Source organism: Burkholderia sp. L-4, from assembly GCF_056856535.1.
In genome coordinates this window covers 2719129-2830692 of record NZ_JBXEOX010000002.1, presented here as the reverse complement: position 1 = coordinate 2830692, position 111564 = coordinate 2719129, and the positions used below count along the sequence as shown (strand labels likewise).

The 111564-nt window shown below is 67.5% G+C and carries 103 protein-coding genes and 5 pseudogenes (1 of these 108 only partly in view); 69 read left to right on the top strand and 39 right to left on the bottom strand.

The genetic code is table 11. The features are described 5' to 3' along the window. The 4 genes and pseudogenes from AC1VVG_RS29635 to AC1VVG_RS29620 form a co-directional block, all read right to left on the bottom strand. On the bottom strand, positions 1-511 hold the beginning of the coding sequence (locus AC1VVG_RS29635) for an ATP-binding protein (protein WP_482837083.1). 836 nt of this gene lie to the left of the window's left edge; the window shows 511 of its 1347 coding nt (coding positions 1-511); it begins with the start codon at positions 509-511; the stop codon falls past the left edge of the window. Continuing rightward, a complete protein-coding gene (locus tag AC1VVG_RS29630; RefSeq protein ID WP_034189445.1) occupies positions 511-1224 on the bottom strand; it encodes a response regulator in 714 nt (237 codons plus the stop codon). Before AC1VVG_RS29630 ends, AC1VVG_RS29635 begins: the two co-directional genes overlap by 1 nt. Positions 1225-1269: 45 nt before the next feature. Continuing rightward, positions 1270-1575, bottom strand: a complete 306-nt coding sequence (locus AC1VVG_RS29625) for an EF-hand domain-containing protein (protein WP_226194096.1) — start codon at positions 1573-1575, stop codon at positions 1270-1272. A 91-nt stretch (positions 1576-1666) separates the two neighbouring features. Then, a pseudogene (locus tag AC1VVG_RS29620) lies at positions 1667-2687 on the bottom strand (hypothetical protein). A 640-nt stretch (positions 2688-3327) separates the two neighbouring features. On the opposite strand from AC1VVG_RS29620, the gene AC1VVG_RS29615 reads away from it, so the two are divergent. The 5 genes from AC1VVG_RS29615 to creD all read left to right on the top strand — a co-directional run bounded on the left by AC1VVG_RS29615 (position 3328) and on the right by creD (position 8752). Beyond that, complete coding sequence (locus AC1VVG_RS29615) at positions 3328-4236, top strand: sterol desaturase family protein (RefSeq protein WP_049032528.1); 909 nt, start codon at positions 3328-3330, stop codon at positions 4234-4236. Between the two features lie 56 nt (positions 4237-4292). After that, positions 4293-5006 (top strand): SDR family NAD(P)-dependent oxidoreductase, encoded by a 714-nt coding sequence (locus AC1VVG_RS29610; RefSeq protein WP_482837082.1) that lies wholly within the window; start codon positions 4293-4295, stop codon positions 5004-5006. Between the two features lie 79 nt (positions 5007-5085). Beyond that, positions 5086-5796 carry a two-component system response regulator CreB gene (creB, locus tag AC1VVG_RS29605; RefSeq protein WP_034189447.1) on the top strand — a complete coding sequence of 237 codons (711 nt, stop codon included), beginning with the start codon at positions 5086-5088 and terminating at the stop codon, positions 5794-5796. 15 nt (positions 5797-5811) lie between these two features. Further along, positions 5812-7263, top strand: a complete 1452-nt coding sequence (gene creC / locus AC1VVG_RS29600; protein WP_069706878.1) for a two-component system sensor histidine kinase CreC — start codon at positions 5812-5814, stop codon at positions 7261-7263. A 103-nt stretch (positions 7264-7366) separates the two neighbouring features. Next, complete coding sequence (creD, locus tag AC1VVG_RS29595; RefSeq protein ID WP_482837080.1) at positions 7367-8752, top strand: cell envelope integrity protein CreD; 1386 nt, start codon at positions 7367-7369, stop codon at positions 8750-8752. 76 nt (positions 8753-8828) lie between these two features. On the opposite strand, the gene AC1VVG_RS29590 is transcribed toward creD, so the two are convergent. Then, entirely contained in the window at positions 8829-9251 is a 423-nt protein-coding gene (locus tag AC1VVG_RS29590) for a RidA family protein (protein ID WP_034189450.1), read from the bottom strand. A 161-nt stretch (positions 9252-9412) separates the two neighbouring features. On the opposite strand from AC1VVG_RS29590, the gene AC1VVG_RS29585 reads away from it, so the two are divergent. Continuing rightward, entirely contained in the window at positions 9413-9610 is a 198-nt protein-coding gene (locus tag AC1VVG_RS29585) for an oxidoreductase-like domain-containing protein (protein ID WP_482837079.1), read from the top strand. 68 nt (positions 9611-9678) lie between these two features. On the opposite strand, the gene AC1VVG_RS29580 is transcribed toward AC1VVG_RS29585, so the two are convergent. Beyond that, positions 9679-11139 (bottom strand): MFS transporter, encoded by a 1461-nt coding sequence (locus AC1VVG_RS29580; protein ID WP_482837078.1) that lies wholly within the window; start codon positions 11137-11139, stop codon positions 9679-9681. Positions 11140-11283: 144 nt separating this feature from the next. Between AC1VVG_RS29580 and AC1VVG_RS29575 the strand changes: the two genes are divergently transcribed. Both AC1VVG_RS29575 and AC1VVG_RS29570 read left to right on the top strand, forming a co-directional pair. Continuing rightward, positions 11284-12156, top strand: a complete 873-nt coding sequence (locus AC1VVG_RS29575; protein WP_482837077.1) for a LysR family transcriptional regulator — start codon at positions 11284-11286, stop codon at positions 12154-12156. Positions 12157-12216: 60 nt separating this feature from the next. Then, complete coding sequence (locus AC1VVG_RS29570) at positions 12217-12537, top strand: DUF7660 family protein (RefSeq protein WP_482837075.1); 321 nt, start codon at positions 12217-12219, stop codon at positions 12535-12537. A 31-nt stretch (positions 12538-12568) separates the two neighbouring features. Here AC1VVG_RS29570 and AC1VVG_RS29565 read toward each other — a convergent pair whose 3' ends face one another. Beyond that, positions 12569-13471, bottom strand: coding sequence for a LysR family transcriptional regulator (locus AC1VVG_RS29565; protein WP_482837074.1), 903 nt, complete (start codon positions 13469-13471; stop codon positions 12569-12571). Positions 13472-13569: 98 nt separating this feature from the next. On the opposite strand from AC1VVG_RS29565, the gene AC1VVG_RS29560 reads away from it, so the two are divergent. Then, positions 13570-14550 carry an NAD-dependent epimerase/dehydratase family protein gene (locus AC1VVG_RS29560; RefSeq protein ID WP_482837072.1) on the top strand — a complete coding sequence of 327 codons (981 nt, stop codon included), beginning with the start codon at positions 13570-13572 and terminating at the stop codon, positions 14548-14550. 348 nt (positions 14551-14898) lie between these two features. Here AC1VVG_RS29560 and AC1VVG_RS29555 read toward each other — a convergent pair whose 3' ends face one another. From AC1VVG_RS29555 to AC1VVG_RS29535, 5 genes are all read right to left on the bottom strand, one after another. Further along, positions 14899-15600, bottom strand: coding sequence for a DUF2848 domain-containing protein (locus AC1VVG_RS29555; protein WP_034189531.1), 702 nt, complete (start codon positions 15598-15600; stop codon positions 14899-14901). 49 nt (positions 15601-15649) lie between these two features. After that, positions 15650-16957 carry an MFS transporter gene (locus tag AC1VVG_RS29550; protein WP_049033354.1) on the bottom strand — a complete coding sequence of 436 codons (1308 nt, stop codon included), beginning with the start codon at positions 16955-16957 and terminating at the stop codon, positions 15650-15652. Positions 16958-17040: 83 nt separating this feature from the next. Next, entirely contained in the window at positions 17041-17730 is a 690-nt protein-coding gene (locus tag AC1VVG_RS29545; RefSeq protein ID WP_482837070.1) for a hypothetical protein, read from the bottom strand. A 99-nt stretch (positions 17731-17829) separates the two neighbouring features. Further along, positions 17830-18873: a LysR family transcriptional regulator gene (locus tag AC1VVG_RS29540; protein ID WP_482837068.1), complete on the bottom strand. Its 1044-nt coding sequence runs from the start codon at positions 18871-18873 to the stop codon at positions 17830-17832. Between the two features lie 171 nt (positions 18874-19044). After that, on the bottom strand, positions 19045-19836 hold the full coding sequence (locus AC1VVG_RS29535; RefSeq protein ID WP_059556760.1) for an SDR family NAD(P)-dependent oxidoreductase: 792 nt from the start codon (positions 19834-19836) through the stop codon (positions 19045-19047). 401 nt (positions 19837-20237) lie between these two features. Here AC1VVG_RS29535 and ypfJ point away from each other — a divergent pair, with 401 nt between their 5' ends. From ypfJ to AC1VVG_RS29475, 12 genes are all read left to right on the top strand, one after another. Continuing rightward, the gene (gene ypfJ, locus AC1VVG_RS29530; protein ID WP_034189460.1) at positions 20238-21119 is read left to right on the top strand and encodes a KPN_02809 family neutral zinc metallopeptidase; all 882 of its coding nucleotides are present in this window, start codon (positions 20238-20240) and stop codon (positions 21117-21119) included. 161 nt (positions 21120-21280) lie between these two features. Continuing rightward, positions 21281-22009, top strand: coding sequence for a helix-turn-helix transcriptional regulator (locus tag AC1VVG_RS29525; RefSeq protein ID WP_482837067.1), 729 nt, complete (start codon positions 21281-21283; stop codon positions 22007-22009). Positions 22010-22088: 79 nt separating this feature from the next. After that, positions 22089-22286, top strand: coding sequence for a hypothetical protein (locus AC1VVG_RS29520; protein WP_034189462.1), 198 nt, complete (start codon positions 22089-22091; stop codon positions 22284-22286). 179 nt (positions 22287-22465) lie between these two features. Continuing rightward, positions 22466-23968 carry an aldehyde dehydrogenase family protein gene (locus AC1VVG_RS29515; protein WP_034189463.1) on the top strand — a complete coding sequence of 501 codons (1503 nt, stop codon included), beginning with the start codon at positions 22466-22468 and terminating at the stop codon, positions 23966-23968. Between the two features lie 63 nt (positions 23969-24031). Then, positions 24032-25372, top strand: coding sequence for an aminotransferase class III-fold pyridoxal phosphate-dependent enzyme (locus AC1VVG_RS29510; protein ID WP_482837065.1), 1341 nt, complete (start codon positions 24032-24034; stop codon positions 25370-25372). 239 nt (positions 25373-25611) lie between these two features. Further along, positions 25612-27114, top strand: a complete 1503-nt coding sequence (locus tag AC1VVG_RS29505; RefSeq protein ID WP_034189465.1) for an APC family permease — start codon at positions 25612-25614, stop codon at positions 27112-27114. Continuing rightward, complete coding sequence (locus AC1VVG_RS29500; RefSeq protein ID WP_034189466.1) at positions 27111-27698, top strand: DUF3156 family protein; 588 nt, start codon at positions 27111-27113, stop codon at positions 27696-27698. Before AC1VVG_RS29505 ends, AC1VVG_RS29500 begins: the two co-directional genes overlap by 4 nt. 69 nt (positions 27699-27767) lie before the next feature. Then, the gene (locus AC1VVG_RS29495; protein WP_034189533.1) at positions 27768-28706 is read left to right on the top strand and encodes a helix-turn-helix domain-containing protein; all 939 of its coding nucleotides are present in this window, start codon (positions 27768-27770) and stop codon (positions 28704-28706) included. A 166-nt stretch (positions 28707-28872) separates the two neighbouring features. Continuing rightward, on the top strand, positions 28873-30081 hold the full coding sequence (locus tag AC1VVG_RS29490) for a porin (RefSeq protein WP_034189467.1): 1209 nt from the start codon (positions 28873-28875) through the stop codon (positions 30079-30081). A 195-nt stretch (positions 30082-30276) separates the two neighbouring features. After that, positions 30277-31515 carry an ABC transporter substrate-binding protein gene (locus tag AC1VVG_RS29485; RefSeq protein WP_175028389.1) on the top strand — a complete coding sequence of 413 codons (1239 nt, stop codon included), beginning with the start codon at positions 30277-30279 and terminating at the stop codon, positions 31513-31515. Positions 31516-31549: 34 nt separating this feature from the next. Beyond that, on the top strand, positions 31550-32419 hold the full coding sequence (locus AC1VVG_RS29480) for a carbohydrate ABC transporter permease (protein WP_034189469.1): 870 nt from the start codon (positions 31550-31552) through the stop codon (positions 32417-32419). Further along, complete coding sequence (locus tag AC1VVG_RS29475; RefSeq protein ID WP_482837062.1) at positions 32389-33276, top strand: carbohydrate ABC transporter permease; 888 nt, start codon at positions 32389-32391, stop codon at positions 33274-33276. Before AC1VVG_RS29480 ends, AC1VVG_RS29475 begins: the two co-directional genes overlap by 31 nt. 32 nt (positions 33277-33308) lie before the next feature. Here AC1VVG_RS29475 and AC1VVG_RS29470 read toward each other — a convergent pair whose 3' ends face one another. Next, complete coding sequence (locus tag AC1VVG_RS29470) at positions 33309-34331, bottom strand: LacI family DNA-binding transcriptional regulator (protein ID WP_482837060.1); 1023 nt, start codon at positions 34329-34331, stop codon at positions 33309-33311. A 6-nt stretch (positions 34332-34337) separates the two neighbouring features. On the opposite strand from AC1VVG_RS29470, the gene AC1VVG_RS29465 reads away from it, so the two are divergent. Then, positions 34338-35258, top strand: coding sequence for a phosphatidylinositol-specific phospholipase C (locus AC1VVG_RS29465; RefSeq protein ID WP_482837058.1), 921 nt, complete (start codon positions 34338-34340; stop codon positions 35256-35258). On the opposite strand, the gene AC1VVG_RS29460 is transcribed toward AC1VVG_RS29465, so the two are convergent. Both AC1VVG_RS29460 and AC1VVG_RS29455 read right to left on the bottom strand, forming a co-directional pair. Next, a complete protein-coding gene (locus AC1VVG_RS29460; RefSeq protein ID WP_482837057.1) occupies positions 35259-36215 on the bottom strand; it encodes an alpha/beta hydrolase family protein in 957 nt (318 codons plus the stop codon). It abuts the gene before it with no gap. Between the two features lie 51 nt (positions 36216-36266). Further along, positions 36267-36878 carry a LysE family translocator gene (locus AC1VVG_RS29455; RefSeq protein WP_482837056.1) on the bottom strand — a complete coding sequence of 204 codons (612 nt, stop codon included), beginning with the start codon at positions 36876-36878 and terminating at the stop codon, positions 36267-36269. A gap of 87 nt (positions 36879-36965) precedes the next feature. Between AC1VVG_RS29455 and AC1VVG_RS29450 the strand changes: the two genes are divergently transcribed. Continuing rightward, on the top strand, positions 36966-37493 hold the full coding sequence (locus AC1VVG_RS29450; RefSeq protein ID WP_059556752.1) for a GNAT family N-acetyltransferase: 528 nt from the start codon (positions 36966-36968) through the stop codon (positions 37491-37493). 18 nt (positions 37494-37511) lie between these two features. Here AC1VVG_RS29450 and AC1VVG_RS29445 read toward each other — a convergent pair whose 3' ends face one another. The 3 genes from AC1VVG_RS29445 to AC1VVG_RS29435 all read right to left on the bottom strand — a co-directional run bounded on the left by AC1VVG_RS29445 (position 37512) and on the right by AC1VVG_RS29435 (position 40053). Then, positions 37512-38573, bottom strand: a complete 1062-nt coding sequence (locus AC1VVG_RS29445; protein ID WP_049031832.1) for an alkene reductase — start codon at positions 38571-38573, stop codon at positions 37512-37514. A gap of 81 nt (positions 38574-38654) precedes the next feature. Beyond that, the gene (locus tag AC1VVG_RS29440) at positions 38655-38963 is read right to left on the bottom strand and encodes an ArsR/SmtB family transcription factor (RefSeq protein ID WP_034189475.1); all 309 of its coding nucleotides are present in this window, start codon (positions 38961-38963) and stop codon (positions 38655-38657) included. Positions 38964-39141: 178 nt separating this feature from the next. Further along, complete coding sequence (locus tag AC1VVG_RS29435; RefSeq protein ID WP_034189481.1) at positions 39142-40053, bottom strand: LysR family transcriptional regulator; 912 nt, start codon at positions 40051-40053, stop codon at positions 39142-39144. A 309-nt stretch (positions 40054-40362) separates the two neighbouring features. Here AC1VVG_RS29435 and mdlC point away from each other — a divergent pair, with 309 nt between their 5' ends. The 12 genes from mdlC to AC1VVG_RS29375 all read left to right on the top strand — a co-directional run bounded on the left by mdlC (position 40363) and on the right by AC1VVG_RS29375 (position 56065). Further along, the gene (mdlC, locus tag AC1VVG_RS29430; protein WP_482837053.1) at positions 40363-41952 is read left to right on the top strand and encodes a benzoylformate decarboxylase; all 1590 of its coding nucleotides are present in this window, start codon (positions 40363-40365) and stop codon (positions 41950-41952) included. A 70-nt stretch (positions 41953-42022) separates the two neighbouring features. Next, a complete protein-coding gene (locus AC1VVG_RS29425; RefSeq protein WP_482837239.1) occupies positions 42023-43459 on the top strand; it encodes an aldehyde dehydrogenase in 1437 nt (478 codons plus the stop codon). A 263-nt stretch (positions 43460-43722) separates the two neighbouring features. Then, positions 43723-45069, top strand: a complete 1347-nt coding sequence (locus AC1VVG_RS29420) for an MFS transporter (RefSeq protein ID WP_034189484.1) — start codon at positions 43723-43725, stop codon at positions 45067-45069. A gap of 113 nt (positions 45070-45182) precedes the next feature. Then, on the top strand, positions 45183-46322 hold the full coding sequence (locus tag AC1VVG_RS29415; RefSeq protein ID WP_226104048.1) for an alpha-hydroxy-acid oxidizing protein: 1140 nt from the start codon (positions 45183-45185) through the stop codon (positions 46320-46322). A 68-nt stretch (positions 46323-46390) separates the two neighbouring features. After that, positions 46391-47350 (top strand): AraC-like ligand-binding domain-containing protein, encoded by a 960-nt coding sequence (locus tag AC1VVG_RS29410; protein ID WP_482837051.1) that lies wholly within the window; start codon positions 46391-46393, stop codon positions 47348-47350. A 152-nt stretch (positions 47351-47502) separates the two neighbouring features. Beyond that, positions 47503-48555, top strand: coding sequence for a carbon-nitrogen hydrolase family protein (locus AC1VVG_RS29405; RefSeq protein ID WP_049031827.1), 1053 nt, complete (start codon positions 47503-47505; stop codon positions 48553-48555). A gap of 133 nt (positions 48556-48688) precedes the next feature. Next, positions 48689-49921 carry an MFS transporter gene (locus AC1VVG_RS29400; RefSeq protein ID WP_209392551.1) on the top strand — a complete coding sequence of 411 codons (1233 nt, stop codon included), beginning with the start codon at positions 48689-48691 and terminating at the stop codon, positions 49919-49921. A 195-nt stretch (positions 49922-50116) separates the two neighbouring features. Continuing rightward, positions 50117-51577 carry an indoleacetamide hydrolase gene (gene iaaH, locus AC1VVG_RS29395; RefSeq protein ID WP_069706336.1) on the top strand — a complete coding sequence of 487 codons (1461 nt, stop codon included), beginning with the start codon at positions 50117-50119 and terminating at the stop codon, positions 51575-51577. Further along, positions 51574-52758 carry a substrate-binding domain-containing protein gene (locus AC1VVG_RS29390; RefSeq protein ID WP_034189487.1) on the top strand — a complete coding sequence of 395 codons (1185 nt, stop codon included), beginning with the start codon at positions 51574-51576 and terminating at the stop codon, positions 52756-52758. The genes iaaH and AC1VVG_RS29390 overlap by 4 nt, the downstream gene beginning before the upstream one ends. 4 nt (positions 52759-52762) lie before the next feature. Further along, a complete protein-coding gene (locus AC1VVG_RS29385; RefSeq protein ID WP_034189488.1) occupies positions 52763-53608 on the top strand; it encodes a branched-chain amino acid ABC transporter permease in 846 nt (281 codons plus the stop codon). Next, positions 53586-55361 carry a branched-chain amino acid ABC transporter ATP-binding protein/permease gene (locus tag AC1VVG_RS29380; RefSeq protein ID WP_482837048.1) on the top strand — a complete coding sequence of 592 codons (1776 nt, stop codon included), beginning with the start codon at positions 53586-53588 and terminating at the stop codon, positions 55359-55361. Before AC1VVG_RS29385 ends, AC1VVG_RS29380 begins: the two co-directional genes overlap by 23 nt. Further along, on the top strand, positions 55358-56065 hold the full coding sequence (locus AC1VVG_RS29375) for an ABC transporter ATP-binding protein (RefSeq protein WP_226104047.1): 708 nt from the start codon (positions 55358-55360) through the stop codon (positions 56063-56065). Before AC1VVG_RS29380 ends, AC1VVG_RS29375 begins: the two co-directional genes overlap by 4 nt. 74 nt (positions 56066-56139) lie before the next feature. Here AC1VVG_RS29375 and AC1VVG_RS29370 read toward each other — a convergent pair whose 3' ends face one another. Further along, on the bottom strand, positions 56140-56874 hold the full coding sequence (locus AC1VVG_RS29370) for a helix-turn-helix transcriptional regulator (protein WP_034189490.1): 735 nt from the start codon (positions 56872-56874) through the stop codon (positions 56140-56142). 449 nt (positions 56875-57323) lie between these two features. Between AC1VVG_RS29370 and AC1VVG_RS29365 the strand changes: the two genes are divergently transcribed. Next, positions 57324-58382, top strand: a complete 1059-nt coding sequence (locus AC1VVG_RS29365) for a porin (RefSeq protein WP_482837046.1) — start codon at positions 57324-57326, stop codon at positions 58380-58382. A 134-nt stretch (positions 58383-58516) separates the two neighbouring features. Here the strand turns inward: AC1VVG_RS29365 and AC1VVG_RS29360 are convergent, their stop codons facing one another. Continuing rightward, positions 58517-59908 carry an aminotransferase-like domain-containing protein gene (locus AC1VVG_RS29360; RefSeq protein ID WP_367189237.1) on the bottom strand — a complete coding sequence of 464 codons (1392 nt, stop codon included), beginning with the start codon at positions 59906-59908 and terminating at the stop codon, positions 58517-58519. A 382-nt stretch (positions 59909-60290) separates the two neighbouring features. Here AC1VVG_RS29360 and AC1VVG_RS29355 point away from each other — a divergent pair, with 382 nt between their 5' ends. The 13 genes and pseudogenes from AC1VVG_RS29355 to AC1VVG_RS29295 form a co-directional block, all read left to right on the top strand. Then, positions 60291-60773 carry an MSMEG_0572/Sll0783 family nitrogen starvation response protein gene (locus AC1VVG_RS29355; protein ID WP_034189492.1) on the top strand — a complete coding sequence of 161 codons (483 nt, stop codon included), beginning with the start codon at positions 60291-60293 and terminating at the stop codon, positions 60771-60773. A 19-nt stretch (positions 60774-60792) separates the two neighbouring features. Next, a complete protein-coding gene (locus AC1VVG_RS29350; RefSeq protein ID WP_124671340.1) occupies positions 60793-61815 on the top strand; it encodes a Nit6803 family nitrilase in 1023 nt (340 codons plus the stop codon). Beyond that, positions 61808-62878, top strand: coding sequence for an MSMEG_0568 family radical SAM protein (locus AC1VVG_RS29345; RefSeq protein WP_059556948.1), 1071 nt, complete (start codon positions 61808-61810; stop codon positions 62876-62878). Before AC1VVG_RS29350 ends, AC1VVG_RS29345 begins: the two co-directional genes overlap by 8 nt. Before the next feature lie 2 nt (positions 62879-62880). Further along, positions 62881-63441: an MSMEG_0567/Sll0786 family nitrogen starvation N-acetyltransferase gene (locus tag AC1VVG_RS29340; protein ID WP_226227951.1), complete on the top strand. Its 561-nt coding sequence runs from the start codon at positions 62881-62883 to the stop codon at positions 63439-63441. Further along, positions 63438-64424 (top strand): sll0787 family AIR synthase-like protein, encoded by a 987-nt coding sequence (locus AC1VVG_RS29335; RefSeq protein ID WP_482837043.1) that lies wholly within the window; start codon positions 63438-63440, stop codon positions 64422-64424. The genes AC1VVG_RS29340 and AC1VVG_RS29335 overlap by 4 nt, the downstream gene beginning before the upstream one ends. Beyond that, positions 64421-65605, top strand: a complete 1185-nt coding sequence (locus tag AC1VVG_RS29330) for an MSMEG_0565 family glycosyltransferase (protein ID WP_482837042.1) — start codon at positions 64421-64423, stop codon at positions 65603-65605. The genes AC1VVG_RS29335 and AC1VVG_RS29330 overlap by 4 nt, the downstream gene beginning before the upstream one ends. 9 nt (positions 65606-65614) lie before the next feature. After that, positions 65615-65899, top strand: a complete 285-nt coding sequence (locus tag AC1VVG_RS29325) for an MSMEG_0570 family nitrogen starvation response protein (protein WP_034189497.1) — start codon at positions 65615-65617, stop codon at positions 65897-65899. 56 nt (positions 65900-65955) lie between these two features. After that, positions 65956-67257, top strand: a complete 1302-nt coding sequence (locus AC1VVG_RS29320) for an MSMEG_0569 family flavin-dependent oxidoreductase (protein WP_482837041.1) — start codon at positions 65956-65958, stop codon at positions 67255-67257. 392 nt (positions 67258-67649) lie between these two features. Further along, positions 67650-67961 carry a winged helix-turn-helix transcriptional regulator gene (locus AC1VVG_RS29315; protein WP_226104046.1) on the top strand — a complete coding sequence of 104 codons (312 nt, stop codon included), beginning with the start codon at positions 67650-67652 and terminating at the stop codon, positions 67959-67961. 84 nt (positions 67962-68045) lie between these two features. After that, the gene (locus AC1VVG_RS29310) at positions 68046-68738 is read left to right on the top strand and encodes an HAD family hydrolase (RefSeq protein ID WP_069706345.1); all 693 of its coding nucleotides are present in this window, start codon (positions 68046-68048) and stop codon (positions 68736-68738) included. Between the two features lie 34 nt (positions 68739-68772). After that, entirely contained in the window at positions 68773-70125 is a 1353-nt protein-coding gene (locus AC1VVG_RS29305) for an MFS transporter (RefSeq protein WP_482837039.1), read from the top strand. Positions 70126-70210: 85 nt separating this feature from the next. After that, positions 70211-71386 carry an alpha/beta hydrolase gene (locus AC1VVG_RS29300; protein WP_482837037.1) on the top strand — a complete coding sequence of 392 codons (1176 nt, stop codon included), beginning with the start codon at positions 70211-70213 and terminating at the stop codon, positions 71384-71386. A 127-nt stretch (positions 71387-71513) separates the two neighbouring features. Continuing rightward, positions 71514-72482 (top strand): annotated as a pseudogene (locus AC1VVG_RS29295) (D-2-hydroxyacid dehydrogenase family protein); the annotation flags it as partial. A gap of 267 nt (positions 72483-72749) precedes the next feature. Here the strand turns inward: AC1VVG_RS29295 and AC1VVG_RS29290 are convergent. From AC1VVG_RS29290 to AC1VVG_RS29275, 4 genes are all read right to left on the bottom strand, one after another. Beyond that, positions 72750-73889 (bottom strand): patatin-like phospholipase family protein, encoded by a 1140-nt coding sequence (locus AC1VVG_RS29290; RefSeq protein ID WP_034189503.1) that lies wholly within the window; start codon positions 73887-73889, stop codon positions 72750-72752. Positions 73890-74033: 144 nt separating this feature from the next. Continuing rightward, positions 74034-74495 carry a cupin domain-containing protein gene (locus AC1VVG_RS29285; RefSeq protein ID WP_049031278.1) on the bottom strand — a complete coding sequence of 154 codons (462 nt, stop codon included), beginning with the start codon at positions 74493-74495 and terminating at the stop codon, positions 74034-74036. 92 nt (positions 74496-74587) lie between these two features. Further along, complete coding sequence (locus AC1VVG_RS29280) at positions 74588-74929, bottom strand: plastocyanin/azurin family copper-binding protein (RefSeq protein WP_034189505.1); 342 nt, start codon at positions 74927-74929, stop codon at positions 74588-74590. A gap of 19 nt (positions 74930-74948) precedes the next feature. After that, positions 74949-75893 (bottom strand): metallophosphoesterase family protein, encoded by a 945-nt coding sequence (locus AC1VVG_RS29275; RefSeq protein ID WP_034189506.1) that lies wholly within the window; start codon positions 75891-75893, stop codon positions 74949-74951. Positions 75894-76151: 258 nt separating this feature from the next. Here AC1VVG_RS29275 and AC1VVG_RS29270 point away from each other — a divergent pair, with 258 nt between their 5' ends. The 3 genes from AC1VVG_RS29270 to AC1VVG_RS29260 all read left to right on the top strand — a co-directional run bounded on the left by AC1VVG_RS29270 (position 76152) and on the right by AC1VVG_RS29260 (position 79596). Beyond that, on the top strand, positions 76152-76379 hold the full coding sequence (locus AC1VVG_RS29270; RefSeq protein WP_034189507.1) for a hypothetical protein: 228 nt from the start codon (positions 76152-76154) through the stop codon (positions 76377-76379). Between the two features lie 101 nt (positions 76380-76480). Next, a complete protein-coding gene (locus AC1VVG_RS29265) occupies positions 76481-78235 on the top strand; it encodes an ABC transporter permease (protein ID WP_206141232.1) in 1755 nt (584 codons plus the stop codon). 11 nt (positions 78236-78246) lie between these two features. Further along, on the top strand, positions 78247-79596 hold the full coding sequence (locus AC1VVG_RS29260) for an ABC transporter ATP-binding protein (RefSeq protein ID WP_206141233.1): 1350 nt from the start codon (positions 78247-78249) through the stop codon (positions 79594-79596). 27 nt (positions 79597-79623) lie between these two features. On the opposite strand, the gene AC1VVG_RS29255 is transcribed toward AC1VVG_RS29260, so the two are convergent. Next, positions 79624-80502, bottom strand: a complete 879-nt coding sequence (locus AC1VVG_RS29255) for a MurR/RpiR family transcriptional regulator (protein WP_034189944.1) — start codon at positions 80500-80502, stop codon at positions 79624-79626. A gap of 337 nt (positions 80503-80839) precedes the next feature. Between AC1VVG_RS29255 and ggt the strand changes: the two genes are divergently transcribed. Together ggt and AC1VVG_RS29245 are read left to right on the top strand one after the other, a co-directional pair. Next, positions 80840-82591 carry a gamma-glutamyltransferase gene (gene ggt, locus AC1VVG_RS29250; protein ID WP_034189943.1) on the top strand — a complete coding sequence of 584 codons (1752 nt, stop codon included), beginning with the start codon at positions 80840-80842 and terminating at the stop codon, positions 82589-82591. A 184-nt stretch (positions 82592-82775) separates the two neighbouring features. Then, positions 82776-84104: a dicarboxylate/amino acid:cation symporter gene (locus tag AC1VVG_RS29245; protein WP_482837034.1), complete on the top strand. Its 1329-nt coding sequence runs from the start codon at positions 82776-82778 to the stop codon at positions 84102-84104. Positions 84105-84163: 59 nt separating this feature from the next. Here the strand turns inward: AC1VVG_RS29245 and AC1VVG_RS29240 are convergent, their stop codons facing one another. The 3 genes from AC1VVG_RS29240 to AC1VVG_RS29230 all read right to left on the bottom strand — a co-directional run bounded on the left by AC1VVG_RS29240 (position 84164) and on the right by AC1VVG_RS29230 (position 87102). Beyond that, positions 84164-85198 carry a terpene synthase family protein gene (locus AC1VVG_RS29240; RefSeq protein WP_482837032.1) on the bottom strand — a complete coding sequence of 345 codons (1035 nt, stop codon included), beginning with the start codon at positions 85196-85198 and terminating at the stop codon, positions 84164-84166. A gap of 178 nt (positions 85199-85376) precedes the next feature. Further along, positions 85377-85766: a DUF3331 domain-containing protein gene (locus AC1VVG_RS29235; RefSeq protein WP_034189940.1), complete on the bottom strand. Its 390-nt coding sequence runs from the start codon at positions 85764-85766 to the stop codon at positions 85377-85379. A gap of 43 nt (positions 85767-85809) precedes the next feature. Continuing rightward, entirely contained in the window at positions 85810-87102 is a 1293-nt protein-coding gene (locus AC1VVG_RS29230) for an NAD(P)/FAD-dependent oxidoreductase (protein WP_034189939.1), read from the bottom strand. Positions 87103-87249: 147 nt separating this feature from the next. On the opposite strand from AC1VVG_RS29230, the gene AC1VVG_RS29225 reads away from it, so the two are divergent. Further along, complete coding sequence (locus AC1VVG_RS29225; RefSeq protein WP_069706357.1) at positions 87250-87903, top strand: TetR/AcrR family transcriptional regulator; 654 nt, start codon at positions 87250-87252, stop codon at positions 87901-87903. Positions 87904-87930: 27 nt separating this feature from the next. Here AC1VVG_RS29225 and AC1VVG_RS29220 read toward each other — a convergent pair whose 3' ends face one another. After that, the gene (locus tag AC1VVG_RS29220; protein ID WP_482837030.1) at positions 87931-88842 is read right to left on the bottom strand and encodes a LysR family transcriptional regulator; all 912 of its coding nucleotides are present in this window, start codon (positions 88840-88842) and stop codon (positions 87931-87933) included. Positions 88843-88950: 108 nt separating this feature from the next. On the opposite strand from AC1VVG_RS29220, the gene AC1VVG_RS29215 reads away from it, so the two are divergent. Then, the gene (locus AC1VVG_RS29215) at positions 88951-89712 is read left to right on the top strand and encodes an SDR family NAD(P)-dependent oxidoreductase (protein WP_049036573.1); all 762 of its coding nucleotides are present in this window, start codon (positions 88951-88953) and stop codon (positions 89710-89712) included. Positions 89713-89751: 39 nt separating this feature from the next. On the opposite strand, the gene soxR is transcribed toward AC1VVG_RS29215, so the two are convergent. Further along, entirely contained in the window at positions 89752-90231 is a 480-nt protein-coding gene (gene soxR, locus AC1VVG_RS29210; RefSeq protein WP_027805447.1) for a redox-sensitive transcriptional activator SoxR, read from the bottom strand. A gap of 79 nt (positions 90232-90310) precedes the next feature. Between soxR and AC1VVG_RS29205 the strand changes: the two genes are divergently transcribed. The 5 genes from AC1VVG_RS29205 to AC1VVG_RS29185 all read left to right on the top strand — a co-directional run bounded on the left by AC1VVG_RS29205 (position 90311) and on the right by AC1VVG_RS29185 (position 98088). Beyond that, positions 90311-91507 (top strand): efflux RND transporter periplasmic adaptor subunit, encoded by a 1197-nt coding sequence (locus AC1VVG_RS29205; RefSeq protein WP_059557555.1) that lies wholly within the window; start codon positions 90311-90313, stop codon positions 91505-91507. Positions 91508-91520: 13 nt separating this feature from the next. Then, positions 91521-94694 carry an efflux RND transporter permease subunit gene (locus AC1VVG_RS29200; protein WP_482837027.1) on the top strand — a complete coding sequence of 1058 codons (3174 nt, stop codon included), beginning with the start codon at positions 91521-91523 and terminating at the stop codon, positions 94692-94694. Further along, positions 94691-96202: an efflux transporter outer membrane subunit gene (locus AC1VVG_RS29195; RefSeq protein WP_034189932.1), complete on the top strand. Its 1512-nt coding sequence runs from the start codon at positions 94691-94693 to the stop codon at positions 96200-96202. Before AC1VVG_RS29200 ends, AC1VVG_RS29195 begins: the two co-directional genes overlap by 4 nt. Positions 96203-96232: 30 nt before the next feature. Next, a complete protein-coding gene (locus AC1VVG_RS29190) occupies positions 96233-96373 on the top strand; it encodes a hypothetical protein (protein ID WP_226194289.1) in 141 nt (46 codons plus the stop codon). A gap of 197 nt (positions 96374-96570) precedes the next feature. Continuing rightward, positions 96571-98088, top strand: coding sequence for a purine-cytosine permease family protein (locus AC1VVG_RS29185; RefSeq protein WP_343728030.1), 1518 nt, complete (start codon positions 96571-96573; stop codon positions 98086-98088). A 99-nt stretch (positions 98089-98187) separates the two neighbouring features. On the opposite strand, the pseudogene AC1VVG_RS29180 reads toward AC1VVG_RS29185, so the two are convergent. Both AC1VVG_RS29180 and AC1VVG_RS29175 read right to left on the bottom strand, forming a co-directional pair. Beyond that, positions 98188-98319 (bottom strand): annotated as a pseudogene (locus AC1VVG_RS29180) (SDR family oxidoreductase); the annotation flags it as partial. A gap of 24 nt (positions 98320-98343) precedes the next feature. Further along, positions 98344-98517, bottom strand: a pseudogene (locus AC1VVG_RS29175) (LysR family transcriptional regulator); the annotation flags it as partial. Between AC1VVG_RS29175 and AC1VVG_RS29170 the strand changes: the two are divergent. The 3 genes and pseudogenes from AC1VVG_RS29170 to AC1VVG_RS29160 all read left to right on the top strand — a co-directional run. Beyond that, positions 98503-98655 (top strand): annotated as a pseudogene (locus AC1VVG_RS29170) (MFS transporter); the annotation flags it as partial. The pseudogenes AC1VVG_RS29175 and AC1VVG_RS29170 sit on opposite strands and share 15 nt — an antisense overlap. Before the next feature lie 151 nt (positions 98656-98806). Further along, a complete protein-coding gene (locus AC1VVG_RS29165; protein WP_034189929.1) occupies positions 98807-100057 on the top strand; it encodes an MFS transporter in 1251 nt (416 codons plus the stop codon). A 175-nt stretch (positions 100058-100232) separates the two neighbouring features. Beyond that, positions 100233-100844: a cysteine hydrolase family protein gene (locus tag AC1VVG_RS29160; RefSeq protein ID WP_034189928.1), complete on the top strand. Its 612-nt coding sequence runs from the start codon at positions 100233-100235 to the stop codon at positions 100842-100844. A 19-nt stretch (positions 100845-100863) separates the two neighbouring features. Here AC1VVG_RS29160 and AC1VVG_RS29155 read toward each other — a convergent pair whose 3' ends face one another. The 3 genes from AC1VVG_RS29155 to AC1VVG_RS29145 form a co-directional block, all read right to left on the bottom strand. After that, complete coding sequence (locus AC1VVG_RS29155; RefSeq protein ID WP_124671082.1) at positions 100864-102489, bottom strand: amidohydrolase; 1626 nt, start codon at positions 102487-102489, stop codon at positions 100864-100866. A 379-nt stretch (positions 102490-102868) separates the two neighbouring features. Then, positions 102869-103684 (bottom strand): helix-turn-helix transcriptional regulator, encoded by an 816-nt coding sequence (locus AC1VVG_RS29150; RefSeq protein WP_482837025.1) that lies wholly within the window; start codon positions 103682-103684, stop codon positions 102869-102871. 128 nt (positions 103685-103812) lie between these two features. Then, entirely contained in the window at positions 103813-104289 is a 477-nt protein-coding gene (locus AC1VVG_RS29145) for a nuclear transport factor 2 family protein (RefSeq protein ID WP_226227654.1), read from the bottom strand. Positions 104290-104621: 332 nt separating this feature from the next. Between AC1VVG_RS29145 and AC1VVG_RS29140 the strand changes: the two genes are divergently transcribed. Next, positions 104622-105008: a winged helix-turn-helix transcriptional regulator gene (locus AC1VVG_RS29140; protein WP_034189924.1), complete on the top strand. Its 387-nt coding sequence runs from the start codon at positions 104622-104624 to the stop codon at positions 105006-105008. 293 nt (positions 105009-105301) lie between these two features. On the opposite strand, the gene AC1VVG_RS29135 is transcribed toward AC1VVG_RS29140, so the two are convergent. Then, entirely contained in the window at positions 105302-105673 is a 372-nt protein-coding gene (locus AC1VVG_RS29135) for a YXWGXW repeat-containing protein (RefSeq protein ID WP_034189923.1), read from the bottom strand. 587 nt (positions 105674-106260) lie between these two features. On the opposite strand from AC1VVG_RS29135, the gene AC1VVG_RS29130 reads away from it, so the two are divergent. Then, the gene (locus tag AC1VVG_RS29130; protein WP_034189922.1) at positions 106261-107376 is read left to right on the top strand and encodes a porin; all 1116 of its coding nucleotides are present in this window, start codon (positions 106261-106263) and stop codon (positions 107374-107376) included. Between the two features lie 178 nt (positions 107377-107554). Here AC1VVG_RS29130 and AC1VVG_RS29125 read toward each other — a convergent pair whose 3' ends face one another. Continuing rightward, a complete protein-coding gene (locus tag AC1VVG_RS29125; RefSeq protein ID WP_034189921.1) occupies positions 107555-107953 on the bottom strand; it encodes a GreA/GreB family elongation factor in 399 nt (132 codons plus the stop codon). A 514-nt stretch (positions 107954-108467) separates the two neighbouring features. Between AC1VVG_RS29125 and AC1VVG_RS29120 the strand changes: the two genes are divergently transcribed. Continuing rightward, positions 108468-108797, top strand: a complete 330-nt coding sequence (locus tag AC1VVG_RS29120) for a DUF4148 domain-containing protein (protein WP_034189920.1) — start codon at positions 108468-108470, stop codon at positions 108795-108797. Positions 108798-108953: 156 nt separating this feature from the next. Here the strand turns inward: AC1VVG_RS29120 and AC1VVG_RS29115 are convergent, their stop codons facing one another. Continuing rightward, complete coding sequence (locus AC1VVG_RS29115; RefSeq protein ID WP_034189919.1) at positions 108954-109412, bottom strand: CBS domain-containing protein; 459 nt, start codon at positions 109410-109412, stop codon at positions 108954-108956. A 178-nt stretch (positions 109413-109590) separates the two neighbouring features. Between AC1VVG_RS29115 and ribA the strand changes: the two genes are divergently transcribed. Further along, positions 109591-110241: a GTP cyclohydrolase II gene (ribA, locus tag AC1VVG_RS29110; RefSeq protein WP_482837023.1), complete on the top strand. Its 651-nt coding sequence runs from the start codon at positions 109591-109593 to the stop codon at positions 110239-110241. A gap of 156 nt (positions 110242-110397) precedes the next feature. Beyond that, a complete protein-coding gene (locus tag AC1VVG_RS29105) occupies positions 110398-110964 on the top strand; it encodes a GNAT family N-acetyltransferase (protein ID WP_124671084.1) in 567 nt (188 codons plus the stop codon). 21 nt (positions 110965-110985) lie between these two features. On the opposite strand, the gene AC1VVG_RS29100 is transcribed toward AC1VVG_RS29105, so the two are convergent. Further along, positions 110986-111372, bottom strand: coding sequence for a VOC family protein (locus tag AC1VVG_RS29100; protein WP_034189916.1), 387 nt, complete (start codon positions 111370-111372; stop codon positions 110986-110988). Positions 111373-111564 lie beyond the last annotated feature (192 nt).

The window sequence follows — 111564 nt, the reverse complement described above, 5'->3', positions numbered from 1 at the left end:
CGGTCAGCGCCGCGAGCAGCGCCAGCGCGACCGACAGCACGAGGGCCGTCGTGATGCCGCTCGCCTGTGCATCGGCGGCCATCGGCAGCGGCACCCACACCGGCGAGCCGGCGGCATGGAGCCGGATCCACAGGCGTTCGTCGTCGCCCGACTGCCAGCGCGCCGGCAGGTCGGACGGCAGGTGGCGTTCGAGCGCCTGCATGAACACGTCGCGCTGCCAGGTGCGGAAGAAGGCCGCGAGGTCCGGCGCATGCGGCGGTGCCGCAGGCGGCGGCGAGGCCCGCCCGCCGAGGTGCACGACGAGCGTGCGGCCCGCGTCGGGCGGCATGCCGGCGAGTGCCCGGTCGAGCAACTGCACGTAGTCGGAAAAGATGATCGACGCGCGCTCGATACGCGGACGCTGCACGTAGTGCAGCAGCACGCCGAGCGAACAGACGAGCGACAGCGCGACGAGCGCGACCAGCAGCGCGATGTTGCGCGCGAGCAGCGAGCGCGGCAGCGGGATGCGCATCACGATTCGACGCCGGCCACCAGCATGTAGCCGATGCCCCAGACCGTCTTGATGAAGCGCGGCTTGCCGGGATCGTCCTCGACGATCTGGCGCAGCCTCAGGATCTGCACGTCGACGCTGCGGTCGAGTGCGGCGTGGTCGCGGCCGCGCGCGCGGGCGAGCAGGTTTTCGCGGCTCACCGCTCGGTTCGGCGACGAACCGAGCGCATGCAACAGCAGCATCTGCGCCGAATGGATCTCGACGGGCACGCCGTCGCGCATCAGGGTTTGCTGGCCGACGTCGAACGTAAACGCGCCGAAACGCAAGCGCTGCGACGTGACCGTCGGTTCGCCGGCCGCCATTCTCTGCCGTCGCAACAGCGCACGGATGCGGGCCACGAGTTCGTCGGGGAGAAACGGTTTGGCCAGGTAATCGTCGGCACCCGTCTCCAGGCCGACGACCTTGTCCGCGGCGTCGCCTTTCGCGGTGAGCATCAGGATCGGCAGCGTCTGGCCTTCGGCGCGCAGGCGTCGGCACACGCTCAGGCCGTCCTCGGGTTCCATCATCAGGTCGAGCACGAGCAGGTCGTACGGTTCGCGCTGCAGCAGGCGGTCGAGCCGCTTGCCGTCGGCCACCGCGCGCACCTGGAAGCCGTGGCCGGTCAGGAAGCGTTGCAGCATGTTGCGCAACTCGGCTTCGTCGTCGAGCACGACGATCCTGCAAGGCTGTTCCATTGGCTGCCTCCCGGTGCGTACTGCGGGGCCGGACGCGCGCCGCGATCAGCGGGCCGCCATGCGCTGGCGCATGAAGCCGGCGAGCTGCGAGAGCGTGACGTAGCCGTTGTGCTGCACGTCGATCTCGTCGAAATGCTGCGCGACCATCGGCATGCCCGCGGCGGCCTGCTCGCGGGTGAGCTTGCCGTCGTGCGTCGTGTTCGCGCTGGCGAAACGGGTCTGCAACTGCATCAGCGCATGTTCGGCGCGCAGGCCGCCAGCCGCCGCACCCGGCGGCACCTGCTGGGCCGACGCTGCTGCAGAAACGATACACAAAACGACGGCGGCAATCATCTTCTTGATGGACTTCATGGGGTTTCTCCTTGCGTGGCCGACGGGTCTGCGCCGGCCGGGTGGTTGATGAAACGGAGTCGGGTGGAATGCGAAACGGGCTTCGGCGGAATTACGCCCAGTGCGCGGGGACCCAGACGCGGCCGGCCCAGTGCGCGGGCACCCAGATGACGGCGCGCGGCGGGTGAGCGACATAGACGGCGCGCGGGGCGGCGTACACGGCCCGGGGCAGCGGCGGCGCGAGGTACAGGACCTTCGGCGGCGGCGGTGCGACGTAGATGACGCGTGGCGCGGCGGCGACCACGACGGCCTTCGGTGGCGCGACATGCACGACTTTCGGTGGGGGCGGCGGCGTGACGATGACGGCAGCCGGTGCGGGCGACCGCACCGGCTGCCGGTGGCGCGGCCACGATCACGGCGGCCGGCGGGGGCGGCGCGACAGGCACCGGTACCGGCGCCGTCCCGCCTGCCACGACGACCGTACCGCCTGCCGCCGTGCCGCCGTGGATCACCGTCGTGCCGCCGGTCGACACCGTGCCGCCGTGGACGATCGTCGAGCCGCCCGACGTCGTTACGACACCCGGCGCCACGCGCGTCGCGCTGCCGGAATGGGTGACGCTCCCGCCGTCGGTGCCGGTCACGGTGCCCGAGCGCGAGCAGGTCGAACCCGCGCAGTTCGTCGATGCGGCGTGGCTGGCCGTGTTGCCGCCCGAACCCGTGATCGTGCCGCTCGACGTGTACTGCCCCGGGCCGTTGCGCGTCACGCTGCCGGACGTCGACGCGCTGCGGCCGTCCGAACCCGTCAGCGAACCGGTGTGCGAGCAGGTGCCGTCCGCGCAGCTCGTGTCGCCGCCGTGCTCGACCGAGCGCCCGTTCGGGCCGACGGCCGTGCCGCTGTTCGAGAACTGGCCGGGCGCGGTGCGCGTGACGGTGCCCGTATTGGTGGCGCCGCCGCCGGGGCCGATCACGCCGCCGGCATGCGAGCAGCTGCCGCCGCCGCACGAGCCGGCATGCGCGCCGCTGTAGGTGCCGCGCGGCGTGTAGGCGGTGCCGTGGCCGGACCAGCCGGCGAAGGCCGGCGCGCTGGCGAGTGTGACGAGGGCGGCGGCGGTGACGAGGAAGCGGTTTTTCATCGGGTGTCCTTGCGGTTCGTTGCGGTGCACGCGGTGGCGTGGCGACGGGACGAACTTTAGGACGGCGACGCGCATCCGTCGCGTCATGAAAGATGTCGCGGTGTTACACGCGGCGCGGTGTTTTTCGGTACGACGAATGCGTGCGTCGGCCGCGTCGATCGCGGGCGTGCCGCACCAGGCAACGGATCACGGCGATGCAGTCACGAGCGGGGAGGTTTGACGGCAGGGGGCGGCGCATCCAATTCACGGCGCGCAAACGTGTCGCGGTGACATGCGGCGACATATTTGCCGACCGGTTCATGCATGCACCGCGCCGATCCACATATGTCGTCCAGTCGCTGCCGATTCCATCGAACACCTGTTGCACACGCCGCCGGCCGGCTCAACCGCGACATACCACGACATACCACGACATATTTTTCGCCGGACACGCACGCGTTCGCCTTCCGCCGGCCCGATCTCCAGTCCACACGCGTCCGCGACCGCTGCCGGCCGCGCGAACCCACTTCATCGCGACATACGGCGACATATTTCCTGCGTGGCCTTTCCGTTCCTTGCCCCCTACAGTGCGTTCCATTCGACGCGACAGCGGCATGTGCTGCCCATGACGCGTCCGACTCAACCGAAGGAAAGGCCCATCATGCTCACCACCACCGGAAAGCTCGCGTACATCGTCACGCTCTTCATCGTTGCCGTCTCGCTCGTCGAGGCGGCCGTGCTCACCTGGCGCCGCAGCCGCCAGCCCGAACCGTTCGACTGGAACGAGGTGTGGCTGTCGCTTGCCGATCTCGCGGGCCGCAAGCTGCTCGCGCTCGTGCCGCTGTCGCTCGCCACGCCCGTGTTCGATCTGGCATGGGCGCACCGGCTCTTCACGATCCCGCTCCATAGCGTCGCGCTCGCGCTGCTCGTGTTCGTCGGCCAGGAATTCTGCTACTACTGGTATCACCGCGCGTCGCACCGCGTGCGCTTCTTCTGGTCGACGCATGCGGTGCATCATTCGCCGAACCAGTTGACGCTGTCGTCCGCGTTCCGCCTCGGCTGGACCGGCAAGATCGCCGGCGCCGCGATGTTCTTCACGCCGCTCGTGTGGCTCGGCGTGCGTCCCGAAGCGGTGCTCGCGATCCTGTCGTTCAACCTGATGTACCAGTTCTGGCTGCACAACACGTGGATGCCGAAGCTCGGCTGGCTTGAATACGTGTTCAACACGCCGTCCGCGCATCGCGTGCACCATGCGTCGAACCTCGATTACCTCGATGCGAACTACGGCGGCGTGCTGATCGTGTTCGACCGGCTGTTCGGCACCTATGTCGCCGAGCGCGACGACGAACCGTGCCGCTACGGCCTCGTCACGCCGACGCGTTCGCGCAATCCGTTCGTCGTCGAGCTCGAGCACTGGGCGAGCCTGGCACGCGACGTCGCGACGGCCCGCGACGTGTGGACCGCGTTCCGTTTCGTGGTGCTGCCGCCGGGCTGGCGGCCGGGCAACCAGGGCGAAACGACGGAGGAGCTGCGCCGCCGCAGCCTCGTCGCCGTGCGCACGGATGCGTGAACGGCGCTACGCTGTCGGATCTTCGTCAATCACCCTCGATCCAGGAGAACGCATCGATGGAACACGACCTGAAAGGCAAGGCAGTCGCGATCACCGGCGGATTCGGCCATCTGGGCGTCGCGACAGCCGCATGGCTCGGCGCGCGCGGCGCACGCGTCGCGCTGATCGGCCGCGGCGCGGCCCCCGGTGCACCGGCGCTGCCCGGCGTGCCGGCCGATGCATTGCGCATCGGCGGCATCGATCTCGTCGATCCACAGGCGGCCGCGCGGGCACTCGAGTCGGTCAACCGCGAATTCGGCCGGGTCGACGCGCTGCTGAACATCGCGGGCGCATTCGTGTGGCAGACGATCGCCGACGGCGATGCCGCCACGTGGGACCGCATGTACGAACTGAACGTGAAGACGGCGCTGAACGCATCGAAAGCCGCGCTGCCGTACCTGCTGGCGAGCCCGGCCGGCCGTGTCGTCAACATCGGCGCGGGCGCGGCCTTCAAGGCGGGCGCGGGCATGGGTCCGTATGCGGCCGCGAAGGCCGGCGTCGCGTGCCTCACCGAGGCGCTGGCGGCCGAGCTGCTCGACCGCGGCGTGACGGTGAACGCCCTCCTGCCGAGCATCATCGATACGCCGCCGAACCGCGCGGACATGCCCGACGCGGATTTCACGCGCTGGGTGCGGCCGGAACAGATCGCGGCGACGATCGGGTTCCTGCTGTCGGCCGACGCGCAGGCGATCACCGGCGCATCGATTCCGGTGAGCGGCCGCGTGGCGTAGCGCACCGGCCGGGAAGGGGCTCGCGCGGCCGGTCGTGCGTACAATGTCGCACCGGATTGCGCGACCCAGACCCGAGACCATGAATCAGCCCAATATCCTGATCGTCGAAGACGAAACGGCGATCGCGGACACGATCGTCTACGCCCTCGGCACCGACGGCATGCAGACCGTCCACTGCACGCTCGGACAGGCGGCGCTCGACCATCTGCGCGACACGCGCTTCGATCTCGTGGTGCTCGACGTCGGCCTGCCGGACCTCAGCGGCTTCGAAGTGTGCCGGCGGCTGCGCACGTTTACCGACATTCCGGTGATTTTCCTGACCGCGCGGCACGACGAGATCGATCGGATCGTCGGGCTCGAGATCGGCGCCGACGATTACGTGATCAAGCCGTTCTCGCCGCGCGAGCTGGCGGCGCGGGTACGTGTGATCCTGCGCCGCTTCCATCGGACGGCCGCGCCGGAACCGGCGCCCGGGCCCGCGGCGGCGCCGGCGGAACCGACCGCGCCGGGTTTCACGCTCGACACCGACGGCGCGCGCGTATCGTGGCTCGGCCACGCGCTGGACCTCACGCGTTATGAATTCGGCCTGCTGGCGCTGCTGGTCCGGCATCCAGGGCGCATCTACTCGCGGGAACAGCTGATGGACCTCGTGTGGCACGAGGCATTCGACTCCGCCGATCGCACGGTCGACACGCACATCAAGACACTGCGCGCCAAGCTGCGCGCGATCGATCCCGAGCGCGACCCGATCCGCACGCATCGCGGCATGGGTTATTCGCTGCAACCGTAACGACCGGCACCGCCCATGCATATCGGCCTGCGCATCTTCTTCGGTTTTTTCCTGATCGTCGGTCTCGCCGCGCTGATCACGCTGCGCGTGTTCGTGCAGGAGGTGAAGCCCGGCGTGCGCGAGGCGATGGAGGACACGCTCGTCGATACCGCGCAGGTACTCGCGGCGCTGGCCGCCGACGACCTGGCGAACGGGCACATCGCCGACGGCGCGTTCGCGCGTCAGCTCGGCAAGCTGCACGAGCGTCCGGTGAGCGCGAACGTGTGGGGCATCCAGAAGAACGCAATCGGCTACCGCCTCTACGTCACCGACGCGCACGGCATCGTGCGCTACGACTCGTCCGGCAGCGCGGTCGGCCAGGACTATTCGCGCTGGAACGACGTGTACCGGACGCTGCGCGGCGAATACGGCGCGCGCAGCACGCGCAGCGATCCGAACGACGACGGCAGCACCGTGATGCACGTCGCGGCGCCGATCCGGCGCGGGAACGAGATCATCGGCGTGCTGACGATCGCGAAGCCGAACCAGACGGTCGCGCCGTTCATCGCGCGCAGCCAGCGCAAGATCATGCTGTACGGCGCGTTGCTGATGGGCGGCGCGATCCTGATCGGCGTGGCGTGCACGTGGTGGCTGGTGCTCGGGCTGCGGCGCCTGCAGCGCTATGCGCGCGCGATCGCGGCCGGCGAGCGCGCGGCGATGCCGCTGCAGGGCGCGAACGAGCTGGCCGAGCTGGGGCGCGCGGTGGAAAGCATGCATCGGCGGCTGGAGGACCGGCAGTACGTCGAAACCTACATCCACACACTCACGCACGAGATGAAAAGCCCGCTGGCCGCGATCAGCGGCGCGGCCGAACTGCTGCAGGAAGACATGCCGGTCGCGAACCGCCGGCGCTTCACCGAGAACATCCGCCGCCAAGCCGGCCGCCTCGAACAGATGATCCGCAAGCTGCTCGCGCTGGCCGAGGTCGAGCAGCAGCAGCGCCTGTCGGTGCGCGAACCGGTTGCGCTGCGGTCGGTGCTCGACCAGCTCGTCGACGATATCGAGCCGCGCGCGCGGCAGCGCGGCGTGAGCTTGCGGATCGACGCGAACGAGGCGGCCGATCCGGCGGTCGTCGAAGGCGATCCGTTCCTGCTGCGGCAGGCGCTCGGCAACCTGCTCGACAATGCACTGGATTTCGCGCCACGGGGCAGCACGATCCGGATCGCGCTCGAACGGCGGGCGGCGGGCAGGGCGCACGTCTCGGTCGTGCGCGTCGACGACGACGGCCCCGGCGTGCCCGACTACGCGCTGTCGCGCGTGTTCGAGCGCTTCTATTCGCTGCCGCGCCCCGACGGGCAGGATCGCAGCACGGGCCTCGGGCTGTGTTTCGTCCGCGAGGTCGCGATGCTGCACCGCGGCCAGGTTGCGCTCGCGAACCGCGACGAAGGCGGCGCGTGCGCGACGCTCACGCTGCCGTCGGCCGGCTGAACGCACTTCACGTTCGCCACACATTCGCTTCACACCGGCTTCAATCGCCCTTCACCGGGGCCGCTCATGCTGACCGCATCTTCCACTACGGTGTCGGTCGGCAATGAATCGAGTCCTGTTGTTCAAATCCATGATCACCGCGTTGCTCGCGCTGGCGATCCTGATCCCGCTGCAGATGGTCCAGAGCATCGTGCGGGAACGCGCCGAGTATCGCGAGAGCGCCTTGCAGAGCATCTGGGCGAGCTATGCGGGCCCGCAGACGGTGACGGGGCCGGTGCTCGTCGTGCGTTACACGGAAGTCACGCGCGTGCGCGACAGCGCGCCGCCGCGCGGCGCGCCGAAGACGAGCCTCCGAAGCGAGACGAAACGCATGCTCGTGTTTCCGAAGACGCTGAACGTCGACGGTGCGCTCGACATCAAGGTCCGTTATCGCGGCATCCACAAGGCGCTCGTGTACGACCTGGCGAGCCGGATGACGGGCACGCTCGCGCTGCCGGACCTGAAGAAGCTGCCGCAGGCGGACGGCCACGTGAGCTTCGCGATCGACGACGCGTATGTCGCGCTCGGCATCGGGGACATTCGCGGGCTGAAGGCGCAGCCCGACCTGCGCATCGGCGGCGAGCGGCTCGAGATCGAGCAGGGCACGCGGCTGGAGAGCCTGCACCAGGGCGTGCATGCGAGCGTCGATCTCGCGGTGCTCGCGAAAGCGGGGGCGGTCGTGCCGTTCAGCATCGACCTGCCGCTGGTCGGCGCGGAATCGGTCGCGTTCGCGCCGGTGGCCGACCAGAACGATTTCTCGCTGAAGTCGAAGTGGCCGCATCCGAGCTTCGGCGGCGCGTTCCTGCCGGGCGAGCGCACGATCGATGCAAACGGCTTCACCAGCAACTGGCACGTGACGTCGTTCAACACGAAGGCGCGCGAGCAGGTCGCGTCGGGCAACGGCAACGGCGAGGGCGCGATCGAGATGGCGTCGGTGTCGGTGATCGAGCCCGTGAACGTCTATCTGCAGGCCGAGCGCGCGACGAAGTACGGTGCGTTGTTCGTGATGCTCACGTTCGCGAGCTTCTTCATGTACGAGCTCGTGAAGCGGCTGCGCATTCACCCGATCCAGTACACGCTGGTCGGCTTGTCGCTCGCGCTGTTCTTCCTGCTGCTGTTGAGCCTGTCCGAGCACATCGCGTTCGGCTATGCGTATCTCGCGGCGAGCAGCGCATGCATCGGGCTGCTCGGCTTCTACCTGTCGTTCGTGCTGCATAGCGTGAAACGCGGCGCGACGTTCGCGGTGCTGCTCGCGATGCTGTACGCGGCGCTCTACGGGCTGCTGTTGTCGGAAGACAATGCGCTGATGCTCGGTTCGCTGCTGCTGTTCGCGATCCTCGCCGGCATCATGACGCTCACGCGCCGCGTCGACTGGTATTCGCTCGGTGCCGCGTGGCAGCCGCTGGCCGACAAGCCGGGGGCCGCGAAGACCGGCGGGCCGGCGAAGTAAGCGGGCGGGTGGCGAGCAGGCGCGCGCCGGGCGGGAATGCCGCGCCGGCGCGCGATCCCACGCGGGCCGATGCCCGTCACACGGCCGTCTCCGGGCGACGAAACCGCGCCGCCGGAATCTCGGCGATGGCCGCGATCTCGATCAGCAGGTCGGGATGGTAGAGACGCTCGACCTGGACGGTCGTCGTCACCGGATAAGGTGCGGCGAAGTACGTGTTGCGGATGTCGCCGGCCTGCATGAATGCCTCGATGTCGGTGGCGTAATGGACGAGCGAGATCACGTCGCGCATTTGCCCGCCCAGCGCGGCCAGCACATCGCGGACGTTGTCGAGTGTCCGGCGAACCTGGGCGCGCATGTCGCCGGCACCGACTACCTGCCCGTCGCGGTCGAGCGCGACTTGCCCTTTCAGATGCACGATCCGGCCGTCGCCCTGGATCACGGCCATCGAGAACGCGCCGAACGGCGCCCAGACTTCCGGTGGATTCACGGCTTCGGCCATCGCGCGGCTCCTGTTGGGGGAAATGGGGCGAACGCAGCGGAGTGCCGCGGTCGGCAGTCGCGCCGTGACGGATGCGTTGATCGTCGATCCGCCAGGCTTGCCGAAAGCGGCGGCGGCCCGGATCGCCCTATACTGACCGTTCCACATCACCGGAACACGCCGTGCCGAATCAAGCTTCAGAGGATCCGTTCGTCGACGATCCCCGTCCGACCCCGCCCATCCAGCCCGAACTGGAAGACTGCTGCAACAGCGGCTGCTCGCCGTGCGTCTTCGACCTGTATGACGAGGCGCTTGCGCAGTATCGCATCGACCTGGCCGAATGGGAGGCGCGACAAGCGCAGCGCAAGCAACCGCATTGAACCGGGGGCGCCGGGGGGGGGCTGCTCCCGGCCCGGTCGGCCTGCGGGCGAGTCCGTCTCGCTCCCGTTCACGCGCCGGCGTGCAGCCGGCGATGCAGCGGCCCGAGCGCCGTCGACAAGGCGATGCACGCCAGCAACACGACCGTCAGCGTGAACATCGACGTCCTGAATCCCTGCACGTAATCGACCGCGGCCGGATGGCTGCCGAGCCGGGCGAAGAACATGCCGCCGATCGTCGCGGCACCGACGGCCGCGCCGATCTGCAGCATCGCGCTGACCATCCCGGACGCGACGCCCGCGCGGGCCGCGTCGACTTCCGCGAGCACGATCCGTACGACCGACGGCAACACGAGCCCTTGTCCGATCCCGATCGCCGCGATGCCGGCATAGAAGCCGGGCCCCGGCGCGCCTTCGCTCGCGAGCGCGGCAGCGGTCGTGACGCCGGCCGTGAGCATCACGAAGCCGAGCGTGAGTACGCGATGGCCGCCGAACCTGCCGACGAGGCGCGGCATCAGCAGCGGACTGGCGAGGAAGCCGAGCCCGAGCGGCAGGATCGCGAACCCGGACGCGAGCGGCGACCAGTTCAGGCAGCCCTGCAGATAGATCCCGTAACTCAGGAAAAACGCGCTCAGCATGTAGAACAGGAACGCGAGCAGGAGCCCGAGCGCGACGACCGGGTTGCGGAACAGGCGCACGTCGAGCAGCGGATCGCGGCCGCCGGCGAGCCGGCGCGATTCGACGGCCAGCAGCGCGCCGAGCATCGGCAGCGCGCCGACGAGGCACGCGATCATCCACAGCGGCCAGCCGGCCTCGCGGCCGTGCGTGAGCGGGTACACGAGCATCAGCAGGAACAGCGACATCAGCACCGTGCCGGGCACGTCGATGCGCTGGCCGCGCGGCGGCCGGTTCTCCGGAATGAAGCGCCAGCTGCCGATCAGCGCAAGGATGCCGATCGGTAGATTGACGAGGAAGATCGCGCGCCAGCCGAGCCCGAACGGATGCAGGCTGATCAACGCGCCGCCGCCGAGCTGGCCGATCACGGCCGCGAGGCCGAACGCGAACCCGTAGAAGCCCATCACGCGCACCTGTTCCTGCGGGCTGAACACGCTGCGGATCGTCGCGAGCACCTGCGGCGCGAGGATCGCGGCAAACAGGCCCTGCAGCACGCGGCCGCCGACGAGCACGGTGCCGTTGCCGGCGAGCCCGCACAGCGTCGACGCGAGCACGAAGCCGGCCATGCCGGTCATGAACATGCGCTTGCGGCCGTACAGGTCGCCGAGGCGGCCGCCCGTGATCTGGACGACCGCGCTCGCGCATGCATACGCGGACACGACGAGCTGCAGTTCGGCGGGGCGCGCGCCGATGCCGTCGCGGATGGCCGGTAACGCAAGATTCACGATGAAGTAGTCAAGCGGCGGCAGAATGGCGCCGACCAGCAGGACCACGAGCGCCCAGCCGTGATGGCTGCGCGGCGTCGCCGCGGCGGCCGCGCCGGCCGGCGCGCAAGGAGCAAGGGTGGGGTTCGTCATGGCAGCAGGGTCCAAAAAATGAGGGCCGTATGTGCAGGCGACGCACGCAGGCCGTTGACCCCGTATTCTGGCGATCGCCTATGGTTCGGAAAAGCGGGAAAGAGTGGTAGCATCCATCGGGTTATTCGATGGATGGAGAGGGCGATGCGCGGTTTCGACCTGGATCAGTTGCGCACTTTCGCGGCGGTCGCGGACGCCGGCAGCCTGTCGGCTGCCGCGCCGGTGCTGCACCTGTCGCAGTCGACGGTCAGCGAGCAGGTGCGCAAGCTCGAATCGCGCGCCGGCGTGCCGTTGTTCGTGCGCAGCAAGCGCGGCGTCGAGCCGACGCCGGCCGGCACGCGGCTGCTGCAGCACGCCCGGCGGATCGTCGCGTTGAACGAGGCCGCGTTCGACGAGCTGCGCGGGCAGGCGATCAAGGGCGAGCTGCGCGTCGCGATCACCGACTACTACCGTACGAATGAAGTGGCGGGGATGCTGGCACGGCTGCGCGAGTGCTATCCGCAGTTGAGCCTGCACGTGAGCGCGATGAAGAGCGTGGACATCGAGGCCGCGCACGCGCGCGGGCAGATCGATCTCGGCGTCGTGATGAACCTGTCGAGCGGGCCGTTCCGGCCGGCGTCGGCCGATGCGCGCTGGGTGTTGCGGCGCGAGCCGCTGTCGTGGGTCGCGTCGCCCGCGCTCGCCGAGCAGTTGCCCGAGCCGCTGCCCCTCGTGCTGCTGCCGGACGACTGCATGATGCATCAGGTCGCCGTGCGCTCGCTCGACGAGCAGCACACGCCGTACGTGCTGGTGCACAGCGCATCGGGGGTCGCGGGGCTGCAGTCGATGCTCGCGGCCGGGCTCGGGGTCGGCTGCCTGTGCGCTTCGGCGATCGGCGACGGCCTGATGCGGCTCGGCACGAAATTCCGCTTGCCGCCGCTGCCCGACGCGGTGTTTTCGCTGACGCCGCCGATGCCGGGCGAACGCGAGACCGTCACCCAGGCGCGCGAAGTGCTGTCGCGCCAGCTGCTGATGTAAAACCTTGCCGCGCGACACGCGGCGGCGCGTATCCGAGAGGCGCGCCAGGGGACCACAGGCATGAACGACGATCTGAAGAACCAGATGGCCGAAAGGCTGCAGGATGCGCTGGAGCGCGTGGTCGACGAGCGCTCGCTGATCCACTTCCTGCGCGTGCTCGGCCATGACTGGCACAAGGAGCGGCAGCTCGAGGCCGACATGCCGCCGTCACCGTACGCGCATGGCGCGCTCGGCTGGGAAAACCGCTCGATCGGCGAGTACCTGGAGGCGATGGTCGACTGGGCCGAGGCGTCGGAGGAAGGGCTGCGGTTCTACGACGTGCCCGAGAACCCGTGGCGTCGTCTCGCGGACATCCTGTTCGCCGGAAAAAGCTACGAATAGCGCGGCCCGCGCGATTCACGCCAGCCGCCGTCTACTCGGCGGTTTCGCCATCGACATAAGCACGCAACCCGTTGGCGAGCGCGTCGAACACGGCACGGCAGCGCGGGCTCGTCCGCAGGTCCTCGTGCATCACGACCCAGGTTTCCAGCCGCATCGCGAGTGCGTCCGGCAGCACGCGCACGATCCGGGCGTCGCGTTTCGCGAGCGCCGACTGGCAGAAGCCGATTCCGTAGCCGGCGCGGATCATCGCGAGTTGCGCGAGGTTGCTGTCGGTGCGCAGCGCGAACGCGTCGCGTTTCCATGACGGCATCCCGCGCCCCGCCGAACGGATGAACGGCGTGACCGTATCGAAGCCGATCAGCGCATGATGCGCGAGTGCATCGATCGTCGCGGGTGTCCCGTTGTGCGCGAGGTAGTCGTCGCGGGCATACAGCCCGACCTCGATTTCGCCGATGCGCCGCGCGACGAGCGCCTCCTGCGCGGGCGGCGCCATCCGCACCGCGATGTCGGCCTCGCGCTTCAGCACGTCCTGGATGCGGTCGGTCGGCACCAGTTCGATCACAAGCCCCGGATGCTCGCGCCGCAACCGCGCGAGCATCGGCGGCAGCACCTCGACGGCGATCACGTCGCTGGCCGAGATCCGCACGATGCCGCGCACGCCCGCGCCGTGGCTCGCGGCCGCGCGCTCGAACGCGGCCGCCGCGCTGCGCAGCGCTTCGGCGTGGCCGCGCAGCGCAAGCGCCGCCTCGGTCGGCAGCAGGCCCGACGGCGAGCGCGTGAACAGCGTCTGGCCGAACGCGGCTTCGAGCGCCGCGACGTGGCGGCCGGCGGTCGGCTGCGTGATGCCGAGCGCGCGCGCCGCGCCGGAAAGCGAGCCCTCCGTCAGCACGGCGAGAAAGGTCCGGTAGCGTTCCCAGTTCAGATCGACGGTCATACATAAATGTATAGCTGATCTTCGAGGTTAGGCAATTTATTGTTAGTCGCCGGCACGCCAGAATGCGTCTCACGATGGTTCATTCAAGGAGAGCGGCGATGACGACGGATACAGGCATGGCGCACCGGCAGGCACTCGTGCTCGGTGCGAGCGGCGGGATTGGCGGGGAAGTCGCGCGGCAGTTGCGCGATGCAGGCTGGCACGTGCGTGCGCTCAAGCGCGGGCTCGATGCCGAGGTCGTGGAGCGCGACGGCATCGTGTGGATGCGCGGCGATGCGCTGGATCGCGACGCGGTGGTCCGTGCCGCACGCGGCTGCAGCGTAATCGTGCATGCGGTGAATCCGCCCGGATACCGGAACTGGCCGACCCAGGTGCTGCCGATGATCGACAACACGATCGCGGCGGCGACGGGGGCGCGGGCGACCGTCGTGCTGCCCGGGACCGTCTACAACTATGGCGCGGATGCGTTCCCGCTGCTGCGGGAGGATGCGCCGCAGCATCCGGCGACCCGCAAGGGCGCGATCCGCGTCGAGATGGAGCGGCGGCTGCAGGACGCGACCGCGCGGGGCGTGCGCACGATCATCGTGCGGGCGGGCGATTTCTTCGGGGCAAGCGCCCGCAACAACTGGTTCTCGCAGGGGCTGATCAAGCCCGGACGGCCCGTCGCGACCGTCAATGTACCGGGGCGGCAGGGCGTCGGCCATCAGTGGTCGTACCTGCCGGACGCCGCCCGCGCGATGGTCGAACTGATCGAACGGCGCGATGCGCTGGAGCCGTTCGCGCGTTTTCATCTGGGCGGGCACTGGGATGCGGACGGCACGCAGATGGCGCAGGCCGTGCAGCGCGTCGCGCAACGGCACGGGGCGCGCCCGGTGGTGCGGCGCTTTCCGTGGTGGCTCGTGTGGGCGGCGGCGCCGTTCGTCACGACGCTGCGCGAGATGCTGGAGATGCGTTACCTGTGGCGCGAGCCGCTGCGGATGGACAACGCGCGCGTCACCGCGGTGCTCGGCCGCGAGCCGGTGACGCCGCTCGATACGGCGGTGGAGGCGACGCTGGCGGGGCTGGGGTGTCTCAAGTGAGCCTGGGCCCTTGCGACGGGCTTCGCCCGGGCACGGGAAAGCGCCGTCGCGCATTGAAGCACCCGCGGGACAACAATTCTCCACATACCCGCGCACGTCCGATGCGCATCATGTCGGTGATACCGATCATGCGAAAACGGGGGCGCGATGTGGCAATTCGGATGGAAAGCGTCGGTTGCGGGAGCAATCGTGTTCACATTGAGCGGGTGTACCAACCTGGCAGGTGTGCTGTACTGCGACAACTCGCAGTTCAACTTCCCGGACTACCGCTGCTTTGAATCGTACAGGTAGGAACGGGCGCGCCGGCCGAGCGCCGCCGCGCGCGTCCCGTGCGGTTTTCCGCTGCCGTTACGCCACGACCGGCAACACCTCGACCGCATACCGGTGCCGCAGGCTGCGCCCGAGCACCGGATCGTGCAGTTCCATCTCGAACGCATCGCCGTCGCCCATCGCCGCGATCGCGCCATGCACGGCGACCGTCCCGCCATACATCGCGCAGCGCGCGGGCATCGTGCGGCGGTCGTCGAAACGCCGCCACAGCACGTCCGGCGCGAGCAGGCCGCTCACCGCGCCGTGCTGGTACGCGACCCGTTCGCCATCGCGCGCAATCAGCCACGCACGCATCTCGATCGCGTCCCAGTGACCGGCGACGTCCGCATACCGCCATGCATCGCGGCCGAGCGGTTTCGCGCATACCTGCTTCGACACCGCGACGCCGTACGCCTCGACCTCGCGATCCGTGTGATCGGACCCGACCGTCACGAGCGTGCCGGCCGGGCTGTCGACGAGCACGCACTCGATCTCGCCGCCCGAGCGTGTACCGAGCACGCCGATCGACGGCGCCTGCGTGAGCAGCGCGGACGATACGCGATAGAAGCACGGCGTGGTCGACGGCGGCGCGACGCCGAGCGCCGCGAGTTCGTCGATATGCGCCTGGATCGCGGCCGGGTCGCGGCCGGCCCAGCCGGCAATCACGACGCGCTCGATGTCGACGTCGACGGCGGCCGGTGCATCTTGCAGGGAAATCACGTTGAACGACAGGGCTTGCATGCGGATATCCATTTGAAGTGCGAAGCAATGAATCGGCTGACGGCGGCGCTCAATCCTCGAGAGCCCGGTGCGCGGTCTCGCGCGCGGCGAGCAGCGCGATCGACGTGACGACGAGCGCGGCGGTGACGTACAGCGACACGGCCGTTGTCGTGCCCGTCTGCCGGAACAGCGTGGCGATCACGAGCGGCGCGAAGCCGCCGCCGACGATGCCCGCGAGCGTGTAGGCGAGCGACGAGCCGGCATAGCGCACGCGGGTGGGGAACTGTTCGGTCACGAACGCGCCCTGCGGGCCATACATCACCGCATGGATCACGAGACCGACCGCAACCGCCGCGACGATCGCGCCGGGGCGCGCCGAATCGAGCATCGCGAAGAACACGAACGCCCACACGATGCCGGCCAGCGCGCCGGCGAGATAAACGGGCCGGCGGCCGAAGCGGTCCGACAGCGCGCCGAAGAACGGCACCGCGAGTGCGTTGCACGCGGTGCCGATCATCACGGCCGTCAGCGCGACGGGGCGCGACAGGTGCAGCACGGTCGTCACGTAGGTCAGCGTGAACACGACGATCAGCGCATACAGCACGTCCGAGCCGATCCGCGAGCCGCCCGCGATCAGCAGACGCTTCCAGTGATACTTCAGCACGTCGGCGACGGGGACGTCGGCGGTCGCGTGCGATTCGGCGAGTTGCTCGAACTGCGGCGTTTCGTCGACGCCGCGCCGCAGCCAGAAACCGAACACGACGAGCAGCGCGCTGGCCGCGAACGGCACGCGCCAGCCCCACGACAGGAAGGCGTCGGACGTGGTCGACAGCGTCACGAGCGCGATGCAGCCGGTGCCGAGCAGCGTGCCGAACGACGGGCCGATCTGCGTCCACGACGCGGACAGCCCGCGCCGCTTCTGGTCGCCGTGCTCGACCGACAGCAGCACCGCGCCGGCCCATTCGCCGCCGAGCGCGACGCCTTGCACGAAGCGCAGCGCGACGAGCAGGACCGGGCTCAGGATACCGGCCTGCGCGTAGGTCGGCAGCGCACCCATCAGCGCGGTCGTCACGCCCATCAGCACGAGCGTGAGCATCAGCACCGCGCGGCGGCCGATGCGGTCGCCGAGGTTGCCGAACACGAAACCGCCGAGCGGGCGCGACACGTAGCCGACCGCATAGGTCGAGAACGCGAGGATCGTGCCGGCCAGCGGATCGACCGACGGGAAGAACAGGTGATTGAAAACGAGCGCGGCGAGCGTGTTGTAGATCGTGAAGTCGTACCACTCGAGCGACGTACCGATCATGCTCGCGGTCGCGAGTCGGCGGGTGCGGACGCGGCGGGGCGCGTGGGCGGCGGGCTGGGCGAGAGTGCTCATGGTATCGGGCGGGTCGTGACGGATGACGGGAGAGGGACCGGCGTGCGGACCGCGTGCGGTGCGGCGAGCGCCGGTGTCGGCGTTCAGGCAGGCAATGCGGCCGCGGCGGCCGGTTCGGCTTCGGCGTCACGGTGCGCAACCCGCGGCGGCGCGGCGGCGCGCCACAGCAGGTCGAACGTGCGGACGTCGTCGTGCCCGGCGAGCGCGGCGGCCACGCGGCGCGTGACGGCTGCGTCGCTGCCTTCGACCAGTACGAGTGCATCGGCGGCCGGGCGGGCGGCCGCATCCGCGCCGATCGGCGCGGACAGGTCGGGTGCGGTGCGGAAGAGTCGTGCGGCGTGGATGCCCGGTTCGTGCAGCGCGTCGTCGAAGCGCGCGCGCAGTGGCGGCACGTCGATGTGCTGCGGCGGCAGCACGAACAGCGCGAGATGCGCGCCTTCGCCGTCGCCGGCCTCGATCGTCAGCTCGCCGACGCGCCGTTGCGTGCCCGTCATGCGTTCGAAGTTCGCGAGCGACCAGGCGGTCTGCTGCGTGAACGCGCGGCGGTACGCGTCGCCGCGGAACACGTCGAGCGCCTCCGTCACGTACAGCGCGAGGTACTTGCGCGGGCCGCCGTCGGTCGCGCGAAAGCGCCGTGCATGCGTGAAGCCGGGAATCGCGACACGTTCCTGCATGTGCTCGCGGTCGTACCACGCGTTGAAGTCGGCTTCCTGCGCGGGGTCGACATCCGTCCAGACGCAAAGCTGGCCGTGCGGGAGGGAAAGGCGGGTCATCGCGGGGTTCCTTGTGACGGGGGTGTCAGGAACCGCAGTGTCCCGAAGACGGGCCGCGCCCGTCCAACAAGAAAACAAATTCGCGGTGAACAGGTTTTCTTATGAGCGGCGCGGGCGGCGTGTCGCGGCGGGGGACGCCGGTGCGGCTCGCGTCGTGCGTTTCGTTTTTGTCGGCGTTGCTGTTGTCGTCCGGCTTGTCTTGCGTGCCGCCGCCGTGTCGATGCGATCGGGCGCGGCCGGGGCGGCAGGCTTTGCGAAGCTCGTAGCCGGGGCCGTTGCACGCGCGACTTCGCTCGCGAGTTCGGCGATGCGCGCGGCCACCGGCAGCCCCTGGCTGCGGTACGTCGCGACGAGCGGCAGCGCGGGGAATTCCGGTTCGACGTCGAGCAGTTCGAGCGCGCCTTCCTGCAACTCGCGCCCGATGATCGCGGGCGGCAGCGCGGCGACGCCGAAGCCGTCGGCGACGAGGCGGATCATCGCGGCGACCGACGTGATGCAGTTGATGCTGGCCGGCCGCTCGACGGCCGCGAACAGGCGCTCGATCGTCGCATGCGGACCCGAGTGGCGCGAGAAGCTGATGATCGGAAACCCGGCCAGGCGCGCGACGTCGAGCGGCTGGCCGCCGAGCCCGAGGCGCGGGCTCGCGGCCCAGCGTACGGGGAACTCGCACAGCGGCAGGTTCGTGAAGTCGGGGCCCGGCACCGGGTCGGTCTGAAGGATCAGGTCGACGCCGTCGGTGCTGAGCAGACGGGTCAGGTGCAGCGTCGTGTCGCTCGTGATCTCGACGTCGAGGCGCGGATAGCGCTCGCGCAGTTGCGCCATCAACGCCGGGAACCAGCTGTGCACGATCGATTCGATCACGCCGATCCGGATCAGGCCCGCGTCGCTCGCCGCATCGATGTCGCGGCGCATTTCGCCGTCGAGCCGCACGATGCGCTCCGCATAGGCCAGCATGCGCCGCCCCGCGGGCGTGAGGGTGGCCGAGCGCGTGTTGCGGTCGAACAGGCGCACGTCGAACGCCTCCTCGAGCGACGCGATGCGGCTCGACACGGCGGCCTGCGTCGTGTGCAGCTTTTCGGCCGTGAGCCGGAAGTTTTCCAGCTTCGCGAGCCAGACGAAGGTTTCAAGAAACCGGATGTTCATCGATGTCCGAACGCAGAGGCCGGCCGGGAGCGGCGGCGGGATCGGTCGATGGTAGCGGATTTCCGGGGTGGGAAACGGACGGGCGCCGCGTGTGTCGTCGCGGGTACGGGCGGCCGGCGGCCGACTCGCCGGCCGCCACCCGGTGTCACGCGGGCGGTGTGCCGGCTTGCATCAAAGCCGGTCGAACGCGAGCGTCGGCACGTCGACGGCCATCGCGCCGCCGTCGGCGACGAGCGTCGCGCCGGTGACGAACGACGCATCCGGCGACGCGAGGAACGCGCAGATGGCCGCGATTTCGTCCGGATCGGCCGCCCGCCGCAGCGGCACGTCGGCGCTGACGCGGGCGTACGCGCCGTCGAGCGAATCGCCGTGCGCGGCCATCAGCGGCTCCATTTCCGCGTCGGCCATCGGCGTGCGGACCCAGCCCGGGCAGACGGCGTTCGCGCGCACGCCTTGCGGGCCATAGTCGCGCGCGAGCGAGCGCGCGAGCCCGAGCAGCGCATGCTTGCCGACCGTGTAGCCGCATACGCCGGGCCCGGCCGCGAGCGCCGCGATCGACGCGACCAGCACGATGCTGCCGCGCTGCGCGATCAGGTCGGGGAGGCACGCGCGTGCACTGACGAATGCGGTGTCCAGGTTCGCGTGCATCGCGTCGCGCCACCGCGCATCGTCGGTTTCGTCCGCGCGGCCGGTGCCGTGGCCGCCCGCGCATGCGACGAGCGCGTCGACGTGACCGAAGCGTTCGGCGATCCGCGGCAGGAAGCCGGCCCAGTCGGCCGTGCTCGCGGCGTCGCCCGCGAGCGCGAGACCGCCCGTTTCGGCGGCCAGCGCGTCGAGCGGCGCCCGACGGCGCCCGATCAGCACGACGCGGTCGCCGCGGCTGGCGAAGCGGCGCGCGCACGCGGCGCCGATGCCGGTGCCCGCGCCGGTGATCGCGATCGTGCGGGAGGGCGGGTGCGTCATGTCGTTCTCCGGAAAGGTGTCGTGAGCGGCCACTTTAGGCGGCGCCGGCACGTGGCGGTATCCGCCGAAAGGATGAATGAAGGCCGTCCGGCCGGCCGGTTCGGTCCTGCCCATTTTGCAAAGGCTGACGATGTCCGGCGCCGAATCGCTCTATCCTCCACATTTTTGGGATAAGTCGCGAAAGCCCGGCAAAATAGCGCGGGCGTACGCGCGCATCGACGCGCGGCGCGTCGGCCGGCCGATTCCGTCGTGCGAGCGGCGCGGCGGGCCGGCAGGAACGGCGCGAGCGTGCATCCGCTGCGCGGGGATCGCGTCCGCCGCTGGATCGAGTCGTCGCGACGTATCGCCCGGTTGCGCGCTGGCGCGGCCGGACCATCGACAAGGACAGGGAGGGGCCGGCAATGAGGCTGGACGACGAAAGAGAAAGCATGAACGTCGAGGATCGCCGCGGCGCCGGCGGTTTCGGCGGCGGGCGCGGTGCGACGATCGGCATCGGCACGATCGTGGTCGCGCTGGCCGCGTCGTATTTCTTCGGGATCGACCCGCGCGTGGTGCTCGAGGGCGCGTCGGCGCTGCAGGGCCGCCAGCAGCAGGCGCAACCCGCGCCGGAGCAACGCCAGGGCGCGCCGGCCGCCGATCCGGGCGCGGTGTTCACGCGCAAGGTGCTCGCCAACATCGAGGACACGTGGACGGGCGTCTTCTCGACCCAGCTGCACGCGCAGTATCAGGCGCCGAAGCTCGTGATGTTCACGAACTCGACGCCGACCGCCTGCGGCACGGGCCAGACGGCGATGGGGCCGTTCTATTGCCCGGCCGACCGCAAGGTGTATATCGACCTCGGCTTCTACGACGAACTGCGCAAGCGTTTCGGCGCGGGCGGCGATTTCGCGCAGGCCTACGTGATCGCGCACGAAGTCGGCCATCACGTGCAGAACCTGCTCGGCATTTCCGACAAGGTCGATGCGGCGCGCCGCCGGTCGAGCCAGGCGCGCTCGAACGCGCTGTCGGTGCGGATGGAGCTGCAGGCCGACTGCTTCGCCGGCGTGTGGGCGAACAATGCGCAGCGCGCCAACCAGCGGCTGATGGAGCCCGGCGATTTCGAGCAGGGGCTGAAGGCGGCCGCCGCGATCGGCGACGATCGCCTGCAGCAGCAGGGGCAAGGCTACGTCGTGCCGGAAAGCTTCACGCACGGCACCAGCGAACAGCGCGTGTACTGGCTGCGGCGCGGGATGGAATCGGGCGAGGTGAGCGCCTGCGACACGTTCTCCGCGAACGCGCGCTGAATGATGGCGCGCGCATCGTCGCGCGCGTATCGTCCCGGCCGGACCGGCCACCGTGGCCGGTCCGGGACGATTTGCCGATTTGTGCTCACCGGCGCTTTTCGGCGCCGGTAGGCTGGCCCGGACTTCGCTATTCGATCCGTTCGCCCGCCGCCGATTCCACCATGCCGACCCCATCCGTTCCCGTCGATCACGCCGCCGCCGACTGGCCGCGCGCGCTGCGCGTGTGCGTGGAGGTGTTCGACGCGTTCGCGAGCCCGTCCGCGATCGTGTTCTACCGGCTCGACCAGAGCGGCGAACCGGCCGATTTCGAGCTGTTCGGGATGCCGGAATCGATGCATCGCACCTATGTCGCCCGCTACCGGATGCTCGATCCGCTGCATCCGTCGCGCTGCGCGGCCGGTGAGCGCGCGGTCGTGACGCTCGCCTCCCAATTGCCTGACGAAAGACGCGAGGCGTCCGCGTACTGGACCCGTTTCCTGCGGCGCCACGACGTGGCCGACGTCGTCGAGATCTGGCTGCGCGACGCGGGCCGCACGATCGGCGCGTTTTCGCTGTTGCGTTTCGGGACCGGGGACGCGTCCGGCCACAGCACGGCAGGGCGGTTCGCGCCCGGCGAAATCGACGCGCTCGCGCGGCTGCAGCCGATGGCCGAAGCCGCGCTGGGCCCGCTGCTGCGCGCGCGGCGGGGGATCCACCGGATCGGCTGCGAGGAGCGGCTTACCTATCGCGAGGAACAGATCGCGCGCCTCGTGCGGGACGGGCGCTCGAACAAGGAGATCGCGCGCGATCTCGCGCTCGGGCAACCGACGATCAAGACCCACCTGATGCGCATGTATCGCAAGCTCGGCGTGTCGAACCGTACCGAACTGGTCGGGGCGCTGTTTCTGTAGTCGTCCTGCAAGCGGGGCCCCGACGTCGTGCAGTACCATGCACGATCGTCGTTTCGATAACAATCAAAGGGCCGGGAAAATGGATGTCGCACTCACTGCCGCTTCGCTGGTGGTCGTCGCGTTGAGCATTGCGCTGCCGATCTTCATCGTCAGAACCGTGCGAAGCGGGACGTACGATTCGCTGTATTTTCTGATCCCGCTGGCACTCGGGGTGTACTGGCTGGACTACCAGGCATACGACTTCCTCGCGTCGATGTCGCAGGGTTTCAAGAACTAGCCTGCCGGTCGGTTCCTCCGTCACGCCCCGCCATCCGACCCGCGGGGTTCGAACCCGCCGCCTTCCGTCACGCGCTGCCAATTTGCGCTCACCGGGCGCGATCCCTCGTCGATACAGTGGTCCGACGCCCGCGTGCCTCACCGGCACGCGGTCCAGCCACGACAATCATCGAGACGCCCATGAGCAACACGAACTTCGTCGCCGTCAGCGACACCGTGCGCACCTTCGTCGCGCGCGATTTCGGCCTCTTCATCGACGGCGACATGCAGCCCGCGCAATCGGCTGCGCGGCTCGACGTGTACGACCCCGCGACGGGCGAGCGGCTCGCGACGGTCGCGGACGCCGACGCTCGCGACGTCGACCGCGCGGTCGCCAGCGCGAAGCGCGCGTTCGACACGCGCGTATGGAGCGGGCTGCGCCCGGCCGACCGCGAACGCATCCTGCTGAAACTCGCCGACCTGATCGAAGGCGACGCCGAGACGCTCGCCCAGCTGGAAACGCTGAACCAGGGCAAGTCGATCCACGTGTCGCGCGCGATCGAGGTCGGCGCGAGCGTCGAATACGTGCGCTACATGGCAGGCTGGGCGACCAAGATCACCGGCCAGACGCTCGACGTGTCGATCCCGTTCCCGCCCGGCGCGCGCTATACGGCCTACACGCGCAAGGAGCCCGTCGGCGTGGTCGCCGCGATCGTGCCGTGGAATTTCCCGCTGATGATCGCCGTGTGGAAGCTGATTCCCGCGCTCGCGGCCGGCTGCACGATCGTGCTGAAACCGTCGCCGGAAACGCCGCTCACCGCGCTGCGCCTCGCCGAACTCGCCCGCGAGGCCGGCGTGCCGCCCGGCGTGTTCAACGTCGTCACGGGCGGCCGCGTCTGCGGCTCGGCGCTCGCGAGCCACCCGTCGATCGCGAAGATCTCGTTCACGGGCTCGACCGCGACCGGCAAGCTGGTCGGCGCGGCGGCCGTGCAGAACATGACGCGTTTCTCGCTCGAGCTCGGCGGCAAGAACCCGATCGTGATGCTCGATGACGTCGACGTCGCGCAGGCGCTCGACGGGGTCGCCGCCGGCGCGTTCTTCAACCAGGGGCAGGTGTGCGCGGCCGCGTCGCGCCTCTATGTGCACCGCAGCAAGTTCGCGCAGCTCGCCGACGGCCTCGCCGGCGTCGCGCAGTCGATGAAGCTCGGCGCGGGCCTCGACACGACCGCGCAGATCAATCCGCTCGTGTCCGCGCATCATCGCGACAAGGTCGTCCAGCACATCGAAGGCGCGCGCCGCGCGGGCCTCACGTTCCTCGCGGGCGGCACGCCGGCCGACGACCTGCCCGGCTACTACGTGAAGCCGGCCGTGATCGCCGATCCGCATCCGGACAGCGCGATCGTGCGCGACGAGGTGTTCGGCCCCGTGATCGTCGTGGTGCCGTTCGACGACGCGGCCGACGCCGTGCGTCTCGCGAACGCGTCGCCGTACGGCCTTGCCGCGAGCGTCTGGAGCAACGACCTGAAGCGCGTGATGAACCTCGTGCCGCAGATCGAGGCCGGCACCGTCTGGGTGAACTGCCATATCCCGCTCGATCCGTCGATGCCGTTCGGCGGCTACAAGCAATCGGGCATCGGCCGCGAATTCGGCCAGTACGCGATCGAAGGCTTCACCGAAACCAAATCCGTCTGCATCGCGCACTGACGCGCGGCGCGGCCCCCGAATCCGAACGACCCAGGTTCAAACGATCCGACAGTGGAGATTGCAATGAGCTACAACGAAGCGAAATTCTGGCACCCGATGGTGCACCCGAACGAGATGAAGCAGCGCAAGCCGATCCGCATCGTGCGCGGCGACGGCTGCTACGTGTTCGACGAACAGGGCCGCAAGCTCGTCGACGGCGTCGCGGGCCTGTGGAACGTGAACGTCGGCCACAACCGCCAGGAGGTGAAGGACGCGATCGTGCGCCAGCTCGACGAGCTCGAATACTTCCAGCTGTTCGACGGCATTTCGCATCCGCGCGCGGAAGAACTGTCGAAGAAGGTGATCGACATGCTCGAACCCGAAGGGATGCGCCGCGTGCTGTACAGCTCGGGCGGCTCCGATTCGATCGAGACCGCGCTGAAGATCGCGCGCCAGTACTGGAAGGTGCGCGGCCAGGCCGACCGCACGAAGTTCATTTCGCTGAAGCAGGGCTATCACGGCACGCACTTCGGCGGCGCGTCGGTCAACGGCAACACGGTGTTCCGCCGCAACTACGAACCGAACCTGCCCGGCTGCTTCCACGTCGAGACGCCGTGGCTGTACCGCAACCCGTTCACGCAGGATCCCGAGGAACTCGGCCGGATCTGCGCGGAACTGCTCGAGCGCGAGATCCAGTTCCAGAGCCCCGACACGGTCGCCGCGTTCATTGCGGAGCCGATCCAGGGCGCGGGCGGCGTGATCGTGCCGCCGGCCAACTACTGGCCGCTCGTGCGCGAGGTGTGCGACCGCTACGGCGTGCTGCTGATCGCCGACGAGGTCGTGACGGGCTTCGGCCGCAGCGGCAGCCTGTTCGGCAGCCGCGGCTGGGGCGTGCGTCCGGACATCATGTGTCTCGCGAAGGGGATCTCGTCGGGCTACGTGCCGCTCGGCGCGACGGTCGTGAACGCGCGGATCGAGGAGGCATTCGCGGCGAATGCCGATTTCGGCGGCGCGATCATGCACGGCTACACGTATGCGGGCCACCCGGTCGCATGCGCGGCCGCGATCGCGAGCCTCGACATCGTCGTGAAGGAGGACCTGCCGGCGAATGCGGCGAAGCAGGGGGCGTATCTGCTCGAGGCGCTGAAGCCGTTCGCGGAGCGTTTCGCGGCGGTCGGCGAGGTGCGCGGCAAGGGGCTGATGCTCGCGCTCGACCTCGTCGCGAACAAGGACACGCGCGAGCCGATCGACCCGCTGTCAGGCTATGCGAACGCGGTCGCGGAAGTCGTCCGCGAGAACGGCGTGCTGGTGCGCCCGGTCGGCACCAAGATCATCCTGTCGCCGCCGCTCGTGATCCAGCGCGAGCAGCTCGACCGGATCGTCGACGCCCTCGCGACGGGCTTCGAGGCCGTGCCGTTCGCGTGACGGCGTAGCCGCATGAAGGCAAACCGGCGGCGGGACGCGCGAACGCCGCCGCGGGTTTGCCGATTTGCGCTATGACCTGGTTTTTTTGCCTGCGTATTTTTTCGACATCGGATCACGCCGTGATCGACAGGGGTCCGGGAACGAAGCGCTGAAGCGCCGCCCCGGGCCGATCGCAAGGCAAATTTGGCACCAGCCGCCGACGAAGCGCGGGTTCGGGCCAGCACTGGAAGGAGACGAAGATGTCGGGATGGTCAGGCGTTTCCGGCGCCGCGGGCGACACGTCCGCCGGCTCGCCGGCGCAAGCGGGCGGCGGCACCGCGCTGAAGGCCGGTGCGGTCGGTTTTCCGACCGCGCTGGCGAGCGCCGTCGGCCTCATCATGGCGAGCCCGGTGATCCTCACCGCGACGTCGGGCTTCGGGATGGGCGGCTGGGCGTTCGCGGTCGCGATGATCATCGCGTTCGTGATGATGCAGGCGCAGGCCACCACGTTCTCCGAAGCCGCCGCGATGCTGCCGACGGCCGGCTCGGTCTACGATTATCTGTCGTGCGGGCTCGGCCGCTTCTGGGCGATCACCGGCACGATTTCCGCGTATTTCCTCGTGCACGTGTTCGCCGGCACGGCCGAGACGATCCTGAGCGGCATCATGGCGCTGGTCAACTTCGAATCGCTGAACGCGGCGTTCGAGAAGCACAACAGCTCGTGGCTCGTCGGCGTCGGCCTCGTGGTCACGTTCGCGGTCACCAACATCGTCGGCATCAAGGTGTTCAGCAAGCTGGAGATCGTGCTGACGGCCGGCATGTGGCTGTCGCTGATGATCTTCGGGATCCTCGGTCTCGCGGCCGCGCCCGCCGTGCATCTCGACGGCTGGTTCGGCGGCTCGGAAGTCGGCACGTCGGTGCCGGCCGTGCTGTCGCTCGTCGGGATGGCGATGTTCATGTTCGTCGGCTGCGAGTTCGTCACGCCGCTCGCGCCGGAAATGAAGGCGCCGGGCAGGACGATTCCGCGCGCGATGGCGCTCGGCCTCGTCGGCGTCGCGATCTGCATGTTCCTGTACGGCGCGGCGATCCGCCGCCAGGTCGCGAACGTGCCGGTGAGCCCCGACGGCCTCACGCACCTGCTCGACACGCCGGGCGCGATTCCCGCGTTCGCGCTGCAGGTGCTCGGCCCGTTCGGCCGCGTGTGGTTCGGCATCGCGTTCCTGTGCGCGGGCGCCGCGACGATCAACACGCTGATGGCCGGGCTGCCGCGCATCCTGTACGGGATGGCGATCGACGGCGCGCTGCCGCGCTGCTTCGCATACCTGCATCCGCGCTTCAAGACGCCCGTGGTCGGCATCGTGGCGGCGGCGATCGTGCCGATCTTCCACGCGTGGCTGATCAACGGCAATCTCGACAGCATCCTGCACCTCGTGCTCGCCGCGACCTGCGCGTGGGGCACCGCGTACCTGCTGGTCACGGCATCGGTCGTGATGCTGCGCATCCGCCGCCCGGACCTGCCGCGCCCGTACCGGTCGCCGCTGTTCCCGCTGCCGCAGATCGTGTCGAGCGTCGGCATCGTGCTCGCGATCTGGTACATCACGCCGCCGGGCATGAACGCGCGCGACATCTACGTGCCGTTCGGCGCGATGCTCGGGCTCACCGCGCTGTACGCGCTGTTCTGGACGCTCGTCGTGCAGCGCCGGCATCCGTTCAGGCCGGTGCCGGTCGAGGAAGTGCTGCGCAACGAGCACGTTGCGTCGTGAAGGCCGCGCTCGCCCGCTGGCGCGCGGCGCCCGACGCGCCGCCGCCCGGTCATCGGCCCGGCGCGATCGCCGCGCGGGTGCTGGCCGACCTGCAGGCCGCGCGCGAGGCCGACGATATGGGCGGCGCCACGGCGTGCCTGCCGAACGGCGTGCGCGTGAGTGTCGACGAGCGCGTCGAGCGGCAGTTCCTGATGCATACGGTCAGCGTGAAGGTGGCCGCGACCGTGCGCGGGCCGGCCGCGCAGGGTAGCGCCCGCGTGCGGCAGACCGGCTGGCTGCGCCGGACGGGGATCGACGGGGTACGCGACTCGGAATGCGACCCCGTATTCGCTGACACGCTGACCGCGCTGGTCGCCGAGCCGTCGCTGGTCGACGCGCTGCGGCCGCTGCACCTGACCGAGTGCACGATCGGCGCGCGCGACGGCCGCTGGACGCTCGCGATCGTGCCGTTCGGCGGCAGCGAGGTCGTGAACCGGATGCCGTCGTTTCGCCGCTACGTCCGGCTGACCGGCGAGCAGGCCGCCGCGCTGTCGGCGGCCTTGCTTGCGTTCGAAACCGCACTACGCAGGATTTTGCGAGGGTAAGCTGTGGCGCTGCGTGCCGTGCGAATCCGGCGGCCGCATCCAGGACCAAGGGTTTTACCGGAGATGCCGATGCTGTTCCAGTCACGCTCACACGAAGACGTGCACGATCACGGGCTCGCGATCGCGGGCTGGCATCAGGTCTACCGCCAGATGACGCCCGGCCCCTTCAAGGGCACCGTCACGCAGGTGCTGTACGACGATTTCCACTTCTTTCGCGAAACCACCAACCGGCGCGTCGCGCAAACCGGGCTTGCGCCGGCCGGGCGCACGTCGCTCGCGGTGCCGTTGTCCGTCCCGCTCGCGGGTACCTTCCAGGGCCAGCCGGTCGACGGTTATGCGCTGCTCGCGCTGCGCGCCGGCGAGGATTTCGAATTCCACACGCCGGAAGGAATGGGGCTCGTCGGGATCAGCGCGGCGTCCGACATGGTCGACGAGCTGTGCGAGGCCGAATTCGGCGCGGCCGGCGCGCGCAAGCTGCGGCACGTGACGCGGCTGTCCGACGAACAGGGCGTTGCGCTCGGCGTGCGGCTGTCGGCGCTGATCGACGACGCGCAGCGCAACCCGGGCCACCTCGAGCACGCGGCCACGCGCAAGATGTTCCGCGACGCGATGCTCGGCATGTTCCTCGATGCCCTCGAGCAGGGTATCGGCGTCGAGCGCCGCGACATCACGCATGCCACCTACAGCGATATCGTGAGCCGTTGCGAGAAGCATCTGCGCGACCGGCCCGAGGAGCCCGTCACCGTGCTCGAACTGTGCCGCGCGCTGCGCTGCAGCCGCCGGACGTTGCAGACGAGTTTTCAACGCGTGGCCGACGTCACGCCGGTCGGCTACCTGCGCACGATCCGGCTGAACGCGGTGCGCCGCATGCTGCGCACGACGTCGGCGCAGCAGCTCGGCGTCGGCGAGGCCGCCGCGAGCTGGGGATTCACGCATCTCGGCTATTTCGCGCGAGAGTATCGCGACCTGTTCGGCGAACTGCCTTCCCAGACGACGCGCCCCGAATGATGCGCGCTGCCCGCGACGGCGCCGCCGGGCAGCGTCGCGGGCAGTGCAATCCACCGTTTGCCGATTTGCGATAGAGGTCCTGAATTTTCGCTGGATAGAGTCCCGTCACCCATATCGACAACGCCATCGATTTGCACTGCGAATCGATGAACACAGAGGGCGGGACATGAAAATCGGACGACGACTGGCCGCAGCCGCGGCGACGCTGGGTTGCATGCACGCACACGCGCAGACCTCGGGAAGCGTGACGCTGTACGGCACCGTGGATACCGGCATCATCTACTCGACGAACCAGCAGTTCACGCGTGCGGACGGCAGCACGGGCGGCGGCCATGCATGGCAGATGGGCGGCGGCAACCTCGTGCCGTCGCGCTTCGGTTTCCAGGGCGCCGAGCCGCTGGGCGGGGGGCTCGACGCGGTGTTCACGCTCGAGCAGCAGTTCCTGTCCGCGAACGGGCAGGCGCTGCAGGGCGGCACGGCGTTCAGCCGGCAGGCGTGGGTGGGGTTGCGCCAGGACGGCATCGGCACGCTCGGTCTCGGCCGCCAGTACGACTCGTACACCGACATGCTCGGCGCGTACGTGTCGAGCAACAACTGGGCGACGCCGTACGGCTCGCATCTCGGCGACGTCGACAACCTGAATGCCGCATTCAACTTCAACAACGCGGTGAAGTTCACCAGCGCCGATTTCCACGGGCTCACGTTCGGCGGCACGTTCAGCTTCGGCGGGCAGGCCGGCGACTTTTCCGCGAAGCGCGGTTATGCGGTGGCCGCGACGTACACGCGTGCGCCGGTGGCTTTCTCGGTCGGCTATCTCGACCTGCACCAGCCGCTCGACGCGGCGCTCGGCGGCGCGAGCGGCTACATCGGCGATTTCGCGTGCAGCAACGCGGGCGCGATGTACTGCCTGCTGCAGGATGCGGGCTCGATGCGCGCGTTCGGCGCGGGCGGCTCGGTCGCGCTCGGCGCGGCGACGGTCGCGTTGACGTACACGCATACGCGCCTCGGCGACAGCCGCTATTTCTCGACCGCCGCGCAGCCGCGCACGCAGGCGTTCACATTCGACATCGGCGAGCTGAACGTCACGTACATGTTCACGCCGGCGCTGCAGGGCGGCGTCGCGTACATCTTCAACGCGGCCCATACCGACGGGCGCGGCACGACGCGCTTTCATCAGGTGAATGTCGGCACGAACTACAGCCTGTCGAAGCGCACCGCGCTGTACGCGGTCGCGATCGGCCAGATCGCCAGCGGCACGGGGCTCGGCACCGATGCGAACGGCAACGCGGTGAACTACGCGCAGATCCCGGTGCTCGCGAACAGCAACGCGAGCCGGCAACTGGCCGTGATGGCCGGGATCCGCGTGAACTTCTGACCGGGGCGCAGGCGCGGAGCGGCAGGCGGGGCGGGGCAGCCGGGCGCGGCGGCGGCCGTTCCCGCCGTGTGCCATAAATTCTTAACGATCGGCGTGAACAATGGCGTTCGCATCCGGCGGCCAGCCGCGTCACCCGCGTTGCACACGTGTGCAACGCCTGGCCGCTCCGCCACCACGCCGAACGAGAGAGACCTCATGACCTTGCTGAGCCGCCTGCGCGCGCTGTCCGCCGCCCTTGCGCTGTCCTTCGCCGCCACGCACGCCGCTGCGGCCGATCTCGTCATCGCGGGCCGCGACGACATTTACGGCAAGGGGCTGGCCGACGCCGTCGCCGGCTTCAACAAGCTGCATCCGGGCACCGAGATCGAGCTGCTCAAGCTGCCGAACGCGAACCTGTACCAGAAGCTCAAGCTGTCGATGCGCGAAGGCACCGGCACGTACGACCTCGTGATGATGGACGACACGTGGGCGCCCGAATTCATCGGCAACGGCTGGCTGAAGCCGCTGCCGGCATCGCTCGCGGACGCCGATCTCGTGCCGTCCGCCGTCGCGCTCGGCCGCAACGCGGCCGGTGCGCTGTACGCGCTCCCGATCGTCGGCAACGTCGAGATGTTCGCGTACCGCAAGGACCTGCTCGCGAAATACAAGCTGCAGCCGCCGCGCAACTGGGACGACGTGCTGAAGATCGCGCAGACCGTCGGCGGCGCGGACAAGAGCGTGTCGGGCGTCGTGTTTCGCGGGACCAAGGGCAATCCCGTCGTGACGGGCTTCCTGCCGATCCTGTGGGCGTACGGCGGCGACGTGTTCGACCAAGCCGGCAACGTGACGATCGATTCGCGCGAAGCGCAGGCCGCGCTGAAGACGTTCCTCGCGCTGAAGGCGTCCGCACCGAAGGACGTCGACGTGTACGGCGCCGCGGAAGTGCGCGACGCGCTGCAGCGCGGGACGGCCGCGCAGTCGATCGAGGTGTGGCCGGCGTGGGTGCCGGCGCTCGACGATCCGAAGCAGTCGCGCGTGGTCGGGCAGATCGCGCTGCAGCCACCGCCCGGGCAGACCGCCGGCCCGGCGCCGATGCTCGGCATCTGGCAGATGGGCATTCCGAAGGACGCACCGCACGCGAAGCTCGCGCAGGACTTCCTCGCTTACTTGACCGCGCGCGATACGCAGACGCGCCTCGCCGGCATCGGCATTCCGCCGACCCGCCGCAGCGTGTTCAACGATCCGGCGCTGGTGCGCCAGTACCGCTGGTATCCCGATCAGCTGAAGGCGCTCGAAGCCGGCCGCGCACGGCCGCGCGTGAAGGACTGGCAGCAGGTCGAGAGCATTCTCGGCGACCAGCTGCAGCTCGCGCTGACCGGGCAGGCCGCCCCCGACGCCGCGCTGCGCCAGGCGCAGCAGAAGATCGCGCAGGCGACGGCCGCGGCTGGCAAGTGACCGCCCGCGTCAACCCGGTGGCCGGAGGTCGCGCATGAAGTCCTTCGGCCGCAGCCTGCCGTTCGTCGCCCTGCTCGGGCCTGCGCTGCTGGTGCTCGCCGCGCTCGCGCTGTATCCGGTCGCGCAGGTGCTGATCGATTCGTTCTGTCAGGTCGACTACTCGGCCGGGCGCCGCGCGTTCACGGGGCTCGCGAACTACCGCGCGGTGCTCGGCGACGACGCGTTCGCGGCCGGCTTCGGCAACACGCTGCGCTTCACGATCGTCGCGTCGCTCGCCGAAGTCGCGCTGGGCTTCGGTCTCGCGCTGCTGTTCGTGCGGGCGTTTCCGGGCCGGCGCATCGCGCTGCCGCTCGCGATCCTGCCGATGATGCTGTCGACGCTCGTGTGCTCGGCGATCTGGCGCAACTGGCTGAACTTCGACGGCTTCCTGAACACGCTGCTCGCGGCGTTCGGCATCGAAGGCGTGCGCTGGCTGTCCGATCCGCATCTCGCGCTCTGGTCGCTCGCGCTCGTCGACGTCTGGCAGTGGACGCCGATGGCGTTCCTGATCGTGCTGGCCGGGCTGCAGTCGATTCCGCAGGAGCTGTACGAGGCCGCGCGCACCGACGGCGCGAGCGAGTGGCAGTGCCTGCGCGACATCACGCTGCCGCTCGCGGCGCCGCAGATCGGCCTCGCGCTGCTGCTGCGCTCGATCGATACGTTCAAGCTGTTCGACAAGGTCTATGCGCTGACGGGCGGCGGCCCCGGCAATGCGACGCAGACGTTGTCGACCTATATCTACGACACGGGCTTCCGCTTCTTCAACGTCGGCCCGGCCAGCGCCGCGTCGGTGCTGATGCTCGCGGCATCCGCGGTGCTGGTTTCGGGGTACGTATGGCAGACGGTTCGCAAGCGGCGCGCATGACGGCGCATCCCGCACGCGTCACGGGCCCACGCACGGGCGCCGCATTCGGTCGCGCGGTGCCGTGGGGTTTGCGCGTCGTCGCGCTCGTGCTGTTGCTGCTGCCCTGCCTGTGGATGGCCGGCGCGGCTTTCATGCCGACGCTCGAACGCCTCGATCATCCGCTGCGGATCTGGCCGGCCGCGCCGACCCTCGAGCATTTCGCGTCGGTGTGGTCCAACGGCATCGGTGCGCCGCTGCTCAATTCGCTGCTGGTCGGCTTCGGCACGACGCTGCTCGCGCTGGCGCTCGCGTTTCCGGCCGCGTATGCGCTCGTGCGGCTGCGGTTTCCGGCGCGGCTCGACCTGCTGTTCCTGGTGCTCGTGCTGGCGTTGAAGCTGATGCCGCCGATCACGATCGCGGTGCCGTTGTTCGCACTGGCGAAGCGGCTGCACCTGCTCGATTCGACGTTCGGCCTCATGCTCGCGTACCAGATCTATGCGTTGCCGATGGCGATCTGGATGCTGCTCGCGTTCGTTCGCGAAGTGCCGATCGAGTACGAAGAGGCGGCCTGCATCGACGGTGCGGGGCTCGCGCGGCGGCTCGTGCAGATCGTGCTGCCGTTGTGCGCGCCGGGGCTGATCGCGACCGCGATCTTCGTGTTCATCGCCGCATGGAACGAGTTTCTGATCGCATTGCTGTTCGTGTCGACACCGAGCCGCTTCACGCTGCCGCTCGCGATTGCCGGCTACGTGACGGAGAACGGCATCGACTGGGGCGACCTGATGAGCGCGGGGCTGATGGCGTCGCTGCCCACGCTGGCCGTGGCCGGCTATGTGCAGCGCTATCTGCTGCGCGGGTTTGCGGGCGGGCTGAAGTGACGCGCGGCCGCGCCGCGCCCGATGTCACGCCGTCACGCGCAGCTGTCCCGCACCACCTGCGCGACCGGCACGACGCGCGTGCGCGACGGGCCGTCGAACGTCTGCATGCGGTCGGCGAGCAGGTCGATCGCCGCGTGCGCGAGGCCGCGCGTGTCCTGCCGGAGCGTCGTCAGCCGATACGCGTCGTATTCGGCGGCGGGGATGTCGTCGAAGCCGATCACGCACAGATCGTCCGGCACGCGCAAGCCGAATTCGCTGCGCGCGACGTCGATCACGCCGAGCGCGAGCAGGTCGGACGAGCAGAACACGCCGTCGGGCCGTTCGCTCGCGGCGAACAGTTGCCGCGCCGCGTCGATCCCGCTGGCATGGGTATCGGACGGTGTGTCGAGCACGCGGGCGAGCGTCGCGCCGAACGCGTCGCGTTGCGCGAGCGCCTGCTCGAATGCCGCGGCGCGCGACCGCGCGCTGTAGCTGGCCCCGCGCGGCCCGACGAACGCGAGCCGGCGCGCGCCGGCCCGCACGAGCCGCTGCGCCGCCTGGACGGCGCCCGCCGCGTTGTCGCTGACGACGACATCGGCCCCCGGCAGGTTCGCCTCGCGATTGATCATCACGACCGGAATCCGGTGTTCGAGGTACTGCTGCGCGACCGACAGCGGCGGCGACGCGGACGTCATCACGAGCCCCGCGATCCGGTAGCTGAGCAGTTGTTCCAGCGATTGCCTGACCTGGCGCGGATCTTCCGCGTTGGTCACGAGCGGCGTCAGTGCACGCTGCCCGAGCGCGGCCATCAGGTCCGACAGCAGCCGTGCGCGAAACGGGTTCTCGAACCCGGCCGTGACGACGCCGATCATGCTGCTGCGCTGCGTGATCATGTCGCGCGCGATCAGGTTGACCTGGTAGCCGAGCGCACGCGCGGCGGCCATCACGCGTTCGCGTGTTTGCGGTGCGATGCTCGCCGTCGGCGAAAATGCGCGCGATACCGCGGAGCGCGAGACGCCGGCCCGCGCCGCGACATCCGACGCCGTCACCCACGGTTTTCTTTCCTTGTCATTCATCGATTCATGATCCCTTCGCGCCACGAAACGTGCATGCCGCTCGCCGACTGGATGTCGGCGCTCGACGATGCGCGGCTGCTGCATACGCTGACCCTACCGGGCAGCCATGACACCTGTGCGTATACGGTCGACGATGCGCTCGTGCGCACGCAGCGCGCGCCGCTCGACGCGCAGCTCGCGCACGGCGTGCGGCTGCTCGACATCCGCTGCCGGCACGTGCGCGACGCGTTCGACATTCATCACGGCGGTATCGCGCTGGGGATGACGTTCGACGACGTGCTGACAAGCTGTGCGCGCTTTCTCGACGCGCATCCGCGCGAATGCATCGTGATGTCGGTGAAGGACGAGTGGCCGGCACAGGCGTGCACGCGCGGGTTCGACGCGACGTTCGACGCGCATCGCGCGCGGCATCCGCGGCTGCGCTGGCATGTCGGCGGCACGCTGCCCGCGCTCGGCGACGTGCGCGGCGCGATCGTGCTGCTGCGGCGCTTTCGCAGCGGCCGGCCGCTCGGCATCGACCTGACTGCGTGGCCCGACAACGCGACGTTCACGATCGATCATCCGGACGGCGCGTTCGTGATCCAGGACGAATATCGCGTGCCGGTGGCCGCATCGATCGCGTGGAAGTGGCGCGCGATCGACGCGCTGCTGACGCACCTGCCGGTGCCGGACAGCGGCCGCTGGGCGATCAGTTTCTGCAGCGGGACGGGAATGGGCGCGAATCCGTCCGTGGTGGCGCACGGCGACGGCAGGGTGCCCGGCATTCATGCGAGGCTGGCCGAGCGGTTGCGCGCGCAGCGCGGCCCGCATGGCGCGATGCTGCTCGATTTCTGCGACGACGACGACTGGGCGCTGGTGCGCGCGCTGATCGAATGCAATGACCACGTGCCGGAGCAGGGCGTCTGGCGCAAGGCGTTTCGCTGTTAGTCAGTGCAGGTTCGCGTTGAAGAACGCGAGCGCCTTCGTGTCGAGTGTCCGGTGGAAGGCCGCGCGATCGAAGCCCTTTGCGTCGGTGCAGATGTCGGGCGCGTCGCGCGCCAGCTGCTCGGGGCACGGCGCCAGGAATGCGAAATGCGCGGCATTCGGCACGACGTGGAATTCCGGCCGCTGCGGCAGCAGGGCCGCCAGCGCGGGCGCCATTTCCGGCACCACGCCGTCGCCGCCGGCCTCGGAGGCCCAGAGCTGGATCGGCGCATGCACGTCCTTCAGCGTGTCGGCGCTCGGGAATGCGTCGAACGGATCGGCGAGCACGTAGGCCTTGATGCGCGGATCGTGCGTCAGCGGCGCTTTCGGCACGTCACCGTCGCGGATTTGCCGGCAGATCGGCCATGCCGGGTCCGGGCAGGCGAGCGCCGCATGCACGAAATCCGGGTTGGCGCCGGCCAGCACGAGGCCCGTGTAGCCGCCGCGCGAAAATCCGAAGAAGCCGATGCGGGTCGGGTCGGTTCGTGCGGCATCCGGCGCCTTGTCCAGCATGTAGTCGACCAGACGCGTGATGTCGGCCGGACGCTCGACGAAGTCGCTCAGATCGGCCGCGCGGCTCATGTCGGAGAACGTGTCGCCCGGATGGTTGATCGCCGCGACGACGTAGCCCGCGTCGGCAAGCGTTTCCGCGAGGTCGTGATGGCCGAGGAACGTGCCGCCGTGGCCGTGCGAGATCACGACGAGCGGCAGCTTGTCGCCGGCGGTCGGGCAGTCGCGCTGCCCTTGCAGCACGAAGGGGCCGATCGTGAGCGGCCGGCCGGGGGCGGCGCAGGGTGTCCAGATGGCCGCCCGCACCGCGGGGCCGCGGGTGTCGGCCGGAATCGTGACGAACTTGACGCCGGCCGCATGCGCGATCGTGGCGGACAGGCAGAGCAGGACGGCCGATAGCCAGGTTTTCATGTGCAATCCCGGGCAAGGGCGGGCGCCGCGATACGCGCCGGACGGAAGCGCTTACCGCGTCGCGATCGCCACTGCCGCGGAGGCCATCGCGGTCGCGCTCGTGCGGTTCGCGATCCGTTTCGCACGCGTCGATGTCAGGAACGTGCGTGCACGAGATGCGAGCAGCGACCAGAAGCAGTCGGCAAGAATCAGCACGGCGAGCATCGTGCCGACGAGTTCGGCCCACGCAGCGACACTGACATGCGCGAGATCGACGATGGTCGGCAGGAGTGCGAGATAGAACACCATGATCTTCGGATTGCCGAGCGTCACGAGCATGCCGGCGACGAACATGCGCCACGGCGACTGGCCGCGCGGCAGGTCGTCCGCGCCCGTGTCGGTGGGCGCGATCCACATTTTCCACGCGAGGAACAGCAGGTACGCGACGCCAAGCAGCTTCAGCACGAACAGGCCCGTCGCGAACTTGCGCGCGAACGCCGACAGCCCCGCGACCGCGAGCGTGAGCCACAGCGCTTCGCCGAGCCACATTGCCATGAGGAACGGCAGAACGTCGCGGATGCCGTTCGTCAGCACGCGTGCCACGAGCGCGGCGACGCTCGGTCCGGGCGTGCCCGCGGTGACGAGCAGGGCGAAGGCGAAGACGGTGAGCGTGGACAGCGTCATGGCGGGCCTCGGGAGTGGGACGTTCGAAACGTATGAAGTATCGATTATAGTGACGGCCGTTCCAGCCTGCCTGCCTGAATTGCCGTCATGACAGCATCGATCCTGATTCGTCCCGCCACGCGCGAGGACGCGGCCGCGATGGCCGCCGTGGAAGTCGCCGCCGCGCAGCGGTTTCGCGAAATCGGCATGGCCGACATCGCCGACGGCGAGCCGACCGACGCGGCCGCCGTGCTCGCGCGCATCGACGCCGGCCGAGCGTATGTCGCGGTCGATCAGCAGGGGACGTGCGTCGGGTTCGCGTTCTACCGGCTGCTCGACGCGCGGCGCTTGTATCTGGAGGAACTGGATGTCGCGCCGTCGCATGCCGGACAGCGGATCGGCGCGCGCCTGATCGAACAGGTGAGGGCGCGCGCGGTGCAGGAGCACGTCGAGCAGGTGCTGCTGTCGACGTTTCGCGATGCGCCGTGGAATGCGCCGTACTACGCGCGCCTCGGTTTCGACATCGTCGACGACGCATCGCTCGACGATACGCTGCGCGCGATTCGCGCGCACCACGTCGCGCTCGGCCTCGACGAAACGCGGCGCGTGTTCATGCGCGCGGACGTGCGCGCCTGAACACGTGCTGCCTGGCCGTCAGGCCGCGTCGCTCAGCGCCGGGTAGTCGGTGTAACCCGTTTCGCCTTCCGCGTAGAACGTCTCCGGTACCGGCTGGTTGAGCGGTGCGCCGAGTTCGAGACGGCGCGGCAGGTCCGGGTTCGCGATGAACAGCTTGCCCCAGGCGATCGCGTCGGCGTTGCCGCTGGCGAGCGCGGCTTGCGCGGTGTCGAGCGTGAACTGCTCGTTCGCGATCAGCGGGCCGCCGAACGCTTCCTTCAGGCGCGGGCTCAGGTGGTCGCCCGAATACGATTCGCGCGTGAAGATGAACGCGATCTTGCGGCGGCCGAGCTCGCGAGCGACGTAACCGAACGTGGCCGCCGGATCGGAATCGCCCATCGTGTGCGCGTCGCCGCGCGGTGCGAGGTGCACGCCGACCCGGCCGGCGCCCCACACGTCGATCGCGGCGTCGACCACTTCGAGCAGCAGGCGCGCGCGGTTCTCGATCGGGCCGCCGTACGCATCGGTGCGGTGGTTGGTGCTGTCCTGCAGGAACTGGTCGAGCAGGTAGCCGTTCGCGCCGTGGATCTCGACGCCGTCGAAGCCGGCGGCCTTCGCGTTCTCGGCACCCTTGCGGTAGGCGGCGACGATACCCGGGATTTCGTCGAGCTCGAGCGCGCGCGGCGTCACGTACGGACGCTGCGGACGCACGAGGCTCACGTGGCCGCCCGCGGCGATCGCGCTCGGCGCGACCGGCAGGTCGCCGTTCAGGAACACCGGATCGGAGATCCGGCCGACGTGCCAGAGCTGCAGCACGATGCGCCCGCCGGCCGCATGCACGGCCTGCGTCACCTGCTTCCACCCTTCGACCTGCTCGTCGGACCAGATGCCCGGCGTGTCCGCATAGCCGACGCCCTGCGGCGTGACCGACGTTGCTTCGGTAATGATCAGGCCGGCCGACGCGCGCTCGCTGTAGTAGCGCGCCATCAGCGCATTCGGCACGCGCGTCGTGCCCGCACGGGCGCGGGTGAGCGGCGCCATCACGATGCGGTTCGGCAGGCTCAGGTCGCCGAGGGTAACGGGGTCGAACAGTGTAGGCATGGCAGATAACCTCTTCTCGAAAGGCGGGGAAGCCGGCGCGTCATGTGCGATGGCGCCCCGCATGGCCGGTTGGGCCGATGGTTAGAGTTCGCGGCGCATGGCGTCGTGAAATGCGTCGATGACGGCCTCGTTGCGCCGGAAGAACGCCCACTGGCCGATCCGCGTCGACGTCACGAGCCCCGCGCGCTGCAGCGTGGCGAGGTGCGCGGAGACGGTCGACTGCGACAGCCCGCAGCGCGCGTCGATCTGGCCCGCGCAGACGCCGTGTTCGTACGGCAGCGTCTGTTGCGGGAAATGCTCGTTGGGCGTTTTCAGCCAGACGAGGATCTCCCGGCGCACGGGGTTCGAGAGCGCTTTCAGGATTGCGTCGATGTCGATTTCGGTCGGCATGGAAGGGCTTGGCGTGTCGGTTCGGCAAACGGGTATCGTCGATGAGCGAATCATATATCGTAATTTAACGATATGCTTGAAAGCACTGCTGCCAATGGGGTTGATAGGTATCGGCGTACAAAAGGATTACGGTCGGAAGAAGGGGGCGGAACGCCGAAGCCTCTCGCCGGCCGCCTGCTCACTTGCGCAACGATCCGGTCAGTTGCCGCAATTCGTCCAGCAGCTTGACCGCGGGTGTGGGTAGCGTGCCGCGCCGGCGTCGAAACGCGGTCAACGTGCGTTGCGCATCCAGGCCTTCGATATCCAGCGCGTCAATGACGCCGGCCTTGCTTTCGGTGTCGTACATCGGCTCGGCCATCCATGAGACGAAGCCGCATCGTGCTACCAGGCTTTTGAGCACGGTGACCGAACGGGTCTCGACGGCAATGGCCGGCATCGGGAGGCCTCGGGCTTCGAAGGTTTCTTGCATGTGGGCATAAGGTCCGGTTCCCTTGGGCGTGATGGCCCACCGTTGTGTCAGCGTGTCCTCGAGCCGAAGGCCGCGCGTCGAGCGCAACGGATGATCGGTCGCCGCGACCACGAAACTCCGGTCGGTCCATGAACAATCGGTGAGCGCAGCGACCTCGTCGGTTTCGATTCCCGAGGTGCAGAGCGCCAGGTCGATCTCGTAAGCGAGCAAACCCTCGACGAGACGGTCCCACACGCCTTCAATCACCTCGACGCGCAGGTTGGGCCATTTATCGAGCACGCACGCGATGGCCATCGGCAGCACGAGGCTCGCGATGCTGCCCACCGCGCCCACCTTGATGACGCCTTTCGCGAGGCCGCGCATCGCGTCCAGTTCCTCGCGCGCCTGTTCGGCTTCCCTTTGCAGCAACATGGCATGCGGCATCAACGCCTCGCCCAGCGCGGTCAGCTGCATCCCTTTCGTGTGGCGCTCGAACAGCGGCGCCCCGACCGATTCCTCGAGCCGCTTGATCGATCTGCTCAGCGCGGGCTGGGTCATGTCGAGCAGCGTCGCGGCTCGTCCCAGGCTACCGGCGGACACGATCGTCGTGAACATCGTCAACTGCTGCAGATTGAAACTCATCGTGGCGAACCTGATTGAAAGGGAATAAAGGGGGAGAACAAGATCCCGAGTCGGATGGCGCTAGGTGTCTTCCCTGAAAGGAACCGCCGCGTACGCTCGCGGCGGCTGCCGGAAAACCGGTGCTGGCGGCGCTCAGCCCCGTCCGGTAAGGCTTCCGGCCTGAATGGACCCGCCATGCCACTCGGCGATGTCATGCATGAATGTAATGGCTTTGAGCATTCTTGGCAATTTTCAAACAAGGTATCGAATCCCATACTGCGGCTCATCCCATCACCGCCAGCCCGAATGGCGAACCGCAGAGGATTCGAGATGCAACGAAACACAAGTGGGCAGCCGACCGTTCGCGATGCCGTCGTGGACTTGATGCGGCGCCTCGGCATGACGTCCGTGTTTGCCAATCCCGGCTCGACCGAGCTACCGATGTTCCGCGACTTCCCGGAGGATTTCCGGTACGTGCTGGGCTTGCAGGAAGCGGTCGTTGTCGGCATGGCGGACGGGTATGCGCAGGCGACCGGCAACGCCGCGCTGGTCAACCTGCATTCGGCGGCCGGTGTCGGCAACGCGATGGGCAACATCTTCACGGCGTTCAAGAACCGCACGCCGCTGATCGTGACTGCCGGCCAGCAGGCCCGCTCGATCCTGCCGTTCGATCCGTTTCTGTCGGCGTCGCAGGCAACCGAGTTGCCGCGCCCCTACGTGAAATGGAGCATCGAACCGGCTCGTGCCGCGGATGTGCCGCTGGCGCTCGCCCGTGCGTACCACGTGGCGATGCAGGAGCCGCGTGGCCCCGTGTTCGTTTCCATTCCGGTCGACGACTGGGATCAGCCGGCCGACTTCGTCGAGGCGACACGGGTCAGCACCCGGTTCCGCCCCGATCCGGTACGGATCGCGGAGATCGGCGACGCGCTGGACCACTGCCAGCGGCCGGCCATCGTCGTCGGCGCGGAACTCGATCGCGCCGATGCCTGGAGCGAGGTTATCCAGATCGCCGAGCGCCACAACGCGCGGGTTTACGTCGCGCCGATGTCGTCGCGCTGCAGCTTCCCTGAAGATCATCGGCTCTTCGCCGGATTCCTTCCGGCGATGCGCGAAAAAATCGTCCGGATTCTGCACGGGCATGACCTGATTTTCGCCGTCGGGGCGCCGGCGTTTGCGTATCACGTCGAAGGCAGTGGGCCGCATGTGCCTGACGGTGCGGCGTTGTACCAGCTCATCGACGATCCGGCCACCGCGGCGTGGACGCCGGCCGGCACGTCGGTGGTGGCGAACATTCGCCTGGGGCTGGCTGACCTGCTCGCCCGTCCGGTGCCGCGGGGTCGGCCGCTACCGGCGCCTCGCGAGGCCGTCGAGCGCGCCGAGCCCACGGCGGTCATGTCGGTCGCCTATGCGTTGCAGACGCTGTCCGAGGTCCGCCATGCAGCCGATATCGTGGTCGAGGAGGCGCCGAGTTCGCGCCCCGTCATGCAACGGTATCTGCCGTTCACGCGCGGTCAGACGTTCTACACGATGGCAAGCGGCGGTCTGGGCTACGGCATGCCCGCCGCGGTGGGCGTGGCTTTGGGCAAACCGGGCAGCCGCGTGATCGGCCTCATCGGCGACGGCTCGGCGATGTATTCGCCGCAAGCGATCTACAGCGCGGTCCAGCTCGCTCTCCCGATCACATTCGTCATCCTGAATAATTCCCGCTACGCCGCCTTGCAGGAATTCGCGCCCGTATTTGGCTTTTCCGAGTCGGATCCGGTGCAGGGCACCGATCTCCCGGGGCTGGATTTCGTTTCTCTCGCCAACAGCATGGGGTGCAAAGGGGTTCGGGTGAGCGACGCACGGTTGCTCAAGTCCGCGCTGGAAGACGCGTTGTCGTCGGGTGAAACGCGCCTTGTGGAAATCGTCGTGGCCTGACCGTGAATCGGCGGTTCGGCAGGCCGGCATGTCAAACATATTCGAGGAGACGGAAGTGAATCAGGTAGCGATGCTGATCAATGGCGAGCGCACGATGGCTCGCGACGGGGCGACATTCGAGCGCCGTAACCCGCTCGACGACACGGTCGCCTCGACGGCGCCGGCCGCGACCGTCGCCGATGCACAAGCCGCGGTGCACGCCGCGGCCGCCGCTTTTCCCGCATGGTCGGCGATGGGGCCGGGCGAGCGACGCGCGTTGCTGAATCGAGCGGCGGAGGCACTCGAGGCAAAGGGCGACGCTTTCGCGCTGGCAATGGCAACCGAAACGGGCGCGTCCCGCCTGTGGGCCGATTTCAACGTCAAGCTTGCGGCCGACGGATTGCGCGAAGCCGCTGCGATGATCACGCAGATCTCGGGCGAAGTGATTCCGTCGGACGTACCCGGCAGTCTCGCGCTGGGGGTTCGGCAGGCTGCCGGCGTCGTGCTCGGGATCGCACCGTGGAACGCTCCCGTCATCCTGGGCGTGCGTGCGGTTGCGTTGCCGCTGGCGTGCGGCAATACCGTCGTGCTCAAAGGCTCCGAAATTTGCCCCGCGACCCACGGCCTCATCATCGAGGCATTGCAGGACGCGGGGCTGCCGCGCGGCGTCGTGAACTTCGTCACGAATGCGCCGGCGAATGCCGGCGACATTGTCGAAGCGCTGATTGCCGAGCCCGCGGTCAGGCGGGTGAACTTCACGGGTTCGACGCGCGTCGGCCGCATCATCGCGACCCAGTGCGCGAAGTCTCTGAAGCCTTCGGTACTTGAACTCGGCGGAAAGGCGCCGTTTCTGGTGCTTCACGATGCCGACCTCGACGCTGCCGTGCAAGGCGCGGCATTCGGCGCGTTCGCCAATTCCGGCCAGATCTGCATGTCCACCGAACGCATCGTCGTCGACACGGCGATCGCCGACGAATTCGTCGCGCGTCTGGCCGAGAAGGCCAAGAGCCTGCCGCTTGGCGATCCGAGAAAGGGCCCGGCCGTCCTCGGTTCCGTCGTGGACATGGCGACCGTCAGGCGATGCAACGACCTGATCGACGACGCGCTGGCGAAAGGCGCGACCCTGGTGTGCGGAGGGAAATCCGATACCACGCTGATGCCGGCCACGTTGCTCGATAACGTGACGGCGGACATGCATATCTACCGGGAGGAGTCGTTCGGGCCCGTCAAGGCGATCGTCCGCGTCGATGGAGACGAAGCGGCCATCGCATGCGCGAACGACAATGAATATGGTCTGTCGGCGGCGGTCTTCAGCCGTGATGTCGCGCGCGCGTTGACGGTCGCGCGGCGTATCGAGTCCGGGCTTTGCCACGTCAACGGGCCGACGGTTCACGACGAGGCGCAAATGCCGTTTGGCGGGATGAAGTCCAGTGGTTTCGGGCATTTCGGCGGCAAAGCCGGAGTCGCGGAATTTACCGATTTGCGCTGGATCACCGTGCAAACGACGCCTCGTCACTACCCGTTCTGATCGTTGCCGCGGTCGGGGCGCGTCTTTTTCATGGTGGAAGAGACGGGCCTCCGGATCGTGGACGCGAACAAAACAACAACGATATACCGGTGAGTAGCCTTCGCTCCTCGAACGACGAGCGATCGGCACAAGGAGACTGCAATGCCTGTCGTCAATTTCGAGTTGTCGCTCGATCGCATCCGGTTCGAGCTTGACCGTCACGTCGGAACACGGATTACCCGGCGATGCGATTCAGACTTGACCAATCTGGCGGGGAGAGCGAAATGAACGATCGTAATCCTCTTCTGCCGACGGTAGACATCGGCCGTACCCTCGACGATGGACCGTTCTCGGCGTTCCAGCGAACGGTCGTCCTGCTCGCCGCGCTTGCGATCGTGATGGATGGATTCGACGGGCAACTCATCGGGTTCGCCATTCCCAGCCTGATCAAGGAATGGGGCATCACGCGCAACGCATTCGCGCCCGCCGTCGCAGCCGGCCTCGTCGGCATGGGGATCGGCAGCGCGTTCGCCGGGCTGTTCGCGGACAGGTTCGGCCGGCGCTGGGCCATCATCGGGAGCGTGCTGGTATTCGGCTTGGCGACGAGTTCGATCGCGCTGTCGCCGGACGTCACGACCATCGCGATCCTGCGCTTCTTCGCGGGACTGGGTATCGGCGGTGCGCTGCCGAGCGCGACGACCATGACGGCGGAATTCACGCCTGCGCGCCGGCGCACGCTCGCCGTGACCGCCACCATCGTTTGCGTACCGCTCGGGGGCATGCTGGCGGGGCTGTTCGCGAGCGTCGTGCTGCCTCATTACGGCTGGCGGGGACTCTTTCTGATCGGCGGCACGCTTCCCGTGGCACTGGCGCTGCTGCTGTATTTCGTCATGCCGGAATCGCCGCGTTATCTTGCCCGCCGTCACGAACGCTGGAACGAATTGCGTCACCTGCTGACCCGCATGTCCCGCTCGATTCAGCCGGACGCGGTGTTCGCCGATCAGAAGGAGCAGAAGGCGGGACCGCGCCCGGGCTTTCGTGCGCTGTTCGCGGACCATCAGGGCCGTGACACTGTGGCGATCTGGGTCGCATTCTTCATGAACCTGGTCGCGGTCTACAGCGCATTCAGCTGGTTGCCGACGATGCTGGCGGGCGAGGGGCTCAGCCCGTCGGTGGCCGGTTCCGGTCTGACCGCCTACAACCTCGGCGGCGTATTCGGCGCAATGGGCTGCGCGCTGGCAATCGGTCGGTTCGGATCGCGCTGGCCTTTGCTTGTCTGTTGCCTGATGGCATCCGCGAGCGCGCTGTTCCTGCGCGGTCTCGACGTGTCCGCCCACACGACGTTGCTCGTGTTCGGAATCGGCCTGCACGGCCTCTTCGTGAACGCGGTCCAGTCGACGATGTATGCCCTTTGCGCGTACGTCTATCCCACCGAGATTCGCGCGACCGGGACCGCGTCCGCGCTCGCGTTCGGGCGGCTTGGCGCGATTCTCAGCGCGTTCGCGGGGGCATTCGTGATCACGCAGGGCGGTGCGTCCGCATACCTGGGCATGCTGGGCGCCGCGATGGCGATGGTGTTCATCTGCCTGATGATCGTGCGTCGCCATATTCCGCCCATCAATGGCGCCTGACCTCGCTCGTCCGGTCGACAGCGGCGCGCGAAACCGCACGCCGGCGCGCCGCGTTTTTTTGCATCACGATTGACTCCGACAGTACCCCGATCATGACAACAGGATTTCCCGGCATGTTCTCCGTCAGCGACTATCGAGACGAAGCCAGACGGCGGCTGCCACGCATGGTGTTCGACTATCTGGAAGGCGCGGCGGACGATGAATCGGGGCTGACGCATAACCGTTCGGCGTTCGACACATTGCAGTTGTTGCCGCGCCGGCTGTCGGACGTCAGCACACGCGCGCAGTCCGTGGCGTTGTTGGGCCGGCGGAACCCGTTACCGCTGGTGATCGCGCCAACGGGCCTCAATGGCGCTTTCTGGCCGAAGGGCGACCTCGCCCTTGCGCGCGCGGCGGGCAAGGCCGGTATTCCGTTCGCGCTATCGACGGCTTCCAACATGTCCATCGAGGAGGTGGCAAAGGGGGCCGACGGAGAACTGTGGTTTCAACTGTACGTCGTTCATCGCAACCTCGCGAAGAGCCTGGTCAATCGTGCCCGCGCGGCGCGCTATTCGACCCTGATCCTTACCACCGATGTCGCGGTCAACGGCTTTCGCCGACGCGATCTTCGCAACGGTTTCGCGATGCCGTTCAAGGCCAGTGCACGTGCGGCGGTCGACGGACTATCGCACCCGCGCTGGCTTTGGTCCTACCTGATGAACGGCATGCCCGAGCTGAAGAATTTCGCGACGGACGATGCATCGGACACGGCCTCGCAGGCCGCGATCCTGCGCCGGCAGATGGATGCGAGTTTCGGTTGGGACGACCTGCGCCGCCTGCGGGACGAATGGCCGGGCAAGCTCCTCGTCAAGGGCATCGTGACGGCCGATGATGCCGCGCGGTGCGTCGAGCTCGGCGCGGACGGCGTCATCGTTTCGAACCATGGCGGCAGGCAACTCGCCGCCCTGCCGGCGACAGCCGACGTGCTGCCGGACATCGTCGAGCGCATCGCGGGCGCGACGGTCATGCTCGACAGCGGCATACGGACGGGGGCCGACGTCGTCAAGGCGATCGCGCTGGGGGCCCAGGCCGTGATGCTGGGGCGCGCCACGTTATACGGGTTGGCGGCCAGAGGGGAAGCCGGCGTGAGCGACGTCATCGAGATGATCAAACGGGAAACGGACCGGACGCTCGCCCTCATCGGTTGTCGCTCGGTGGAGGCGCTCGATCGCAGCTACGTTTCGAAGCGGCCGTCCCGGGGTATTGCGCATTGACGCCGGATTTTGGATGCGCAATGGTCCGGGATAACGCTCTCGCGTATCTGCCGCCGGAACCTCGTGCCATGAATCAAGTGACGACCACGGATCATTACCATCGCGACGACAGGCTTCTGGCATGGGCGGATCAGGTTCGGGCCAGCTGCGTCCCGATGGTGTTCCGGACCGAGTCCGATCAGGGGTTTCATGGCGAGATTTCGAGCGTGAACACCGACGGCGTGTGTGTGTCGCGGATCTCGGCGGTCGATCACGTCGCGGCGCATGACTGGGACGAAGTGCGGCGCACGGCGGACGACTACCTGCTCGTGGCGATCCAGACCGAAGGGCGAGGCGCGATCGAGCAGGATACCCGCACCGCGTTCGTCGGCCCTGCCGACATGGTGCTGTTCGATTCGTCGCGCAGTTTCGTCTGGCATTTCTCCGGGCAGCATTACACGATCCGCTTTCCCCGCAAGGCGCTGGAGAAATGGGTGCCGTGCGGCCGGCAGCACACCGCGGTGAGGATTCCCGCGGCCACCGGGATCCGCCGGATCGCCGCGGACCATATCGCGTCCCTGCACCGGGCGCTTTCGTCGGACGAAGGCGCCACGACCGGTTGCGAGCGGCTTGGCGATGTGTCCGCGAACCTGGTCGCGCTGGCGTTGGCGGATTATTTCAACACGGTCCCGCTGCCCAAATCCAACGTGAAAGAGATGCATCTGCTCCGCGCACGTGCGTTGATCCGTGACCGTATTCGCGAACCGGAACTAGGACCCGAACAGATCGCCGATGCACTGGGGGTATCCAGCCGTTATCTTTACCGGCTGTTCGCCGAGGTCGGAGAGTCGATCGGCGAGATCATCTGTACGGCCCGACTCGACGGATGCGGCGAGTGGCTTCGGCAACGCGCCTACGCAAACCGCTCGATTACCGATATTGCGATGGCGTGGGGTTTCAATAACGCATCGCATTTCAGTCGCACGTTTCGGCGTCACTTTGGCATGTCCGCGCGCGACTACCGTGCGACGCATCGCGACGCTGTCTGAATCGCCGCTGAGCGGGCTGCACGTCGATCCCGCGTGCTGGCAGCATAAGCAAAAATCCTGTTCTGTCAGAGTCAAGCGTCCGCCATATTGGCCCCGGACACTTCGTCTACAACGTTGCGGGCGTCCCGTCCCGCGAGTCGTGGAGGAGTATCTTGGCGCTCAATCATCCCCAGTTCAAAGCGGCTGTCGTGCAGGCCGCCCCGGCCTTCCTCGATCTTCAGGCCGGAATCGAAAAGTCCATCCGCTTGATTGAAGAGGCGGCGCGGGCCGGCGCCGCGCTGATCGCATTCCCTGAAGTGTGGCTGCCCGGCTATCCGTTCTACGTCTGGCTCGGTACACCGGCCTGGTATATGAGCAAGGGCTATGTTCAACGCTACTTCGACAACTCGCTGAGCTACGACAGTCCGGAAGCCGATGCACTGAGGGACGCGGCGAGGAAAAACCGCATCACGGTCGTGATGGGCCTCTCGGAGCGCAAGGGCCACTCGTTGTATATCGCCCAATGGATGATCGGCCCCGACGGCGAGACCCTGCTGCAACGGCAGAAACTCAAACCCACCCACCTCGAACGGACGGTTTTCGGTGACGGGGAGGGCAGCGGCCTGACCGTGATCGACAGCCCGTTGGGCAAGCTCGGCGCGCTGTGTTGTGCCGAACACGTGCAGCCTTTGACCAAAGCCGCCATGTATGCGCAAGGCGAACAGGTCCATGTTGCCGCGTGGCCGAGCTTTTCCCTCTATGAATTCGCCAGCGCATTGAGCCACCAGGTGAACAACGCGGTTTCGCGGACCTATGCCGTCGAAGGCGGGTGCTTCGTCCTCGCGCCGTCGACCGTCGTCACCGAGGAGATGGTCGAGCATCTTTGCGACACCGAGGACAAACGTCAGCTGTTGCGGGCGGGCGGTGGCCATAGCGTTGGATACGGGCCCGACGGGGCGGAGTTGTTCGACAAGATCGACGAAACCGCGGAAGGCCTGCTCTACGCCAATATCGATCTCGGCACGCAATCGCTGTCGAAGTGCGTGTTCGATCCCGCGGGGCATTACTCGCGGCCCGACGTGCTGCGATTGCTGATCGACCGGCGACCGCGCCCCCCTGTCGCCGAAATACTCGACGGAACGCCGGCGGAGACGGCCGCCGACGATCTAGCCTCATCAGACGGCGGCTGCCCGCCCGGGCTTGCGGGCAGCGGCGGAGATCGGTAGCGGAACCATCGGGCTTGCCATGTCGTGTCATGGCGGGCCGGCCGGAGGTTTCCGTTTCGTGGCCCGGTGGGCTTGGCGGTTTTTCTTCGAATCAACGGTCATTCAGTCACGACAATATAGTTAGGATCGCGATATGAAATACAAGGAAAGTAGCGACTACGAATGGAAGATGGTCATCTTTCTTGCGGTGCTGTTCGGCATCGTGGGTCTCGACCGTCTGGTCATCGTGTACCTGTTTCCGGTTCTGCTGCCGGAGCTGAAACTGAACAACACGCAGGCAGGCGCCATCGCCTCGGTGCTCGCGTTGACCTGGGCCATTTCGACATGGGTGCTCGGGAGCCTGTCCGACCGCCACGGGCGCCGCAAGATTCTGCTCGGGTCGTCGATCTTCTTCTCGGTGATGACTGCCTTTACCGGCGTCGCCAAGTCGTTCCACGGCATGCTGCTCGTGCGAGGCCTTCTCGGCGTGGGCGAGGGGGGCGTGTTCAGCGCCAGCGTCGCGACCATCGACGAAATATCGACGCCGAGCCGGCGCGGCCTGAATCTGGGCATCCACCAGTCGTTTTTCCCTCTTCTGGGTATCGGCCTCGGACCGATCATCGCGACCCAACTCGTGATGCATATGCGCTGGGAGTGGGTGTTTTTCGTGCTCGGCATTCCGGGGCTGCTGCTGACGTTCCTGATCGGCCGGACCATGCGAAAGACGGAGGCCGGTCGCGACACGCAGGCCCGCTCGGCATCGGGTGGCCCCTTGACCGTGCTGAGATACAAGAACATCTGGCTGACCACGGTCATCGGATCGCTGTTCCAGACGGGCCTGTTCGTGTTCTCGACGTTCGTCGCGCTCTATCTGACCAAAGTCGTGGGCCTCGGTCTCGGCACGGTCGGCCTGATCATATCCGGATGGGGTTTCGGCGGGTTTATCGGGATGATCGCCGTTCCGGCGATATCGGATCGGCTCGGGCGGCGGATCGTGCTCGTCGTTTCCGCGGCTTGTTACGGTATCCTGATGTTGGCGTTTGTTCTTTGTCACGCGTCGCCGGTCGTCATGTTCGCCAACCTCTTTGCTGCCGGGATTTGCGGCTTCGGCATCGCACCGCTCTTTCTTGCCGTGATTCCCTGCGAATCGGTCCCGTCCACGCTGACCGGCTCGGCCGTGGGCGTTCCCACCGCAGTCAGTGAACTGATTGGCGGGGTCCTGATGCCGGTGGTGGCAGGCGGGCTCGCCGACACGTTCGGTCTGGGTTATCCGATGCTGATCGTCGGAGGCGTGTCGCTGGTGAGCGCGCTCGTGGGAATGTTTCTCGATGAAACGGTGCCCGCGGCGACGTCGCAGCATGCCGTCTCGACCATCGACGCGGCCTGACCGTTCGGCAACGGGCAGGCGGATGTCGGACCGTTGCGCGGACTCGTGCGAACCGGGCCACTGACGTCGGTCGCGGGGCTGTACCAGGGGCGGTGAAGCGACGCTGTCAGGGTTGACTGCGTCGTCATTTCTGACGATGCGCGACAAAAAAGCCGACGCGCAATCTACGAAGACCGCAATGTACGAGAGACGTAGATGCCCACCCTGCCGCAGCTTTCAGTCGTCGACGCAAAAGGCGCGATCGATCGACGCGAGATCTCCTGCCTGGAATACGTACAGGCGCTGGTGGATCAACAGGCCAACACCGAGTCGCTGAACGGGTTCGCGCATTTCAACCCCGAGACGTTGTTGCAATCGGCGCGGGCCCACGACGAACCGCTCGCAGCCCGGACAGGCCGGATGTCACTTGCCGGCATTCCGTTGGCGATCAAGGACAACATCGACTGCGCGGGCATGCCGACTGCGGCTGGAACGGCCGCGCTTCGCCACGCCGTTCCGCGAGCGCAGGCGCCAGTCGTGGCGCGTGTGGTCGAGGCGGGGGCGTTGGTCGCCGGCAAAGCGAACATGCACGAACTCGCTTTCGGCTGCACCAACGACAACGGATTTTTTGGCCCGGCCCGCAACCCGTATGACCCGTCCAGAATTCCCGGCGGAAGCAGCGGTGGGTCGGCCGTGCTGGTGGCGAGCGGGGCGGTGCCGGCGGCGCTCGGCACCGACACGGGCGGATCGGTGCGCATCCCGGCGGCGCTGTGCGGGCTGGTCGGCTTTCGTCCCACGCACGGACGTTATCCGTCCGAGGGCGTCGTGCCGATATCGCCCACGCGCGACACGGTCGGCCCGATCGCCCGCACCGTCGCCGACGTGATGTTGCTGGACGCGATCCTGTCTGGAAGGGGTTCAGCGCCGCCCGCTGCCGACGATGCACGTGACGTTCGCCTGGCAGTTCCGTACTCGACGTTGTGGGAGGGGTTGTCGCCCGACGCACGGCCGGTACTCGAACGTGCGCTGCAGACGCTGAAGGATGCGGGCTTCGAGCTGGTTGACGTGGACCTGCGACGTTATCCGTTTTTTCGTGCGAAGAAGAACGCAACCATTCCTTTTTTCGAGTTCGGCGGCGCCGTGGGCCGCTATCTGGAAACAGGCGGCGTGGCCGTGACGTTCCCGGAGATCGTTGCCCAGATCAGGAGCCCGGATGTGATCCGGATCGTCGGCGACATCCTGGGGGCCGGTGCGATTTCCGCGGCCGAATACGCCGAAGCGCTCCTCGCGCGAGAGCGGTCCCGCACGTCCTACGTGGCGTGTCTTCGCGAAGTGGAGGCAGATGCGCTGCTGTTTCCCACCGTGCTGATTCCCGCTTGCCGCATCGGCGCCGAAACCGTGGCGGTCGGGTCTGAAGCGCTCGATGTCTTTGCCGCATACACACGAAATACCGAACCGGGCAGCAACGCAGGGGTACCCGGCATCACCGTTCCCGCAGGCCTGACCCGGGACGGCCTCCCGGTTGGATTGGCGCTGGACGGTGCGCCGTATTCGGATCAGCGAATCCTGCAGATCGGCAAGGAAATGGAGCGTGTCCTGTGTGCGGCGACGTTCCCGCGTCTCGACGCACACGTTCAATCATCCGGCAACGACTTAACGAGAAAGGCAAGCAAATGAATCGTCGACATATCCTGAAAAGTATTGCGCTCGGTGCCGCCAGTGCCGCGGTGGGCGCCGGGGGGCTCGTTCCGGTGTCGGTTCGCGCGGCAAACCAGCCGCTGAAGTTGGCGCTGATGGCGCCGATGAGCGGGCCGGCCGCATTTTTCGGTCAAGCCTGCAAAAACTGCGCAGCGATGGCGATCGACGAGATCAACGCGCGCGGGGGCGTGTTGGGGCGCCCGCTCGAGTTGCTGGTGGGAGATGCCGGCGCCGCGCCTTCCGAGTCCGCGCAGACGGCGCTGCGCCTGTGGAAGCGCGACAAGGCGGAGGTCTTTGTCGGATCGCACGATAGTGCTGTCCGCACGGCGCTGGAAAGTCTGTTCCGAGGCCAGGTGCCTTACTTCTATACCCCGATGTACGAAGGGGGCGATTGCGCGAAGGGCACGTTCTTCGTTGGCGAGACGCCCGCGCAGCAACTGACGCCGGTCATTCCGTGGTTGACCGCCCAGCACCAGGTCAAGCGCTGGTTCCTGATCGGCAACGACTACATCTGGCCGCGCAAGTCGAACGAAGTGGCGAAAAAGGCGATTCAGGGTTCCGGCGCGACCGTGGTCGGCGAAGAGTACGTTCCGTTCGACGTCGACAACTTCGACGCGGTACTGGGCAAAATTCGCGACAGCAAGGCGGATGCGGTGTTCATCACGCTGGTGGGCGGGTCGGCCGTCACGTTCAACAGAAGTTTCGCGAGCTTCGGTCTCGGCGACAGGATGATCCGCTTCGGCACGATGATCGAGGAAAACACGTTGATCGGGATCGGTGCGTCCAACACCAGGAACCTCTACTCGGCGTCCGGCTTTTTCGCGACGCCGACCGCAACGTCCGCGCCGTTTCTGGAGCGTTATCACAAGCGGTTCGGCGCGTCGGCGGTTTTGAGCAGCATCGGCGAGTCGACGTACGAGGGCGTCCTGATGTATGACGCGATGGCCAGGAAGGCGAATTCCGCGTCGATCGGCGATCTGACGAAGGCCTCCGACGGGGCAGGCTACAAAGGCCCGCGCGGCGTGGTCACGATGAAGTCCCGCAACGTGACGGCCGACATCTTCCTCGCCAGGGCATCAGGTGTGCGATACGACATCGTCAAGACGTTCTCGCAGCTTGGCTCGGCCGAGACCTGTGCGAGCGGAGCGGGTGCGGGTTGACGTCATGCTGCTTTCCCATCTTCTCAATCTCGGGTACGCGTGTGCGGCCCTCGCGCTCACGACGATCGGTCTGGCCATCGTGTTCGGGCTGCTGGGCGTGCTGAACATGGCGCATGGCGAGTTTATCATGCTGGGCGCGTACTCGGTGGTCGTCGTGCAGCGTTTCGGATTACCCGCTTTGCTTGCCATACCCGTGGCGATCGTCGTATGCGCTGCCGTGGGTTGGATCGTCGAACGCGTGCTGGTTCGTCCCTTGTATGAGCGGCCGTTCGATACCTTGCTCGCCACCTGGGGCGTTTCGATCCTGCTGCGCGAAGGGGTGGTCGCATTGTTCGGAAAGGGTTACCAGGACGTGACTGGCGCGGATGGCGCATCGATCGATGTCCTGGGCACCCCGTATCCGGCATTCCGGCTTGCGATGATGCTCGCGGTGGGCCTGGCATTCGCCGCGCTCGCGGCATGGTACGGCCGCAGCCAGACGGGCGCGCGGATTCGGGGCATGGTCGCGAATCCCCTTCTTGCCAGGGCGGCCGGCATCAATACGACCCGGCTGGCCAGCGGCACGTTCATCACGGGGGTGGTGCTGGCCGGGTTGGCGGGGGTGTTGCTCGCGCCGATCGTGCGGGTCGAGCCGTACATGGGCCTCGACTATCTGCTCAATTCGTTTTTCGTGCTCGTGGTCGGCGGCCTGGGCAGCTTGCTCGGTCTCGCGGTCGGCACGTTCGTCATCGGCGGAACGCAGGTCGCGGTGTCGAGTTTCATCGATCAGACGTCGGGTTATACCGCCGTTCTGATCCTGTCCATCTATTTCTTGTGGAGTCGCCCGAATGGCCTCGTCTCGCGACGTTGAAACGGCCCTCCAGGTTGTCACGGCTGCGGTTCTTCTGAGCTTGCCGCTGTGGGCCGGTGACTACAGTGCAAACCAGATCGGGCTTCTGTTGCTGTATGGAATGGCAACGCAAGGCGTTGCGTTGTGCTGGGGGAATGCGGGCTTTTTGCCGCTGGGCCAAAGCCTGTTCTTCGGGCTGGGCGCGTATGTCAGCGCCTTGGTATTGCGCGCCGCGGCCGCGGCCGGCGGCGAATGGCAGATCGTCCTGCTTCCGCTTGCAGTCGCGGTACCGGCGGCCCTGGCCTATGCCATCGGATTGATCGTCTTTGCGCGCCGGATCGACAGCGGGCCGTTTTTTTCGCTGATTACCCTTGCGTCATGCATGTTGGGATTTCTGTTGGCCAATCAATGGAGCAGCGTCACCGGCGGCTTCAACGGGCTCACCGATATTCCCGACCTGCCGATGACCGACCGGTATGGAAACCTGTATTACGTGATCGCCGTGGCCGCGGTTGTCGTCACGGCGGGGATCACCTGGTTGAGTCGCCGCCCCATCGGGACGCTCTGGGCCGCCCTCTCGGAGAATGAGGATCGCCTCCAGTTCCTTGGATTCGCGACGCACCGGCTGAAGGCGGCCGCTTTCGGCCTCTCGGGCGCGATCGCGGGTCTGGGCGGCGCGCTGTATGCGCCTCACGAGGGTCTCGTCGGCCCTCAGGCGGTCGGCGTCGCGTTGTCGGCGCAGTTCGTCATCTGGGCAGCCGTCGGGGGGAAGCGCAGTCCGTTGGGCGCGCAACTCGGTGCCGTCGTGATCGGGCTGCTCGCCGCGACCTGGCGCGATCTGTTCACCTATTGGGAAGTGCTGGTCGCGCTGATTTTCATCGGTGTGGTGCGGCTGTTTCCCGATGGCCTGGCCGGCGCGGCCGCCGCGCTTGCCCGGATGGCGGGTCTGCGCGTCGCGAACGTCATTCCGGAGAAACGGCTAGATGCTCACGAGATCGCGACGATCGACAGGCGGCCGGCTCAATCCGCGCTGCTCAGTTTCCGCAAGGTGGAAGTCAGCCAGGGGGGCGTCAACATTCTCAACGGGCTCGATCTCGAGGTGGGAGCCGGGGTCATCCATTGTTTCATTGGCCCGAATGGCGCCGGCAAGACGTCGACATTCAACGCAATGACGGGCCGCTTGCCGGTCCGTTCAGGTGAAATTCACTTTCGCGGGACCGAGATTTCGTCCTCTCAGGCGTGGCAGGTCGCCCGACTGGGCATCGGCCGCAAGTTTCAGATTCCCGCGGTGTTTGCCCGGTTGTCGGTCGACCAGAATCTTCAGATCGCCCTGTGGGCGAACCGGATACGTCCTCGGGAGATGCTGAGCGCGGCGCCGCTGCATTGGAACTCGGTTCAACGCGTACGCACGCTCGGGAAATTCGGGTTTCTCGAATCGAATCTGGCGGTTCGTGCGGGCGATCTGTCTCAAGGGATGCGCCAGATGCTGGAGTTCGCGATGGTGGCGATCACCGAGCCGCGTCTTTTGCTCCTCGACGAACCGTGCGCCGGCCTCTCGGCGCACGAAACCCGTCACATGATGGACGCGATCACGTCGACCGTGGGCGAACTGGAGGCGTCAGCCATCGTGATCGAGCATGACATGAGCGCACTCGAAAAGATCGCCGGCAACGTGGTGGTCCTGCATCAGGGAAGAAGCCTCGCGGTCGGATCGCTGTCGCAGATCAAGATGTCGGCAGACGTCAAGGCCGTCTACTCGGGAGGAAGAAAGTGAGCGAACGCCGGCGGGAAGCCGTGTTGAGGTTTTCGTCGATCGTCGCGGGTTACGGCGACACGATGGTGCTCAAGGGAATCAGTGGCGAGGTGGCCGCGGGTAATGTCCTGGGGGTGTTTGGCCGCAACGGTGTGGGCAAGTCGACACTGATGCGCGCCCTGACAGGTGTTATCCAGCCCACTTCCGGGGCAGTCACGGTCAACGGCGGTGAAGTAGGAAAAGTACCGTCGCACCAACGGCGACGTCTGGGGATGAGCTATGCGCCGCAGGAACGGGTTGTCTTCGACAATTTGAGCGTTGCAGACAACCTGACCCTCGGATTCAGGACAAGAAGCCTGGAAGCATACGAAGAATTGTTCGAGATTTTCCCGCGTCTGAAAGAGCGGTTGCCGCAGGCAGCCGGGAAGCTGAGCGGGGGTGAAAAGAAGCTGCTTTCCTTCGCCAGGATCATCGCGGAGCGTTCGCCGCTCACGCTGATCGACGAGCCGTCGGAAGGCGTTCAGCAGGAGAACCTGGAGCGGATGGCATCCGTTATCCGGTCTCGAATCGAGGAAGGCGCGGCGTTCGTGGTGGTCGAACAGAATCTGACGTTTCTCACTTCGATCGCGGACCATTTCATCGGTCTGGATCATGGAGAGGTCGTGCTGTCGGGCGACTCGATCGATATGTCGCGCGACCGGCTCGAAGCCGTATTGGCGGTTTAGGCTTTCGTATCAGGCAATTCGCCGCTCGTGCGTACCTGACGTACCTGAGCGTCGGCCGCGCCGTTCAATCGTCGTCACGGCGCGGCCGTTCCGGCCGCGGCGACGGAAGCAGCCAGCTCCGCACGGTTGGAGAATCCCTTCTTGTCCATGATCCGCCGCAAATGGGTGCGTACGGTCGACAAGCTGATGCAGAGAAGGCGGCCGATATCCTGATCGGTACAACCCTTTGCGACGAGCTGGGCGATCTCGCTCTCACGGTCCGTGAGCCCCGTCGCGCTGCCTGCCCGACGTTTGATGGCGCGGCAAAGGAACGGCTCGATCGCATCGAGCACGAGTTTGTCGCGCAGCTCGAATTCAGGCCGATTCCTGGTTCGCCAGATTCTCAGGTCGCTGAGCTGGCGTTCGCCGTCGAAAACGAACACGTTGATCCCGTGATGCAAACCATCCTGCGCGAGAAACTCGTTATAGAACTCGCTTTTCTCCAGGGCAGGCCGGTCCATCACTTCTTCCACGAACGTGGCCCGGCGCATCCTGCAGAGCTGCGCCGTCATCGGGTCATTGTGCTGATACCAGCTTGTGTAGCGACGCACGTGATCCGAGTCGACGTTGACCGCAATCGGGTCGACGTAGGTCCCTTTCTCGGCATCCCAGTTGTAGGACACGCAGAAATCGGATCGCAACAACCGGGTCAAGTCTGACAAAACGACACGTCTGACATCCACGATCGGTCCGAGCTCTTCGAGCCGCCCGATGATGTCGCCGAAAAGTCGGAGTTCGTCGAGCGTGAGATCGTGAACTGGTGGCTTCAAGGGGGCCTCATCGGTAGGAGGAGTCGGGAGACGGCACGCGCGACAGTCTTGGAAGACTGGTTCGCATTACGCATCAATCATAGCAGCGTAAAAAATCCCGATCAGCAATGAACGTGCGGCCTTTGCCGGTCCGTTGTATTCATGCCGCAGTCGCATCCGCCGCCTGTTTTCGGGCCGAAAGGGATGCCCGCGGCGGACCCTGAATGCCGCCGCCACTGACCGGGATTTCCGCATCGACATTTCTGACGATGGGGCTCAAAAAACGCCGGTCATAAAGTGGACGCGCAGTGGGAAGCGGACGTGTTGAGACCGTTCGTCGTGGAGGCAAGCCGGAGGTTTACCCGCAGACGCCTGCCCATTGATCAAACGATTCCAGCGCATTTTCAGCGGGACGCGTTCCTCAGCCATTTTCGTCAACGAAAACTACGCCATAAAATTAGGATAGCGATATGAACAGGATCATCAAGCGAAGCATGGTGGTGTGCGCCGCGGTTGGGTGCGGCGTGGCACATGCGCAGTCGTCAGTGACGCTGTACGGGCTGGTCGATGCGGGCATCACGTACACGAACAATGCAACGTCGGGCACCGGACATGGCGCGCTCGTGCAGTTCACGTCCGGGTCGTCGCAGGGAGATCGTTGGGGGCTGACGGGCAAAGAGGACCTGGGTGGCGGGCTCAAGGCGATCTTCACGCTCGAAAGCGGTTTTCAACTTTCCAACGGGGCCTTGGCGCAGAGCGGGCTGTTGTTCAACCGCGCGGCCTTCGTCGGCCTCGACGGGCGGTTCGGGACGCTGACGCTCGGGCGGCAATACGACTTCATCGGCGATATTTTCCCCGCGTACTCGATCGCGGGAAACACGGCCGCGGGTATCCTCGCGTGGGGCATTCCGGCGTATGCGGCTGGCGGGTATACGCTGGATAACCGACTGTGGGGCGACAACGTCAATAACTCGGTGAAGTATCTTTCGCCGACGATTTCGGGCTTCAGTGTCGGTGCCATGTACGGTTTCGGCAATGTGGCCGGCTCATTGGGCACCAACAGCGCGATGAACTTCCTGCTGAACTACAACCGGGGCGGGCTCACCGCATCGCTGTCGTATTTCAAGCAGCATAACGCGACCCGCTCCGCGAATTTGACGGAATACGCCGGCGGTGCAACATACAGCCTGGGGAAAGCGCAGATATTCGGTGTGGTGACCGATGTCCAGTTGAGCAGCGGCACCCAAGCGCGCGCGCTGACCTATGACGGCGGCGTGACTTACTTTGTCAGGCCCGACCTCTCGCTCGGCGCCGGGTTCCAGTTCCAGCAGCGCAACAACGGGGTCGGCAGCGCGAATCAGGCGACCATCGGGGCCGATTACTTCATTTCCAAACGCACGGACGTGTATTTCGTCGGGGCGCTCGCGCATGATCATGCGCACGGCGCTCAAATCGAAGCAGCGCTCGGATCGCCGTCCAGCACGAGTTTTCAGACCGCGGCGAGGATCGGCATTCGGCACAAGTTCTGACTGGTGCGGCGGCACGTGCCGGTGGTGCAGGGGCGGGCCGGCAGCGCTTGGTCGTGCGTCGAAATACGATGCGCATGTGAGTGGATGCGTCGCGCGGCGTCCGGTTCGTGCGATCCGTCCGCTACCCGGCGCGGCTACATCGCGGCACTGTAAAGATGATGTGCGTCGGTCAGTGCGTCGGCGACAAGCTGCAGGCCGTCGCGGCAGCGCTCCTGATCCTGCGGGCCGCCGAGGCAGATGCGAATCGCGTCCGGCGGGTTGCCGTCGGTCGAGAATGCCGCGCTTGCCACGGCGGCGACACTCCGGCTTCGCAGATATTGCGCGAGATCCGGTGCTGTCCACTGGCACTCGCCGGGAATCGGCAACCAGAGATGAAAACCATCGGGATGCGCGTCGAAAGGCCATGCGCCGAGAACGCGGCTGGCGATCGCCTGCCGTGAATGCGCCTCGGATCGGATGGCGGCCAGCATCTCGCTTGCCGTGCCGTCGTTGATCCACTGGGTGGACAGCAGCATCGTGAACGGGCTCGGCATCACGGTCGTGGCGCGCAATGCCCCCGCGATACGCTGTGTTTCGCGCACCGTCGGCGCCAGCAGGTAGGCGATTCGCAGCCCGGCGCCGAGGTTCTTCGACATGCCGGTCACGTAGTAGGTCAGTTCGGGGGCCAGCAACGCCAGTGGCGGCGGGGCGCTCTGCGGCAGCATCGCGTACGCGTCGTCCTCGATGATGGGCACGTTGTAGCGCATCGCGATATCCGCCAGCGCTTCGCGGCGCCTGAACGGTATCGTGAGCGTGCTTGGATTCTGCAGGGTCGGGTTGCAGTACAGCGCCGCGGGCTGTCCGCTTCGGCAGAGCGATTCGAACGCATGCGGCAACGGCCCGTCGTCGTCCCGCGGCAGCGGCTGCAACTGGACGCCCAGTTGCGATGCGATGGCCTTGATGCCGGGGTACGCGAGTGAATCGAGGCAGATCGAATCACCGCGGCGCGCAAGCCGGGAGACGAGCGCGACGAGCGCGCTGTGGATTCCCGGACAAACGAGCACGGTATCGCTGCTGCAGCCGGGCAGGCGATGGGCCAGCCATGCGCGGCCGGCGGCGCGATCCGCCGGTGTGCCGCCGAAATCCTGATATCGCATCAGTTGGTAAGGGTCCGCGGCGGCGAACAATGCCGCCGCCGATTGTTGCAGCCGGCCGACCATCTCGGCCGGTTCAGGGGGCATGTTCATCGACATCTCGACGCTGCTCCCGCCCGACAACTGGACTGTTTGCGTCGGGCCGCGCACGAACGTGCCGCTTCCTGCCCGCGTATCGAGCAAGCCGCGTCGGCGGGCTTCCGCATACGCGCGGGCGACCGTCGTGTAGTTCAGGTTCAGCGCCCCGGCGAGATCGCGCAGCCCGGGCAGGCGGTCGCGCGGTTTCAGCCGGCCGGCCGCAAGATCTTCCTCGATGAGGTCGGGGATCAGCTGATAGGCCGGTTTCCTGCTTTCCAGCAAGCGCTTCGACCAATGATGGATTGCGTAATCCATACCTGTTTCCATTTGACGATTCATCAAAACGTTAGCATGGCGCATTAATCGAAAAATATATATATCGCGCCGTGGAAGCCGACTGATTGCATTGATTGCATCGTGTATCGGATTGATGCATCGATGCACGCCGGGCGCGCACCGGTTCATGCGTGCTGCATCAGTCAGGTGCGCCGTTCGGCCCGGCCGGGCCGTTTTCAGTTGGATCCGGATTGGGGCACGCAAGGATCGAACCGACTGCAGCGGCATTTTTGGATTGAATGATTGCAGAGTGATTGCATCGGGTCGCGGCCCGGTTGGCATATGCGTTGCGTTAATGAGTTCGCCCGGATTCGAAAGCGTTCGGGAATCTCATTCAACTCATTTCCAGACGGAGCGTGCCATGCCCGCAGTCAATCAGCCTCTGCACAAGAAGGGAGATTTCCTCGTCGACTACGAGGAAAAAGTATTCGAAGACGTCAAGGCGGAAGCGGGCGAGAAGGCGCTCGTGACGTTCCACACGGTTGCGTTCGAGGGGTCGATCGGCTTCGTGAACCTCCTGCAGGCGACCCGCCTGCAGCGCAAGGGGTTCGAGACGTCGGTGCTGCTCTACGGCCCCGGCGTGACGCTCGGCCTGCAACGCGGGTTCCCGACACTGGGCGACGAGGCGTTTCCCGGCCATCTGAACTTCAACAAGCAACTCGTGAAGTTCATGGAGGAGGGCGGGAAAGTCTATGCGTGCCGCTTTGCATTGCAGGCGCTTTACGGGCATGGCGAAGCGTCGCTGATCGAGGGCATCCGGCCGATCAACCCGCTCGACGTGCTCGATATCCAGCTGCTTCACCGCAAGGAGAACGCGCTGATCATCCATACCTGGACCGTTTGATCGAATCACGGGTGCCATCATGTCCGACAAACGCATCGTCCGGGCGGCAGCCGTCCAGATCGCGCCCGATCTGGAACGCGCCGGCGGCACGCTCGACAAGGTCTGCGCGACGATCGACGAGGCCGCCGGCAAGGGCGTCCAGCTGATCGTCTTTCCCGAAACATTCGTGCCGTACTACCCGTACTTCTCGTTCGTGCGGACGCCGGTCGCGTCCGGCGCCGATCACATGCGGCTCTACGAGCAGGCCGTGACGGTGCCGGGGCCCGTGACGCATGCGGTCGCGGAGCGCGCGCGCCTGCACGGGATGGTGGTCGTGCTCGGCGTGAACGAGCGCGACCACGGCAGCCTGTACAACACGCAGCTGATCTTCGACGGCGACGGGCGCCTCGCGCTGAAGCGCCGCAAGATCACGCCGACGTTTCACGAGCGGATGATCTGGGGGCAGGGGGATGCGGCCGGACTCAAGGTCGTGCGGACCGGTGCCGGACGGGTCGGTGCGCTCGCGTGCTGGGAGCACTACAACCCGCTCGCCCGTTATGCGCTGATGACGCAGCACGAGGAAATTCATTGCAGCCAGTTCCCCGGATCGCTGGTCGGCCCGATCTTCGCGGACCAGATCGAGGTCACGATCCGCCACCACGCGCTGGAGTCCGGCTGCTTCGTCGTCAATGCGACCGGCTGGCTGACGGATGCCCAGATCGAGTCGATCACGGGCGATCCGAATCTGCAGAAGGCCCTGCGCGGCGGATGCAATACCGCGATCGTGTCCCCGGAGGGGCAGCACCTGGCCGAGCCGTTGCGTGCCGGCGAAGGGATGGTGATCGCCGACCTGGACATGTCGCTGATCACCAAGCGCAAGCGAATGATGGACTCGGTCGGCCACTATGCGCGGCCGGAACTGCTGAGCCTTGCCATCAACGATCGGCCGGCGGCGACGGTGACCCCGATGGGGATCAACGGATCGGCCGCCCCTGACTTCGAGGGAAACTGCCATGAGCGTGAACGCGAAACCGTCGGTGCAGAGCCGGCAATTGATGACTGAACTGCAGTCGGTCGGGCTGCGCCTCGCGGATCCGCGGGTTGGCGCCGCGAGCCGGCGCGGCGGCGCCGGGCCGTCCGATCACAAGGCCGTGACGGTCGACGGCGTGACCATCATGGTGCCGGTGCACACGAGCACCGCGTGGGATTCGCCGTTCGTCGCGGGGGCGCCCGATGCGGCGGGCGTCAGCCAGCTCTCGCGCGGCACCATCCCGATCGCGAGCATCAGCTTTCCGTCGAACCCGCGCTTCTACGCATTGCAGACGCTGGAGGGCGTGCCGTATTCGCACATCGCGACGCTGCACGGTGCCGACGTGCTGGCGACCACGGTGTTGCAGACCTGCATTCGCTACGAGAGCCGGCGCAAGACCTGCCAGTTCTGCTCGATCGGCCAGTCGCTCGCAGCCGGCAGGACGATCGCCCGCAAGACGCCTGAACAACTCGCCGAGGTGGCGCGCGCGGCGGTCCTGCTCGACGGCGTCAAGCACATGGTATTGACGACCGGCACACCGCCGACGCCCGACCGCGGCGCGCGCGTGCTCTGCGAAAGCGCGTTCGCGATCAAGGCGGCCGTCGATCTCCCGATCCAGGCGCAATGCGAGCCGCCCGACGACGACGGCTGGTTCGAGCGGATGAAGGCAAGCGGGATCGATACGCTGGGCATGCATCTGGAAGCCGTGACGCCGGCCGTGCGCGAACGGATCATGCCCGGCAAGGCGAGCGTGCCGCTGTCCCGCTACATGGCGGCATTCCGCGCGGCCGTCGCGGTGTTCGGCCGCGGACAGGTCAGCACCTACATCCTCGCCGGGCTCGGCGACAGCGCGGCCGCGATCCTCGACATGTCGCGCGAACTGATCGGGTTGGGCGTGTATCCGTTCGTCGTGCCGTTCGTGCCGATCAGCGGCACGCCGCTGGAGAGTCATCCCGCGCCGTCGCCGGAATTCATGCGGGCGGTGCTCGAACCGCTCGGCTCCATGCTGCGCGATGCCGGCATGCGCTCCGCCGACATCAAGGCAGGCTGCGGAAAGTGCGGTGCCTGCTCGTCGCTGTCGACCTACGAGGTATGACCATGTACTGCGCAGAGATGGGACTGGCCGACAGCAGCAGCCCGTACCGGCCAGCCGAATACCGGATCAAATGGGCGGCGCTTCCCTGGGAAATCGACGAAGCATACAAGCTGCGCCGGGCCGTGTTCTGCATCGAGCAGGGCATCTTCGCCGGCGACGATCGCGACGATATCGACCGCCACGCGCAATTGCTGGTCGCGGTCAGTTGCTGCGCGGGGCTGCCGGAGCAGGTGGTCGGCACGGTGCGGATTCACGAAACCGGGCCGGGAACCTGGATGGGCTCGCGGCTCGCGGTGCATCCGGCATTCCGGCGGCAAGGCAGGATCGGCTCGATGCTGATCGCGCTGGCCGTCGGCAGTGCGCATGCCGAAGGTTGCCGGCGCTTCGTCGCACACGTGCAATCGCAGAACGTGCCGCTGTTTCTTCGGCTTCACTGGGATGCGCTCGGCGAGGAAACGTTGTTCGGACGTCCTCATCAACTGATGCAGGCCCAGCTTGAACACTATCCGCCGTGCGGCACGCCGTTCGAGGGTTTCGTCCTGCGGCTGGAGGGGGCGCAATGAGTGTCGAGGATCGCATCGCGACGCTGCGCGCGAGCCGCGGCTTCCAGCACAAGCACGACATCGCCGGCGTGGTTGCGTCGCTCGCGGGCGCATTACCGAACGGCGAACGGGATCTCGCACAGGCCGTCGCGCTCGGTGACGACTGCGCGGCGATTCCCGACGCGGACGGCTACCTGCTGTTTGCGATCGAGGGGATGGTCGGCGATTTCGTCGAGTCGATGCCGTGGTTTGCCGGGTACAGCGGCGTGATGGCGAACGTCAGCGACATCTACGCGATGGGCGGGCGGCCGATCGCCGTCGTCGATGCATTGTGGAGCGACGGAATCGACGCCGCGCGGCCGGTGCTCGCCGGGATGGCCGCGGCGGCGTCCGCGTACGGCGTGCCGATCGTCGGCGGCCACAGCAACACGCGCAGCGTGCAGGGGCAACTGGCCGTATCGATTCTGGGCCGGGCCCGCGCGCTGCTGTCGAGCTTCAGCGCGCGGCCGGGCGATCGCCTGATGATGGCGGTCGACCTGCGCGGCGCATTCGAGGCGCCGTATCCGTTCTGGAATGCGTCGGTCGGCGCGCCGCCGGCCCGGCTACGCGGCGATCTGGAGATTCTGCCGACGTTGGCCGAAGCCGGGCTGTGCGACGCCGCGAAGGATATCTCGATGGCCGGCGTGCTCGGGACGGCGCTGATGCTCGCCGAATGCTCGCGCGTCGGTGCGCGGATCGCGCTGGACGCGATCCCGCGTCCGCCAGGCGTCGACTTCGATCGCTGGCTGACGGCCTTTCCGAGCTATGGGTTCGTGATGGCGGCGCGGCCGGCGCACGCCGAGGCGATCGCGGAACGCTTCGCGGCGCGCGGGCTCGCGTGCGCGGTGATCGGCGATATCGACGCCTCGTGCGAGGTCGTCGTCGAAGAGGCGGGCGAAACGGCGGTGCTGTGGGATTTCCGGGTCGAGCCGTTCATCACCTGCACCGTTGGGGATGTGCGATGAGCGCCGATACGTTGCGCATCGCACTGCTCACCCACTCGGTCAATCCGCGCGGCGGTGTCGTGCACGCGCTGGAACTCGCCCGTGCGCTGCACGATGCGGGCAGCGACGTCACCGTGTTCGCACCGGCCGCGCCGGGCGAGAGAATGTTCCGCGACGTCCGGTGCCGCGTCGTGCTGGCGCGCGTCGATGGCCATCCGCGCAGCGTCGCGGACATGGTGCGCGCGCGGATTGTCGCGATCAGGCATGCATTGCTGGAGCACGATGCAAGCGGCTTCGACGTGCTGCATGCCCAGGACAGCATCACGGGCAATGCGCTGGCCGACCTGAAGCAGTCGGGTGCAATAGACGGCTTCGTACGGACCGTGCATCACCTCGACGTATTCGACGACCCGCAGCTCGAACGCTGGCAGGCGCGCGCGTGGCGAGCGGCGGACCAGGTGCTGTGCGTGAGCGCTGCGTGGGCAGCCACGATGCGCGGGACGTTCGGGGTCGACGCAAGCGTGGTGCCCAACGGCGTGGACGTCTCCCGGTTCGCTCGGGCGGATCGGGCGGCCGTGCAGGCGGTGCGGCAGCGGTTCGGCCTGCACGGCGCACCGGTCGTCCTCGCGATCGGCGGGATCGAGCAGCGGAAAAACTCGATCGCGCTGCTCGAGGCGTTCGCCCTGCTGCGCAGCACGATGCCCGACGCACGGCTCGTGATCGGGGGCGGCGCGAGTCTGCTCGATCACGATGCTTACGCGCGCCGCTTCGTCGCGCGGGCCGCCGCGCTGGGTCTGGGGATCGGCGTCGACGAACCCGTCGTGTCGACGGGGCCGCTCGACGATGCGGCGCTGGTCGCGCTGATGCACTGCGCAGACGTGGTGTCGATGGTGTCGATCCGGGAGGGATTCGGCCTGGTCGTGCTCGAGGGGCTTGCTTGCGGAAAGCCCGTGGTCGTATCCGAAATCGAACCCTTTACCGAGTATCTGGACGAGCGCGTGTGTGTGTGGGCCGATCCCGCCGATGTGGATTCGATCGCCGGCGCGCTGCGCGACGCGCTCTCGGGACGGCGTGCTCCCGATTTCGCACGTGCCGTGCCTGCGCTGATGAACCGCTTCACATGGGAAGCGAGTGCACGCAGGCATCTGGACATCTACCAGGACAGGCTGGCGCAGCGTGCGCAAGCATCGTCCGCCAAGTGAGGAGGCATCATGCCGGTCATGCATTTTCGGGTCCGTTGGCCCGACCAGTCGGAAACCAATTGCTATTCGCCTTCGACCGTGGTGTCGGAATTTTTCACGCCCGGCACGCAATACGCGCTCGACGACTTCGTCGAGCGAGCCCGGCGTGCCCTGGGTATCGGGTCCGAGCGCGTACGGGAGAAATACGGGTTCGCGTGCTCGGCCGCGATGGATGAACTGGCACGGATCGAAGCGCACGCGCAACGATTTTCTCCGCAGGGCGATGCGACCGTGACCGTCATCGAGCTCGTTTAGGGCGTCCGGCACGCGGCAATCCACCGTCGTCTTCAACACACATTCAGGACTGCATCATGTCAAGCGAACCCGTTGTTTCATCCAGCCTCCCGGATATCGATTCCCGTCTCGGCGTAGCGGTCATCGGCGGCGGGCAGGCAGGACTGTCGATCAGCCACTACCTGAAGCAGGCAGGTATCGATCATCTCGTGTTCGAAAAGGAGACCGTGACGCACACGTGGCGCACGCAGCGCTGGGACGCGTTCTGTCTCGTGACGCCGAACTGGCAGTGTGCGCTGCCGGGTTATCCATATCGCGGTGCGGATCCGCACGGCTTCATGACGAAGGACGAGATCGTCGAGTATCTCGACGGATTCATCCGCAGCGTCGATGCCCCGGTGCTGGAACACACCGCCGTCGAGCGTGTGACGCGCGACGCGGACGGACGCTATCGCATCGCGACGTCGCGCGGCACGTACACGGCGGATCGGGTCGTCGTGGCATCGGGCGGCTACCATCGGCCGATCGTGCCGCGGATGGCCGAGCGGTTTCCGGCCACGATCGTGCAGATCCAGTCGTCGGAGTACCGGAATCCGGCCGCGTTGCCGGACGGACCGGTTCTCGTGGTCGGATCGGGACAATCGGGTGCGCAGATCGCGGAGGACCTCCACCTCGCCGGGCGAAAGGTGTTCCTCGCGGTGGGCGATGCGCCTCGCTGCGCCCGTTTCTACCGGGGCAGGGACGTCGTCGACTGGCTGGCCGACATGCAGTACTACGACATGCCGGTCGATGCGCATCCGCTGCGCGAAGGCGTGCGCGACAACACCAACCATTATGTGACCGGCCGCGACGGCGGGCGCGATATCGATCTGCGCCGCTTTGCCGCCGACGGGATGGAACTGTACGGCCGGCTGGAGGATTTCACGGGCGGACGGTTGCGCTTCTCCGCGGATCTGGCGGCGCGGCTCGACAGCGCGGACGATACGTACAACCGGATCAACGCCGGCATCGATGCCCATATCGAGAAGAACGGAATCGCGGCGCCCCCTGCGACGCGTTACGCGCCCGTGTGGCGTCCCGCCGGCGAGCGCACGGCGCTCGATCTCGCGGCGAGCGGCATCGCATCGGTCATCTGGTGCATCGGCTTCACCCCGGATTTCAGCTGGCTGGATGCGCCGGTCTTCAACGGCCGCGGTTATCCCGCGCACCGGCGCGGCGTGACGCCGGTTCCGGGGCTCTACTTCGTCGGGCTGCCGTGGCTGCACACGTGGGGATCGGGGCGATTCTCCGGCGTTGCGCGCGATGCCGCCCATATCGTCGACCAGATCCGGGCCGAGATGACGGCGCCGCGGCGCTCGCCCGAAAGCGCGGCTGCCTGACGCCGCTGCATAACGCCATCCGTCGCCATCGAGCCGGCATGCCGCGACGTGCGCCCGCGAGGCTCGCGGAAGACTGGCCGGGCGACGCGTGCAGGCAGCGTCGCCGGGATGCGCTGGCCGCGCATGCGGGCCACGACGACCCCGGGTTCTTCGACGAGGGGGCGGCAGCATGCCCATGCGACGATCGTGCCGATGCTCGCCGGTTTCGGCGCGTCGGACTACGCCGACAATCTCGCCTATAACGATGTCTACGATCGCGCGTTGGAAAGTCAAACCGAAACGAAGCTCGATTCAGGCAATTGACTCCGCCGGACGATTGCTTTAAAAAGTAAAGCATGACCACGCCAAGAATCGGACAACGCGTTCGCGGATCGACGACGGGGCGGCCCATCATGGTCGTGCTGGATCTGCTCGGGCGCCGCACCGCGCTGCGCATTTTGTGGGAGCTGCGCGGCTCGCCGCTCACGTTCCGCGCATTGCAGGAAGCCTGCGAAACGAACGCGCGTCTGCTCAACACGCGGCTGGCCGAGCTCAAGGCGTCGGGCCTCGTCGAGCACGGGGAGGGCGGCTATCGTATGACCGCCGAAGGCCGCCGGCTCGAAGCGGCGCTGCAGCCGTTGCTGGGGTGGGCAAGAGAGTGGGCGAAGCGCGACCCGGACGGGCTGGACGCGGCCGATCGCGAACAAGCCGGTCAGGCGCGCTGACCGCTCCTGCGCGCGGGTGCGGTCGCATCGTCATTCCAGGTCACGCGTCGAGCGTGATCCATTTTTCGTTCGCGGAGTCCATTCATGCCTGTTCGGGCCGTCATATTCGACTTCGATCTGACGCTGGCGGATTCGTCCGCGGCGATCGTCGAATGCACGGAATACGCATTGCATCGGCTTGGCGCGGCACGCGCGACACCCGCGCAGATCGGCGCCGTGATCGGTCTGACGCTGCCGCAGATGTTCCGTTCGTTGACGGGCGAGACCGAAGCGGCGCGGGCCGATGCGTTCGCGCGGCACTTCGTCGCGCGTGCCGACGAGATCATGGTGCCCGGCACGCGCATCTATCCCGAGGTGCCGCCGCTGCTTGCACGGCTGCGCGAGCAAGGGCTCGCCGTCGCGATCGTGTCGTCGAAGTTTCGCTACCGGATCGAGGCGATTCTCGAGCGCAACGGCTTGCAGTCGCTGGTCGACGTGTTGATCGGCGGAGAAGACGTGCAACGTCACAAGCCGGATCCCGAAGGGCTCGTGCTGGCGTTGGCGCGGCTGGGCCTGCCTGCCGCCGCCGCGATCTATGTCGGCGACCATGCGGTGGACGCGCAGGCGGCCGAGCGCGCGGGCGTGCCGTTCGTCGGCGCGGTGACCGGCATGACGTCGTTCGATGCGTGGGCGCGCGCGGGCAAGCAGGCGGTCCCGGCGCATATCGGCGAACTGGCCGCGATCGTGCGGCGGATGCAGCACGAGCCGGGCCGGGCGTCCGGCCCGCACGGCGTCTGACGCCGGTTTCGGGAGCCGCACGATGCCGCGCCGCGTGAACCATCTCCGCTGGAAGATCGTCGCGTTTCTGGTCGCGCCGCTGACCTTCGTGATGACGCTCGATCGCGCGGCGATGGCCGTGGCCGCTCCGGCGATCCAGGGCGAACTCGGCCTGTCGATCGTCGAGATGTCGATGATCCTGACGATCTACTTCTGGGCCTATGCGCTCGGCCAGATCCCGGCCGGACGCGCGGCCGAACGCTTCGGGTCGCGCCGCGTGCTGTTCGGCACCAGCACGCTGTGGTCGCTGATGATGATCATCACGCCGCTCGGCGGTTCGTTCGCCTGGTTGTTCGGTTGCCGGCTGGTGCTTGGCGGCGCGCAGTCGGCAGACTGGTCCAGCAGCGTCGTCGCGCTCAAGCGCTGGTTTCCGGCCGGCGAGCGTGCGAAAGGCAACGCGGTGCTGCTCGCGGGGCTGTATCTGGGCCCGATCGTGTCGGCGCCCCTCACGGCCTGGACGATCGTCCATTTCGGCTGGCATGCCGTCTTCCACGGATTCGGCGTGCTCGGCCTGCTGCTCGGCGCAATCTGGTGGTTCGGCTACCGCGATGCGCCGGCGTCCCATCCGCTGATCACGCCGGCCGAGGCGGACTACATCGCGGCCGGCCAGCCGCCCGGCCACGCGGCCGCGTCGGGTTCGCTCGCGCGTTGCCTGCGGCTGGGGCGTTTCTGGATCTTCGGCATCCAGTACTTCCTGCTCGTGCTGATCCAGAGCTTCTACACGACGTGGCTGCCGACCTACCTGATGCGCGCGCGGGGCCTGTCGCTGAAGGCAATGGGGCTGTACGCGTCGCTGCCGTGGGTGGCCGTGTTCGCGGCGGTATTCGTCGCGGGTACCGTCAGCGACCGGTTGCTGAGGAAAACGGGTTCGATCTACCGGGCGCGCACGCCGGTCGCGATCGCGGGATTCGTCGTGAGCGCGCTGGCTCTGGTCGCCGCGTCGCGCGCGCAGGCGATGGCCGCGGTCATCGCGCTGCTGTGCCTGTCGTTCGCGGCCGTCGGGTTCGTGCAGGTCGTCGTGTGGTCGGCCGCGCAGGATCTCGGGCGGCCGTTCGCCGGCGTGATGTCGGGCTGGACCAACGTATGGGGCGCCCTGTCGAACGTCGCGGGGCCGATGGCGCTCGCGCTCGTCGTCAAGATCACCGGCAACTGGGGCAGCGGGATGGTCGTGATCGGTGCCGCGGCGGTTTGCGGCGCGGTGCTGTGGCTGTTCGTGCATCCCGAGCGCCCGCTGCTGGCCGCGACGGCGGGCGGCTTGCCGCCGTCGGCAGCGGGCGGGAATGCGGCGCGCGGCGACGCGGGCGCAACCCGTGCCGACGCCGGGCGGGTGTCCGAGCCGGCCGACTGAGCCGTATTGCACAACGGGCCGGCAGCGCGCGACGGATTCTGCGACCATCGCCGTTAAAGTCCTGTCCGCAACCCGATCCGCTGCCATGTCCCTTATTTCCGTTGCCTTTGCCAGCATCCGGCCCGCGCGTGCGCGGTCGTTCGCCCGTGCGCTGTCGTTCGCACTTTCGCTCTCGGTTTCGATCGCCTGTGCCGTCATCGGCATGGCGGGCAGTGTGCGTTCGGCCGAAGCCGCGACACCTACCCAGCGCGAACGTCTCGAAGCACCGGTCAAGGCCGTCGCCGACCAGCGCGTGGCCGTCGCGACGCCGCAGGGCAGCGCGGCGCTGCCCGTCTATGCCGACCATCCGCTCGATCAGCCCGCGCCCGACGTCGTGCGTGTTTTCATCGTGATTCACGGCACGCTTCGCAACGCCGACACGTATTACGCGTCGGGGCGCCAGGTCGTCGAGAAGGCCGGCGCGGCCGGCAGCGGCACGATGGTCGTCGCGCCGCAGTTCCTGACGCGCGCCGATACGCGCGCATTCTCGTTGCCCGCATCGACACTCGCGTGGACGCAGGAAGGCTGGAAGGGCGGCGAACCGGCGCGCCAGCCGGGGCCGGTCAGCTCGTTCGCGGCGCTCGACGCGCTGCTCGCGCATTTCGCCGACCGCGGCCTGTACCCGTCGCTGACGACGGTCGTCGTGATCGGTCACTCCGCCGGCGCGCAGTTGCTGCAGCGTTACGCCGTGGCCGGGCACGAAGGCGACGCGCTGGCGCGTGGCGGCGTCGCCGTGCGCTACGTGGTCGCGAACCCGTCGAGCTACCTGTATTTCGACGACGAACGGCCGAATGCCGACGCGGTCGCGGGCGGCATCTGCCCGCGCGCGACGCAATGGAAGTACGGGCTGAAGTCGGCGCCGCCTTACGTCGCGTCGCAGGATGGGCGCGAACTCGAAACGCGTTATGTGGCGCGCCATGTCGTGTACCTGCTCGGGCAGGCCGATACGAATCCGTACACGCATTTCATCGACCGTTCGTGCGCGGCGATGGCGCAGGGCCCGTACCGGCTCGCGCGCGGGCTCGCGTATTTCGACTACCTGAAGAAGCGGCACCCGGACGATCTCGCGCAGCAGGTCGTCGAAGTCCCGGGCGTCGGGCATGACGGTCTCGGCATGTTCACGTCCGCTTGCGGGCTGGCCGTGCTGTTCGGGCAGGCCTTGCCGCAATCGTGTCCGGTCGTCGCCGGCACCGCGCCGGCGATGCGGGCGGCAGGGCCGTGAGCGGGCGAGCGAGGTGCGCGCGCGGCGAGAATCGATCGATCAGAAAAATGCAGGAATCGGCGACATAAATTCATTTCCCTGCGCGGCGTTCGCGGTTCAGGATGACGGCGTTCCCAGGAGCGTCCCCATGAACATCACGATCCTCGACGATTATTTCGACACGCTGCGCACGCTGCCGAGCTTTCGCAAGCTGGACGGGCAGGCGGTCACGATCTGGAACGACCATGTGCAGGACGTCGACGCGCTGGCCGAACGCCTGCGCGATACGGAGGTGCTCGTGCTGATTCGCGAGCGCACGCAGATTCGCGCGCCGCTCATCGCCCGGTTGCCGAAGCTGCGGTTGATCAGTCAGCGCAGCGTGTATCCGCATATCGACATCGACGCGTGCACCGCACACGGCGTGATCGTGTCGTCGAACCAGCATGCCGGCACGCCGTCCTATGCGGCTGCCGAACTCACCTGGGGCCTCGTGCTGGCCGCGATGCGCCAGATTCCGCAGCAGATGCGCGCGCTGCAGGCCGGCCACTGGCAAACCGGCGTGGGCCGGACGCTGCGCGGGCGTACGCTGGGCATATACGGCTACGGCCGGATCGGTGCGGAGGTCGCCCGATACGGCGCCGCGTTCGGGATGAACGTGCGGGTCTGGGCGCGCGAAGCGTCGCGGCAGCGCGCCCGCGACGACGGCTGGCACACTGCGCCGGACAAGCGCACCTTCTTCGAAACCTGCGACGTGCTTTCGTTGCACATGCGGCTCGTGCCCGCCACGCGCGGCATCGTGACGGCCGAGGATCTCGGCCGGATGAAACCCGATGCGCTGCTGGTGAACACGAGCCGCGCGGGCCTCGTCGCCGCGGGCGCGCTCGAGGCGGCATTGCAGGCCGGCCGGCCCGGGATGGCGGCGCTCGACGTGTACGAGACCGAGCCGCTGCGCGACCCGCGGCATCCGTTGCTGCGTTTGCCCAATGTCGTGTGCACGCCGCATATCGGCTACGTGACCGAGGACGAATACGAAACGCAGTTCTCGGATGTGTTCGACCAGATCGTGTCCTATGCGGCCGGACAGCCGATCCACGTGGTCAACCCGGACGTGCTCGCGCACGAAGCGGCATCGATCGAGCCGTTGATCCTCGACCTGCTCGAATGGATCGGGCCCGGCGCGCGGCCGTACGACGAGGTGATCGACGCATGGCGCACGTCGTGCCCGCGCCTGCCGGTCTGGGAGGAGGCGTGCGCGCGCGGTTACGTGGTCCGGCACCATGCGCCCGGCGGCGTGGCGGAGGTCGAAGTGAGCGAAGCCGGCCGCGCCCGTGTCCGGGCCGCGCGCGCCTGAGCGTGCGGGGCGAGCGGCCGCGCCATCCGCGCGTCATGCCGTTTTTTCGGCGACCGGCGCTGCGTCCGGATCGTACACCGTCAAGCCTTCCGTCGGATCCGTCGGCACGTCCCACGGGCGCGCGGCGATCGCCCGTTTCGCCGCGTCGTAGCCGGCCTGCCGGCGCGCCGCGATGCCGGCCGGCGTGAAATCGATGTCCTTCAACTGATTGTCGCCGTCGAGCCGCGGCGCGGCGAGCTTGATCAGGTGCATCGTCGTCTCGCATCCCCACGCGGCGAGCCGGCGCACCGCGGGCGACGCACGGTCGGCTTCCGGCACGTGCCGGACCAGCTCGCGGATCACGTGGCGCAGCCGGTGAATCTGCTGCTGGCGCGCGATGTGGCTGTCGGTGCGGCTCGCGTACTGGATGTCCTTCTGTCGCTCCGACACCTGCCAGATGCTCTCGGGCTCGGGGCCGGCCGGATTCCACATCTGCACGGAGAAGATGATCGAGCTGCGGCGCGGGTTGTCGTCGAGCACGACCTCGACCGGCGTATTCGAATACACGCCGCCGTCCCAGTACGGCGCGCCGTCGATCCGTATCGCCGGAAACGCGGGCGGCAGCGCCCCCGAACTCATGATGTGCTCGATCCCGAGCCGTGTATCGCGTGAATCGAAATAGCGCATCGTGCCCGTACACGCGTTGACGGCGCTGACGGTCAGGCGCGGATGGCCCGCGTTCAGCAAGTCGGGATCGACCAGCGACGCGAGCGTGTCGCGCAGCGGCGCGATCCGGTAGTACGACGCGCGATCGACGCCGAGGCGAGCCAGCGGCCCGAACCACGACGCCGGATTGGGCTGGAAGAAGCCCGTGATGCCGCCGCCGATGATCATCAGCTCGGCCAGCATCCGGTCCCAGCCGGGCACCAGGGGCGGGACGTCGAAACGGGTCCGCTCGGTCACGCGCCGCCAGAACGCCGACAGCTTGTCGTAGCGCTGCTCCGGCGGATTGCCCGCGATCAGCGCCGCGTTGATCGCGCCGATCGACGTGCCGACCACCCAGTCGGGCCGGATCCCGGCTTCGTCCATTGCCTGGAACACGCCGAGCTGGAACGCGCCCAGTGCGCCGCCGCCCTGGAGCACGAGCACGACTTGCCCGGGGAGGTCCATTCGTGCCGGCTGGCTCGCGGTCATGGCTTGCCTCGCTGCGTATGACGGTGGGTCGGATCCGAACAGTTCGATTCAGTTTAGGCGATCGATCGCGCGGCGTCGCCCGCCGCGCGACGGCGGCCCGCGTTTGCGTTGCCGCTCGCGTCCGACCCTTTGGCGCGGCCGGCGTCACGCGTCCGGGTAAGGCGTGCCGTCCTTGTGCAGGAACCGGCCGTCGCGGCTCGGGCTCATCAGGTCGATGTCCGGGCAGGTGATCACGTCGTCCGGCGAACGCGAGCCGACTTCGAGATAGACGGCAACCGCGTCCGACCGGTTGACCAGGTGGTGACCGTTGCCCGAGTTCTTCGGAAACGCGGCGCAGTCGCCCGCGCGCAGCACGGTCTCGCCGCCGTCCTCGATCATCACGAGCTCGCCTTCGAGCACGTAGACGAATTCGTCCTCGTCGGAATGCCAGTGCCGCTGGGCCGACCACCCGCCCGGCGGCACGCGCATCAGGTTGACGCCGAAGTCGCGCAGCCCGCCCGCGTCGCCGAGACGCTGGCGGACGCGCTGCGCGCACGGCGCGTCGAACGGCCGCGGATAGCCGCTGCCGCGGCGTTCGGGCACGGCGCCGAGGTCGATCCTGGGCATGGGCGGCTCCGTCTGCCACGCGGGCGAATGGGACGGCGATCATTGTAGGCCGATGCCGCCCGCCGTTCGTTCGCGTCGTTTGGCGGGCCGCGTCATTCGACGGTGATCGTCTCCTTCATGTACGGGTGAATCCCGCAGAACACCTTGTAGACGCCCGGCTTGTCGAAGCGAAACGAGTAGGTGTCGCCCTGGTCGAGCGCCGCCGAGTGAAAGATGCCGGCATCGTTGACGACGGTGTGCGGTTCGCCGTCGAGGTTCTTCCACGTGACGGTCGTGCCGGCCTTGATCGTGGTCGACATCGGCGAAAACATGAAATTGCGGATCGTCACGAGCGGGCCGGTCGGGCCCTGCGCGAACGCGGCGAGCGGCGTGCCGGCGGCGGCCGCGCACAGGATCAGCGCGGCGACGGTGCGGGTTGGCATGAAGCGGATCATGTCGTTCTCCTTGTTTTCATCAGGCCAGCGTCGTGTCGTGAAGCGACGACGCAACCGGATGGCCGGCGAATTCGACGGTCGTCACGCCGAGCATCGCGGGCAGCCGGTCGCGCGGCACCGTGAGCGGCACGGGGCCCGGGCCGTTGCCGGCCGTCGGCTGCGGGAACGCGGTGGAGCGCGCGGTATGGAACGTCACGTTGCCCTCGACCTTCGACACGATCTGGTGAATGTGCCCGTTCAGCACGGTGACCGAGCCGAAGCGGCGCAGCAGCGCCATCGTCTGCGGCGCGTCGCCGGTGCCCCAGCCCCACGGTTCGTAGATGGTCCACATCGGCATGTGCGAGAACACCACGATCGGCGTGCTCGACGAGCGGCCCTTCAGGTCCTGCGCGAGCCATGCGAGCTGGTCGTCGCCGAAGCTGCCGAGCCCGTTCGGCTTGAAGTGCATCACGTTGACGAGGCCGATGAAATGCACGCCCGCGTGATCGAAGCTGTAATAACCGCGGTTGTCCGACGCCTTGCCGAACCGGCCGAAATACTCGGCGCCCGACCCGTCGGTGACGTCGTGCTCGCCGGGCACCGTGTGCAGTTCCGGCACGCGCAGCGCGGCCAGCAATTGCGACGCGTGGTCGAACTCCTCGGGCTTGGACAGGTGCGTGATGTCGCCCGTATGGATGGCCAGCGCCGGCATCGCGGGCATCCCGTTGACGAGTTCGATCGTCTGCTTGAGCGTGGCCGATACATCGGGATTCGCGTCCTTGTTGAAGCCGATGTGCGTATCGCTGATCTGCACGAACAGCGGCTTGCCCGCGTCGGCCGGGCGCGCATCGCCGGTCTGCGCGAGCGCGAGGTCGAACGGCGTCAGGATGCCGCCCGACAGCGTAAACAGCGTGCCGAGGCCGCCGAAGGCCATGCATTGCAGGGCCTTGCGGCGCGACGGGCGGGTAGGGGTCGATGAAGACATGGGAGCCTCGCAATCGTGTGACGAAACCGGACGGCCGGATCGTCCTGGAATAAGCCGGCGCCTTCGGATGCGATACCGGCGAAGCGGCGGATTTATTCCCGCGCGCGACGCGGTCGACCCCCCCGTGTTCGCGGCTTCCGGGGCGCCGCGCGATGCCTGGAGGATGACCCGTCAATGTCCTGTAAGTGACACGTCATATTTGCGTCACGGCCGACCGATAGCCTGCGACTCCGAATCACCTCTCTCCGGAGCCTCTTCATGCCGAACCTCGCGGCAACGGAAACGGGCGGCGCGGTCGGCCGCCGCACGTGCACGACCCGCCTCGTGCGGTTCTTTCCGATCGTTGCCTGCGGCATCGCCCATGTCGGCGTTCATCCCGATGCCGAGCCGAGCCCCGTCAAGGAACGCGCGGTCCCGCCGTTCCTGCTGCTGTTCGTCGCGCGGCTGACGGCCGGGATGGCCGGCGCGTACGGGCTGCCGGTATGACTGCGCACGGGCTGTCCTGATTCGCGCCGCGGGGCGCGACGCCTGGCCGCGAGACCGGCGGCCGGACCCATCGACTTTCAATTCGACACAACACGCTACCGATGGATCTCAGTTTCTTCGACCCGAATCGCACCGCCAACGCGTCCGCGTGGCGCGTGCTCCCCAATCGCTGGGACGCCGTCGCGTTTCCGCTGATCATCGGCATCCTCGCGATGGCGATCGTCGGTTTTCACGAGACGATGGCGCCGATCGGCGTACTGCAGACGCAGAAGATCTCGCTCGACCCGTCGAACCTGCCCGAATACGCGTTGCGCACCACGCTGCGGATGCTCGCGGCGATGGTCGCGTCGCTCGCGTTCACGCTCGTCTACGGCACGCTCGCCGCGAAAAGCCGCCGTGCGGGCATGGTGCTGATCCCGATCCTCGACATCCTGCAGTCGGTGCCGGTGCTCGGCTACATCTCGTTTACCGTCACGTTCTTCCTCGCGCTGTTCCCGGGCCGCGTGCTCGGCGCCGAACTGGCGGCGATCTTCGCGATTTTCACGAGCCAGGCGTGGAACATGACGTTCAGCTTCTACCAGTCGCTGCGCACGGTGCCGCGCGACCTGAGCGAAGTGTCGCGCGGCTTTCACCTGACGCCGTGGCAGCGGTTCTGGAAGCTCGACGTACCGTTCTCGCTGCCGGGCCTGATCTGGAACATGATGATGTCGATGTCGGGCGGCTGGTTCTTCGTCGTCGCGTCGGAGGCGATCACGGTCGGCAACCAGACGATCACGCTGCCGGGCATCGGCGCGTATCTCGCGCAGGCGATCTCGGACAAGAACCTCGGCGCGGTCGGCTGGGTGATCGTCGCGATGTCGGTCGTGATCCTTGCCTATGACCAGTTCCTGTTCCGGCCGCTCGTCGCATGGGCCGACAAGTTCCGGATGGAGAACACCGCGTCGGGCGATGCGCCGCAATCCTGGCTGCTCGACATGATGCGCCGCACGCACCTGATCCATCAGCTGCTCGTGCCGGCCGGCTGGCTGCTGTCGCAGGCCGCGCGGATTCCGCTGCGCGTGCCGTCGCGGAAGGGCGCGCGCTCGCGCGGCGCATCGTCGCGCCGCGCATCGCGCCTCGGCGACATCGTGTGGGGCGCGTTCGTGATCCTGCTGACGGCGTACGTCGCGTGGCGCGTCGTCAGCTTCGTCGCGACCGGCGTGACGATGGGCGAGGTCGGCCACGTGCTCGTGCTCGGGCTCATCACGCTGCTGCGCGTGCTGGTGCTGATCGCGATCGCGTCGCTGGTCTGGGTGCCGCTCGGCGTGCTGATCGGGCTGCGTCCGAAGCTGGCCGAGAAGATCCAGCCGCTCGCGCAGTTCCTCGCCGCGTTCCCGGCCAACCTGCTGTTTCCGGTGTTCGTCATCGTGATCGTCCACTTCCACCTGAACGCGGACATCTGGCTGTCGCCGCTGATCGTGCTCGGCACGCAGTGGTACATCCTGTTCAACGTGATCGCGGGCGCGATGTCCTATCCGAACGACTACAAGGAAGCGACGAAGAATTTCCGCATCCGCGGCTGGCAGTGGTGGCGGCAGGCGATCCTGCCCGGCATCTTCCCGTACTACGTGACCGGTGCGATCACCGCGTCGGGCGGCGCATGGAACGCGAGCATCGTGTCCGAGTTCGTGCAGTGGGGCGACACGAAGGTCATTGCGCACGGCCTTGGCGCGTACATCGCGCAGACCACCGCCGCCGGCGATTTCCCGAAGATCATCCTGGGCATCGCCGTGATGTCCCTGTTCGTCACCCTGTTCAACCGTCTGCTGTGGCGTCCGATGTACGCCTACGCGGAATCCCGGCTCCGTCTCGATTGAGAGTAAGCGCGATGCAACCAAATTCGACCGTTATCAACGCACCCGCCAAGACGTCCCAGCCGCTGCAGCCGCCGCGCCTCGGCGAGGAAATCCTGCGCGTCGAGCACGTCAACCGCGGCTTCAACAAGACGCAGGGCGAACTGCTCGTGCTCGACGATGCGAACCTGTCGCTGCGCGAAGGCGAGATCGTCGGGCTGCTCGGCCGTTCGGGCTCGGGCAAGTCGACGCTGCTGCGCATCATCGCCGGCCTGATCGAACCGACCGGCGGCGAGGTGACCTACCTCGGCAAGCCGCTGACCGGCCCGGCCGAAGGCGTCGCGATGGTGTTCCAGACCTTCGCGCTGTTCCCGTGGCTCACCGTGCTGCAGAACGTGGAAGCCGGCCTCGAGGCGCTCGGCGTCGGCGCGCGCGAGCGGCGCGAGCGCGCGCTGGCCGCGATCGACCTGATCGGTCTGGACGGCTTCGAGAACGCGTACCCGCGCGAGCTGTCGGGCGGCATGCGCCAGCGCGTCGGTTTTGCGCGCGCGCTCGTGGTCGATCCGACGATCCTGCTGATGGACGAGCCGTTCTCGGCGCTCGACGTGCTGACGGCCGAAACGCTGCGTACCGACCTGCTCGATCTGTGGACGCAGGGCCGCATGCCGATCAAGTCGGTGCTGATCGTCACGCACAACATCGAGGAAGCCGTGTTCATGTGCGACCGGATCCTCGTGCTGTCGTCGAACCCGGGCCGCGTGATCGCCGAGATCAAGGTGCCGTTCAAGCATCCGCGCAACCGGCTCGATACCGATTTCCGCAAGCTGGTCGACGACATCTACGCGAAGATGACGGCGCGCCAGACCGGCGAGGCGACGAAGAAGGGGCTCGAACTCGGCAGCTGGATGCCGCGCGTGTCGACCAACCTGATGGCCGGCCTGATCGAGACGCTCGCGATGGCGCCGTACCACGGCCGCGCGGACATGCCGGAAATCGCGCGTACGCTGCATCTGGAAGTCGACGAACTGTTCCCGATCGCCGAAGTGCTGCAGCACCTCGGTTTCGCGGACGTGCGCGAAGGCGACGTGTTCCTGACGCCGCCCGCACGCGTGTTCGCGGAATTCGGCACGCAGGAGCGCAAGCTGATGTTTGCGGATCACCTGCTGAAGCACGTGCCGCTGGCGGCACGGATCAGGAAGGTGCTGAACGAGCGCCCGGGCCATCGCGCGCCGCGCGTGCGCTTCGAGCAGGAACTGGAGGATTTCCTGTCGGACGAAGCAGCCGAGGAAACGCTCGACGCGGTGATCGACTGGGGCCGTTACGGCGAAGTCTTTTCGTACAACGACAAGACGGAGGTGTTCAGTCTGGAGGATGTCGAGAGCTGAGGGCCGGGCCCGGATGGCGAGCGATCGTCATTCGGGCAAATCCCGCTGATTCGTATCCTGCTCGATCCCCCCGGTACTGAGCCGCTCGATCTTCTCCATCCGCTGCCGCGCGAGTTCCGGCAGCCGGTTCGTCACGCCGATCACCAGCGCTTCGGCGAGCGCCAGCGCCGGCACGTTGGTCTGCAGCATCGCGAACGGGCGCCCCTGGATCCGCAGCACGATTTCCGCGAATTCGCCGATCGGCGAGCGCCATTCGTCGGTGATCAGCAGGATGCGCGTGCCGAGCCGGTGCGCGGCCTGCGCGAAGCGGATGCTGTCCTTCTGGTAACGGCGGAAATCGAAGATCACGAGCACGTCGTCGCGCCCCATGTCGACCAGTGCGGCCGACGCGAGATTCACGTTCGGCTCGACATGGTGGACATGCGGCCGCGCGTAGGCCAGCGTGAACGAAAACAGCGACGCGAGCGGCGCCGTATAGCGCCCGCCGCCGCAGAAGACGCGCACGCCCGGATCGGCCAGCACCGCCACCGCGGCGTCGAATGCCGCCGCGTCGAGCTTGTCGATCGTGGCCGCGAGCGACCCGGACAGCCGCTCGAAAATCGCCGCATGACTGTCGCGCATGCCCGTTTCCGAGTGGAATGCGTCCATCCGCGCGAGCGGCGAATTCATGGCGGTGTCGATCTCGTCGTGCAGCGCCTGCTGGAACGACGAGTAGTTCGGAAAACCGATGCGGACGACGAAGCGGAATACGGTCGGGTCGCTGACTTCCGCCTGCTTCGCGAACTGCGCGATGGGCCCCAGCCCGAGACTGGGATAGCGATCCAGCAACGCCTGCGCGACTTTCTGTTCCGACGGCGTGAAGCTATCCATCTGGGATAGCAGCAACGCCCTGATGCTCGTCCCCATCGGGCACTCCGGCTCTCTTATCTGAATGACAAACGGCAGACCTGGGTCTGCAGGCGACTCCGCGCATGTTAGCCGATCGACGGGCGGCGGGCCGCGACCGTCCCGATATGGGAGGGACGTCTCGCCTGTTCCGATGGCGCGTGCATGAGTGTAATGAAATAAACATGTGAAGGGATTTTTATTGACGAATCACCGCCTTGGATTCAGTGATAACCCTAGGTTTTGGCCCAAAAAACGAGTGCTATGATCGCGCCTCGCTGAAATGTATCGTTTATTACATGGTTGTCGAGCGACGCATGCCGGCCCGGTCCGGTTTATTTGTCTGGAGGATTCCGTCATGAGGCGGCTCGTAGTACTCACCCTGTTGTCGGCCGTGAGCGTGTGCGCGTTCGCCGCATCGGACCCGGCGGTCGAAGCGAAGAACGGCATGGTCGTGTCGTCGCAGCACTTCGCGTCGCAGATCGGCGTCGACATCCTGAAGGCGGGCGGCAACGCGGTGGACGCGGCGGTGGCGGTCGGCTATGCGCAGGCCGTGACGAATTCGTGCTGCGGCAACATCGGCGGCGGCGGTTTCATGACGCTCCACCTGGCCGACGGCCGCGACCGCTTCATCAATTTCCGCGAGACCGCGCCGGCCGCGGCGTCCGCGAACATGTATCTCGATGCGGCGGGCAACGTCATTCCGGAGCAGAGCCTGTACGGTTATCGCGCGGTCGGCGTGCCGGGCACGGTGGCCGGCCTCGATCTCGCGCAGCGCAAGTACGGGAAACTCACGCGCAAGCAGGTGATGGCGCCGGCGATCCGGCTCGCGCGCGACGGCTTCGTGCTGACGCGCGGCGATACGGACATTCTCGATACGACGGTCGAACGCTTCAGGAAGGACCCGGAAGCCGCGCGCATCTTCCTGCGCCCGGACGGCACGCCGCTGCAGCCAGGCGACCGCCTGGTGCAGAAGGACCTGGCCCGCACGCTCGAGCGCATCGCGGAGCAGGGGCCCGACGCGTTCTATCACGGCGAGATTCCGAAGATCGTCGAAGCGGCCGCCAGGCGCGGCGGCGGCGTGATCACGGCCGCCGACTTCGCGTCCTACCGCGCGCAGGACATGGCGCCGCTGACGTGCACGTATCGCGGCTACGAGTTCGTGTCGGCGCCGCCGCCGAGCTCGGGCGGCGTGACGATGTGCGAGACGCTGAACATCCTCGAAGGGTATGACCTGCGCAAGCTCGGCTATCACTCGGCCGCTGCGGTCCATTACATGACCGAAGCGATGCGCCATGCATACGAAGACCGCAACACGCTGCTCGGCGATCCGAACTTCATCGACAACCCGGTCGCGAAGCTGACGAGCAAGGAATACGCGGCGCAGATCCGCAAGAGCATCCATGCCGACACGGCCACGCCGTCGGTCGACGTGCAGCCCGGTGTCGGCGTGCACGAGAAGCCGGAAACGACGCATTACTCGATCGTCGACCACGACGGCAACGCGGTGTCGACGACCTATACGGTCAACGGCCGTTTCGGCGCCGTGGTCATCGCGCCGGGCACGGGCTTCTTCCTGAACGACGAGATGGACGACTTCACGGTGAAGGTCGGCGCGCAGAACCTGTTCGGCCTCGTGCAGGGCACGCGCAACTCGATCGCGCCGGGCAAGCGTCCGCTGTCGTCGATGGCGCCGACCATCGTCAAGAAGGACGGCAAGGTGTTCATGGTGGTCGGGTCGCCGGGCGGCTCGCGCATCATCACGATCACGCTGCAGACCGTGCTGAACGTGATCGACTACGGGATGACGCCGCAGGACGCGGTCGCCGCGCCGCGCATCCATCACCAGTGGCTGCCGGACGAGGTCTATTACGAAACCTACGGCCTGTCGCCCGATACGCTCGCGATCCTGCGCAACATGGGCTACAAGATGGTCGAGCAGACGCCCTGGGGGGCCGCCGAGCTGATCCTGGTCGGCCTGCCGGGCACCGAAGCGGCGAGCCGCCAGAGTTCCGGGAACGATTCGTCGGTGTCCGGCAACGTGCGGCCCGGTTTCATCTACGGCTACAACGATCCGCGCCGTCCGGCCGGTTCGGCGATCGGCTACTGAGCCGGTCGCATCCCGCTGAACTGCCGCCGCCGGTGTTTGCTTTCCCGCGAATGCCGTCGCGGCGGCGGCAGGTCCGTTCGCGGACACTCGCAAGCCCGACCGGCTTGCCACGCGCGCCCCGCGGCACGGCACGGCTCGCGCGCGGTTTTATCCGTCAACCCCTTTACCGTGCACGGACTCCGTCATGAACAAACGAATGTCAGCGGCAGGCTGGATCCTGCTCGCGATGGCGGCCGGCATCTTCATCGGCTACCTGATCTACACGCAGCTTCCGGACAAGCAGTCGGCCGCTGAAATCGCCGGCTACATCTCGCTCGTGTCCGACGTGTTCCTGCGGCTGATCAAGATGGTGATCGGCCCGCTGGTGTTCTCGACCCTCGTCGTCGGCATCGCGCACATGGGCGACGCGTCGTCGGTCGGGCGCGTGTTCGTGAAGGCGTTCGGCTGGTTCGTCACCGCGTCGCTGGTCTCGCTGCTGCTGGGCCTGCTGATGGCGAACCTGCTGCGGCCCGGCGAGAACCTCGGGCTGCCGCTGCCGGATATCGGCGCGTCCGCGCACCTCGCGACCTCCAAGTTCACGTTGAAGGATTTCGTCGGCCACATGGTGCCGAAATCGATCGCCGAGGCGATGGCGAACAACGAGATCCTGCAGATCGTCGTGTTCTCGATGTTCTTCGGCGTCGCGCTGTCGGCGCTCGGCGAGCATGGCAAGATTCTCGTCGCCGCGATCGACCAGCTCGCGCACGTGATGCTGAAGATCACCGGCTACGTGATGAAGCTCGCGCCGCTCGCGGTGATGGCCGCGATGGCGTCGACCGTCGCGGTCAACGGGCTGTCGATCCTGCTGAAGTTCGCGGTGTTCATGGGCGACTTCTACATGAGCCTCATGCTGCTGTGGGCGACGCTCGTCGCCGCCGGGCTGCTGTTCCTCGGCCGCCGGGTGTTCAGGCTGCTGGTGCTGATCAAGGAAGCGTTCATGCTGTCGTTCGCGACCGCGAGCTCGGAAGCCGCGTACCCGAAGATCCTCGATGCGCTCGACCGGTTCGGCGTGCGCCGCAAGATCTCGAGCTTCGTGATGCCGATGGGGTATTCGTTCAACCTCGACGGCTCGATGATGTACTGCACGTTCGCGTCGCTGTTCATCGCGCAGGCCTACAACATCCACCTGTCGCTCGGCACGCAGGTCACGATGCTGCTGGTCCTGATGCTGACGTCGAAAGGGATGGCCGGCGTGCCGCGCGCGTCGCTCGTCGTGATCGCCGCGACGCTGCACCAGTTCAACATCCCGGAAGCCGGGCTGCTGCTGATTCTTGGCGTCGACACGTTCCTCGACATGGGGCGCTCGGCCACGAACGCGGTCGGCAATTCGATTGCCAGCGCGGTGGTCGCGAAGTGGGAGGGCGAGCTGATGTCGGAGTCCGAAGCACTGGCGCATGCCGCGCATCTCGATGCCGAACTCGAGCGGCAGAACGGCGATCCGCGCACGCCGGCCGGCTCGGCGATCGGTTCCTGACCGGCCTTGGACGGCCCGACGGCCGCCGTCGGGCCGCGATCGGGGGAGGTTTCCCCGCTTCAGGGGCGGGCTGCCGTACCCGCCCCGACGGGAACGTGCTCGAGATACGACGTGTTGGCCAGGTCGTCCCGGATATAGCGTCCGCCGTCCTCGTACATGAAGATGTGCCAGTCGTAGTTTCCGCGCATCAGGTCGTGCCACATTCCGACGTAGTGCTCGAGCTGCCGCCATTCCTGTTCGCCGGCGGCGGCCGGCAGCACGTCGCTTTGCCGTAACGCGCGCTGCTGACGCGTGAATTCCCGATAGGCATCGTCCACCAGGCGCCGGCATTCGTCGATGGCGCGATCGAGCGGCCACCCGCGCTCCCGCTCCAGCACCATCACGAAGTTGTGGACTTCCCCCAGGTGCTTTTCGCGCTCGTACGAGAAGACGTCGTTGACGAGAAACACGGTGTCGAGACTGAGATCGCCCAGTTGGCGCACCGCCGGATGAGTAATCGTGCGCGGAGCGATTTCGTATCCGCAGGTCGCCTCCAGGTGATCGAGCAGCACGCGGGCGCCGACCGATTCGCGACGGGGTTCCCAGAAGGTATACAGGCTCGGGTACCGGCCGGCGGCATGCCAGTCCGCTTCCCTGAGCCAGCCGTTGAAGAACTGGCGCCAGTGTTCCTGCGCGCGGCGGCGCCAGTGTTCCGACATGTCGTGCGATGCGCGATGCCAGATGTCGAGAAAGGCGCGAATCAGCGGCGTGTTGCGCGCGACGGACCGGTCGTCCGGATCCCAGGTCAACGCAAAGTAAGGCGCGAGGAAATCGCGGACACGCTGCGGACTTTTCGCGACCAGCCCGCAGGTATCTTCGAGAAGGCCCATCAGCGTGACGAAGTCGGCTGCCAGCTGCACCGCGCGTTCGGGCAGGTTGGGCCAGGTCAGTGCCGCGAACGACGGGCCGCCGATCTGCAGTATGCATTTGGCGGCTTCGTCGTCGCTGGTCTGCAGGCCCATGCGTTTCAACCATGCGCCGTCGCCCGCGTCGAAGCGTCTCGGATCGTGGCGGGCATCGGACAGGCGGGGAAGGGCGAAATGCACGTTGGGCATGGAGCACACTCCAGGAGCGTCGAGCCGGGCGCGGATGCGTGTTCAGATACTAGTGAATCGTGCCCGGGATGCAAGCGCGTCGTTCAGGCAAGCGTGCCTGTCAGCATCATTGCATCGGCATTCGAAATATTCCCGTGCGCTGTTGCGACGATGCGGGCAAACACGGGCGGCCCGCACGTCACACGGCTTCCACCGTGTCGATGCACGCCGCGAGCACCATCGCGGCGGCGTTGCCCGGCGTCGAGCCGAGCAGTTGCGGCGCGTAGACGCTGTCGCCGATTTCGATCGCGCGCCCCGACAGCGCGCATACGCCGCGCTTGCGCGTCGTGAACAGCCGCCATTTCTGGTAGCCGTAATGCCCGGTGCACGCGTCGCGCCACGAAATCATCACGGTGTCGGCCGTGGGCCGCTCGAGCACGCTGATGGCCGGCTTGCTCGAGGCGTCCCACGACGGCAACCGGTCGCGCGTGACGGTGCGCCGCCGCGGGCCGCCCCACGAGACGGACGGCATGTCGAAACTGCCGATCGCGGCGACGGTCATGAGCCAGGGCGCTGCAGGGTTGTTCATGTCATGTCCCTCGAAACGTTACGTGGTGCCGCCACGCGCGGCATCACGACAGGCGGATGCGCGGCTGCACCCAGCCGTTGATCCGTTCGGCGATCCACAGCAGGGTCGCCTTGGAGAAACCGTGCAGCGCCTGCTGGTGCCGCCGGTAGAGCATCAGGTGGCTGAACTGCGCGAAACGCCCCTGGATGAAGCCGCCGCGAAAGAACCCGAACTGCCCGAGCGTGCCGAACGCGTCGTAGTCGCTGATCGATACGAGCGCGCCGAAATCGTGGAACGCGAACGGCGGCATCGGCGTGCCGTCGAGCCACGCGGGCAGGTGCTTCGCGAGATGTTCGGCCTGCTGCGTCGCGACCTGCGCGGTGGGCGGCAGCGGCCGCTCGTGGCCGTCGGGCAACAGGCTCGCGCAATCGCCGATCGCGAACACGCGTTCGTCGCCCGTGGCCTGCAGCGTCGGGCCGACGACGACCTGGTTCGCGCGGTTCGTGTCGAGCCCGCCGAGCGCCTGCATGAAATCCGGCGCCTTCACGCCGGCTGCCCAGACCATCAGGTCCGCTTCGGCGAACGAACCGTCGCCGTAGTGGAATCCGTTCGCATCGGCCGACGTGACGCGCGTCGACGTCAGCACGTGAAAACCGATCTGTTCGAGCCGCCGCTGCGCGGACGCGGAAATCCGCGGCGGAAACGCGTTCAGGATGCGCGGGCCGCTTTCGAGCAGCGTGAGCTGCAGCCGCTCGCGCACGGTCTCGTCGCCATAGGCCTGCGCGACCTCCAGCAGGCGGCTCAGCTCCGCCGCGAGTTCGACGCCCGTCGCGCCCGCGCCGACGATCGCGACGCGAAACGGTTCGTCGCGCGCGATGCTGCGGAACACGCGCATCCGCAACGCTTCGTTGAAGGTCTCGGCCTGCTGCTGGCTGTCGATGAAGTAGCAGTGCTCGCGCACGCCCGGCACGCCGAAATCGTTGGCCTGGCTGCCGAGCGCGAGGATCAGCACGTCGTATTCGAGTTCACGCGCCTCGATCACCACCGCGCCGTCCTGCGAGCGGATCTCGCCAAGCTGCACGCGGCGGCGCGCACGATCGAGCCCCTTCAGTTCGCCGGGCTGGTACGTGTAGCCGTGGTCGCGGGCATGGGCGAGGAAGATCACCTGCTGCTGCTGGACGTCGCGCGTGCCGGCCGCGATCGTGTGCAGCATCGGCTTCCAGATGTGCGTCGGACTGCGGTCGACGACGGTGACCTGCGCCCGCCCGGACCGGCCGAGACGCTCGCCCAGGCGGGTCGCAAGCTGCAGCCCGGCGATCCCGCCGCCGACGATGACGATGCGTGTAGGGGTTGTCATGGATAAATCATCACGTGATGAATAAGGTATGATCCTAGCGCTTCCCGGCTCCGCGTGTCAACGGAGTCGGGCGGGCAGCCTCGTTACGGGACGTGAAACCGGGGCCCGAACACAGGCATTCGAACCAATCAAGGGGAGCAGGAAAACGTGGCTGAAGTCACTGAGCGCGTGCCGTCGAAGCGGCGTACGCGCGGGCGGCCGCTGGCGGATGCGTCCGTCGGTCCGGACGTGATATTGCGGGCCGCGCGCCGCACCTTCGCGAAGCGCGGCTACGATGCGACGAGCGTGCGCGAGGTCGCGCGCGAACTGGGCATCGACGCGGCGCTGATCGCCCATCATTTCGGCGCGAAGGAAACGTTGTGGCTGGCCGTGGTCGAGCAGATCGCCGAGCTGGCCGCGCCGTTGTTCGATGCGCTGCGCGCGCTGCGCGCGTCGTCGCTGCCGCATCGCGACCGCGTGCGGCGCGCGCTCGAGCTGTGCGTCGATCACGAGTTCGCGGAGCCGGATATCGGCATGTTCTTCTCGACCGCGGCGACCGAGGAGGGCGCGCGGCTCGACCGGCTGCAGGAGCGGCTCGTGCGCCCGTATCACGATGCGATGTTTCCGCTGCTGGCGGAGGCGGTCGAGGCGGGCACGATCCGCCCGGTCGATCCGAACATGCTGTTCTTCATGATCGCGAGCGCGATCGGCATGACGGTGTCGTACAGCCACATGATGCTGGAGTTCACGTCGCTGCCGACGCGGCCGGAGGCGTTCCGGCAGGCCGTGCTCGACGTCGTGTTCGGCGTCGTCGGCGACTGACGGCCGCCGCGCGCGCAATGCGCGCGGTCACGTCGCCGCAACCAGCCCCAGTTCACCGACCGCGTTGCGCGCGGTCTCGCGCAGCGCATCGACGAGCGGCGACGGCGTGCGGTAGGCGATCGCCAGCTCGTACGCCAGCGGGCTGCCCGCCTCCTTCAGTTCGCAGAACGCAATGCCTGGCGGCTGCATCGGCACGGACAGGCGCGGCATCAGCGCGACGCCGATGCCGCCCGCGACGAGCCCGGCCGTCGTCTGCATCTGGCGCGGCTGCTGGATCACGCGCGGCGCGAAACCGGCCTGCGCGCAGGCGGTGACGATCAGCGCATGCATGCCGGGCCCATGGTGCGCGGCGAACATGACCCACGGTTCGTCCGCCAGCTCGGCGAGCGCGATGCGCTTGCGGCGCGCGAGCCGGTGGCCGTCGGGCAGCGCGGCCACCATCCGGTCGCGCAGCAGCGGCTCGACGCGCACGTCGCCGGCCTCGGCCACCGGCAGCACGACGAGGCCGACGTCCGTGCGGTCCTGGCGCAGCGCGAGCACCTGCTCGGCGGTCGTGCCTTCTTCCAGCTGGAAATCGACGTCCGGATGCCGCTCCTGGAAGGCGCGCAGGATCAGCGGCAGCAGTGCGTTGACCGTGCTGTCGACGAAGCGCAGCCGCAGCGTCCCGCCGAGACCCGCGCCCGTGCGGCGGGCCACGGCCACCGCGCGCTCGGCCTGCTCGAGCGCGCGCCGCGCCTCGAGCAGGAACGCGTCACCGGCCGGTGTGAGCCGCGAGCCACGGTTGTCGCGTTCGAGCAGGGCGACACCCAGGGCGTCCTCGAGCTTGCGGATCGCCGCGCTGAGCGGCGGCTGCGCCATGTGCAGCCGCTCGGCTGCACGCCGGAAGCTCAGCGTCTCGGCGACCGCGACGAATTGCCTGAACTGGCGCAGATCGATCATGCGATACCGTCCGTGTATCAGTAGGTCATCGAATTCGTATTTTACCTATCACCCTGCGCTGCCCAGAATGTCCCTGTCAACCCACGTCGACAGTCAGGAGGGCAGGTCATGACGGGCAGCGAACAGCAACGTACGGCGATCGTCACGGGCGGATCGAGCGGGATCGGCTTCGCGATCGCGAGCAGGCTGGCGCAGGACGGGTATCGGGTCGCGATCGTCGGGCGCGACCTCGCGCGGCTGGAGGCGGCCGTCGCGCGCCTGGGCGGCGCGGCGATCGGGCAGGCGGGCGACCTGAGTGTGCGGCGCGACGCGGCGGCGGCGGTCGCCGCGATCGTCGCGCGGTGGCCGCGCATCGACGTGCTGGTCAACAATGCGGGGCTGACCGGCCGCGTCGGTTCGGATACCGAAGCGGGCGAGGCCGAAGCCGTGTGGGATACCGTGCTCGACGCGAACCTGAAAAGCCTGTTCCTGACGACGATGGCCGTGCTGCCGCACCTGGCCGACCGTGACGCGCGGATCGTCAACATCGGCTCGATCGCGGCGCGCGCCGGCAGCCTGCTGCCGGGCGGCCTTGCCTATGCCGCCGCGAAGGCCGGTGTCGAGGGGTTCACCGTTGCGCTCGCGCGCGAACTCGGGCCGCGCGGCATAACGGTCAATACGGTTGCGCCCGGCTATATCGCCGACACGCGTTTCTTCGGCGACGGCGGCGTCGCGCCGGCCATCGCGGCGGCGATCCGCGAGCAGACGCCGGTTGGCCGCGCCGGACATCCGGACGACATCGCCGATGCGGTCGCGTGGCTCGCCGGGCCGCGCGCGTCGTTCGTCACGGGCGCGACGGTGGCGGTAAACGGCGGCTGGCGCGTCGGGTGACGCACACGGCGCACGCCGCGGGCGCGGGGGCGCCGCCGGTCATTCGGCATCCGTCGGCGGCTTGTCGCCGAGCCAGCGCCGTGCGCCGGGCCCATTGCGGCCCGCGCGGTCTTCCGGATTGGTCAGCTTGCAGCGCTTCAGCGACAGGCAGCCGCAGCCGATGCATTCGTCGAGGTTGATGTAGAGCCGCTGCAACTCCTCGATCCGGCTCGCGACGCGCTGCTTCCAGCCGCGCGACAGCCGCTGCCAGTCCTTGTTGCTCGGCGCGGTGTCCTCGGGGAGGCTGACGAGCTGCTCGGCGATCTCGTCGAGCGAATAACCGATCTTCTGCGCGAACACGATGAACGCGATCAGCCGCAGCACCGCGCGCGAATAGTGCCGGTGGCTCGAGCCGTTGCGGTGCGACTTGATCAACCCGCGCGTTTCGTAGAAGCGCAGCGTCGACGCCGGCACGCCGCTGCGAGCGGCCACTTCGCGGATCGACATCAGCGGCCATTGCGGGGTTTCCTGGATACCCATGATGTCCTCCGGGAAAGCTTGACTTGAAGTTAACTTCAACTTTTATGCTACGCGGCAGTTTAACCCGTCGCGAGGCATCATGCTCTCCTTATCCCTACGCAGGACGTCGCCTTTGAGCGTCGCCTGCGCACTGTTGCTGGCGTTGTCGGGCTGTCACGACGGCAAAGGCCCGTCGTCGGCCCAGCCCCTTCCCGAAGTCGGCGTCGCCACGGTCGCGCCGCGCACGGTCCGCCTCGCGGACGCGTTCAACGGGCGCGTCGAAGCGGTCGATGCGGTCGAACTGCGGCCGCGCGTAAGCGGCTATCTGCAGCGTGTCGCGTACAAGGAAGGCGACGCGGTCGCGCAGGGGGCGCTGCTGTTCGAGATCGACCCGCGCCCGTACCGGATCGCGCTCGACCGCGCCAGCGCGCAGCAGCAGCGCGCTCGTGCGGCCGCGAGCCTCGCGCAGGTGCAGCTCAAGCGCGTGCAGACGCTGATCGATGCGCACGCGACGTCGCAGGAAGAACTCGACAACGCGCGCGCGACCGCCGAGCAGGCACGCGCGGACCTGCAGGCGGCCGATGCGGCCGTCGCCGACGCGAAGCTCAATCTCGGCTTCACCGAAGTGCGCGCGCCGATCGCCGGGCGCGTCGGCCGCGCGGTCGCGACCGTCGGCAACCTCGCGCGCGCGGACGACACGCTGCTGACGACCGTCGTGTCGCAGGATCCCGTGTACGTGTATTTCGACTGCGACGAGCAGAGCTACCTGCGCTACAACGCGCGCCGCGCCGATCCGAAGCATCGCGCGATCGGCGCCGATCCCGTGCGCGTGGGCCTCGCGAACGAGACGGGCTTCCCGCACGCGGGCACCGTCGATTTCCTCGACAACCGGCTCGATCCGCGGACCGGCACGATCCGCGCACGCGTGCGGCTGCCGAATGCGGATCATACGTTCACGCCGGGCCTGTACGCGCGCGTGCAGCTCGTCAGCGGCCGCGACGAGGATGCGCTGCTCGTCGACGACAAGGCCGTGCTGACCGACCAGGACCGCAAGTACGTCTACGTGATCGGCCCGGGCGACAAGGCGCTGCGCCGCGACGTGACGATCGGCCGCGAGCTGGAGGGAGAGCGGATCGTCGAGAAGGGGCTGCAGGCAGGCGACCGCGTGGTGGTCGACGGCGTGCAGCGGATCTACTATCCGGGCGCGCAGGTGAAGCCGAAGGCGCTGCCCGCGCGCGCCGAGGCCGGTCGCGCCGCGCAGGCCGTGGCCGACGCCGGCACGCCTGCCGCGCATTGACGGGAGCGACGCAATGGATTTCTCCCGATTCTTCATCGACCGGCCGATCTTCGCGGTCGTGCTGTCGATCGTCATCTTCGCGATCGGCCTGATCTCGATTCCGATGCTGCCGGCCGGCGAATATCCGGAAGTCGTGCCGCCGAGCGTCGTCGTGCGGGCGACCTATCCCGGCGCGAACCCGAAGGAAATCGCCGAATCGGTCGCCGAACCGCTGGAAGAAGCGATCAACGGCGTCGAAGGCATCATGTACATGAAGTCGGTGGCGGGATCGGACGGCAGCCTGCAGGTCGTCGTCACGTTCCTGCAGGGCGTCGATCCCGACACGGCCGCCGTGCGCGTGCAGAACCGCGTGAGCCAGGCGTTGTCGCGCCTGCCCGAAGAGGTGCGCCAGTACGGGGTGACCACGCAGAAGCAGTCGCCGACACCGCTGATGTACGTGAGCCTCTACTCGCCGGACAACAGCCGCGATTCGCTGTACCTGCGCAACTACCTGACGCTGCATGTGAAGGACGAGCTGTCGCGGCTTACCGGCATCGGCGACGTCGGCGTGTATGGCTCCGGCGACTATGCGATGCGTTTGTGGCTCGACCCGAACCGGCTCGCGTCGCGCGGGCTGACCGCGAGCGACGTGATCGCGGCCGTGCGCGAGCAGAACGTGCAGGTGTCGGCCGGCCAGCTCGGCGCGGAACCGTCGCCGAAGCGGAACGACTTCCTCGTGTCGATCAACGTGCGCGGCCGCCTGCGCACGGTGCAGGAGTTCGGCGACATCGTGCTGCGCAACGGCGACGACGGCCAGGTCGTGAAGCTGTCCGACGTCGCGCGCATCGAACTCGGCGCGGGCGACTACACGCTGCGCTCGTATTTCAACGACAGGCATTCGGCCGTGGTCGGCATCTTCCTGTCGCCGGGCGCGAACGCGCTCGATGTCGCGAAGGCCGTGTATGCGAAGCTCGACGCGTTGTCGAAGCGGTTTCCGCCCGGTGTCGCGTACCGCCCGGTGTGGGACCCGACGGTGTTCGTGCGCGAGTCGATCCGCGCGGTGCAGCACACGCTGATCGAGGCCGTCGTGCTGGTCGTGCTCGTCGTGATCCTGTTCCTGCAGACGTGGCGCGCGTCGATCATTCCGCTCGTCGCGGTGCCCGTGTCGGTCGTCGGCACGTTCGCGTGGCTCTACCTGCTCGGCTATTCGATCAACACGCTGACGCTGTTCGGGCTCGTGCTCGCGATCGGGATCGTTGTCGACGATGCGATCGTCGTCGTCGAGAACGTCGAGCGCAACATCGCGCAGGGGCTGAGCCCGCGCGATGCCGCGCACCAGGCGATGCGCGAGGTGTCGGGGCCGATCGTCGCGATCGCGCTCGTGCTGTGCGCGGTGTTCGTGCCGATGGCGTTCATGTCGGGCGTCACGGGCCAGTTCTACAAGCAGTTCGCGGTGACGATCGCGATCTCGACGGTGATCTCCGCGATCAACTCGCTGACGTTGTCGCCGGCGCTCGCCGCGAAGCTGCTGCGCCCGCACGGCGCGCCGAAGGATGGGCTGACGCGCGCGCTCGATCGCGCATTCGGCTGGCTGTTTCATCCGTTCAACCGGTTCTTCGAGCGCAGCTCCGATCGTTATCACGGCGTCGTCGGCCGCACGCTGAAGCGGCGCGGGGTGGTGTTCGCGGTCTATGGGGCGCTGCTCGCGGCGACCGCGCTGCTGTTCAATGCGGTGCCGGGCGGCTTCATCCCCGTGCAGGACAAGCTGTACCTGTTCGCGGGCGCGAAGCTGCCGGAAGGCGCATCGCTCGCGCGCACCAGCGCGGTGACCGAGCAGATGACGAAGATCGCGCTCGGCACCGACGGCGTCGAGATGGTGCCGGCGTTCGCGGGGCTGAACGCGCTGCAGGGCGTGAACACGCCGAACATCACGAACTCGTACGTGATCCTGAAGCCGTTCGACCGGCGTCACCGCAGCGCCGCGCAGATCAACGCGGACCTGAACGCGCGCTTCGCGGCGATCGACGGCGGCATGACCTATGCGCTGATGCCGCCGCCGATCCAGGGTCTCGGCAACGGTTCGGGCTACGCGCTGTACCTGGAGGATCGCGGCGGGCTCGGCTACGGCGAGTTGCAGAAGGCGTTGTCCGCGTTCCAGGCCGCGGTCGCGAAGACGCCGGGGATGAGCTATCCCGTCAGCTCGTACCAGGCGAACATCCCGCAGCTCGAGGTGAAGGTGGACCGGCTGAAGGCGAAGGCGCAAGGCGTCGCGTTGACCGACCTGTTCAATACGCTGCAGGTGTATCTCGGCTCGATGTACGTGAACGACTTCAATCTCTTCGGCCGCGTGTATCGCGTGATGGCGCAGGCCGACGCGGGCCACCGGCAGACGGCCGCCGACATCGCGAACCTGCGCACGCGCAATGCGAACGGCGAGATGGTGCCGATCGGCTCGATGGTGACGGTCGGGCCCGCGTATGGGCCCGACCCGGTCGTCCGCTACAACGGCTATCCGGCCGCCGACCTGATCGGCGATGCCGATCCGAAGATGATGTCGTCGTCGCAGGCGATCGCGAAGCTCCAGCAGATCGCGAAGGACGTGCTGCCCCCGGGCATCACGCTCGAATGGACCGACCTCAGCTATCAGCAGGTCACGCAGAGCAACGCGGCGATCGTCGTGTTCCCGCTCGCGGTGATGCTCGTGTTTCTCGTGCTCGCGTCGCTGTACGAGAGCTGGACGCTACCGCTCGCGGTGATCCTGATCGTGCCCGTGTGCATGTGCGCGGCGCTGTTCGGCGTGTGGCTGTCGGGCGGCGACAACAACGTGTTCGTGCAGGTCGGTCTCGTCGTGCTGATGGGGCTCGCGTGCAAGAACGCGATCCTGATCGTCGAATTCGCGCGCGAACTCGAAATCCAGGGCAAGGGCGTGATCGAGGCGGCGCTCGAAGCATGCAAGCTGCGCTTGCGCCCCATCGTGATGACGTCGGTCGCGTTCATCGCGGGCTCGGTGCCGTTGCTGATCGGGAGCGGTGCGGGCAGCGAGGTGCGGGCGGCGACCGGCATTACCGTGTTCGCGGGGATGCTGGGCGTCACGCTGTTCGGGCTGTTCCTGACGCCCGTGTTCTATGTGGCGATCCGCAAGCTCGCGGGCGGCACGCCGGCCGTCTGGAGCGAACAGCACGGCACCCTCGAAGGAGAAAACCGATGAGCGCCGCTTTTCGACTTTCCGCGCTCGCGATGTCGTTGACGCTTGCCGCGTGCGCGGTGGGCCCCGATTTCAAGCGGCCCGATATGGCTACGGCCGCACGGTTCGCGCGCGACGGCCATCCGGCGACGCCGCGCGACGCGTCGCCGCCCGATATGCCGCCCGATGCGTCGGCCGCCGCCGATGCCGCGTTCTGGCGCGGCTTCGGCGATCCGGTGCTGACGCAGTTGATCGATGCGGCGCTCGCGGCAAATCAGGACCTGCAAGTGGCCGTGTCGCGCTACGACGCATCGAACGCGCTGCTGTCGCAAGCAACGTTCGACCGCTATCCGACGATCACCGCGAGCGGCCAGATCGGCCATCAGCTGATGAGCAAGGATCAGGCATTCGGCGCGCCGCGCAGCCAGCGCGACACGCCGACGTCGAACATCGGCATCAACGCCGCGTGGGAACTCGACCTGTTCGGCCGCGTGCGGCGCTCGATCGAGTCGCAGCGCGCGGAAACGGCCGCGAGCGCGGCCGACGTGCGCGCGGTGCGCGTCGCGATCGCGGGCGAAGTGGCGAGCACGTACGTCGATCTGCGCGGCTCGCAGGAGCGGTTGCGAATCGCACGCGAGAACGCCGACAACCAGCAGCAGACGCTTGCGCTGATCAATGCGCGCGTCGGCGCGGGGCGGGGCTCCGACCTCGATGCGGCGCGAGCACGTGCGCAGTACGAATCGACGACGTCGCGGATCGCCGTGTACGAAGCCGCGATCGGCGTCGACGAGCACCGGCTCGCGGTGCTGACCGGGCAGACGCCCGATGCGCTGATCGGCCGCTTCGGTCCGCCGAAAACCGGTGCGTCGCCGGGCACGCCGGTGCCGCTCCCGGCGCTGGCCGCCGACCTCGATCCCGGCACGCCGGGCGACCTGCTGCGCCGGCGTCCCGATGTCGCGGCCGCCGAGGCGCGGCTGCACGCGGCGACCGCGCGCGTCGGCGTCGCGACGGCCGACCTGTTTCCGCGCTTCACGCTGTCGGGGTTGCTCGGCAGCGCGACGAGCAGCTACGGGTTCTTCCGCGCGGGCAGCGACACGAACCTGATCGCGCTCGGCATCGACTGGTCGTTCCTCGACGTCGGCCGTGTGCGCGCGCGGATCGCCGCGAGCGACGCGGAAGCGGCCGGCCAGCTCGCGCAGTACCGGCAGACCGTGCTCGGCGCGCTGGAGGAAACCGAGAACGCGCTGCTGCGCGTTGCCCGCACGCGCGACGAGACCGCGCACCTCATACGCGCGGCCGACGACAGCGCGCGCGCCGCGCAGCTCGCGCAGACCCGCTTTTCGGCCGGCGCGATCGACTACTACGAAGTGCTCGACGCGCAACGGACGCTGCTGCAGGCGCAGGACGCGGCGGCCGACGGCCGGATGCGCAGCGCGGCGTCTACGGTCGCGCTGTACAAGGCGCTCGCGGGCGGCTGGCCGTCGGGCACGGGGCAGGGGGCGCAAGGCCCGCTTGCGCAGTCGGGGAAGTAGCGCGAGGCGGTCGGCGCGGCGTTTCCGTGGTTGCGCACGGCGGCCGGGCTCGATCTCGACGTTTCCGGTTTCCCGCACGTCGAACGCTGGCTGGCCGACATCGCCGCGCGGCCGGCCGTTCAGCGGGGCCTGATCGCCTGCCGCGCGCCGGCGGCCGTGGCGGCGCATTGATTCGCATCGCCCGCGCCGTATGGACGGCGCGGGCACCGGCCGCCTGCCCGCCGGGAAACATTGCTCTCCTTCGTCGTAAACGTCTCGAATGCGTGATATTTGCGGCCGCCGATCCGGTTTAGAGTGGCCGCGAATCGATGACGATGCGTCGTATGGCCGCAGAGCCTTACAGGCGCACCAGAGGAGTGGGAGACAACATGGGTGAAGGCAGGATTACGCAGGTCGAGTCGTTCGGTTTCGAGCGCATTCCCGATGCATCGCGCTATGCGCGGCCGATCGATCTGTTCCGGTTGCTGTTCGGCGGCTGCAATACGTTTTCCACATCGGTGCTCGGCAGCTTTCCGGTGCTGGTCGGGCTGTCGTTCAAGGCCGGTGTCTGCGCGATCGTGCTCGGCGTGCTCGCCGGCACGTGCATCCTCGCGCCGATGAGCCTGTTCGGCCCGCGCAACGGCACGAGCGACCCCGTGTCGTCCGGTGCGCATTTCGGCATCCACGGCCGGATCGTCGGCTCGTTCCTCGCGCTGCTCACGTCGATCGCGTTCTTCTCGCTCGCGGTGTGGAGCTCCGGCGACGCGCTCGTCGGCGGCGCGCACGACATGGTCGGCGTGCCCGTCAACGGCTTCACGCTCGGCGCGGCGTACATGGTGTTCGCGGTGCTCGTGCTGATCGTCTGCATCTACGGCTTCCGTTTCATGCTGTGGGTCAACAAGATCGCCGTGTGGGCCGCGAGCGTGCTGTTCGTCGCGGGCCTGTTCGCGTTCGCCGGCCTGTTCGACATGAACTATGCGGGCACGCTGCAACGGGGCAGCACGGGTTTCTGGGCCGCGTTCGTCGGCGCGGTGCTGGTCGCGCTGAGCAATCCGGTGTCGTTCGCGTCGACGCTCGGCGACTGGGCACGCTATATCCCGCAGCACACGCCGAGGCATCGCGTGATGGGCGCGGTGTTCGCCGCGCAGGTCGCGACGTTCGTGCCGTTCTTCTTCGGCCTTGCGACCGCGACGATCATCGCGTCGAAGGCACCCGCGTTCATTGCGTCGAACGACTACGTCGGCGGGCTGCTCGCGATCTCGCCGCGCTGGTTCCTGCTGCCGATGTGCCTGATCGCGATCATCGGCGGGATGTCGACCGGCACGACCGCGCTGTACGGCACCGGCCTCGACGTCTCGAGCATGTTCCCGCGGATCCTGAACCGCGTCCGCGCGACGCTGCTGATCGGCACGATCGCGATCGCGTTCATCTTCGTCGGCCGCTTCTGGTTCAACCTCGTCGAAAGCGTCGCGACGTTCTCGACGCTGATCGATACGTTCAGCTGCCCGTGGATGGCAATCATGGTGATCGGCTACGTGACGCGCCGCGGCTACTATCTTGCCGACGACCTGCAGGTGTTCAATCGCGGGCTGCGCGGCGGCCACTACTGGTTCACGCACGGCTGGAACGTGCGCGCGATGGGCGCATGGCTGCCGGCCGCCTTCACCGGGCTCGCGTTCGTGAACCTGCCGGGCCAGTTCGTCGGGCCGCTCGGCCACCTCGCGGACGGGCTCGACCTGAGCGTGCCGGTGTCGCTGGCGGTGGGCGGGATGCTGTACTTCGTCTTGCTGACACTGTATCCGGAGCCGGACGGCGTGTACGGCCCGCGCGGGCGCCGCTTCGTGCGCGGCGGCAGGCACGGCGCGCGCGGTGCCGGTGCGCCGGCGATCCAGCCGAAGGGGTATTGAGCGGCGTGGCCTCTTGCTCCATGTCTTGAAGCGCCAACGCCGCCGCGCGGGTCGAGCCGCTGGCGGCGTTGGCGTTTCCGTTTCCGGCAGTGCGGCCGATCAGTCGAGTGTGCAGCCCGCGAGCATCCCGCCGTCGACGATGAATTCCGACCCCGTGCAATACGCGAATTCGTCGGACGCGAGGAACAGCACGAGGCTGCCCACTTCGTCGGGCTCACCGATGCGCGCGGCAAGGGCTGCGTGCCGATCGACGCGCTACCGTGCGGTCGGCCCCTTGACCGCCAGCCGCCGGCACACGGTCGCGAGCGCGAGCAGGTTCGGATCGCGTTCGTGGCGGTGCAGGAAGCTCAGGCCGATCGTCTGGCGGATCATGGGGCCGGCGAGCGGCACGAGCGCGATCTTGTGCGCGAACAGGTTGCTCACGCGGCCGGCTCGCCCGTCGCGCCCGCCTGGTACGTGCTGTTCGCGGCATCGTTCGGGCTGCTCGCGAGCGTGTTCATGCGCGACGGCACGCCGTGCGTGGTCGCACGCCGGCAATTCCAGGGCGAACCGCTGAGCGCCAGATAGCGGCCGGCGGCTGCACGCCGACGGCCCATCGGCGCGGGCGCCGTGCCGGGTAGCGGCGCAGCCGATGGTTAGCATCGCGGGCGGCGGCCTACCGCGGCCGCCGCCCGGTCATTACGCTTGGGCGGTCATCCACTCCTTCCGGAAGGTCGCCATGTCCCGGCTCGACTACACGCTGCTCGGCCCCTGTCTGCTCGCCATCGCGCTCGACGCGATGGGATTCGGGCTCGTCTACCCGATGATGTCCGCGATCTTCAGCGATCCGCACGCGGGCATCCTGCCGGCCGACGCCGGCGCGCATCTGCGCAATTTCTATCTCGGTCTCGGCTACGGGATCTACCCGCTGTGCATGTTCTTCGGCTCGTCGCTGATGGGCGAGCTGTCCGATCGCTACGGCCGCCGCAGGATCCTGCTGCTGTGCGTGCTCGGCCTCGCGGCCGGCTACGCGATGATGGCGGCCGGTGCGTGGCACGCCAGCGTTGCGCTGCTGCTGGCCGGCCGCGGGCTCACCGGCCTGATGGCCGGCTGCCAGGGCATCGCGCAGGCGGCCATCACCGACCTGAGCACGCCGGAGAACAAGGCGTACAACATGAGCATCATGTCGCTCGCGTTCAGCGCGGGCGTGATCGTCGGCCCGGTGCTCGGCGGCGTCACGTCCGACCGGACGATCTCGCCGCTGTTCGACTACGGCACGCCGTTCGTGCTGGTCGCCGCGCTGTCGCTCGTCTGTGCGTGCTGGACCTGGGCATCGTATCGCGACTCGGCCGCGCCGCGCGGCGATGCGCGCATCGATCCGCTGCTGCCGCTGCGGATCATCTGGGAAGCCGCGCGCCAGCGCAACGTCGCGTTCCTGTCGGTGGTGTTCTTCCTGATGCAGGTCGGCTACGGGCTGTACCTGCAGACCATCATGCTGCTGCTGCAGGCGAAATTCGGCTATACGAGCGCGCGGCTCGGGTTGTTCAGCGGCGTGATCGGCATCTGCTTCGTGTTCGGCCTGCTGTTCGTCGTGCGGCTGATGCTGCGCGTGTGGCGCGTGATCGACATCGCGAAGACGGGCCTGCTCGTCGCCGGGCTGGGCCAGATCCTGTCGGCATGGTTCCCGCACGAACCCGTGCTGTGGGCGCTCGCGATGGTCGTCGGCTGTTTCGACATGGTGGCGTACACGACCATGTATACGGCGTTCTCCGACGCCGTCAGCGAAGACCGGCAGGGCTGGGCGCTCGGCGTCGCGGGCTCGGTGATGGCCGTCGCGTGGGTCGTCACGGGCGCGCTGACCAACCTGCTGCCCGTGTTCGGCGAGACCGGTCTGCTGCTGATCGGCGGCGCGGGCTTCCTGCTCAGCTTCGTGATGATGGCCGCGTACGGGCGGACGCGACCGGGCGCCCGGACGGCCGCGCTGTCGTAGGCGGCACGCACGTTGGCCCGATCCTGTCGGACGTTGTCCCGTGTGCGGCTGTCGCGCGAGGCCGCGCGGCCCGACACTGGCGCCTCGCGGCCGCGGAAGGATCGGGCCGCGTCCGGCGGCGCCGGCCGGCCCGGCGCGCCGTCTCGTCAATATGCGAACCGAAAGGAAGCGACCCATGCAACACCCGACCATCCGTACCCTGGCCGGCGCGACCGCGCCGACGTCGATCGACGCCGCCCGCAGCGCGCTGCTGGTGATCGATTTCCAGAACGAATACTTCAGCGGCCGCCTGCCGATTCCGGACGGGCCGCGCGCGCTGGGCAATGCACGGCGCGTGATCGCGTTCGCCGACCGCGCGGGCATTCCGGTATTTCACGTCCAGCATGTCGATGCGGCCGACAGCCCGATCTTCGCCGACGGCAGCGACGGGTTTCGCTTCCACGCGGACCTGCAGCCGGCGCCGCACCACGCGGTCGTGAAGAAGACGTCGGTGAGCGTGTTCCCGACGACCGACCTCGACGCGCGCCTGAAGGCGGCCGGCGTCGACACGCTGATCGTCACGGGCCTGATGACGCATGCGTGCGTGGCCGGCGCGGCACGCGATGCGGTGCCGCTCGGCTATGCGGTGATCGTCGTCGACGACGCGTGCGCGACGCGCGATCTCGACGTCGCGGACGGCGGCACGGTGCCGCACCGCGACCTCCATCGCGCGACGCTGGCCGCGCTGTCGGACACGTTCGGCGACGTGCTGACGACCGAACAGGTCCTGGCGCTCGACGTCGCCTGACGACGGCGCGGGCCGGCGCTCAGTCGGCCCAGCCGGGCACCGCGTGCACGACTTCGCCGCGGAAGCACGTCTCGATCACGCGGGTTTGCGCGAACGTCTCGACCGGGTGCGCGAACGGATTGCGGTCGAGGATCGCGAAGCTCGCGTCCTTGCCCGCTTCGAGCGAACCGGTGCAGTCGTCGAAACGCAGTGCGTAGGCGGTGTTCACCGTGTAGGCCTCGAGCATCGTGAGCAGGTCGAGCCGTTCGTGCGGGTTCCACGGCGGGCTGTCGGGCTGGTCGATCAGCCGATGCGTGACACCCGTCTGGATGATCTGCATCGGGTCCATCGTGCTGACCGACCAGTCGGAGCCGGCCGCGAGCATCGCGCCCGCGTTGCGCAGGCTGCGGAACGGATAGTTGCGCGCGGTGCGCTCGGCGCCGAGCAGGTCGCGATAGAGCTGTTGCTGCTCCTCGCGGGCGGCCGTCCACAGCGTCTGCACGCTTGCGATCGCGCCGAGCCGGTTGAAGCGGCCCATGTCGGCCGGATCGACGAGCTGCAGGTGCGCAAGCTGCGCGCGCCGGTCGCGCATGCCGTTGCGGCGCTGGACATGTTCGAGCGCGTCGAGCGTCATGCGCACCGCGCGGTCGGCGAGCGTGTGGAAGTGCAGGTCGAAGCCGGCGGTATCGGCGAGCAGGCAGATTTCGTTCAGCGCGTCCTGGCTCCACAGCGCGAGGCCGCAGTCGTCGGTGCCCGCATACGGCTCGAGCAGCGCGGCGGTTTTCGATTCCGGCACGCCGTCGACGAAGATCTTCACCGTGTGCAGGCGCAGGTTGTCGCGCTCGTATTCGCGGCGCCACGCGGCGAAGCGCTCGATCTGCTCGCGCGGGTCGCGGCGCGGGTTTGCGTAGAGCCCCGCGCTCATGTACGCCTTCAGGGTGCCCGCGCGCTGCGCGTCGGCATAGGCCTGGAGCTCGGCTTCGTCGACGCGTGCATCGAACCAGCCGGTGATGCCGTAGCCGTGCGCCATCGCGTGCGCCTTGGCGAGCGATTTCGGGTAGCCGGCCGGGCTCAGTTGCGGAATGAGCGGGCACACGCGGTAGAACGCCGCTTCGTGCACGACGCCGTTCGGCGCGCCCGAGGCGTCGCGCTCGATCACGCCGCCGGATGGATCGGGCGTATCGGCCCGGATGCCGGCCGCTTCGAGTCCCTTCGTGTTGAGGCAGCCGCTGTGCACGTCGAAGCCGACCACGAGCAGCGGCCGGTCGGGCACGATCTGGTCGAGCAGTTCGCGGGTCGGATACGTGCCGAACGCGGCGAGGTTCGCACCGCCGAGATAGACCCACGGCTCGTTCGGCGTCGCATCGGCGCACGCGCGGATACGCTGCAGGATCGTGCCGGGATCGTTGATGCCGGACAGGTCGAAGTCGCCGAGGATCTGATGGCCTTCGAGCGGGTGCACGTGACCGTCGATGAGGCCCGGCAGCATCAGCCGGCCGGCGAGATCGACCCTTCGCGTCGCGGGGCCGGCCAGCGGGCGGATGTCGTCGTCGCGGCCGACCGCGACGATCTTGCCGTCCCGGGTGGCGAGCGCCTGCGCGAAGCGGCGCTGCGCGTCGCCCGTGTAAAGCAGGCCGTTCAGATAGACGGTATCGGCGTGTTGCATGTGTCTCCTCCGGGTAGGGGATCGACGGGCGCGCGTGTCCGGCGGGCGGGCCGTGCGGCTCGTCCGGTCGCGTGCGCCCGGTCGGGGTGGAACGGGGTGAGAGGGGTTACGTGCCGGCGCCGCGTGGCGGCGCTGCTGCGCCGTGGCGAAGGTCGGCAACGGCTGCCGGAGCGTCATGCCGGTTTCGCCGACGGGCCCGTATCGGCGAATCGATGAGCGACGCGCTTGCGGCCGTGCAGGCCGGCGTCGATCCGGTAATCGGCATGCCGTGTCTCCGTGGTATCCGACGCGTTGCTGCCGTCGGGTGAGTCAGATACTAGGAGCGGGGCGGCCGGCTGTCTGTCGTCGTTTTGAGGACAACGTGCGACAAAGGCGGCGTTTACCGGCTGCGGTCTTCCTGCGCTTCGTCTTCGGTCACGCACCACGCGAACAGCCCGGCGCGGTTCGCGACGCCGAGCTTCGCGAGCGCGCGGCCGAGATAGGTGCGCACGCTGCTGGCCTTGAGCGCGAGCGTGTCGGCGATTTGCGGGACGGGCTGGCCTTGCAGCACCGCGCGGCAGACGAGCCGCTCGCGCTGCGACAGCGCCGCGCCGCTGGCCGACAGCCGCTGTTCGAAGCGCAGCAGCAGCGCGCCGTCGTCCGAGCGCGGCGTCAGGCGGGCGAGCCGCGCATGCTGGATCAGCAGCGGCAGCACGAAATCGCCGAGCTGCCGCAGCAGCGCCAGTTCGGCCAGCGTATAGGACGGCTGGCCGCGCCGGCGGAACAGCGAGAATGCATAGACATAGTCTCGCTCGCTGCCGAGCAGCGTGCAGTCCTCGCCGAGGTCGCCGAGCGCGAACTGGCGGCCGTACTCGGTCGCCGTGTCGATTTCGTCATTGCAGGAGAACACGAGCTGCGAATCGGTCGCGCGCTCGATATGCGGGAGCAGCGTGTCGTCGCGCCAGTCGCCCTGTGTATACAGATCGAGTGCGTGGCGCGTGCCGTCGGGATCGTCGCCGCCGGCGAAGAACAGCACGTCGACGCTGTTGACCGAGTGGGACGGCGCGTCGCGCCGGTAACGCGTCGCGACGCTGTAATGGGATTGCGGATCGACGGTTTCGCGCAGCCACGCCCAAAGCCGGGCGGGAAACTGCGGACTGCCGAGGCTGGCGACCAGGTCGCCGGCGTTGCTCAGGGAGATATGGGCGGGGTTCATCGTTGACACCGTCTTCGCGAACGGCCGCCTTGGCGGGCCGTGCTTCGCCTGCACCGGAGCGGCGGCGAAGCACGATTGTAGGGGACTTCGCGCGCGCAGGGCACCCGCGCTTGCCCGCCGCCCGCGCGTCAGAACATCGTGTTCCGGTTCGCGGCCGTTTCGGGCACCGGCTGGATCACGTCCCAGTGCTCGACGATCCTGCCGTCCTTCACGCGGAAGATGTCGACCACCGCTTCGCCGCGATCGCCCGGACGCTCGGTCGCGTGCACGTGCAGGTACACCAGGTCGCCGTCGGTCGCGCTGCGGACGATGCGTGCGCGCGAGGCGGGGTTCTTCTGGAATGCGCCGACGAAATACGACACGAACGGTTTCTTGCCGTCGGGCACGTGCGGGTTGTGCTGTTTGTAGTCGTCCGCGACGACGGTGGCGGCCTCGACCGCTTCATGCTTGTTGAAGAAGCGGTCGTAGAACGTCAGCACGAGCTGGCGGTTGGCCTCCTCGGCGGCCAGGTCGCGGGGAGCCGGGGCGGCAGCCGGCGCAGCCGCCGATGCGGCCAGCAACACGCATGCGGCAACGACGCGAGCGAGGGAGCGGAACGATGACATGTAGCGATTTCCTTGTCTGACGGTTCGTGGATGCGCGCATGTGATGCGCGACTGCGGGGGCGACGCTCGTGACGATCGACGACGGTCGGTCGCGCGAAACCGCCGGCACGCATGCCGGCCGATGCGCGGCGATCGGACGCAACGCATGCATCGTTACTGCGGCCGATACGGCGGCGCCGCGCCATCGTCATGTTTCGTTGAACTGGCGAATCCCGGCAGTTGTCGGGGCGATCGAATGGTACAGTTGCCGCGAACCCGTCACAAGAAGTCATCGCGGTGTGAACAGGTCACACCGCGATGACCATGCGTTGCCCGTGAAAGAGAGTCCAGTCATGCCGTTGCCGTCCGCCGACGAATCCGTCGAACTCGATCAGCCGTGCCCGATCCGCGATGTCCTCGATCGCATCGGCGACCAGTGGAGCCTGCTCGTGCTCGAGGCGCTGTCCGGCGGAACGATGCGTTTCAACGAACTCGGCCGCGCGATCGGCGATGTGTCGAACCAGATGCTGTCGCGTACGTTGAAGCGGCTCGAGCAGGACGGCTTCGTCAGCCGCACGCTGTTCGCCGAAGTGCCGCCGCGCGTCGAATATGCGCTGACCGAGCTCGGGCGCTCGTTCCTGACGCCGATGCAGGCGATGATCCGGTGGGCCGACGAACATCATCGCGCGATCTGCGCGGCGCGCCGTCGTGCGCGAGAACTGGACGGTGGCGGGCGTTGAGCGGAATGCACGGACCGTTGCGTCGATGCACGGCGTGCCGCGGAAGGTGCGCGATGGGGTGACGCACGACCGGATGCGTTTGCATCGGCATCGATTGATTTCGTTATCCGAACGGTGCCGTCAGGATGAATAACCGGGACGATGCGTCGATGTATGCGTCGCGAAGGTGCCCGGGTATGGGCGGGACGGTGCGTTGATGGCGGGCCACGCGTCCTGATGCGACGGCGCGAACCGCGCCGCTTCCCGCATGCCGTCCGGCGCCGGACCGTCGTCGCCCGGCGCCGCGCGGCGGCCTATCGCCACGAGCCGTCGACGTAGACCCATACCGGCCCCTGGCGGCGCCAGTAGCCGGGTACCCAGCGACGTCCGGGGCGTCGTGCGACCCAGCGGCCGGACACCCATATATAGCGGCCGCGCTGCCAGCGCCAGTAGCCATCCGTCCATATATAGCCGTGCGGCCGGGGCGGCGGCGGCCGGCGGTCGTGCCGGGCCGCCGGCGGCGCGAGATGCGGGCGATCGTCGTACGGCGGCCCGCCGGGTACGCGGTTCGGGCCGGACGGCCGATACACGGGCGGTGCGGGCTGGGCCGAGGCGGCGCGCAGCCAGCCGGTCCCGGCAAATGCGGCGGTCAATCCGATGGCGCGCAACAACGAGCGTCGATTCATGGCGTGTCCTGTGCAGTATTGAAGGCTGCCTTACATTAGCCTGCCGGTACGCCCGCCGGGTTACGTGAGCGGTTAAGGCTGTTACTGCGTGTCACGGCAGGCGCAAACCGCCTGTTCCTTTCTGCCGGCTGACGGGGATGTCGCCCGCGACGCGGCCGCCGCATTCTGTTTACCGATGGTTGCCCGTGTTTTAGGCGCCCGACGCCTGAAGATCGAGATCAAAGCAGGTAAAAATTACTGTTTTGGGGCGCTTGGCCGGATCCGTTTGTTGTTTCTATGCAACCGTCAAGACGATGACATGTAAGAATGGTGCGATGAAGGCCTCCAAAATGCTGTCGTCAAGAGGTCAAAAACAAGCGTTAAAACAAATACTTATGACTGGTCCCCACTTTCATTATTTCTAGTTCTGGAAAAGCTTATTTCTTTATTTGCGGATCGCTCCCCTAGGGTACACCCCTAAACTCACGGTTCCCAAACGGGCAACTATCCGGGCGTGGCCAGCAGGACCGATGGCACTCCCGGGCGGTTGAAGACCGTTTATGAACAAGGTCGCGAGACCTGCCTCTTTTTAGAAGGGAGCTCCACGAATGAACAAGACTCTGATCGTTGCAGCAGCTGCAGCATCGTTCGCTACCGTCGCTCACGCGCAAAGCAGCGTCACGCTGTACGGCGTGCTGGACGCAGGCATCACCTACCAAAGCAACGTCCAACCGGCACTGGGCCAAGCTGGCAAGTCGCGTTGGTCGATGGGTTCGGGCATTGACCAGAGCCGTTTCGGCCTGCGTGGTTCGGAAGACCTCGGTGGCGGCCTGAAGGCAATCTTCACGTTGGAAAGCGGCTTCAACATCGGTAACGGCCGCTTCGCGAACGGCAACGGCGGCATGTTCAACCGCCAGGCTTTCGTCGGCCTGTCGAGCCAGTACGGCACGGTCACGCTGGGCAAGCAGTATGACGCAACGCAAGACTACCTGGCGCCGCTGACGGCAACGGGCTCGTGGGGCGGCACGTACTTCGCGCATCCGCTGAACCTCGACCGTCTGAGCACGAACGGTGACGTCGCACAGAACAACACGATCAAGTACACGAGCGCGAACTACGCTGGCCTGCAATTCGGCGGCACGTACTCGTTCTCGAACAACACGAACTTCGGCAACAACCGTGCATACAGCGCGGGCGCTGCATACCAGTTCCAAGGTCTGAAGCTCGCAGCTGCATACTCGCAAGCGAACCTGGGTGACGGCACGAACGCAAACGGCGCAACGTCGTCGGCGATCGGTGGCATCGCTAGCCAAGGCCGCGTCCGTACGTACGGCGCTGCTGCTGGTTACGCATTCGGCCCGGCGCAAGTCGGCGCAGCGTGGACGCAAGCGCGTCTCGACAACAATGCTGTTGGTGTGAGCACGCTGCGCACCGACAACTACGAAGTCAACGCAAAGTACAACCTGACGCCGGCTCTCGGCCTGGGTGCTGCTTACACGTACACGAACGCGAAGATCAACAACGGCAGCACGCACTGGAACCAGTTCGGTCTGCAAGCTGACTACGCACTGTCGAAGCGTACGGACGTCTACGCACAAGCTGTGTACCAGCGTGCAGCGAAGAACGGCATCGGCGCATCGATCTACAACGGCGACGTCAGCACGCTGCCGAGCTCGTCGATCAACCAAACCGCAGCAACGGTTGGTCTGCGTCACCGCTTCTAAGCGTGACGGCGGGGTAACCCGCTTCGCAGCATCAAAAAAGGCGCCTTCGGGCGCCTTTTTTTTGTCTGCGGAATGTGATGTCGACGATTCGCGTCGTCCGGATGCAAAAAAGCGAGGCGCGTGCCTCGCTTTTTTCGTTGTGCGTCGATGTTGCGCGCGGCACTGGCCGCCGGTGACGTCAGCGCGTGTACTCGCCGTTGGCTTCCGGCTGGAACACGATCGCGGAGACTTTCATCTGCTTTTCGGCGCCGCTCGGCTGCATCACCTTGACCATCTGGCCACGCTGCGTGCCCAGCAGCGCCATGCCGACGGGCGAGAAGACGTTCAGGCGGCCGAGTTCGAGATTGGCGGCGTCCGGATAAACAATCGTCCAGGTCGCCTGTTCCTGGGTCGCTTCGTCGAGCAGCGTGATCTGCGAGTTCATCGTGACGACATTGGCCTTGATGGCGTCGGGCTGCACGATGTCGGCACGCTCGAGCAGCGTGTCGAGCATGGTCTGGAAGCGCGGGTTCTGTTCGGCGTGCTTCTCGAGGCGAGCAACGTCGAGTTCGGTCAACTGGTAAAGGCGTTGTTTCATGGCAGTTCTCCAAATGATCGGCAAGGGCAGGCGTGGCGTGCCTATGGGGATCGCCCGGAGCCTGTCTGACCTGGCTCCGGGAGGAGACCGAGCCGTCAGATCAGGCGCCGGGCAGGGGCGAGCGGTGCCTGGGCCGTGCGTCGAGCGAGGGGATGCGCCGGATGGCCGGCGTGCGCGCGCACGCCGGCCGGGCCGGACGGCGAAACCGAAAGGAGCGTGAGCGCGTACATGGTGGATGGAATATCGGCTGGCGATTAAAACCTTACGATTCTACAACACAACCTTCGGGATATGTGATCTGGCTGTTGGCGTTTCGTCAGCGATTGTTGTGCATATAACGCAAGTTGCGCGGGCTGCGTGCGGAAATATTTGGTGATTTTTTCCAAAATTGCAACGCTGTATGTTCCAACTAAGGGTTTCCCCTTGGGTTGACGCGCACTACACTGGATTCATTCGCTTCAGACAGGGTCCTGCCGAGGCGACGTCAAAAGAGAACATATTCCGGAGGTAAATCATGAAGTCGATCATCTACGCAGCCATCGCCGCATCCGTCCTTGCCGCACCGATCGCATCGTTTGCACAGTCCGAACAGGGGCTGACGCGCGACCAGGTCAAGGCCGAACTCGTGCAACTCGAACAGAACGGCTACAAGCCGCTGGCGAGCGATGCGCAGTACCCGAGCAACATCCAGGCAGCCGAACAGCGGATCCAGCCGAACCAGCCGATGCTCGCGCAGGCCGATACGAGCGGCTACGGCGCCGTCGCGACGGGCGCGGGCCAAGCCGGCCGCCGCGTGACGCGGGAAGCACCGAATCCGGTGAATTCGGTCTACTTCGGCAACTAATCGAACGTCCCCGGTCTGCCCGAGCGCACCATTCAAACGACGAGACGCGCGCCGTTTGCGCGCGTCGTTCGCCCGCTGGAGCAGAACCTCCGTCGCCGCATGTCGGCGGCTTTCCGCCCAGACGCTGACGCGTTTGGGCCTTTTTTGCTGCGCGGATCAGGTCGAAGCGACCGGCGTGCCGTGAATGTAGTGTTCGAGCTGGCTGATCGTGAACTGCTGATCGGCGATCACGCTCTTCACGAGGTCACCGATCGAGATGAGGCCGACCAGCTTGCCGCCGTCGAGGACGGGCAGGTGGCGCATCCGGTGCTCGGTCATCAGCGCCATGCACTCGTCGGTGGATTGCGACGGTTCGACGTAGCGTACCTTCGCCGTCATGATTTCCTCGACGCGGGTCGCTTTCGATGAACGGTCCTGCAGGACGACCTTGCGCGCGTAATCGCGCTCGGTGACGATACCCGCGATGTCGTCGCCGTCCACGACCAGCAACGCGCCGATCCCCTTTTCCGCCATCAGCTTGATGGCGTCGTAGACGAAATCGGTCTTCGTGACGGTGTAGATCGTGCGGCCCGAATCAGGCTTGGCCTTGAGAATCTGCGCGACAGTCGTGCTCATTCGCTTTCTCCGTGTGCAGGTCGATACAGGGAAGGCAGGGCGTTGGTGCGCGACACCCGTTGAGCCCAGTATAGCCGGGCGCGCAGTGGCAGTCGCGTGACGTTTCCAGATTAGCGGTAAACTCCCGTCACGCACTATCCACACAACTCCTACATTCCTGAACGTTTCGATTCAATTCATGATGTCTTCGCGTCCCCAATCGCCCGCGCCGGGCAATGACCAGGCCGACGAGTGCGTGACACTCGTCGCCACCGCGTCGCTGCCTACGCGTTACGGTACGTTCAAGTCATACGCGTTTCGCGTATCGGGCAGCGATGCCGAACATCTTGCGCTCGTGATGGGCGACGTGGCCGGCGAGCAGTCGGTGCTGACGCGGCTGCACTCCGAATGCCTGACCGGCGACGTGTTCGGCTCGTATCGCTGCGATTGCGGCGAGCAGCTCGACCTTGCGTTGCGCTACATCGCGGCGGAAGACCGCGGCGTGCTGTTGTACCTGCGCGGTCATGAAGGGCGCGGGATCGGCCTGAGCAACAAGATCCGCGCGTACGCGCTGCAGGAGCAGGGGCGCGACACCGTCGAGGCGAACCTCGACCTCGGCCTGCCCGACGATGCCCGCGAATACGATTCGGCCGCCGCGATCCTGCGGATCCTCGGCGTGACGTCGGTGCGGCTGATGAGCAACAACCCGGAGAAGTTCGACACGCTCGCGAAGCACGGCATTCCGGTCTGCGAGCGCGTGGCGCTGGCGGTGCCCGTGCGCGAGGAAAACGAGCGTTATATCCGAACGAAGCAGACGAAGTTCGGGCATTACTTCGAGAAAAACGAGTAATCGCGATGGGCGCACCCGTGCCCGTTTCTCGTTGTTTGTTCCATCGATCGTCGCGCCCAGACGCGACGATCGAGCTTCCTCCTTCGTCAGCCGCCCCGCCTTCGGGTTCGTGATGTCACCAGCGTTCCGCTGCCGCCCGTGCGATTCTCATCACCCATGTCCACCCTCTCGAAGATCGAAACCGAACGCCTGATGCTGCGTCGCTGGCGTGCGTCGGATGCGGGTGCGCTTTCGGCGATGCATGCCGATTCGGACGTGATCGCGTGGCTCGCGCGCGGCCCGATGTCCGTCGACGAGGCGAGCGACCTCATCGCGCGCTTCGACGCGCATTTCGATGCACACGGCTTCGGCGTGTGGGCGGTCGAACGTCGTGCCGACGCGACGCTGATCGGGCTTTGCGGTCTGTCGCATGAAGCGCGTGCAACCCATCCGATGGCGCCGAGCGTCGAGATCATGTGGCGGCAGGCGCGCCACGCGTGGGGGCAGGGCTACGCGCTCGAAGCGGCTGCCGCCGCGTTGGCCGACGGGTTCGGCCGGGCCGGGCTCGGCGAAATCTTCGCGTGGACGGCCGACACCAACGTGCGGTCGCGGCGTGTGATGGAGCAGCTCGGCATGCTGCGCCAATCCGCGCGCGACTTCGATCATCCCGCGTTGCCGGACGGGCATCCGCTGCGGCCGCACGTCGTGTATGTCGCGCGCGCCGGCGGCGTTGCCGGCGCGTAACGGCTCACGCGTCTCCGCGTGTCAGCGCCACGTGCCGTTCTGCAGCACGATTCGGTAGCCGTCGGCATCCTCGAAGGTCTGGCCGGATATTTCCCAGTACGGATTGAACGACGTCACGGGCATGAAGCCATGTGCGGCGGCGCGCTCGCACGCGGCTTCCCATTCCGGTCGATCGGGCAGGTAGAAGACGATCAGGTCTTCGGGTGTGGGCGACGGCGCGATCGGATGATCCGGGCAGTGCGTGAATTCGAAGTGATAGTCGAGACCGTCACGTCCGAGCATCACGCCGGAAAAGCCGTCGTGATCGTCGAAACGCGCGAGGACCGACAGGTCGAGGGCGTCGCGATACATGCGCTCGGTGCGGGCGAGGTTGCTGACCGGGCGGGCAATACGCAAGTGGGCGTGCAAGATGACCTCGGCGAAGAGTGGCGGGCCCGGTCAATGATAAGCGGACCGATCAGGATTGCGTGAGGCGAGCGGATCGTGTCGCGGCGCATGCTCGTCGTGTCGAACGATATCGATTCGTTTCGGCCAAACGAAGCGAAGGGGCGACTCCCGACTCGCTCAAGATACAACAAACATGACGCTTCAGATTCAGTG

Excerpts from the sequence above, each read along its gene's own strand:
- AC1VVG_RS29630 (WP_034189445.1), bottom strand. The coding sequence starts at position 1,224 with ATGGAACAGCCTTGCAGGATCGTCGTGCTCGACGACGAAGCCGAGTTG.
- AC1VVG_RS29625 (WP_226194096.1), bottom strand. The coding sequence starts at position 1,575 with ATGAAGTCCATCAAGAAGATGATTGCCGCCGTCGTTTTGTGTATCGTT.
- AC1VVG_RS29615 (WP_049032528.1), top strand. The coding sequence starts at position 3,328 with ATGCTCACCACCACCGGAAAGCTCGCGTACATCGTCACGCTCTTCATC.
- AC1VVG_RS29610 (WP_482837082.1), top strand. The coding sequence starts at position 4,293 with ATGGAACACGACCTGAAAGGCAAGGCAGTCGCGATCACCGGCGGATTC.
- creB (WP_034189447.1), top strand. The coding sequence starts at position 5,086 with ATGAATCAGCCCAATATCCTGATCGTCGAAGACGAAACGGCGATCGCG.
- creC (WP_069706878.1), top strand. The coding sequence starts at position 5,812 with ATGCATATCGGCCTGCGCATCTTCTTCGGTTTTTTCCTGATCGTCGGT.
- creD (WP_482837080.1), top strand. The coding sequence starts at position 7,367 with ATGAATCGAGTCCTGTTGTTCAAATCCATGATCACCGCGTTGCTCGCG.
- AC1VVG_RS29590 (WP_034189450.1), bottom strand. The coding sequence starts at position 9,251 with ATGGCCGAAGCCGTGAATCCACCGGAAGTCTGGGCGCCGTTCGGCGCG.
- AC1VVG_RS29580 (WP_482837078.1), bottom strand. The coding sequence starts at position 11,139 with ATGACGAACCCCACCCTTGCTCCTTGCGCGCCGGCCGGCGCGGCCGCC.
- AC1VVG_RS29575 (WP_482837077.1), top strand. The coding sequence starts at position 11,284 with ATGCGCGGTTTCGACCTGGATCAGTTGCGCACTTTCGCGGCGGTCGCG.
- AC1VVG_RS29570 (WP_482837075.1), top strand. The coding sequence starts at position 12,217 with ATGAACGACGATCTGAAGAACCAGATGGCCGAAAGGCTGCAGGATGCG.
- AC1VVG_RS29565 (WP_482837074.1), bottom strand. The coding sequence starts at position 13,471 with ATGACCGTCGATCTGAACTGGGAACGCTACCGGACCTTTCTCGCCGTG.
- AC1VVG_RS29560 (WP_482837072.1), top strand. The coding sequence starts at position 13,570 with ATGACGACGGATACAGGCATGGCGCACCGGCAGGCACTCGTGCTCGGT.
- AC1VVG_RS29555 (WP_034189531.1), bottom strand. The coding sequence starts at position 15,600 with ATGCAAGCCCTGTCGTTCAACGTGATTTCCCTGCAAGATGCACCGGCC.
- AC1VVG_RS29550 (WP_049033354.1), bottom strand. The coding sequence starts at position 16,957 with ATGAGCACTCTCGCCCAGCCCGCCGCCCACGCGCCCCGCCGCGTCCGC.
- AC1VVG_RS29545 (WP_482837070.1), bottom strand. The coding sequence starts at position 17,730 with ATGACCCGCCTTTCCCTCCCGCACGGCCAGCTTTGCGTCTGGACGGAT.
- AC1VVG_RS29540 (WP_482837068.1), bottom strand. The coding sequence starts at position 18,873 with ATGAACATCCGGTTTCTTGAAACCTTCGTCTGGCTCGCGAAGCTGGAA.
- AC1VVG_RS29535 (WP_059556760.1), bottom strand. The coding sequence starts at position 19,836 with ATGACGCACCCGCCCTCCCGCACGATCGCGATCACCGGCGCGGGCACC.
- ypfJ (WP_034189460.1), top strand. The coding sequence starts at position 20,238 with ATGAGGCTGGACGACGAAAGAGAAAGCATGAACGTCGAGGATCGCCGC.
- AC1VVG_RS29525 (WP_482837067.1), top strand. The coding sequence starts at position 21,281 with ATGCCGACCCCATCCGTTCCCGTCGATCACGCCGCCGCCGACTGGCCG.
- AC1VVG_RS29520 (WP_034189462.1), top strand. The coding sequence starts at position 22,089 with ATGGATGTCGCACTCACTGCCGCTTCGCTGGTGGTCGTCGCGTTGAGC.
- AC1VVG_RS29515 (WP_034189463.1), top strand. The coding sequence starts at position 22,466 with ATGAGCAACACGAACTTCGTCGCCGTCAGCGACACCGTGCGCACCTTC.
- AC1VVG_RS29510 (WP_482837065.1), top strand. The coding sequence starts at position 24,032 with ATGAGCTACAACGAAGCGAAATTCTGGCACCCGATGGTGCACCCGAAC.
- AC1VVG_RS29505 (WP_034189465.1), top strand. The coding sequence starts at position 25,612 with ATGTCGGGATGGTCAGGCGTTTCCGGCGCCGCGGGCGACACGTCCGCC.
- AC1VVG_RS29495 (WP_034189533.1), top strand. The coding sequence starts at position 27,768 with ATGCTGTTCCAGTCACGCTCACACGAAGACGTGCACGATCACGGGCTC.
- AC1VVG_RS29490 (WP_034189467.1), top strand. The coding sequence starts at position 28,873 with ATGAAAATCGGACGACGACTGGCCGCAGCCGCGGCGACGCTGGGTTGC.
- AC1VVG_RS29485 (WP_175028389.1), top strand. The coding sequence starts at position 30,277 with ATGACCTTGCTGAGCCGCCTGCGCGCGCTGTCCGCCGCCCTTGCGCTG.
- AC1VVG_RS29480 (WP_034189469.1), top strand. The coding sequence starts at position 31,550 with ATGAAGTCCTTCGGCCGCAGCCTGCCGTTCGTCGCCCTGCTCGGGCCT.
- AC1VVG_RS29475 (WP_482837062.1), top strand. The coding sequence starts at position 32,389 with ATGGCAGACGGTTCGCAAGCGGCGCGCATGACGGCGCATCCCGCACGC.
- AC1VVG_RS29470 (WP_482837060.1), bottom strand. The coding sequence starts at position 34,331 with ATGAATGACAAGGAAAGAAAACCGTGGGTGACGGCGTCGGATGTCGCG.
- AC1VVG_RS29465 (WP_482837058.1), top strand. The coding sequence starts at position 34,338 with ATGATCCCTTCGCGCCACGAAACGTGCATGCCGCTCGCCGACTGGATG.
- AC1VVG_RS29460 (WP_482837057.1), bottom strand. The coding sequence starts at position 36,215 with ATGAAAACCTGGCTATCGGCCGTCCTGCTCTGCCTGTCCGCCACGATC.
- AC1VVG_RS29455 (WP_482837056.1), bottom strand. The coding sequence starts at position 36,878 with ATGACGCTGTCCACGCTCACCGTCTTCGCCTTCGCCCTGCTCGTCACC.
- AC1VVG_RS29450 (WP_059556752.1), top strand. The coding sequence starts at position 36,966 with ATGACAGCATCGATCCTGATTCGTCCCGCCACGCGCGAGGACGCGGCC.
- AC1VVG_RS29445 (WP_049031832.1), bottom strand. The coding sequence starts at position 38,573 with ATGCCTACACTGTTCGACCCCGTTACCCTCGGCGACCTGAGCCTGCCG.
- AC1VVG_RS29440 (WP_034189475.1), bottom strand. The coding sequence starts at position 38,963 with ATGCCGACCGAAATCGACATCGACGCAATCCTGAAAGCGCTCTCGAAC.
- AC1VVG_RS29435 (WP_034189481.1), bottom strand. The coding sequence starts at position 40,053 with ATGAGTTTCAATCTGCAGCAGTTGACGATGTTCACGACGATCGTGTCC.
- mdlC (WP_482837053.1), top strand. The coding sequence starts at position 40,363 with ATGCAACGAAACACAAGTGGGCAGCCGACCGTTCGCGATGCCGTCGTG.
- AC1VVG_RS29425 (WP_482837239.1), top strand. The coding sequence starts at position 42,023 with ATGCTGATCAATGGCGAGCGCACGATGGCTCGCGACGGGGCGACATTC.
- AC1VVG_RS29420 (WP_034189484.1), top strand. The coding sequence starts at position 43,723 with ATGAACGATCGTAATCCTCTTCTGCCGACGGTAGACATCGGCCGTACC.
- AC1VVG_RS29415 (WP_226104048.1), top strand. The coding sequence starts at position 45,183 with ATGTTCTCCGTCAGCGACTATCGAGACGAAGCCAGACGGCGGCTGCCA.
- AC1VVG_RS29410 (WP_482837051.1), top strand. The coding sequence starts at position 46,391 with ATGAATCAAGTGACGACCACGGATCATTACCATCGCGACGACAGGCTT.
- AC1VVG_RS29400 (WP_209392551.1), top strand. The coding sequence starts at position 48,689 with ATGAAATACAAGGAAAGTAGCGACTACGAATGGAAGATGGTCATCTTT.
- iaaH (WP_069706336.1), top strand. The coding sequence starts at position 50,117 with ATGCCCACCCTGCCGCAGCTTTCAGTCGTCGACGCAAAAGGCGCGATC.
- AC1VVG_RS29390 (WP_034189487.1), top strand. The coding sequence starts at position 51,574 with ATGAATCGTCGACATATCCTGAAAAGTATTGCGCTCGGTGCCGCCAGT.
- AC1VVG_RS29385 (WP_034189488.1), top strand. The coding sequence starts at position 52,763 with ATGCTGCTTTCCCATCTTCTCAATCTCGGGTACGCGTGTGCGGCCCTC.
- AC1VVG_RS29380 (WP_482837048.1), top strand. The coding sequence starts at position 53,586 with ATGGCCTCGTCTCGCGACGTTGAAACGGCCCTCCAGGTTGTCACGGCT.
- AC1VVG_RS29365 (WP_482837046.1), top strand. The coding sequence starts at position 57,324 with ATGAACAGGATCATCAAGCGAAGCATGGTGGTGTGCGCCGCGGTTGGG.
- AC1VVG_RS29360 (WP_367189237.1), bottom strand. The coding sequence starts at position 59,908 with ATGGATTACGCAATCCATCATTGGTCGAAGCGCTTGCTGGAAAGCAGG.
- AC1VVG_RS29355 (WP_034189492.1), top strand. The coding sequence starts at position 60,291 with ATGCCCGCAGTCAATCAGCCTCTGCACAAGAAGGGAGATTTCCTCGTC.
- AC1VVG_RS29350 (WP_124671340.1), top strand. The coding sequence starts at position 60,793 with ATGTCCGACAAACGCATCGTCCGGGCGGCAGCCGTCCAGATCGCGCCC.
- AC1VVG_RS29345 (WP_059556948.1), top strand. The coding sequence starts at position 61,808 with ATGACTGAACTGCAGTCGGTCGGGCTGCGCCTCGCGGATCCGCGGGTT.
- AC1VVG_RS29340 (WP_226227951.1), top strand. The coding sequence starts at position 62,881 with ATGTACTGCGCAGAGATGGGACTGGCCGACAGCAGCAGCCCGTACCGG.
- AC1VVG_RS29335 (WP_482837043.1), top strand. The coding sequence starts at position 63,438 with ATGAGTGTCGAGGATCGCATCGCGACGCTGCGCGCGAGCCGCGGCTTC.
- AC1VVG_RS29330 (WP_482837042.1), top strand. The coding sequence starts at position 64,421 with ATGAGCGCCGATACGTTGCGCATCGCACTGCTCACCCACTCGGTCAAT.
- AC1VVG_RS29325 (WP_034189497.1), top strand. The coding sequence starts at position 65,615 with ATGCCGGTCATGCATTTTCGGGTCCGTTGGCCCGACCAGTCGGAAACC.
- AC1VVG_RS29320 (WP_482837041.1), top strand. The coding sequence starts at position 65,956 with ATGTCAAGCGAACCCGTTGTTTCATCCAGCCTCCCGGATATCGATTCC.
- AC1VVG_RS29315 (WP_226104046.1), top strand. The coding sequence starts at position 67,650 with ATGGTCGTGCTGGATCTGCTCGGGCGCCGCACCGCGCTGCGCATTTTG.
- AC1VVG_RS29310 (WP_069706345.1), top strand. The coding sequence starts at position 68,046 with ATGCCTGTTCGGGCCGTCATATTCGACTTCGATCTGACGCTGGCGGAT.
- AC1VVG_RS29300 (WP_482837037.1), top strand. The coding sequence starts at position 70,211 with ATGTCCCTTATTTCCGTTGCCTTTGCCAGCATCCGGCCCGCGCGTGCG.
- AC1VVG_RS29290 (WP_034189503.1), bottom strand. The coding sequence starts at position 73,889 with ATGACCGCGAGCCAGCCGGCACGAATGGACCTCCCCGGGCAAGTCGTG.
- AC1VVG_RS29285 (WP_049031278.1), bottom strand. The coding sequence starts at position 74,495 with ATGCCCAGGATCGACCTCGGCGCCGTGCCCGAACGCCGCGGCAGCGGC.
- AC1VVG_RS29280 (WP_034189505.1), bottom strand. The coding sequence starts at position 74,929 with ATGATCCGCTTCATGCCAACCCGCACCGTCGCCGCGCTGATCCTGTGC.
- AC1VVG_RS29275 (WP_034189506.1), bottom strand. The coding sequence starts at position 75,893 with ATGTCTTCATCGACCCCTACCCGCCCGTCGCGCCGCAAGGCCCTGCAA.
- AC1VVG_RS29270 (WP_034189507.1), top strand. The coding sequence starts at position 76,152 with ATGCCGAACCTCGCGGCAACGGAAACGGGCGGCGCGGTCGGCCGCCGC.
- AC1VVG_RS29265 (WP_206141232.1), top strand. The coding sequence starts at position 76,481 with ATGGATCTCAGTTTCTTCGACCCGAATCGCACCGCCAACGCGTCCGCG.
- AC1VVG_RS29260 (WP_206141233.1), top strand. The coding sequence starts at position 78,247 with ATGCAACCAAATTCGACCGTTATCAACGCACCCGCCAAGACGTCCCAG.
- AC1VVG_RS29255 (WP_034189944.1), bottom strand. The coding sequence starts at position 80,502 with ATGGGGACGAGCATCAGGGCGTTGCTGCTATCCCAGATGGATAGCTTC.
- ggt (WP_034189943.1), top strand. The coding sequence starts at position 80,840 with ATGAGGCGGCTCGTAGTACTCACCCTGTTGTCGGCCGTGAGCGTGTGC.
- AC1VVG_RS29245 (WP_482837034.1), top strand. The coding sequence starts at position 82,776 with ATGAACAAACGAATGTCAGCGGCAGGCTGGATCCTGCTCGCGATGGCG.
- AC1VVG_RS29240 (WP_482837032.1), bottom strand. The coding sequence starts at position 85,198 with ATGCCCAACGTGCATTTCGCCCTTCCCCGCCTGTCCGATGCCCGCCAC.
- AC1VVG_RS29235 (WP_034189940.1), bottom strand. The coding sequence starts at position 85,766 with ATGAACAACCCTGCAGCGCCCTGGCTCATGACCGTCGCCGCGATCGGC.
- AC1VVG_RS29230 (WP_034189939.1), bottom strand. The coding sequence starts at position 87,102 with ATGACAACCCCTACACGCATCGTCATCGTCGGCGGCGGGATCGCCGGG.
- AC1VVG_RS29220 (WP_482837030.1), bottom strand. The coding sequence starts at position 88,842 with ATGATCGATCTGCGCCAGTTCAGGCAATTCGTCGCGGTCGCCGAGACG.
- AC1VVG_RS29215 (WP_049036573.1), top strand. The coding sequence starts at position 88,951 with ATGACGGGCAGCGAACAGCAACGTACGGCGATCGTCACGGGCGGATCG.
- soxR (WP_027805447.1), bottom strand. The coding sequence starts at position 90,231 with ATGGGTATCCAGGAAACCCCGCAATGGCCGCTGATGTCGATCCGCGAA.
- AC1VVG_RS29205 (WP_059557555.1), top strand. The coding sequence starts at position 90,311 with ATGCTCTCCTTATCCCTACGCAGGACGTCGCCTTTGAGCGTCGCCTGC.
- AC1VVG_RS29200 (WP_482837027.1), top strand. The coding sequence starts at position 91,521 with ATGGATTTCTCCCGATTCTTCATCGACCGGCCGATCTTCGCGGTCGTG.
- AC1VVG_RS29195 (WP_034189932.1), top strand. The coding sequence starts at position 94,691 with ATGAGCGCCGCTTTTCGACTTTCCGCGCTCGCGATGTCGTTGACGCTT.
- AC1VVG_RS29185 (WP_343728030.1), top strand. The coding sequence starts at position 96,571 with ATGGGTGAAGGCAGGATTACGCAGGTCGAGTCGTTCGGTTTCGAGCGC.
- AC1VVG_RS29165 (WP_034189929.1), top strand. The coding sequence starts at position 98,807 with ATGTCCCGGCTCGACTACACGCTGCTCGGCCCCTGTCTGCTCGCCATC.
- AC1VVG_RS29160 (WP_034189928.1), top strand. The coding sequence starts at position 100,233 with ATGCAACACCCGACCATCCGTACCCTGGCCGGCGCGACCGCGCCGACG.
- AC1VVG_RS29155 (WP_124671082.1), bottom strand. The coding sequence starts at position 102,489 with ATGCAACACGCCGATACCGTCTATCTGAACGGCCTGCTTTACACGGGC.
- AC1VVG_RS29150 (WP_482837025.1), bottom strand. The coding sequence starts at position 103,684 with ATGAACCCCGCCCATATCTCCCTGAGCAACGCCGGCGACCTGGTCGCC.
- AC1VVG_RS29145 (WP_226227654.1), bottom strand. The coding sequence starts at position 104,289 with ATGTCATCGTTCCGCTCCCTCGCTCGCGTCGTTGCCGCATGCGTGTTG.
- AC1VVG_RS29140 (WP_034189924.1), top strand. The coding sequence starts at position 104,622 with ATGCCGTTGCCGTCCGCCGACGAATCCGTCGAACTCGATCAGCCGTGC.
- AC1VVG_RS29135 (WP_034189923.1), bottom strand. The coding sequence starts at position 105,673 with ATGAATCGACGCTCGTTGTTGCGCGCCATCGGATTGACCGCCGCATTT.
- AC1VVG_RS29130 (WP_034189922.1), top strand. The coding sequence starts at position 106,261 with ATGAACAAGACTCTGATCGTTGCAGCAGCTGCAGCATCGTTCGCTACC.
- AC1VVG_RS29125 (WP_034189921.1), bottom strand. The coding sequence starts at position 107,953 with ATGAAACAACGCCTTTACCAGTTGACCGAACTCGACGTTGCTCGCCTC.
- AC1VVG_RS29120 (WP_034189920.1), top strand. The coding sequence starts at position 108,468 with ATGAAGTCGATCATCTACGCAGCCATCGCCGCATCCGTCCTTGCCGCA.
- AC1VVG_RS29115 (WP_034189919.1), bottom strand. The coding sequence starts at position 109,412 with ATGAGCACGACTGTCGCGCAGATTCTCAAGGCCAAGCCTGATTCGGGC.
- ribA (WP_482837023.1), top strand. The coding sequence starts at position 109,591 with ATGATGTCTTCGCGTCCCCAATCGCCCGCGCCGGGCAATGACCAGGCC.
- AC1VVG_RS29105 (WP_124671084.1), top strand. The coding sequence starts at position 110,398 with ATGTCCACCCTCTCGAAGATCGAAACCGAACGCCTGATGCTGCGTCGC.